Here is a 105140-nt window from a genome sequence, read left to right on the forward strand (position 1 = left end):
ACGGGTGGGAGGCCAACCACGCGGTCCTGGCGCATCTGGCCGAGCACCGGGTCAGCTGGACACCGTGAACGGGCTCAGGGGCCCCCTTGCGCGGGGGCGGGGCCTGGGGGAAGGGAGCGGTCAGCCGTTGCCCGGGACGGTCGTGGCCGTGCCCGGCTGACCGGTCGCCAGGTGCTGGATCTGCGTGTCGTCCAGGGTGCCCTGGAAGGTCCACACGTCCGAGACGGCTCCGGGGAAGTGGGCGCCGCCCCGGTCGCGGCCGAGCTGGAGCGACTGCACGGCCTTGAAGGTGACGACGTTCTCGGAGTACGAGACCCGGTTGGCGCAGCCGGCCACGTCGGGAGCGCCGTCCTCGTCGGCGTCCTGGCAGGCGACCTCCTCCAGCTCGCCGTTGACGTAGAGCCTCAGCTCCCGGGCGAAGCCGTCGTAGACCAGTGCCAGGTGCGTCCAGTCCTCCGGGCCGTAGAACCGCCCGTTCTCCACCTGCGCGGACTCGGCGGTGGCGGTGTCCGCGCTGCTGGTGCCGATGCGCCAACGTCCGCCGTCGCTGTCCGGGGTGTCGGAGGGCACGTACCGCAGGGAGAAGGCGTCCTTCACGGCGCCGGGCGCGCTGAGCAGCGCGGCCTCACGGGTGGGTACGCCCGCCGTGTGGGCGAACGCGCTGACCGTGAAGCTGGCGCCGGTGTCGACGGGCACCACACCGGTCGCGGTGGCGGCGTAGTCGTCGACGCCGTCGAGCGTGAGGCCGCCGTCGACCCAGGGCTCGCCGAGCGCGGCGCCCTTGTTGAGGGTCAGGCCCGCGCCGGCGGGTCCGGCGTCCGGCGTGACCGGCGGCGTGGCCGTGGACGCGGTCTCGAACTTCCAGCGGCTCTTGACCACCGGGTGCTGCCGAAACAACTGGCGCACCTCGTCGTCGGAGACGGCCCGGTCGTAGAGGCGTACGTCGTCCATGGCGCCCTTGAGGGGGCTGATCAGCTTGCCCCCGTGGTAGGTGCCGCCGAGCGAGACCTCGCCAACGGCCAGCCAGGGCGTGGTGAAGGCCTCGGTGGCCGCGAGGGTGCCGTTGACGTAGAGCCGGATCTGCGCGGCGTCGAGGTCGTAGACGCCGACAACGTGGTTCCACTCGCCGTGCCGGGCGGCGGCGCAGGAGGTGTTGGCCGGGCACGCGGTCTGGGTGGCGCGGACCACCGTGGACTCGGTCTCGTTGCTCTGCTCCCGCATGAACACCCAGCCGCCCAGCGCCGTCGAGTGGTACAGCTCGAAGCCCGGGTTGACGGTGCTCGACTGGGCGATCGCGGACATCGCCCGCGCCTCCTTGTCCTTGGGCAGCTTCACCCAGGCGGAGACCGCGAAGCTCTGGTAGGTGTCCATGATCGGCCGGCCGGTGGTCGCGTAGTCGTCGACCCCGTCGAACTCCAGGGCCTTGCCGTCGACCCCGGTGGCGCCACTGACGGTGCCGCCCTTAAGCTCGGCGGGCGCCTCCTGGGCGCGGCCGGTCAGCGCGACGGCCTCGGTGGTCTCGTCCAGCGGGAACACCAGCTTGGCGGGCCGCGCCGAGGTGACCGGGCGGCGTTCGAAGAGCTGGGTGACCTGCCCGTCGTTGACCTGGTAGTCGAAGAACTGCACCTCGTCCACGGAGCCCTTGAAGAAGTTGGACACGGTCCCGTAGTGCGAGGCGGCGCCGATCAGGGTGCGGCCGCGGGCGTCCCACGCGGTGGTGGTGGCCGGGGTGGTGGCGACGAGCGCGCCGTCCACGTACAGCTTCATGGTCTGGGCGGGGACGTTGTACGCGGCGACGAGGTGGGTCCACCGGTTGACACGGTCGGCCTGGCAGGCGGTGTCACCGCCGGCGCAGGCGGGCTGACCGGCCCGCAGCGTGGTGGTGCCGGCCCCGTCCACGGTGTGCTTGAGGAACTGCCAGCCGCCGAGCGCCACCGAGTAGTACACCTCGTAGCCGCTGGTGCTGGAGCCCGCCTGGGCGACGGCGACCGGTGCGCCGGACGGTTCGGCGGGCAGCTTCGCCCACAGCGACACCGAGAAGCTCTTGGCAGTGTTGAGGACCGGGGAGTCGCTGGCCGCGTAGTCGTCGGTGCCGTCCAGCTCCAGGCCGTTGCCCGTCACGCCCGCGGTGCCGGGCCGCAGGCCGCCGTACAGCGCGGCGGGCCAGGCGCCGCCGGAGCCCGTGACGCGGGTCGCGCCGGCGTTCTCGTCGAGCGGCCAGGACAGCCGGTCGGGCTGGCCGGAACGGACCCGGAAGTAGTAGGTGCGGGTCTCGGAGCCGTTGCCCGCGGCGTCGAAGGCCTTGGCTGTGATGAAGTTGACGCCGGGCTTGGTCGGCATGAACTTCATCGTCTTGGCGCCGCCGCCCGAAGTGGTCAGCGAGCGGGCGCTGGTGGGCGAGCCGTTGACGCCGAACCAGTACTTGGTGACGTCCGTGGAGGAGGAGTCGATGGTGAAGCTGCCGTACCGGCCCACACCGTCCCACCAGGGGTCCTCCGGGTCGGCGTCGTCGGAGCGCGGGTACTGCGTCGAGCTGATCGAGGGACCGGCGGGTACGGAGGTGTCGTAGACGAAGTAGCAGCCGTGCGCCTTGTCCGCACTCCACGGCGACCACTGGCCGCCGTCCCAGGCCCGCGCCTCCCAGGAGACCGTCTTGTTCTGCGGGACGGACGTGGGCAGCTGGACGGAGAAGTCCGAACCGGAGGCCTTGGCGGTGCTCTTCGCCGAGATCCAGCGCTGTTTGAAGCCGTCACCGCTGTCCCACAGCGCACGGAACTGCACCTGGACACGGTCGCCGTCCGGGTCGGTCACGTCGCTGGCCCGCACGGTCGCCCGGGAGCGCACCCGCACCGCGCCGGAGCTGGTCGCGCAAGGGCCGCCCGGGTCCATCGTGAGCTTGGCGGTGCTGATCCTCGGCGGCGGGCGATTGTACTGGACCCGCAGGTAGGCGTCGTCGGAGAAGCGCTTCCAGGTGTAGCGGTCGTCCTCGCTGGTGGCGCGCAGGCCGAAGGTGAGGGACGACCACTTGCCGGCCGCCGCCTGGGCCACGGCGCCCTTCACGTCGAACTCGGCGTCCGCCGCGGCGCAGCCGTCGTAGCCGTGGGCGAAGCTGCGGGTCTGCAGGTGGTCGACCCAGAAGCCGGAGGCGTTCTGGCTGTTCCAGGTGGTGCCGGAGTTGATGCCCTTGGTGCGCCAGAGCTGCACCTCGCGGGCCTGGCAGGAGGCGGCGTGCGTCTCGCGGACGACGAACTCGGCGGACAGGATGCTGCGGCCCGCGAACTTGGTCGTCGGGATCTGGTAGAAGAGCCGCTTCGTGTCGTAAGGCTGGCAGTAGTTCCAGCCGCAGTAGCCGAGGCCCGCGTCCGGGTCGCCGTTGAACTTCCACTGCGGCGAGGAGGCCCAGTACTTGGAGGCCATCGTCCAGGCGGTGCCGCGCGGTGAGTACCACTGGGGGTCGATGAAGACCGGGTACACGGTCTCGGAACCGGCGAGCAGGTCCTGGTCCGGGGTGAGCACCAGCTCGTCACCGCCGGACGACACCTCGACGCCGACCGGGGCCAGCCGGCCCGACTCGGCGGCCGTGGGCTCCGCCTCCGCGGTGCCGGCGTCGGTGTCGGCGGCCTCGGCGGTTCCGGCGGTCACGGCCGCCGCAGGGTCCGCGGCCGACGCGGGGTCCGCGGCCGACGCGGGGTCCGCGGAACCGGCGTCCTGCGGCGCGTCCGGTTCGGCGCCGGTGCTGGAGTCCCACATCATCGGGCGCGGCGCCTCGAACACGACGCCGCCCGCGCCCTCGTCGACCGCTTCGAGGCCGCCGTCCGCGGTCTCCCGCGTCTGGAGCCCGTCCGCCCCGAGCCGCAGCCGAAGCCGGTCGAGTTCCTCGCTGCGCGCCGCCTCGGCCGTCTTGACGACCAGAAGCTGGGTGAAGCCCTCGGGCCGCGCGGCGAGGCGCAGGTCGACGTCGGGGAGGATGTCGGGGTAGGTCGCCGTGTCACCGTCCAGGACCGGTGCGGGTACGTCACCGGGCCACGTCAGCTCCAGCGTCCGGCCGCCCCGCTCCAGGCGCACCAGCGACCCGTCGCCGCCGCCCGAGAACGCCAGCCCGACCGTGGCCGCGGCGGGCGCGACCATGCCCTGGTCCGGGCCGGCGCCGAGCGGGGCGAGCCGGGTGTCGACCGCCCGCCACTCGCCGTTGATCCGGGTGCGCACCGGCCGCAGGTGCTCACGGGCCTCCAGGGTGCCCTCCGGGGTGGCGTACACCTCGGAGGACTCGCCGCGCAGGGCGAGCACCTCGACGTCGCGGCCCGTGCGCCGGGCCTCGGCGAGCGCCTCCGCCTCCGTCGCGGCACCGGCGCTCTGCCCCGCCCCGGCGGAGGCCTGCCGCGCCGTCGGGCTCGCCGCACCGGCGGGGAGCGCTCCCAGCGGCAGCAGGCCGACCGTCACTCCGACCGCCACACCGATCGCCACCGCCCCGACCGATCTTCCTGAACTCCCGTGCGTGCGCGCACGACGAAACATCCCGGCCCCCGTCCAGCCATCCCCGAGTGTGATCTTGCTGTGACCCCGTCAAGTTAGGAGTTAGTGGGGCTGGAACCGTGAATTCCTGTTGGCGGAACGGTGAAGTCGATCAAGACGGACATGAAGGAAGGGAAAAGGAGGGGTGAATAGGGCCAGGTCGGGCGCCATCCACCATTCCGAACCGCCACCGGTGCACCGCGCGGGTCGCAACTCGCCCTCGGGCTCCGGCAGTTCGGGCAAATCGGCGTCGTACTCCGCGCCCCACCGCGCGATGACCAGGATGCGGTCCTGGGGGCGCGCACGACCTCGCGGCGCAGCAGCCGGGCGGGCAACGCTACGAGTCCCTGCGTGGCTGGTACCGCCGGGCGAAGGCGGACCGGGGCGGGGGCGGGTCCGGCGAGCTGACCAGCGCCGAGCGCGAGGAGCTCAAGCGGCTGCGCAAGGAGGTCCGCGAAGAGATCGGCACCCGCACCTGGTCCGACCGGGCCACCGCCCGCGCCGAGGTTTTCAACTTCATCGAGACCTTCTACAACCGCCGCCGCCTGCGCAAGACCGTCGGCTACCTCACCCCGGCCGAGACCAGACAGCGGCATCAGCACGCCCTCGCGGCATAACGCTCACGTGTCCGAGATCACGGGGAAACTTCACTGCAGAGGTTTGCCGGAACCGTGTTCAACATCCACCATGCCGACGTGGCGGTGCTGGTGACCACCGGAACCGTCACCACCCCCGCGGCTCGCCTGGCCAAGGCTGCGGGCATCGAGATCGTGCACGCCGACCGGCTCGACCGGTGGGCCGACGGAAGAGATCAGCCGCCCTGGCATCACAGCCGCACCCCGTTGCCGCCCGAAGGCGGACCCTGACCGGACCGCACAACCTGGTCGGAGCCCCGTCGGCTCCAACAACGCGGCGGAGGCCGGCGTGCCGCTCCCGGTACGGGGGCACGCCCGGCCTGCGCCGTGTGGTTACGCGTCTCCGGTGGGCCCTGCGAGGGGACTGCTGCAGGGGTCGGTGACACCTGACCCGGCTTGCTGAGAGGCAGCCTGGAAGGATGTTGCAGTGCCCAAGCCGTATCCGAAGGAGTTCCGCGAGGACGTCGTGTGGGAATCCCTGGGATCGTGCCACCTGACGCCCGACGCGTCGCAGCAACTCAAGACCCAGATCACCAAGCTGGCCGTACCGTGCCAGCTCCTCGTGCGCCCCGCCCGCCATCGACCACCTCGGCCTCACCCTGCGAACTGCGCCGTCCGCACTGGCCTCTTCCCATACACCTCCCAATGCCCGGACGGGGATCCGCCGTGCCGGTTGGGTCAGCACGAGGATGCTCGCCCGGCTGCGAACGGCGATGCGTGAGAACACTCCGGGCACGGACGAGCGGCAGGCTCGACTCGCCGTCCGGCCGATGGGCCATGCAGCGACTTCGCTCTCCCCGCGTCCGCCATCCGGGACGATACCCAGCAGGCGGTGGAGGTCCGCTGTGACCACACATACGCGTTGCCGAGCTTGAGGAGCATGACCGGGTAATCGCCCCGCTTCACCAGCGCGTAATCCGTGCTGCGGCCGATCGTCAGCGCCTTGTCCCCTGTGTCGAGGTCGACGGCGACAGGCCGAGCAAGCAGCCCCGCGGGTCATCCCCCTGCCTCTCCATCCCAGGGACTTTTCAGGGACTTTCATCCCTGTCTGAGGGACTACCGAGAGAGTTTCCGCCGCGTAACGCGGCAAGCCCCCGAAAGACCGGAAAGGGCCTCCGTCGCAGATCAGAGGCCCTTTCCGAGGCAAAACCGCAGGCAGCGGCAGACGAGTCGGGCTGTACGCCGGGTTCTGTTCCCCGGTTCCCTCGCGGAGGCCGGGGCGACGGCCATCCATCTAGGACCGGCGTTGCCGCCGGCCTCGTGCGGTCTACCCGCGGACTCGGGCGGGCAGCCCTCGAACGTCCGCGCAGGGACACCGGGGTGTCCCCTTTTGACCTTGCTCCGGGTGGGGTTTACCTAGCTGCCCAGGTCGCCCTGGGCACTGGTGGTCTCTTACACCACCGTTTCACCCTTACCGAGGACCGAGGTCCCCGGCGGTCTGCTTTCTGTGGCACTGTCCCGCGGGTCACCCCGGGTGGCCGTTAGCCACCACCCTGCCCTGTGGAGCCCGGACGTTCCTCGGGGAGATCCACTAGAACCTCCACGCGGCCGCCCGCCCGGCTCGTCTGCCGTGTCGACCATGGTACCGGGCGAGAGGTCAGAGGAAGTCCACGGTCTCCAGCTCGAAGGCGAAGGGTGCGGGGAGGGTGAGCGGTTTGCCGAGGGGGCGGGTGAGGTGCTCGCGGTAGTCGCCCCGCTCCGGCGTACTGAACAGGGTGATCGCTGAGTCGCCGCGGTCGACCAGGAGGTGGAGGGGGATGCTGCCGCGGGCGTAGCAGCGGCGCTTGGTCTCGCGGTCGGCCCTGGGCTTGGTGGACGTGACCTCCAGGACCATGGCGACGCCGTCGCAGGGCATCCAGGGGTCGGCACCGCGGAAGAGGCGGCTTGCTCTGGGTGCGAAGGTGCCGTCAGGGATCACGCGGTTTCTCGGATCCCCGTCTCCGTTCAGGACCAAGCCCTTCGTCCCGGCAAACTGCATCCTGGTTCGGGAGTGCACGAGCACCTGCTCCACGATCAGCCCGATGCAGTGCTCATGGTGCCCGTCGGGCACAGGTGTGACGACCAGCTCGCCCTCGATCAGTTCCGCCCTGAGCCCCTCCGGGGTCTCCAGGTCCACGAACCAGTCCAGCAGGATCTCCTGCGTGATCGGATCCATTGCCACGGTGACGACGTCCTCCTCCTTCGGTCGTCCGCCAGCGTGGGGCAGCGGCTGATCACCGCACCGGGGATGCCGGACCGTTCCCTCGATCGGGTTCGCTTGACCTTGCCGCAACGTCAACGTCTCTACTGAACCCATGCGGATCGGAGAACTCGCCGCTGCTGTCGGCGTCACCACGCGGACCGTGCGGCATTACCACCATCTGGGGTTGTTGCCCGAGCCCGAGCGGCTGGCCAACGGGTATCGGGACTACACACTGCGGCACGCCGTCGTGCTGGCGCGGATCCGGCGGCTGACGGAGTTGGGGCTGGGGCTGGCCGAGGTGCGGGACGTGCTCGCGGACGACGCGGGGCGGGACCTGACCGAGGTGCTGGAGGAGCTGGACGCGGATCTGGCGCGGCAGGAGGCGGCGCTCCGGGAGCGTCGGGGGCGGCTGCGGGCGCTGCTGGACGTGGCGGAGCTGCCCGCCGAAGGGCCGGTCTCGCCCGAGTTGGCGGAGCTGTTCGCGGGCCTGGCGCCCGCCGCCGACTCCCCGATGGCCGCCAAGGACCGCGAGATCTTCGCGCTGCTGGAGACCGCCGCGGGCCCGGAGGAGCGGGAGCGGTTGCTGGCCGCCGTCGGTGGTGCGCTGAGCGAGCCGGATGCCGTCGCGCGGGCGCACGAGGCGTACGCCATGCTCGACGCGCTCGCCGAAGCCGGGACGGATGATCCGCGGGTGGAGGCCGCGGCCCGCGCGCTCGCGGGACTGATGCCGCCCGAGCTGGCCGCCGCGGAACCCGTCGACCAGGAGCACGGCTTCCTGCGCGCCATGTACGCCGACCTGGCCCCGGCGCAGGCGGAGGCGATCCGCCGGGCGCTGCGGCTCGCCTCCGGGGGGACACGATGAGGACCACGGCGAGAACGGCGTACCGGCTCGTGTGGCATGAGGTGCAGCTCTACGTGTGCCTGGCGTTGTGGGTGGCCCGGCGGCGGCAGGGCATCGGCGGCGGGCGTGCCTTCGGGTACGCGAGCGGGCAGAGCGCGCTGCTGATGGGGTTCACGTTCGTGTGCGTGGTCGAGACGGTCGTGATGTCCGTGCTGCTGTCCCGGTGGCCGGCCGTGCACCATGTGGTGCTGGTCCTGGACGTGTACACCGTGCTCTTCGTCATCGGTCTGCACGCCGCGTCCGTCGTGCGGCCGCACGTCCTGGAGCCGGGGGCACTGCGGGTCCGCAAGGCCGCCCACCTCGACCTGCGGGTACCGCTGGAGCGGATCGCGGCCGTCCGGCGTGAGCTGCGTCTGACGCACGAGAAGGCCGACGGCGTGCTCGACGTCGAGATCGGCGGGCAGACGACGGTCACGCTGGAGCTCACCGAGCCCGTCACGTACGTGACGTTCCTCGGTCGGCGGCGGGAGGTGAGCCTGGTGCGCGTGTACACGGACGAGGCCGACGCCCTGATCGGGGCGGTCACCCGGGCGCTCAGCGGTGAGGACAGCAGGCCGTACCCTGGCGCGGAGGTCTAGAGAAGGAGAATCCGTGCTGGTCCTGCTGCCGCCCTCGGAGGGGAAGGCGTCCTCCGGCCGGGGCGCACCGCTCAAGCTGGAGTCGCTGGCGCTGCCCGAGCTGAACGCCGCCCGGGAGGCCGTCCTCGACGAACTGGTCGAGCTGTGCGCCGGCGACGAGGACAAGGCGCGCGAGGTGCTGGGGCTGAGCGAGGGACTGCGCGGCGAGGTCGCCAGGAACACCGGACTGCGCACCGACGGGGCACGGCCCGCCGGGGAGATCTACACGGGTGTGCTGTACGACGCTTTGGGCCTGGCCTCGCTGGACCCGGCCGCCAAGCGGCGTGCCGCACGGTCCCTGCTGGTGTTCTCGGGGTTGTGGGGCGCGGTCCGGGTGACGGACCGGATCCCCTCGTACCGGTGCTCGATGGGCGTGAGGCTGCCCGGACTGGGCGCGCTGGGCACGCATTGGCGTACGGCGATGGCCGCCGCGTTGCCCGAGGCGGCGGGGAGCGGGCTGGTGCTGGACCTGCGGTCGTCGGCGTACGCGGCGGCGTGGAAGCCGAAGGGCGAGGTCGCGGGGCGGACGGCGACGGTACGGGTGCTGCACGCGCCGACGCGCAAGGTGGTCAGCCACTTCAACAAGGCGACCAAGGGCCGGATCGTGCGCAGCCTGCTCACGGCGGGGACGGCGCCGAAGGGGCCGGCGGAGCTGGTGGAGGTGCTGCGCGACCTCGGGTACGTGGTGGAGGCCGAGGCGCCCGCGGGGGCCGGGCGGCCGTGGTCGCTGGACGTGCTGGTCGACGAGATCCACTGAGGCCTCCGCGTACCGATCACGTTGCAACATACGCAACGCGCTTTGCGCATGCTGCACCACCCGGGCACGATGTGGCCCATGACCGACTCCGTGCTCGATCTCGCTCCCGTCGTCCCCGTGGTCGTCCTGCCGGACGCCGCCGACGCCGTACCGCTCGCGCGGGCGCTCGTCGCCGGGGGGCTGCCGGCGATCGAGGTGACCCTGCGGACGCCGGACGCGCTCGATGCGATCCGGGCGATCAGCGGGGCGGTGCCGGACGCGGTGGTCGGGGCCGGGACGGTGATCACGCCGGGTCAGGTCGAGGACGCCGTGGCCGCCGGGGCGCGTTTTCTGGTGAGCCCGGGCTGGACGGACGTACTGCTGGAGGCGATGCGGCGGTCCGGGGTGCCGTGTCTGCCGGGGGTGTCGACGACGTCCGAGGTGGTGGCGTTGCTGGAGCGCGGGATACGGGAGATGAAGTTCTTCCCCGCGGCCGCCGCGGGGGGTACGGCGTATCTGAGGTCGCTCGCCGGGCCGTTGCCGCAGGCGCGGTTCTGCCCGACGGGCGGGATCGGGCTCGCGTCGGCGCCGGAGTATCTGGCGCTGCCCAACGTCGGCTGTGTGGGCGGGAGTTGGATGGTCCCGGCGGACGCGGTGGCGGCGCGGGACTGGGCCCGGATCGAGGAGCTGGCCCGGGAGGCCGCCGCGCTCAGCGCAGGTGAGACGTGTCGTTGAGGAGACGGACGCTGGCGTTGCCGTCGGCGTAGTACGCCACGACCGACAGGGACGCCGCCGAGAGTTCCATGCGGAACAGGGACTCGGGCGGGGCGCCCAGCGCGAGGCGTACGAGGGTCTTGACCGGGGTGACGTGCGTGACGAGCAGGACCGTGCGGCCGGCGTGGGCCGCGATCAGCTTGTCGCGGGTCGCGGCGATCCGGGTGGCGGTCGCCGCGAAGCTCTCGCCGCCGCCGGTGGGTTCGGCGTCCGGCGAGGCCAGCCAGGCGCTCAGGTCGTCGGGGTGACGCTGGTGCACCTCGGCGAAGGTGAGGCCCTCCCAGGCGCCGAAGTCGGTCTCGCGCAGCCCGTCGTCGATGCCGACCTCCAGGCCGAGGCGGGCGGCGACGATACCGGCGGTCTCACGGGTCCGCGCGAGCGGTGACGCCACGACGGCCTGGATCGTCCCGCGCCGCGCCAGCGCGAGGGCCACCCGCTCGGCCTGCTCCCGGCCGATGCCGGAGAGCGAGGGGTCGCTGCCGCCGCTGCCCGAGAAGCGCTTCTCCGGCGTGAGGGGTGTCTCGCCGTGCCGCAGCAACACGAAGGTCGCGGGCGCACCCATGTCGGGAGCACCCCAACCGGCCTGGGGCGTGGCCACGTTGCGCGCGGCGTTCACATCGACACCGGCCGGGACAGAGGAGGAAACGGAAGAAGCAACGGACCCCGCCGCCGGCGAGGCGCCACGGCTCGCCAGGGCCGCCCGTGCCCTCGCCGCGCCCGCCGCCGCGTCCCCGGGCGGCCCCTCGGGCTCGGGGACGGCCACTGCCGCCGGGGAAGGCGTCCAGGCCTCCCCACGCGCGCCCGCGTCCATCGCCTCGTTGGCCAGGCGGTCCGCCTGCTTGTTCCGCTCGCGCGGGATCCACTCGTACGTCACCCGGCCGGGCGGGAAGATCCGTCCCGCCTCCATGGCCAGCGGCTTCATGTCGGGGTGCTTGATCTTCCAGCGGCCGGACATCTGTTCCACGACCAGCTTGGAGTCCATCCGGACGTGTACGGTCGCGGTGGGGTCGAGGGCGTGGGCCGCGCGCAGGCCGGCCAGGAGTCCCCGGTACTCGGCGACGTTGTTCGTGACGACGTCCAGGTACTCCGCCGTCTCCGCCAGCGTCTCGCCCGTCGTCGCGTCGATCACCACGGCGCCGTAGCCCGCGGGCCCCGGGTTGCCCCGGGAACCGCCGTCCGCCTCGACGATGAACTCCCGCAACGCGACGGCCCCTTACAGCCCCGACTCGGACGTGCGCACCAGGATGCGACGGCAGTTCTCGCACCGCACCACCGTGTCCGGCGCCGCCTTGCGGATCTCGCTGATCTCGGTGATGGCCAGCTCCTGGCGGCAGCCCTGGCAGGTCCGCTGGTAGAGCTTGGCCGCGCCGATGCCGCCCTGCTGCGCGCGCAGCTTGTCGTAGAGCCCGAGCAGGTCCGCCGGGACCGAGCCGGAGACGACCTCGCGCTCCTTCGTCGCCGACGCCACCTCGCCGTCGATCTCCTCGAACGCGGCGTCCCGGCGCGCGGTCGCGTCGTCGATCTTCGCCTGGACGGAGCCGACCCGCTCGGTCAGTTCGGCGACCCGCTCCTGCGCGGACTCCCGGCGCTCCATCACCTCCAGCACGACGTCCTCCAGGTCGCCCTGCCGCTTGGCGAGGGAGGCGATCTCGCGCTGGAGGTTCTCCAGGTCCTTCGGGGAGGTCACCGAGCCGGAGTCGAGGCGCTGCTGGTCGCGGACGGCGCGCTGGCGCACCTGGTCGACGTCCTGCTCGGCCTTGGTCTGCTCGCGGCCGCAGTCGCTCTCCTCGGTCTGCGCGGCCACGAGCAGGTCGCGCAGCTGGACGAGGTCCTTGGACAGCGAGTCGATCTCGGCGTGCTCGGGCAGCGACTTCCGGCGGTGCGCGAGCTGCTGGAGGCGGACGTCGAGGTCCTGGACGTCGAGGAGTCGGATCTGGTCGGCGGGCGCGGCGTTCAGTTGGGGGCTCCAGGAGTTTGCGTCGGGTTGGACGCCGCGTGGGCGGTCCAGGGGTCGGTGACCGTCTTCGAGACGTGGACCCGCAGGTCCCAGCCATGGCGGTCGGAGATCTCGTCGAGCTGGGCGGCCGCCAGCTCGCACCAGGGCCACTCGGTGGCCCAGTGCGCCGCGTCGAGCAGCGCGAGGGGACTGTGGGCGCTGTCCGCGAGGAACTCGGAGGCCGGGTGGTGGCGCAGGTCCGCGGTGAGGAAGGCGTCGGCCCCGGCGGCCCGTACGGCGTCGAAGAGGCTGTCGCCGGAGCCGCCGCTGACGGCGACCGTGCGGATCAGGGCCTCGGGGTCGCCGGCCACGCGGACGCCCTGCGCGGTGGCGGGCAGCCGCTCGGCGGCGAGGGCCGCGAACGCGCGGAGGGTCAGCGGGTGGTCCAGTTCACAGACCCGGCCGAGACCACGGCGCCCCTCGGGGTCGCTGGCGTCGGGCACCAGGGGCCGCACGACCCGCAGGTCCAGCGCGCCGGCCAGCGCGTCGCTGACTCCGGGGTCGGCGCTGTCGGCGTTGGTGTGGGCGACGTGCAGCGCGATGTCGTTCTTGATGAGGGTGTGCACGACGCGGCCCTTGAAGTGGCTCGCCGCCACCGTCGTCGTACCGCGCAGGTAGAGCGGGTGGTGGGTGACCAGCAGGTCGGCGCCCAGCTTCACCGCCTCGTCGACCGTCTCCCGCACCGGGTCCACGGCGAACAGCACCCGGGTGACGTCCTGGCCGGGATCGCCCACGACCGTACCGACCGCGTCCCAGGACTCGGCCCGCTCTGCGGGCCACAGGTTCTCCAGCGCGGCGATGACTTCAGACAGACGGGGCACGGAACACAGGCTACCTGGCCGTTCTGCGCCGTTGAACCTGTGGCGCCGCCCCCGCCCCGCTCAGCACACCCGTCCCCGTTTCCTCAGTCGAACCGCCAGATGGCCACCCTTACGTGTGAAGCGGCCGTCGGCCGGTTCCCCGCCTGTGCGTACGAAACTAGCTTCGTCGCTGGAGGTGACCGAACGATGACTGCCTGTGTTGTCGAGGCCACGGCGGGGAGCGAGGACACTCCCTCCCCGCCCCCGGGCTGCGTGATCACGGTGGACGGCACGTATGCCGCACGCCTCGCCGCGAGCGGCGACTCCTGGTTCCCGGAGCGCTGGACGCTGGACGGTCCCGAACCCTATGCCGTGCCGCTGCCCGGCAACCAGCCGGAGGAGCCCGGCACCGAGGTGCAGCCGATGAGCGACGGCCGGGTGCTCATCCGCCGCCTCGCCGCCGGCCGGCACGCCTTCTCGCTGCTCTACCCGACCGGCCCCGGCACCGGCGAGCTCCCGCTCGGCGCCGTCGAGTGCCCCGGCCCCGACACCCGGCTGCGGCTGCTGCCGCCCGCGCCGGGCGGCGACACGGCCTACGCCCTCGCCGTCGGCCCGCACTCCAGCACCGTGTGGCTGGTCGCGGGCGGCGCGTTCGGGCCGGAGCACGTAGCCCGGGTCCCCGGGCGCTGCTCGGGCGGGGTGTGGCTGGACGGAGCCGGGCGGATGCTGGCCCTGGACCGGGAGTCCGGCGGCCGGACCAAGACGGTCGTGGTGGACCTCGGGCGCGGCGGCGAGGTGTCGCCGCTGCTCCAGATCGCCGCCGACAGCGACGACCGGCTGCTGCTCGCCGACCCCGACAGCGGACTGCTCCTCATCCGTTCCGACGCGCCCTGCCCCGGCGAGGGCGGCCGGCTGGGCTGGGGAGTGCTGGGCAGCACGCTGCCGGTGCGGTTCCCGGACTGTCTGCGGTCGGCCGCGGAGTGCGCGGTGACGCCGTTCGCGATCCAGCCGGGGCAGGTGCTGACGCCGGAGAGCTGCGGTGTGGCGCTGCGCATCGACGGCCCGGACGGCAGCTGGGTGGGCGTGTGGCGGCCGGCCGAACGTCAGGTACGCCATCTTCCGGCGCCGCAGGGGTGGTTGGCCGGCGCCGGCCTGTGGACCAGGGACGGCGTGCTGCGGCTGCCGTACGCGGGCGAGGGCGCGGCGTGCGGGGTGGCCGAGTGGGCGGTGCCCCGGGAGGGCCCGCCCGCGGGCGACGGCGGCGCACAGGCGGGGGACACGGGGTACACGGGGGTCACAAGCCCGGAGGATTCGGTTCCGGACGGCGCGGCTTCAGCGGCTCGGTCCGTCGCGGAGCCGTCGGAACCGGGTCCTCCGGAGCCTGCCGCGCCACGTCCGGTGCCTTTGCAGCAGGCGCCGTTGGGCGGTCGTATGGCAAGTAGGTAACGAAGTAGTGCCGGTTGGCGTGTGCGCCTGGATCGGTCCCGAGGTGCCCTGGTTAAACTCGCCCGGCTGTGAGCAAAAGATCATGTTGACGGGGTGAATTCTTCCGATGAGAGACGCCAGCACGTCCCAGCCGCTGCCCGACGCCCAGGACTCCACCGGCCAAGGCCGGCACCGGGGTCCGGTCTCGACGCACGACACCGAGTCGGCTCCTCGCGGCCGGCACCGCAAGCCGGTGGAGCAGCAGACCGAGTCGGCGGCCTGACGGAACGTCAATCAGCTGGATGCGAGGCCCCGCTCACCGTCGGGTGAGCGGGGCCTCGCCGTCTGCTGTCGTACCTTTCCTCGGCTCGGCTACCCGCGCCGGAGCCCCAGCACCTCCACCGCGGCGAAGGTCTCCCCCCGTTCCCGCTCGGCGAAGTGCGCGGTCAGCAGCGTGTCCAGTTCGTCGTACGTGAACGCGTCCTGCTTGCTGTCGAACTTCGCCCGCACCCGCGGCCGTTCGACGACGGCCACCATGCCGCCGTGCACGACGAGCAGCTGTCCGTTGATCCGCCCGGCGGCCGGTGCCGCCAGATAGCCGACGAGCGGCGCGACATGCTCGGGGGCGAGCGGGTCGAGGCCGGGGGCGGGTACGTCGGTGAACACGTCCTCGGTCATGCGGGTCCGGGCGCGCGGGCAGATGGCGTTGACCGTGACGCCGTACTTCGCGAGGGCGTGCGCGGTGGACGTGGTCAACCCCACGATGCCGCCCTTTGCCGCCGCGTAGTTGGGCTGTCCGGCCGAGCCCGCGAGGAAGGCCTCCGAGGAGGTGTTCACGATCCGCCCGTACACGGTCCCGCCCGCCGTCTTGGCCCGCTCCCGCCAGTGCGCGGCGGCGAAGCGGGTGGTGTTGAAGTGACCCTTCAGGTGGACCCGTATCACCGAGTCCCACTCGTCCTCCGCCATGGAGAAGACCATGCGGTCGCGCAGGATGCCCGCGTTGTTGACCAGGATGTCGAGCTTGCCGAACTCCTCGACGGCCAATTGGACGAGCGTGGCGGCTTGTTGGTGGTCGGCCACGTCCCCGGTGTGGGTGACCGCCGTGCCGCCCGCCGCGCGGATCTCGGCGACCGTCTCCTCGGCGGGGCCTGCCGAGGCCCGTCCCGTTCCGTCCCGGCCGGGCTGCCCGTGGTCGTTGACCACGACGGCCGCGCCGAGCCGGGCCAGCTCCAGCGCCTCGGCCCGGCCGAGTCCGCGCCCGGCGCCGGTCACGATCGCGGACAGCCCCTCAAGTGGCAGTGACATAGGACCCCTTCGGTGACATGCGAGCCCCTTCGCCGACGTACGTGTCCTGCGGCTCGGGCGGTCAGATCTCGATGCAGGTGCGCAGGGAGGTGCCCGTGCGCATCTGGTCCAGGGCCTCGTTGATCTCGGCGAGCTGCACCCGGTGGGTGATCAGGCCGGCGAGGTCGATCCGGCCCGCGCGCCAGAGGGCGATCGTCCGCTCGTACGAACGCAGCACGTCGCCGCCCCCGTACATCGACGGGAGGATCCGCTTCTCGTCGAAGAACAGCTCGAACATGTTGAGCTGGAGGAAGTCGTCCATGGCGCCCGCGCCGACCACGACCAGCGTGCCGCCGCGCCGGGTGGTCTCGTACGCCGTGCGGGCGGTGGCCGACCTGCCGACCACCTCGAAGACGTAGTCGAAGCCCTCGCCGGCCGTGACCTGCTGCTTGGCGTCGGCCAGCTCGTCCGGCGCCACGGCGCGGGTGGCCCCGAACCGCAGCGCGGCCTCCCGGCGGCCGGCGACCGGGTCGACGGCGACGATCTCGGTGGCGCCCTTCAGCCGCGCGCCCTGGATCGCGGAGATGCCCACGCCCCCGCAGCCGATGACGGCGACGGACGCGCCCGCCTCCACGTCGGCCGTGTTGAGGGCGGCGCCGAGCCCGGTGGTGACCCCGCAGCCGATGAGGGCGGCGATGTCGTAGGGCACGTCGTCCGGGATGGGCACCGCGCAGCGGGCGTCGACGACGACCTCCTCGGCGAAGGTGCCGGTCCCGGCGAAGCCGAAGAGGTCTCCCCCGGGGCGCCGGTAGTTGGGGGTGCCCGCGTTCATGAAGCCGGCCAGGCACAGATGGGTCTGGCCGCGTGTGCAGGCGGGGCAGGCGCCGCAGGCGGGCAGCCAGCAGACGACGACCCGGTCGCCGGGCCTCAGGCCGGTGACCCCTTCACCGACCTCGGTGATCTCGCCCGCGCCCTCGTGTCCCGGTACGAACGGTGCCGGCTGCGGCAGCACCCCGTTCATCGCGGACAGGTCCGAGTGGCACAGCCCCGTGGCGCGCACCCGGATCCTCACCTTGCCCGGTCCAAAGCCCACCGCCTCGACGTCGTCGAGTATCTCCAGCTTCTCCTGGCCGATCTCGTGCAGTACGGCTGCGCGCATGGTGCGGCTCCCCTCGAGAGGCTTTCACGTGTGCTGGACGACGGTGTCGGCCAGGACCGGCGCGTCGTCCCGTTCGACCGAGCTCACGGCGACCCGTACGTCGCCCTCCCGCCGCCACATGCGGATGCGCAGGGTCTCGCCCGGATAGACCACGCCCGCGAACCGTGTGGCGTACGAGCGCACCCTGGTCACGTCTCCGCCCAGCAGCGTGTCCACGACCGCCTTGAGCGCCATGCCGTAGGTGCACAGGCCGTGCAGGATGGGCCGCTCGAAACCGGCGACCTTGGCGAACTCCGGGTCGGCGTGCAGCGGGTTCCAGTCCCCGGAGAGGCGGTAGAGCAGGGCCTGGTCCTCGCGGACGGTCCGCTCCACGGTCCGCTCGGGCGGTCCCGCGGGTGGGCCGAGGCGCACGGAGGGCCCGCGGTCGCCGCCGAATCCGCCTTCCCCCCGCAGAAAGATCTGGGCGTCGTTGGTCCACAGCGGGCCCTCGGCGTCGGCGACCTCGGTGCGCAGGACGAGGACGGCGGCCTTGCCCTTGTCGTACACGCCGGCGATGCGCGAGGTGGCGGTCGCGGTGCCCGTCGCCGGGATCGGCCGATGCACCCGGAGCGTCTGGCCGCCGTGCAGGACGCGGGCCAGGTCGACCTCCACACCGGGCATGGACAGCCCGCTGATCACGCCGGGCGCGCCCGAGCCGGCGACGGTGGCGAAGCTCGGCAGGACGTGCAGGCGGGATTCCAGGGTGTAGCGCAGTTCGTCGGGGTCGGTGGCGGGGAGGCCGGCGCCGATGCCGAGGTGGTAGAGCAGGACGTCCTTGGCGGTCCAAGCGATCTCGCCGGTCCGGGGCTCGGCGGCGAGCGCCTTGGCTGCGTCGATGGGCATGGGGCTCCTGAATGCTCGCGGGGCTGGGAACCTCGGTGCGACCGTCCGCACCGTCGGCCGCACCGAGGTCGTCACGAGGCCGTGAAACCCGCCCGTTCTAGAACGCGTTCCAGTACGGCGAACCTCTGTATAGCCGAGCCCGTCGGAGTTGGGAAGGCTCCTGACGGCATGTCAGGTGAGCTTTGTTCATGTCTTCGCGCAGGCGGCGGCCACACCCTTGCGCCTACGCTGAGTCCGTGAACGAGATGCCCCGTGACCACCGGCCCGCCAAGTCCGTCAGGGTGCTGCTCGCCGGGGACGAGGCGATGAGCGGCGGGGGTCTCGCCGCGCTCCTCGGCCTGGTGAACGACATCCAGGTGGTCGCCCAGGTGCCGACCGGGGCCGCCCTGATGGACGCGGCCCTGGTGCACCGCCCCGATGTCGCCCTGCTCGACGTGGAACTGCCCGGCATCAGCGGCCCGGACGCCGCCACCGCCCTGCGCCGGCAGGTGCCGGACTGCCGCGTACTCCTCCTCACCACCTACGCCCGCCCCGGCCTGCTGGAACGCACCCTGGCATCGGGAGCCGCCGGCCTCCTGGTCAAGGACGGCCCCCTGGAGGACCTGGTCACGGCGATCCGCCGCGCCCTCACCGGCGAGACGGTGATCGACCCGACCCTGGCCGGCGCGAACACCCCGACGGAACCGAGCCCGCCCGTCACCTGAGGGCCCGTGGCGGCACCGACGCCGCCTGCTACGACACCCACGCCCCCGGGTGTCCGGCCCTCACCGCACCCGAGCCCTTCCACCGCGGCCGCACGCCCTCACCGCACCCCCACCTTCCGCGGCAGCCAGACCGCCATCAGTACCGCCCCCACCACCAGCACCCCCGCGCTCGCCCGGAAGGCCAGCGCGTAGCCCTCCACCAGTGCCGCGGGTCCCGCGGTGTCCGGCCCCAGGGGGGAGCTCCCCTCGGTGCGGGCCGCCGCCAGCGTCGACATCACCGCCAGCCCCAGCGAACCGCCCATCGTGCGGGAGGTGTTGACCAGGCCGGAGACCACTCCCGCCTCCCCCGGGTCCGCCCCCGACGTGGCCAGTGCGGCCAGCGGTGTCGCCGCCAGTCCGGCGCCCAGCATCATCAGGATCCCCGGGAACATGATCGCCGTGAGATACCCGCCCTCCGCGGTGATCGTCGACTGCCAGCCGAAGCCCGCCGCGGCCACCACGGACCCGAGCACGGCCACGTTCCGCGCCCCCGCGCCCCGCATCAGCCGGGGCGCGAGCTTGGAGCCGACCACCACGGCCAGCGAGCTGGGCACCAGGGCGAGTCCGGCCTCCAGCGGCGTGTAGCCGAGCACGTTCTGCGCGTACAGCGTCATGAAGAACCACATGCAGAACATGGCCGAGCCGCTCAGCAGCATCGCCACGTTGGCCGATGCCACGGACCGCAGCCGGAACAGGCCCAGCGGCATCAGCGGAGCCGCCGTACGCGCCTCGACGAGCAGGAACAGCCCGATCAGCGCCAGCCCGGCGAGCAGCGGCACCAGCGTCGCCGCCGCCGTCCACCCCTCGGCCTCGGTCTGCGAGATGCCGAACGCCAGCGTCCCCAGTCCCGCGGTCACCAGTACCGCGCCCGGCAGGTCCAGCCGCCGCCGTTGACCGGCCCGGCTCTCCGGCAGCCCCCACAGCGCGCCGAGCAGGACGACCGCCCCGACCGGCACGTTGATCAGGAGCACCCACCGCCACGACAGCCCGTCGACCAGCAGCCCGCCGACCAGCCCGCCCGCGGCGCCACCGCCCGCGCCGACCGCCGTCCAGGTCGCGATCGCCCGGGCCCGGGCCGCGCCCTCCGGCACGGCGGACGTGAGGATGGTCAGCGTCGAGGGCGCCAGCACGGCCGCGCCCAGCCCCTGCACCGCCCGCGCGGCCAGCAGCTCCCACCCTTCCCGGGCCAGCCCGCCGCCCAGCGAGGCCAGGGTGAACAGCGCGAGCCCGACGAGGAACATCCGCTTGCGCCCGTACAGGTCCCCGGCCCGCCCACCGAGCAGCATGAACCCGGCGAAGGCGATCGCGTACGCGTTCACCACCCACTGGAGCCCGGAGCCGCTCAGCCCCAGATCGGCGCGCATCGAGGGCAGCGCCACGTTCACGACGGACACGTCGAGGACGACGAGGAACTGCCCGGAACAGGCGAGCGCGACCACCAGCCAGGCCGGGACGCCGGTGGGACGGGATATGCGGGGGTCCGCTGCGGCTCGGAGCATGGGGGCCATGCTCTCAACCGTCGCACCGGCGACGCATCGGAAATTCGACCCAGGGTTTATCCGCCCTGCGGCGTAGGGGACCGACTCTCTGACATGGGCCTCGTGACCTAGACGCCAACAGTGTTTGCCTAAACCATTTAGGTATGCGCAGAATGACTTTCGGTAAACAGGAAGGAAGCCCATGGCACGCGCGGGACTGACCACCGCACGCCTCACGCAGGCCGGCGCCGAGCTGGCCGACGAGGTCGGCTTCGACGAGGTGACCGTGTCCGCGCTCGCCCGCCGCTTCGACGTCAAGGTCGCGAGCCTGTACTCGCATGTGCGCAACTCCGAGGATCTGAGGACCAGAATCGCCCTGCTCGCACTGGAGGAGATGGCCGACCGCGCCGCCGACGCCCTGGCCGGGCGGGCCGGCAAGGACGCCCTCACCGCCTTCGCGGGCGTCTACCGCGACTACGCCCGTGAGCACCCCGGCCGCTACGCCGCCGCCCAGCTCAGGCTCGACCCCGAGACGGCCGCCGCGAGCGCGGGCGTCCGGCACGCCACCATGACGCGCGCCATCCTGCGCGGCTACGACCTCACGGAACCCGACCAGACCCACGCGGTCCGCATGCTCGGCAGCGTCTTCCACGGTTACGTCAGCCTGGAGCTGGCCGGCGGCTTCAGCCACAGCGCCCCCGACTCCGAGGAGTCCTGGAACCGCATCCTCGACGCCCTGGACTCCCTGCTGCGCAACTGGCCCGCGACCTGACCCCGCGACCGCGACCCCCGCAAGCCCCCGAGAGACGACACAGGCAGAGGCCATGCACTCCTGGATCACCACTCCCCTCACCCCCGCCCACCTCCGCGGCGCCCTCGACGTCGAGCACACCCCGCACGGCCTGCTCCCGCACCGGCTGCCCGCCGCCGCCCGCGCCCAGAACACCGACGCCCAGCTGGAGATGGCCGAGTCCCAGCCCTCTGGCGTACGCCTGGCCCTGCGCACCCGCGCCACCGCGATCGAGCTGGACACGCTCCCCACCAAGCGGGCCTACACCGGCGCCCCGCCGCGCCCGGACGGCGTGTACGACCTCCTGGTCGACGGCCGGCTGACCGGCCAGGCCACCGCGCCCGGCGGCAACATCGTCACGACGGACATGACGACGGGCGCCACCGCACTGCGCTCCGGGGAGCCCGGCACCGTCCGCTTCGGCGGTCTGCCCGGCCACGACAAGACCGTCGAGATCTGGCTGCCGCACAACGAGATCACCGAACTCGTCGCCCTGCGCACCGACGCCCCCGTCGAGCCCGCCCCCGAGTCCGGCCGCCCGGTCTGGCTGCACCACGGCAGCTCGATCAGCCACGGCTCCGACGCCGCGAGCCCCACCACCACCTGGCCCGCGCTCGCCGCCTCCCTCGGCGGCGCAGAGCTGATCAACCTCGGCCTGAGCGGCAACGCCGTGCTGGACCCGTTCACCGCGCGCGCCCTGCGGGACACCCCCGCCGACCTGATCAGCGTCAAGATCGGGATCAATCTGGTCAACCTGGACGTGATGCGGCTGCGCGCCTTCACGCCCGCCGTGCACGGCTTCCTGGACACGATCCGCGAGGGGCACCCCACCACGCCGCTCCTGGTCGTCTCCCCGATCCTGTGCCCGATGCACGAGGACACCCCCGGCCCCTGCCTTTTCGACTTCAGCGAGCTGGGCGCGGGCCGGCTCCGGTTCCGGGCGGCGGGCGACCCGTCGGAGACGGCTGCCGGCAAGCTCACCCTGAACGTCATCCGTACCGAACTGTCACGCATCGTCCGGCAGCGCGCGGCCGACGACCCCCACCTCCACCACCTCGACGGCCGTGAGCTCTACGGCGAGGCCGACCACGGCGAGCTCCCCCTCCCCGACGACCTGCACCCCGACGCCGCCACCCACCGCCGTATCGGCGAGCGTTTCGCCGCGTTCGCCTTCGGCGCGGACGGGCCCTTCGCATGACGTGACGGCCTCCGGGCGGACTGACGAAAGATCAGTTCCCCATGAGTCGGTCAAGGATTCGTTAGTGTCCCGAAGCACCGGAATAGTTGCCCGAGGGCACGGGGTTCATCATGAACGTACCCACGATCTTCTTCCGGCCCGGAGGCCCCACCCCATGACGCTCACGACGACCGGCCGGCCCACCGCCAGAGCGGGCGGAGCCGTCGTCCCCGTGCTCGCCTTCGCGGGCATCGTGGTCGCGGTGATGCAGACCCTGCTCGTCCCGGTCATCAAGGACCTGCCGCAACTGCTGGACACCTCGCCCAGCAACGCCACCTGGGTCCTGACGTCCACTCTTCTCTCGGGCGCCGTGGCCACCCCGATCATGGGCCGCCTCGGCGACCTGTACGGCAAGCGGCGCCTGCTCGTGCTGAGCCTCACCGTGATGGTGTTCGGCGCCCTGCTCAGCGCGCTCAGCAGCACCCTGCTCCCGATGATCGTCGGCCGTACCCTCCAGGGCTTCGCGATGGGCGCGATCCCGCTCGGCATCGGGCTGATGCGCGACATGCTGCCGCGCGAGCGGCTCGGCTCGGCCATGGCGCTGATGAGTTCCTCGATAGGCGTCGGCGGCGGCCTGGCCCTGCCCGCCGCCGCCCTGGTCGCCCAGAACACCGACTGGCACGTCCTCTTCTACGGCGCCGCGGGCCTCGGCGTCGTCGCCATCGCCCTCACCTTCGTCGCCGTACCGGAGTCCCCGGTCCGCGCGCGGGGCGGCTTCGACGTGCTGGGCGCGCTCGGGCTGTCCCTCGGGCTCGTGCTGTTCCTGCTCCCGATCACCAAAGGCAGCGACTGGGGCTGGTCGTCGGCCACCACGCTCGGCCTGTTCGGCGCCGCCGCCGTCGTCCTGCTCCTGTGGGGCCTGCTGGAGCTGCGCATCTCCTCGCCGCTGGTGGACCTGCGCACCACCGCACGCCGCGAGGTGCTGCTCACCAACCTCGCGTCGATCATGGTCGGGGTCTCGTTCTTCGTCGTCTCCCTCGTCCTGCCCCAGCTCCTCCAGCTCCCCGCCGCCACCGGCTACGGCCTCGGCCAGTCGATGGTCGTCGCGGGTCTGTGCGTGGCCCCGCTGGGCCTGACGATGATGTTCACCGCCCCGGTCTACGCCCGCCTGTCCGCCCGCTACGGCCCGCGCACCACGCTGATCATCGGCCTCCTGGTCATCGGCCTCGGCTACGCGGGCGGCCTCGGCCTGATGAACGCCGCCTGGCAGACCGTCATCACCTCGGTGATCCTCGGCGCGGGCATCGGCCTCGCCTACTCCTCGCTCCCCGCACTGATCGTCGGCGCGGTCCCGGCATCGGAGACGGGCGCGGCGAACGGCCTCAACACCCTGATGCGGTCCATCGGTACGTCCGTCTCCAGCGCCGTCATCGGCATGGTGCTGGCCAACACCGCGAACTCCGCCGGCGGCGTGGAGATCCCCACCATGCAGGGCTTCCGGGTCTCCTTCCTGATCGCGACCGGCGCCGTCGGCATCGGCCTGGTCCTGGCCTTCTGCCTGCCCCGGCGCCGTCCCTCGGACCTGCCGCGGCTGCGGGCGAGCAGTGAGGAGGACGCCAACCTGGAGCGCGCGGTCGCGGCGCTCGGCGGCTTCCGCGGCCGGGTCCTTGCCGCCGACGGCACACCGGTCGCCCGCGCCAAGGTCACGCTGATCGACCGGCGGGGCCGGCACGCGGGCGCGACCCTGTCCGCCGAGGACGGCAGCTACGCGCTGACGGTCCCGGCCGGGGGCTCGTACGTCCTCGCCGCCCAGGCGGCCGGACACGGCCCTCTCGCCTCCGCCGCGACCCACTGCGGCGACGCCGACCCGATCGACCTGGACCTCGCCCTCCCCGGCAGGACGGTCACGGCCTGAGCCTCTCCCCGCATCCGCTGCGCACCCCCGGTCACCGCATCGACCGGGGGTGCGGCAGCATGGGCGCCCAGACACACGTACGACCGGAAGGCTCCTGCGATGACCGCGGCACCCCCGCCCGAGATCCTGGCCGCGTTCGAGGCGGCGAAGGGGTTCATGCCAGCGGGTGAGGGCCTGGCCCTGTACGCGGCGGCCGTCGAGGCCGGGCGTCTCGGGCTGCCGCTGCTGGAGGTCGGCACCTACTGCGGCCGCTCGACGATCCTGCTCGCCGAGGCCGCCCGCGCGGCCGGCGTCACCGCGCTCACGGTCGACCACCACCGCGGCAGCGAGGAACAGCAGCCAGGCTGGGACTACCACGACCCCGGGACGGTCGACCCCGAACTCGGTCTGATGGACACCCTGCCCACCTTCCGCCGCACCCTGCACCGGGCCGGCCTGGAGGAGCACGTGGTGGCACTGGTGGGCCGCTCCCCCCAGGTGGCGAGGATCTGGCGGACGCCCCTCGGTCTGGTCTTCGTCGACGGCGGCCACACCGACGAGCACGCCACCGCCGACTACGAGGGCTGGGCGCCGCACGTCGCGGACGGCGGCCTGCTCGTCATCCACGACGTCTTCCCCGACCCCGCCGACGAGTTCACCGGCCAGGCCCCGTACCGGATCTACCTCCGCGCCCTCGCCTCGGGCGCCTTCACGGAGGTCTCGGCGACGGACTCGCTGCGGGTGCTGCGGCGCACCGGCGCCGGCATCTGACCCGGCCGCCACCCGGAGGGACGTACACAAACCGGGGTGGTGGCGTCCCGGCCGCTAGGGTGGCAAGCGTGTCGTACACAGGTCCGGAGTTCGATTCGTCCACGCCCCGCCGCTCTCGCCGCCGGGCGATGACCGTCGCCGTCGCGGCCCTGGTGCCCGGCGCACTCCTCGGGTGGGGGGTGTACGAGGCGGTGGGTGACACCGGCGGTTCGGGAGCGGGGCGCACGGAGGCCGGGGCGCCCTCCACGGCCCGGTCGTTCCCCTCGTCGGCGCCCGCCTCGTCCGCCGCCCCGTCGGGCGGGGGCCGCCCGTCGTCCGACGGGAAGCCCGCCCCGGCGCCCTCGCGTGCAGGCTCCCTCACGGGCAAGGTCGTCGTCATCGACCCGGGTCACAACCCGCACAACTTCCAGCACACGGCCGAGATCAACCGCAAGGTCGACATCGGGACGACCCAGAAGGAATGCGACACGACCGGCACGGCGACCAACGCGGGTTACACGGAGGCCGAGTTCACCCTCGACGTCGCCCGCCGGCTGCGCGCGGCCCTTCAGGAGCAGGGCGCCACGGTGCGGCTGACGCAGAACGGCGACCGCGAGTACGGGCCGTGCATCGACGAACGGGCGCGCATCGGCAACGAGGAGAAGGCCGACGCGGTCGTCTCCCTCCACGCGGACGGGTCCGGGACCGGGAACCGCGGGTTCCATGTCATCCTCCCCGCGTCCGTGCACGCGGGGGCCGCCGACACCCGGCCGATCGTCGCGCCGTCGCGTGAACTCGGCGCGCGCATCGCGGGAAGTTTCGTCCGCGCCACCGGCAGCGCGCCCTCCAACTACGTCGGGAGCGGCACCGGTCTCGTCACGCGTCAGGACCTGGGCGGTCTCAATCTGTCAACGGTTCCTAAGGTGTTCATCGAGTGCGGCAACATGCGCGATAGCAAGGACGCGGCACTGCTGATCAGCGGAGCCTGGCGGCAGAAGGCGGCGCAAGGGATCTCTGAGGGAATCGTGAGTTTCCTGCGCGGGTAGTGACAGGTGCGATCATCCCGGCGGACAGGTCGTTCGTACGGACGATAGTGTCGTCTCTACGATGAGGGGCCACCCCCGCGCTTGACACCCCGGGCCTTCGGGCAACTCGGTGACAGCGACGCCTCTACCGACGACGAGACGACCTGCGAAGGACCTGAAGTGAATATCCGCTCCCTCACTCGAGGCGACGGCGTGGTGATCGGAGCAGCGGTGTTGCTCTTCATCGCGTCGCTTCTTGACGTAGCCGGCTGCGATGCCCCGGAAGCAGTGTGCGAGGCGGCCGACATCCCGAGCGCCTGGGGTCTCAGCCTCGGTCTCGGACTCGGTACCTACATGCTCGGTGTGATCGGTGCCGCGCTCATCGTGGTGGCCCGCCTTCTGCCGCAGCCCCGCAAGGTGGTCGGTCTCGACCTGGGCCCGCTGGGCGTCGGGCTGGCCGTCGCCTCCGCGTGGGCGCTGCTGTGGTGGGTGATCGACGCCGACACCCGCGGGGCGGGCCTCATCCTCGGCCTGCTCGCCGCGCTCCTGCTCGCCGCCGCCGCCGTGGCCGCGCCGCTGGTGCCCGCGCTGAACGCCGCCCTCCTCCCGGCCCCCCGCCCGGCCGCCCCCCAGCCCTACGGCGGTCCGCCGCAGGGTGGTTACGGCTACCCGGGCGCCCAGCAGCCCGCCGGGTACGGTCAGCCGCAGCCGGGGCAGCCCTACGGCCAGCCGCAGCAACCGCCCGCGTCCGGCGGGGACTTCTCCCCGTTCTGGTTCGCGGTGCCGGTGCCGCGTCCGCTGTTCGGGGAGGACGGCTCGCCGTCCCCGATCGCCGAACTCGCCCCGGGTACCTGGTACCTGGCCGTCGAGCAGCGCGGTCAGGCGCTGGTCGCGCAGACGCAGGACGGCCGTCGCGGTGTCCTCCAGGACACCAGCGGCATCCAGCGCGGCTGATCCGCCCGCCGTACGCGCGGCCCCCCGCCCTTCCGGGCGGGGGGCCGTTGTCGTACAGTCGCCCCTCGAACAGCTGACGCTGCGTCAGGAGGCGGTATGCGGCTCGGTCTCGCGCTCGGCTACTGGGGCCGTGGCCCCTCCCCCGACCACCTGACGCTGGCCCGGGATGCCGAGCGGCTCGGATACGACTCCGTGTGGACGGCCGAGTCCTGGGGCTCGGACGCCTTCACCCCGCTGACCTGGCTCGCCGCCCACACCTCGACCATCAAGCTCGGTACCGCCGTTGCCCAGATGGCCGCCCGCCCGCCGACGACCACCGCCATGCACGCCCTCACCCTCGACCATCTCTCCGGCGGCCGGATGAGGCTGGGCCTGGGGCTGTCGGGGCCGCAGGTGGTGGAGGGCTGGTACGGGCGGCCGTTCCCGTCCTCACCGCTGACCGCCACCCGGGAGTACGTCGACGTGGTACGGCAGGTGCTCGCGCGCCGGGCGCCGGTCGCACTGGACGGGCGGTTCCACGCCCACCCGTACCGGGGCGCGGACGGCACCGGCCTCGGCAAGGCCCTGAGGCCCATCACGCACCCCCTGCGCCCCGATCTGCCGGTCCTGCTGGGCGCGGAGGGCCCCAAGAACATCGCGCAGACCACCCGGATCGCCGACGGCTGGCTGCCCCTGTACTGGTCACCGCTGCGCACCGAGGTGTACGAGCCGTCCCTGGCCGGCGCCCCCGAGGGCTTCCTCGTGGCGCCGCTGGCCCAGGCGCGGGTCTGCCAGGACGTCGCGGAGGGGCTGTTGCCGGTCAAGGCCATGCTCGGCTTCTACATCGGCGGGATGGGTCACGCACGGCGCAACTTCCACGCCGAGCTGATGGCGCGCATGGGGTACGGGGAGGAGGCCCGGCGGGTCCAGGAGCTGTTCCTCGCCGGGCGGCGCGAGGAGGCCGTGCGGGCCGTGCCCGACGCGTTCGCGGACGAGATCTCCCTGGTCGGCCCCCGGGAACGCGTCGCGCGGCGGCTGGAGTTGTGGCGCGAGGGCCCGGTGACCGACCTGCTGGTGCTGGCCCCGGACCCGCACACCCTGCGGGTGCTGGCCGAGCTGAACTCCTGACGGCTCAGCGGAAGATGGCGACCGGGTCGAGCGTCAGCTTGGGGATGGAAGCCGGCCGTGGCCGCGGACCTTTCTGGTTTCAGCCAGGTATGAGCGGCAACCCGTAGGGCATGTCCCCCAGATATCGCGGTGCGAACCAGGCCGGCACGGTCATAGCGATCGTCGCCGACATCATGGCCCTCATCCTGGGCCTGTGGATCCTCATGTACCTGCTGGACGCCAACCCCGGCAACGACTTCGTGCAGTTCGTGCACGACGCCGCGCGCTGGCTGGCCGGCTGGTCCTACGACCTCTTCACCTTCGACGCGGCATGGGCGCGCGTCGTCGCGGGCTACGGCCTGGCGGCGGTCGTGTACCTCTTCGTCGGCCACGCGATCGCGGGCCGCATGCACCGCCAGCACTGACCGAACACCGGTGAGCGGAAGCGGCCCGCGGGGGCGCGGGGAACCGCCGGCGGAACCGATCAGTCGCAGCAGTCGGGATCCAGCCCCACCGGCAGCAGGTCCCCGCCGAACACCGCACACGTGGCCTCGTGCCCGCCCAGCGCCGCGACGGCGAGCAGCAGTGAGCCCGCCGTCCACGTGGTCAGCTCACGTGGCCAGATCGCGTCGTCCTCGAACACGTAACCCGTCCAGTACAGCCCGGTCTCCGGATCACGCAGGTGCTGGATGGACTGCAAGATCTCCAGCGCGCGGTCGGACTCGCCCATCACCCACAGCGCCAAGGCGAGTTCGGCCGACTCGCCGCCGGTCACCCACGGGTTGGGCACCACGCACCGCACCCCGAGGCCGGGCACGACGAACCGCTCCCAGCCCTCCTCCACACGGGACTTGGCCTCCGCGCCGGTCAGGGCGCCGGCCAGCACCGGGTAGTACCAGTCCATCGAGTAGCGGTCCTTGTCCAGGAACCGCTCCGGGTGCCGGCGTATCGCGTGCCGCAGCATGCCGACCGCCAGCTCCCAGTCGGGCTGCGGCTCCTCCCGCTGCTCGGCGATGGCGAGCGCGCAGCGCAGCGCCTGGTGGATGGACGAGCACCCGGTGAGCAGGGCGTCGGTGACGGGCGTGCCGTCGTCCTCCCGCTTCCAGCCGATCTCCCCGCCGGGCTGCTGGAGCGCCAGCACGCACTCGACGGCCGCGTACACCACCGGCCACATACGGTCGAGGAAGGTGTCGTCGCCGGTAGAGAGGTAGTGGTGCCAGACGCCCACGGCTATGTACGCGACGAAGTTGGTCTCGCGTCCCCGGTCGGTGACGTCGTCGTGCGCCCCGTCGGCGTACGCCGCGTACCAGGAGCCGTCCTGGTTCTGATGGGCCGCCAGCCACAGGTAGGCACGCTCGGCGGCGTCGTGCTCGCCGGCCGCGTCCAGCGCCATCGCGGCCTCGGTGTGGTCCCACGGGTCGAGGTGGTGCCCGCGGAACCACGGGATCGCCCCGTCCTCCCGCTGCACGGCGAGGATGCCGCGTACGGTCGCGGCGGCCTGCTCGGCGGTGAGGACCCCGGGCAGGACGAGGTGTTCTGTCCGGGGGGTGGTCACCGGGCGTCCACGGCGGGCAGGTGGGGCTTGGTCGCGTAGGCCACGAAGCTCTTGCCGATCAGCGGATTCAGCGCCTGCTCGGCGACCCGCGTGGCCAGCGGCTTCTTCATGATGTCCCAGACCAGCAGCTTGTGGTATGCCCGCACCGGCAGCGCCTTGTCGTTGTCGACGCCGAACGCGCACTTCAGCCACCAGTACGGCGAGTGCAGGGCGTGCGCGTGGTGCGTGCCGTACGGCTTGAGGCCGGCCTCGCGTATCTTCGCGAGGAGTTCGTCCGCCTTGTAGATGCGGATGTGGCCGCCCTCGACCTCGTGGTAGGCGTCGGAGAGGGTCCAGCAGACCTTCTCGGGCCCGTAGCGCGGGACGGTGATCGCGATCCGGCCGCCGGGCTTGAGGACCCGCACCATCTCGGCGAGTACGCCCTTGTCGTCCGGGATGTGCTCCATCACCTCGGAGATGATGACGACGTCGAAGGACTCGTCGGGGAAGGGCAGGGCGAGGGCGTCGCCCTCCATGGCGGTGGCCGTGGCGCCCTCGGGCGCCTCACCCGCCTCCTTCATCGCCGCGAACCACTTGGCGACCTCGCGGATCTCCTCGCCGTTCTGGTCCAGCGCGACGACCTGCGCGCCGCGCCGGTAGCACTCGAACGCGTGCCGGCCGGCGCCGCATCCGAGGTCCAGGACGCGGTCACCCGGGGCGAGCGGGAACCGGGAGAAGTCGACGGTCAGCACGTGGTCCTGCTTTCGCGGTAGACGCCGGTGGTACTGGTGGGGGTGGCCTCGGGGGGCGCGGAAGGGGAGCTCGCGGAAGGGGAGTTCGCGGAAACACCGCCCAGGACGTGGCCCGCGGGATGCCCGCCGCCGCCCGCGACGCCGGTGGCCGCGTCCGTCCCCTCGGCGCCGGAGGAGTGGGGACCCGAAGCCCCGGGCACGGGGGGGCCGCTCGCCACCAGGGTGCCGCGTCGCTCCGGACCGCCCGAGGGGTCGGTCACCGCGGCCGCACCGGGCCGCCGGCGCTCCCCGGCGCGGGCGATCGCCTCCCGGTAGCGGGCCACCGTGCCCTCCGCGGCGCGTGCCCAGGTGAAGTGGCACAGGACCCGCTCACGTCCGGCCGCGCCGAGCCGGGCGCGCAGTTCCGTGTCGCCCAGGAGCCGGCTCAGTCCGGCGGCCAGCGCGCCCGCGTCGCCCGGCGGCACCGCGAGGCACGTCTCCCCGTCCCGCCCGGCCACTTCGGGGATCGCCCCGCCGGTCGTGGCGAGCAGCGGCGTGCCGGTGGCCATCGCCTCGGCCGCGGGCAGCGAGAAGCCCTCGTACAGCGACGGCACGCACGCGACCTGCGCCGAGCGCACCAGGTCGACGAGTTCGGCGTCGGAGATCCCCTTGACGAACTCGACGGCGTCTTCGAGTCCGTAGCGCTGCACGGCCTGCGTCACCGGACCCTTGGTGGGCCGCTTCCCGACGACGACGAGATGGGCCTCGGGATGCTCGGTGCGCACCTTGGCCAGCGCCTCGACGAGGAAGACCAGCCCCTTCAGCGGCACGTCCGCACTGGACGTCGTGACGATGCGTCCCGGTACCCGCGGCACCGAGGGATCGGGCGAGAACAGGTCGGTGTCGGCGCCGATGTGCACGACGTGGACACGGTCCGCGCGGACGCCGAGGTGGTCGACGATCTCCTGGCGCGAGGTGCCGGAGACGGTGAGGACGGACGGCAGCCGCCGCGCCACCCGCTTCTGCATGCGGGTGAAGCCGTACCACCGCTTCACGGACAACCGCCGCTTCCAGCCCTCCGCCGCGTCCAGCTCCAACTGCCGGTCGACGGTGATGGGGTGATGGATCGTCGTCACCAGGGGCGCGCCGACATCGCCCAGCAGTCCGTACCCCAGCGTCTGGTTGTCGTGCACGACGTCGAAGTCGCCGCGGCGTGCGCGCAGATGACGGCGGGCCCGCAGGGAGAACGTGACGGGCTCGGGGAAGCCGCCGGTCCACATGGTCGCGACTTCGAGGGCGTCGATCCAGTCCCGGTACTCGTCACGCCCCGGCGTGCGGAAGGGGTCGGGCTGGCGGTAGAGGTCGAGGCTGGGCAGCTCGGTGAGGCTCAGGCCGTCGTAGCCCTCGTCGAGGACGGGATAGGGCTGGGCGCCGATGACCTCGACGTGGTGGCCGAGGCGGGCGAGTTCGCGGGAGAGGTGCCGGACGTAGACGCCCTGGCCACCGCAGAACGGGTTTCCCTTGTAGGTGAGGAGCGCTATGCGGAGCGGTCGCAAGCCGTCGGCGGCGAGTGCCTCCAAAGAGCCCGCCTGACTGGCCTCAGCGGTCACTCTGGGCCCCCTTCTCCCTGCACTGTCCCGCGAGATTACGCCGGGACGCTAATCTAGAACAAGTTACAGACTTGATCGTTCAAGAGGCTCTGAATCTACCGGCAGGTAGCGCCGCTGTGAGCAGTGGATCAGGTGATTCACGCCACGGCTCGCCGGGGCACGCGGCGGCGGTCCGCGCCTGCCATGCTGTCTGATCGCACGCCCTCACGCACTGTCACGAAACGGGACCTCATGCCAGCGGAAGCCAAGGTGGAAGCCAGTCGCGCGCGGCCTGCCGCCCCCGCCGCGCCGCCCCTCACCGAGCGGCAGGAGGCGCGCCGGCGCCGCATCCTGCGGGCGTGTGCCCAACTGGCCAGCCGGGGCGGTTTCGACGCGGTGCAGATGCGTGAGGTCGCGGAGTCCTCGCAGGTCGCCCTCGGCACCCTTTACCGCTACTTCCCGTCCAAGATCCATCTTCTGGTCGCCACCATGCAGGACCAGTTGGAGCACATGCACGGCACGCTGCGCAAGAAGCCCCCGACGGGCGAGACGGCGGCGGAGCGGGTCGCGGAGACCTTGATGCGGGCCTTCCGGGCGCTCCAGCGCGAGCCGCATCTGGCCGACGCCATGGTCCGCGCCCTGACCTTCGCGGACCGCGGCGTGAGCCCCGAGGTGGACCAGGTCTCCCGGCAGACCACGGCGATCATCCTGGACGCCATGGGCCTGGACGATCCCGGCCCCGCCCAGCTCTCGGCCGTCCGCGTCATCGAGCACACCTGGCACTCGGCGCTCATCACCTGGCTCTCGGGCCGCGCCTCCATCGCCCAGGTCAAGATCGACATCGAGACGGTGTGCCGCCTGATCGACCTGACGACGCCGGAGGACGCGTAGCCGCGGGCGCGGGCACGGGGACGCGTGAACAGGAACGCGTCGACATGGACGCGTGCACAGAAGAAGGACCTACGAGACGGGTTCCCTTCGCCGGTATTGCCCGGATCAGGTGGCTGGGGGTCGCCTTCCGGTTCGCCCGGTCCGCTCGGCCGTGACGCCCTTCCGGCCTCTCAGCCCGACCGTCGACGTCGGCACCGGCGGAAGCTCTCGCCTCTCGCAGGAGTCGGCTACTCCGGTCGAACTCCCTCACTCGTCCCGTAGGCCTGATATCAGGGTAAGACGCCCTTCGTGGAATAGAACCCCCCAGAGAGGATTTTTTTCTCAAATCTCCTCTCACTCCTCAGGCGGGTACACCGCCTCCCCACTCCCCAGCAGCGTCAGGGTGATCGCCTCGACGGGACAGCTCTCGGCGGCCGCCAGGACGCCCTCGCCCGCGTCCGCCTCCGCTTCCATGGGGCGGGACTGGCGGCCAGTGTCGAGGCGGAACGCGTGCGGGGCGTGGTGGACGCACTGGGCCGAGCCGATGCACAGGGAGCGGTCGACCTGAACCTGCCAGCGATCGCCCACGGCTCAGCCCTCCCAGCCGGACGGCAGGTGGATCATCTTGTGTTCGAGGTACTCGCCGTAGCCCTCCGGGCCGAACTCCCGCCCCAGGCCTGAGTTCCTGTAGCCGCCGAACGGGCCGAGCATGTCGAGGCTGAAGGTGTTCACCGAGTACGTGCCGGTACGGACCTGGCGGGCGACCTCGATGCCGCGGCCCACGTCGGCGGTCCACACGCTGCCGCTCAGCCCGTACTCGGAGTCGTTCGCGATCCTCACGGCCTCGGCCTCGTCGCCGTACGGCAGGAGGCAGATCACCGGGCCGAAGATCTCCTCGCGGGCGATCCGCATGGAGTTGTCGACGTCCCCGAAGAGGGTCGGTTCGACGTACCAGCCGCGCTCCAGGCCCGCCGGGCGCCCGCCGCCCGTGAGGATCTTGGCGCCCTCCTCCTGGCCGATGCGGATGTAGTCGAGGCTGCGCCGCTGCTGCCGCCGGGCGACCAGCGGCCCCACCTGCGTCGCCGGGTCCAGCGGGTCGCCGACGACGAGCGCGCTCGCGGCCGCCGCGAACGCCTCCGCGAACTCCGGGTAGCGCGAGCGCGGCAGCAGGATCCGGGTCTGCGCCACACAGGCCTGCCCGTTGTTCATCCAGGCCGCCGGCACGATCCCGGCCACGGCGGTCTCCACGTCCGCGTCCGGCAGCACGACCGCCGCCGACTTGCCGCCCAGCTCCAGGGTGACCCGGGTCAGGTTGCGCGCGGCGACCTCCATCACGCGCCGCCCCGCCGCCACCGACCCCGTGAACGACACCTTGTCGATCGCAGGATGCGCCACGAGGTACTCGCTCACCTCACGGTCGGCGGGCAGGATCGACAGCACGCCCTCCGGGAGCCCGGCCTCCCGCGCGATCTCACCGAGCAGATACGCGTCCAGCGGCGACTCCGGTGAGGGCTTGAGGACGACCGTGCAGCCGGTCAGCAGCGCGGGGGCGAGCTTGGCGGCGGCCACGAACTGCGGGACGTTCCAGGGCACCACCGCCGCGACGACCCCGACCGGTTCGCGCCGCACGAGGAGCCGTCCGAGCACGCCGTCGCGCGTCTCCTCGTACGGGAAGTCACGGGCGACCCGGATCGCCGCGTCCCAGACCATCATCGCGCCGAGCGCCTGCGCGAGGACGCTCCAGGAGTACGGCGACCCGTTCTCGGACGAGATCACGCGGGCGATCTCCTCGTGCCGGGCGGCGATGCCGTCCTTGATCCGCCCGACGACCGCGATCCGCTCGTCGAGGGACATCCGTGGCCAGGGCCCCTCGTCGAAGGCCCGGCGGGCGGCCGCGAGCGCCCGGTCCACGTCCTCCGCCGAGGCGTGCGGCACGCGCCCGATGACCTCCTCGGTGTGCGGGGAGACCACCTCGATGACGTCCTTGCCGAGGGGATCGGTCAACTCCCCGCCGATGAACAGCTGTCCGTGTTCCACGAGCTCCGTCATGGCGACTGCCTCCCTGATCCCGACGCCGCGCCTCTGACACTCCATCAGATATGCGGACTACGAGGACTGATACCAGCTCGCCCCGGAGGAGTCCACGGCCCGGAACCGGCGACTCGGGCTCCCATGGAAACGTGTTCTAGTTATAGTGACCGCACGGTGGCGATCGGGGGAACCCATGACGCAGGTGCACGACCACGGCGGCGGCGTACGGTCCCTGAAGGTCCCCATCCCGGGCAACCCCCTCGGCCACACCCTCGTGCACGTCGTCGACACCGACGCCGGCCCGGTGCTGATCGACACCGGCTGGGACGATCCGGCGTCCTGGGACACCCTCGCCGCGGGGCTCGCGGCGTGCGGCACCTCGGCCGCCGAGGTGCACGGCGTGGTCGTCACCCACCACCACCCCGACCACCACGGCCTGTCGGGCCGGGTGCGGGAGGCGTCGGGGGCGTGGATCGCGATGCACGCGGCGGACGCGGCGGTGGTGCGCCGCACGCACGAGGCCCGTCCCGAGCACTGGTTCTCGTACATGGCGGACAAGCTCACCGCGGCCGGCGCCCCCGAGGCCCACATCGCCCCCCTGCGCACCGCCCGCGGCCGCCTCCCCGGCCTCTCCCCCGCCCTCCCCGACCGCGAGATCGTCCCCGGCGAGCTGCTCGACCTCCCCGGCCGCCGGCTGCGCGCGATCTGGACGCCGGGCCACACGCCGGGCCATGTCTGCCTGCACCTGGAGGAGGAGCACCCTGCCCGGCTCCCGGGCCACGGCCGCCTGTTCTCCGGCGACCACGTGCTGCCCGGGATCACCCCGCACATCGGCCTGTACGAGGACCCGGACGACACGACCGTCACCGACCCGCTCGGCGACTACCTGGCCTCCCTGGAGCGCGTCGCCCGCCTCGGGCCCGCCGAGGTCCTCCCGGCGCACCAGCACGCCTTCACCGACGCCCCTGCCCGGGTGGCGGAGTTGCTCACCCATCACGAGGCGCGTCTCACCGGTCTGCTGGTGCTCCTGACCGAGCCCCTCACCCCCTGGCAGCTCGCCGAGCGCATGGACTGGAACCGCCCCTGGGCCCATATCCCCTACGGTTCCCGCAACATCGCCGTCTCTGAGGCGGAGGCCCATCTGCGCCGCCTGGTGAAGCTGGGGCGGGCGGAGGCGGTGCCGGGGAGCGATCCGGTCACGTACGTGGCGGTCTGAGGCCTTCGCGGCACCTGGACGAGCCCGCGCCGGACCTCCGGTGGATTCGGCCCGGTCCCCGGACGACGGCGGCCACCGCCGCTCGTACTTCCTGCCCCCTTCTCTCATCCCTTGTCCTCCACGGGAGTTCGCATGGCGTGGCCGCGACTACGGCGCCGCGGGGCCGTGCCGCCGCCCGCCGTGCCGGGGCCGTGCGCGCTCGGCCGGCACACGGCCACGAGTCCGGCCCGGTCGGCCGCTGCCGTGCGGCGGGCCTGGTCAGGACCCGCGCCTAGCCCCGGCCGGGTGTGACCGGCGCCCCACGGGGGGTTCGGCTACGGGCGGGTAGAGTGGCCCGGTCGTCATCACACCCGTACGGGGGAAAGCCGGTGCAAATCCGGCGCTGACCCGCAACCGTGAGCAGCCGAGGCTGTGAGCCGGACCGCCCCGCACGGAAGCGTGACCGGCTCAAGTGCACCGGCAACCGGCCGGTGTACGGCACCGTCGAGGTATACGGAGCCGAGCCGCCCGGGGGTTGCCCGTGCTGCGCGGCTCCCCCGCAGGGAGAGGCACCCGCCGATCATGAACGTCGTCCGCCGCAGCGCAGCGGCCCTGGCCGTCACCGCAGTGATCGGTGCCGCCGCGACCCCGGTCGCCCACGCCGCGAGCCCCTCGCCGTCGCTGCCCTCGGGCCTGTACGGCACGGGCGACCCGACCTACGACGGCGTGTGGCGCCAGTCGCTCGCCCTGCTCGCCCAGGACGCCGTCGGCGTGCGGCCCGCCGCCTCGGCCGTGGACTGGCTCGCCGGACAGCAGTGCGCCGACGGCGCGTTCGCGCCGTACCGCGCCGACACCGCCAAAGCCTGCGACGCCAGGACGCCGGTCGACACCAACATGACCTCCGCCGCCGTGCAGGCGCTCGCCGCGCTCGGCGGGCACGACGCCGTCACCGGCAAGGCCGTCACGTGGCTGAAGTCCGCGCAGAACAAGGACGGCGGCTGGGGCTACACCGCCGGCAGCCCCAGCGACGCCAACTCGACCTCCCTGGTGATCGGCGCCCTCTCCGCCGCCGGCGAACAGCCGAACGACGTCGTCAAGGGCGGCAGGTCTCCCTTCGACGCCCTGCTGACGTTCGCCATACCGTGCGACGACGACAAGGGCGCCGGCGCCTTCGCCTACCAGCCGGACGAGAAGGGTGCCCTCGCCGCCAACGCGGACGCCACCGCGGCCGGTGTGCTGGGCGCGCTCGGCAAGGGCCTGACCGCCGAGGCCGCCGGCACCGGGGCCGCGCCCTCCTGCACCGACGGCGACGACCTCACCCCCGAGCAGGCCGCCGCGAACGGCGCCTCCTACCTCTCCGACGCGCTCGCCGCGGACGGCCACCTCATGTCGGCGCTCGCCGGTGCCGAGGACCAGCCGGACTACGGCAACACCGCCGACGCCGTCGTGGCCCTCGCCGCCCAGGGTGGTGCCGAGCAGGCGGCCGGGCCCCTCAAGTGGCTTGAGCGGAACGCCACCACGTGGGCCAGGCAGAGCGGCCCCGCCGCCCACGCCCAGCTGATCCTCGCCGCGCACGCGGCCGGCGCCGACCCGCGCGACTTCGGCGGCACGGACCTCGTGCGGCTGCTGGGCGCGTCGGGGCCCGCCCCGCAGGCCGCGAAGCAGACCGCCGCCGCGGACAGCGACGCCAAGTCCGAGTCGGAGGACGGCTTCGGTGTCTGGTGGTACGTCGGCGTCTGCCTGGTCGCCGGTGTCGGCATCGGCTTCCTGCTCAGCGGCCGGAACCGGAAGCAGCAGCCGTGACACGCCGTGCGGCGCTCCTGTTCACCGCTCTCCTGATCGCCCTGGCGGGCGGCACGGGCCCGGCCCAGGCCACCGGCTACCGCTACTGGTCGTTCTGGGAGCGCGACGGCGAGGCGTGGACGTACGCCACCCAGGGTCCCTCCACCGCCCGCCCCGCCGACGGCTCCGTCCAGGGCTTCCGCTTCGCCGTCAGCGAGGACTCCCAGGACGCCTCCCAGCCGCGCGGCGAGGCCGGCTTCACGACGATCTGCGCCGGCACCCCCGCGCGGGACGGCCAGAAGCGGGTGGCCCTGGTCATCGACTTCGGCACGGCGTCGGACGCCCCCTCCGGCGAGACCCCGCCCGCGTCCCGCACGGCCTGCGCCCGGCTCGCCCCGGACGGGACGACGGCGGACGCCCTGGCGGCGGTCGCCAAGCCTCTGCGCTACGACGCCGACGCCCTGTTGTGCGCGATCGGCGGCTATCCGGAGAAGGGCTGCGGGGAGCAGGTCTCGTCGGAGAGGAAGGCGTCGCCGGCGTCGGAGGCCGGGAGCGGCGGCGGTCCGTCGCTGGGCATCGTCGCCGGGGTGGCGGCGGTGGCGGTACTGGGCGCGGCAGTCGGCTGGCAGGCCCGCCGGCACAGGCATGGCTGACACGGGCTCGGGGGCGGACGGTCGCGGCATCCCGTCGGCGCGGGCGGGCGTCCCCGCCCCTCGGCGCCGGTACTCCGTGCCCGTCCACCCCGGTGCCTGGTGGCTCTGGTCCCTTGCCCTGGGTACCGCCGCCACCCGCACCACCAACCCCCTCCTCCTCGCCCTCCTCGTCACGGTCTCGGCCTACGTCGTCATCACCCGCCGCCCCCACACCCCTTGGGCCCGCTCCTACGGCGCCTTCGTCAAGCTCGCTCTCGCCGTGCTGCTCGTCCGTCTTCTCTTCGCCGTCACCCTCGGCTCCCCGCTCCCCGGCTCCCACACCCTTCTCACCCTCCCCGAAGTCCCCCTGCCGAACTGGGCGCAGGGCATCCGCCTGGGCGGCCGGGTCACCGCAGAGACCCTCGTCTTCGCCCTGTACGACGGCCTGAAACTGGCCACCCTCCTGATCTGCGTCGGCTCGGCCAACGCCCTCGCCAGCCCCACCCGCCTCCTCAAGTCCCTCCCGGGCGCGCTCTACGAGATGGGGGTGGCCGTCGTCGTGGCGCTCACCTTCGCCCCGCACCTCATCGCCGACGCCCAGCGCCTGCGCGCCGCCCGCCGGCTGCGCGGCCGCCCGGACAAGGGTTTGCGGGGCCTGCTCCAGGTGGGCCTCCCCGTCCTCGAAGGCGCCCTCGAACGCTCCGTCGCCCTCGCCGCCGCCATGGACGCCCGCGGCTACGGCCGTACCGCGCGGGTGCCGCCCGCCGTCCGCCGTACGACCGCCGCCCTCACGCTCACCGGCCTGCTCGGCGTCTGCGCCGGAACGTACGGACTGCTCACCGCGGAAGGCGGCACCTACGGCCTGCCCGTCCTGCTCGCCGGTCTCGCCGCCGCGCTCGCCGGCCTCTGGCTGGGCGGCCGTCGCACCCCCCGCACCCGCTACCGCCCCGACACCTGGAACGCCCGTTCCTGCCTGGTCGCCGCCTCCGGCGTCGCGGTCGCCGTCCTGCTGACCCTCGCGGCCTCCGCCGACCCCGCGGCCCTGCACCCGGGCGTGATCCCGCTGGTCGCCCCCACCCTGCCGCTCTGGCCCGCCGCGGCCGTCCTCCTCGGCCTGCTCCCGGCGTTCGTCACCCCGGCTCCCGAGCCGCCCACATCCGCACGACCCGCTCCCGAGGAATCCGAGGAGAAGCCCTCATGATCCGCTTCGAGGACGTCTCCGTGACCTACGACGGAGCGGCCGGACCCACTGTCCAGGGCGTGGACTTCGAGGTCCCGGAGGGCGAACTCGTCCTGCTCGTCGGCCCGTCCGGGGTCGGCAAGTCCACCCTTCTCGGCGCGGTCAGCGGCCTGGTCCCGCACTTCACGGGCGGCACCCTGCGCGGCCGGGTCACGGTCGCCGGCCGCGACACCCGCACCCACAAGCCGCGCGAACTCGCCGACGTCGTGGGCACGGTCGGCCAGGACCCCCTCGCGCACTTCGTCACGGACACGGTCGAGGACGAACTCGCCTACGGCATGGAGTCGCTGGGCCTCGCCCCGGACGTGATGCGCCGTCGCGTCGAGGAGACCCTCGACCTGCTCGGCCTCGCCGATCTGCGCCACCGCCCGATCGCCACCCTCTCCGGCGGCCAGCGGCAGCGCGTCGCGATCGGCTCGGTCCTCACCCCGCACCCGAGCGTGCTAGTCCTGGACGAGCCGACCTCCGCGCTCGACCCGGCCGCCGCCGAGGAGGTCCTCGCCGTCCTCCAGCGCCTCGTGCACGACCTCGGGACGACGGTCCTGATGGCCGAGCACCGCCTGGAGCGCGTCGTCCAGTACGCCGACCGGGTCGCCCTCCTCCCGGCTTCGGGAGCGGCCCCGCTCCTGGGCACCCCGGCCGAGATGATGGCCGTGTCCCCGGTCTACCCCCCGGTCGTGGACCTCGGCCGCCTGGCGGGATGGTCCCCTCTCCCCCTCACGGTCCGAGACGCCCGGAGACGGGCCGCGGACCTGCGCCGACAACTTGAGGGACGGGACACCGTCGCCTCCCAGGGGCGCGGGGAACCGCGCGACCAGCCACACCGGACCCGCACCCGCGATCGATCCGCGCCCCCCGAGCCATGGGGCGCCCCGCACCGCCGGTTCCGGCGCAGACGCCCTCTCGCCCCTCCGGCCTCGCCGTACGCCGCCGAAGCACGAGCCCTCGCCGTCACCCGCGGCCGCGTCCACGCCCTGCGCCACATCGACCTCACCGTCTCCCCCGGCGAGACCATCGCCCTCATGGGCCGCAACGGCGCCGGAAAGTCCACGCTGCTCAGCACCCTGGTGGGTCTCGTCCAGCCGTCTTCCGGAAGCGTCCGCGTGGGCGACTCGACCCCGCACCGCACCCCGCCCCCCGAGCTCGTACGCCGGGTCGGCCTCGTGCCGCAGGAGCCACGCGACCTGCTCTACGCCGAGACGGTCGCCGCCGAGTGCGCGGCGGCCGACGCCGACGCGGGCGCCGAGCCCGGCACCTGCCGGGCGCTGGTGTCGGAGCTGCTCCCCGGCATCACCGACGGCGCGCACCCGCGCGACCTCTCGGAGGGCCAGCGCCTCACGCTCGCGCTGGCGGTCGTGCTCACCGCACGCCCGCCGCTGCTGCTCCTGGACGAACCGACCCGGGGCCTGGACTACGCGGCGAAGTCCCGTCTGGTCACGCTGGTGCGGGGGCTGGCCGCCGAGGGGCACGCGGTCGTCCTCGCCACGCACGACGTGGAGCTGGCCGCCGAGCTGGCCCACCGGGTGGTCCTGCTGGCCGAAGGCGAGGTGATCGCGGACGGCCCGACGGCGGACGTGGTCGTCTCGTCCCCTTCCTTCGCCCCACAGGTCACCAAGGTGCTCGCTCCGCAGCGGTGGCTCACCGTGCCCCAGGTGAGGGAGGCGCTGTCATGACCGGTCCCGTCCGCCTCGGCCCCCGTTCCCTCGTCGCCCTCACCCTCACCAGCGCGGTCGGTGGCGCCGCCTTCTTCTGGCCCTTCCTCGCGCCGCCCACCTCCCAGGTGGCCGCGCACGCCCAGGACGCGCCGTGGCTGTTCGCGGGTCTGCTGGTCCTCCTCATAGGAGTGGTGGCGGCGACGATCTCCGAGTCGGGGCTCGGTCCGAAGGCCGTGGCCATGCTCGGTGTGCTGGCGGCGACCGGGGCGGCGCTTCGGCCCATCGGCGCCGGTACGGCCGGCATCGAGCCGATGTTCTTCCTGATGGTGCTGAGCGGACGCGTGCTCGGGCCGGGCTTCGGGTTCGTGCTCGGCGGGATCACGATGTTCGCGTCGGCGCTGCTCACGGGCGGGGTGGGCCCGTGGATGCCGTTCCAGATGCTGGCGATGGGCTGGTTCACGATGGCCGCGGGCCTGCTCCCGGCGCCGGACCGGCTGCGGGGCCGCGCCGAGCTGCTGCTCCTGGCGTGCTACGGCTTCCTGGCGGCCTTCGCCTACGGCACGATCATGAACCTCGCGGGCTGGCCCTTCATGGGCGCGCTGGCCTCGAACATCGCCTTCGACCCGGACGCGCCGGTCGCCGCCAACCTGGCCCGGTTCCTGGCGTACTGCCTGGCCACCTCCCTCGGCTGGGACCTGGGCCGGGCGGTCGTCACGGTCGTCCTCACCGTCACGCTCGGCCCGGCGGTCCTCAGGGCGCTGCGCCGGGCCACGCGCCGCGCCGCCTTCGAGACGCCGGTCACATTCGCCCCTCCCCTGTCGTCACCGAAGGGTGAGAGCCCACGCGCGGACGGTCACCTGGGCGGTGAAGCACCCCACATGACGCACGTCACCAACGACCCGCGGTAGTAGATCCGCAGGCCTGTCATGCATGCGGCATCAGGCTCCCTGACCTGGGCATTGAGAGCCACGTCACACGAGGGACCTTTGCCTCGGATGCGGCCGCAACTAGTAAAAGCGGTCATTGCGGACACTTCGCTCGGCTGCTTCTCTGGACGACGTCGCAAGGCGCCGACAAGCCCCCTGGGCCTCGGCGCCGACGCACACCTCCACCGCGTATCGCGTGGTTCCGGTGTGCCGCGGCACACCCGTCCCCGAGGAAAGGCTTCCACCCGTGTCCGTCTCCATCCTCCGCCGCATCGCCGCCCCCAAGAAGGCCCTCACCGGCGCCGTCGTCGCCGCTGCCGCCGCGGGCATGGCCTTCTCCGCCGCCCCGGCCCACGCCGCGCCGGCCGCCTCCCCCTCCCAGGCCCAGGCGATCGCGAAGAAGATGATCCCGGACGCCGCCCAGTACAACGCCTTCAGCAAGATCGTCGAGCACGAGAGCGGCTGGGACGTCGACGCCACCAACGCGTCCTCCGGCGCCTACGGCCTGGTCCAGGCCCTGCCCGGCAACAAGATGGCCACCGCCGGCTCGGACTGGAAGACCAACGCCCAGACCCAGATCGAGTGGGGCCTGGACTACATGAAGTCCCGCTACGGCAGCCCGGTCGGCGCCTGGAACTTCTGGCAGTCCAACGGCTGGTACTGAGCCGACCCCCTCAGCCCCCTCGGGCCCGCACAGCGGCCACAGCCGGCCACCGGCGCGCGCAGCCGGCTCCCTGGCACCCACAGCTTCGGCTGGTGCTGAGAACCCAGTCCCCTCAAGCGGCGGCGGCCCCCGATCCCCGGGGCCGCCGCCTCCCGCGCGTCATCCCTCCCGTTGCGGCCCCTTGGGCGGGTCTCTTCAGCAGAGTTCGACTCTAGCGAAGAGAGAGTTACCCCGCTCTTCAGATGAAAACTACTTTCAGCAGACCCTGGCCGTACACTCGTCCCCATGAGTCCTCGGAGCGAGCGCCCGGGCGAGCCCGGCACCGTCGGCGGGAAGCGACCGGGTGAGCGGCCCAGTCGCCGGGCGGAGTACGCGGAGGCGACCCGGCGCGCCGTCATCGACGAAGCGCGCCGCCTGTTCAGCGAGCGCGGCTACTTCGCCACGAAGGTCGACGACATCGCGGCGGCCGCGCGCGTCTCACCGGCGACGGTGTACGTCATCGGCGGCAAACAGGGCCTCCTGCGGATCCTGGTGGACCGCTGGTCCGCCGCGCCGGAGGTCGAGACGGCACGGCAGCAGCTGGAGGAGGCCGGCGACCCGGCGGAGATCCTGCGCGTCGTGGCGAGCCTGACCCGGCGGATGCGCGAGGACTACGGCGACATCATGCGCGTGGTGCTGGCCACGGCCCCGCACGACGCGGCGGCGGCCGAGGGCCTCGCCCTCGCCACCCGGCGCTATCGCGACGGCACGGCGGTGGCCGCCCGGCGCCTCGCGGAACTCGGCGCGCTTCGGGACGGCACCGACGCCGACGGAGCCCTGGACATCCTGTGGTTCTACTTCGGCTACCAGGGCTTCTTCACCCTCGTCGACGACAACGGCTGGTCCCACGCGCAGGCCGAGAAGTGGCTCCTCGACGCCGCGCGCCAGGCCCTGCTGCGACCGTGACGACGGCGGCGCCCCGCCCTGGCTAGCGCGCCGTGACCCGCAGCTCCTTCACCCCGTTGATCCACGCCGACCGCAGCCGCCGCGGCTCCCCCACCAGCCGCAGGTCCGGCATGGCGTCGGCGAGGGCGTTGAAGATGAGGTCGATCTCCAGGACCGCGAGGGACTTGCCGAGGCAGTAGTGCGGACCGCCGCCGCCGAAGCCCAGGTGGGGATTGGGGTCGCGGGTGATGTCGAAGGCAGTCGGGGAGTCGAAGACCTCGGGGTCGTGGTTGGCCGAGGCGTAGAAGATGCCGACCCGGTCGCCCTTGCGTATCCGCTTGCCGCCCAGCTCGGTGTCCTGCGTCGCCGTCCGCTGGAAGGACACCACCGGCGTCGCCCAGCGCACGATCTCTTCGGCGGCCGTCGAGGGCCGCTCCCGCTTGTAGAGGTCCCACTGCTCGGGATGGGTGAGGAAGGCGTGCATGCCGTGCGTGATGGCGTTGCGGGTCGTCTCGTTGCCCGCCACCGCCAGCATCAGCACGAAGAAGCCGAACTCGTCCGAGCCGAGGTTGCCCTCGTCCTCCGCCGCCACCAGGGTGCTGACGATGTCCCGCGCCGGGCACTGCTTGCGGTCCGCGGCCATGTTCATGGCGTAAGCGATCAGCTCGGCGGCCGATTCCTTGCCGACCTCCTCCGTGATGGCGTACTCGGGGTCGTCGTACGCGATCATCTTGTTGGACCAGTCGAAGAGCTTGGCCCGGTCGTCCTGCGGTACGCCGATCAGCTCGGCGATCGCCTGGAGCGGCAGCTCGCACGCGACCTCCGTGACGAAGTCGAACGGCCCGGAGTGCGCGCGGGCACCCTCGACTATGGCGTGTGCCCGGGCCCGCAGCCGCTCCTCCAGCGCCCGGATGGCCCGGGGCGTGAACCCCCGTTGCACGATCTGCCGCACCCGGGTGTGCTCCGGCGGGTCCATGTTCAGCAGGATCAGCCGCTGCATGTCGATCGCGTCGCGCTCGATGTGCTCGTTGAAGCGGATGATCGCGGTGTTGAGGGTGGAGGAGAACAACTCGGGGTGCGTGGAGACGTGTTTGACGTCGGCGTGCCGCGTGACGGCCCAGTAGCCCTCGTCCTGGAATCCGGCCTGGTTCACGGGCTGGGCGATCCAGGTCACCGGCTCGACGCGGCGCAGTTCGGCGAACTCCGTCAGGGGCACGCGATGGTGCAGCAGATCGGGGTCGGTGAAGTCGAACCCGTCGGGAAGCGCTGGACAGGGCATGGCGGCTCCAGCCATCTGACGACCAGTCAGGAAGTGCCGCGAACGTAACGGCGGACTCCGAAGACTGCAAGACCCTTGCGGTGACGGACGTCACGTCAGCAGACTGCACACAGAACTAGAACACGTATCAGTTGCTGGTTTCTGGACGAGAGGACCGCCTTCATGGCCGCCGAACCCGTCATCGTCGAAGCCGTCCGCACCCCCATCGGCAAGCGCGGCGGCGCGCTCGCCAACCTGCACCCCGCCTATCTGCTGGGCGAGACGTACCGCGAACTCCTCGGCCGCACCGGCATCCCCGCCGACTGCGTCGAACAGATCGTCGGCGGCACGGTCACCCACGCCGGCGAGCAGTCCATGAATCCCGCGCGGACCGCCTGGCTGACCATGGGCCTGCCGTACGAGACGGCGGCGACGACGGTCGACTGCCAGTGCGGGTCCTCGCAGCAGGCGTCCCACATGACCGCCAACCTCATCGCGGCCGGCGTGATCGACGTCGGCATCTCCTGCGGCGTCGAGGCGATGTCCCGCGTACCACTCGGGTCGGGCTCCAGGCACGGGCCCGGAAAGCCGTTCCCCGACGAGTGGAACGTCGACCAGCCCAACCAGTTCGTGGCGGCCGAGCGCATCGCGAACCACCGCGGACTGACCCGGGAGAACGTCGACGCCCTGGGCCTGCTCTCCCAGGAGCGCGCCGCCAAGGCCTGGTCGGAGGAGCGCTTCAAGCGCGAGACCTTCGCCGTACAGGTCCCCACCACGGAGGACGAGCAGCACGCCGGGCAGGGCATGTGGCGGCTCGTCGACCGCGACGAGGGGCTCCGCGACACGTCGGCGGAGGCACTGGCGGGGCTCAAACCGATCATGCCGACGGCCGTCCACACGGCCGGCAACTCCTCGCAGATCTCGGACGGCGCGGCGGCCATCATGTGGGCCTCGAAGCGCATGGCCCGTGCGCTGAAGCTGAGGCCGAGGGCGCGGATCGTGGCGCAGGCCCTCGTCGGCGCCGACCCGCACTTCCACCTGGACGGCCCGATCGACGCCACCCGCGCGGTGCTCGGCAAGGCGGGGATGTCCCTGAGGGACATCGACGTGGTCGAGATCAACGAGGCGTTCGCGTCCGTGGTGCTGAGCTGGGCGCGGGTCTTCGAGCAGGACCTGGAGAAGGTCAACGTCAACGGCGGTGCGATCGCGCTCGGGCACCCGGTCGGGGCGACGGGTGCCCGGCTCATCACGACGGCACTGCACGAACTGGAGCGGACGGACGCGGAGTTCGCGCTGGTGACGATGTGCGCGGGCGGCGGACTCGCCACCGGCACGATCATTCAGCGGCTGTAGCCGCCCAGTTGAGAAACGCGGTGAACGCCGCTGGACGGAAGGCCAGTACGGGACCCGCCGGGACCTTGGAATCGCGCACGGCGGCGGCTTCGCCCAGCCGTGCGCATTCGACGCAATCGCCGCCCTGATCGCCGCTGTAGCTGGACTTACGCCACTGGGCCACCGTCAACATCGCGTTGCTCGCCATAGCGTTCCTCCATCACGCACCGGATCAACTCCGCCGAGTCCCTGAGGGAGAGAGCGGCGGCCTGAAGGTGATCGTAACGGAGCGAACAGTCGACGACGGTGTCCGGATTGGCGGTCGGGTGCCCGCTGCCGTACCCCTCGGTGTAGACGATGGTGGGATCGCCCGGGAAGCGGTAGAGGTTGAACGAGCCCTGCAGACCCGCGTGCGCCCCCGCCGAGAACGGCAGCACCTGAACGTTGATCCTGGGGTCGTGCTCGAAGGCCAACAGATGGGCCAGTTGATCCCGCATGGTCGCCGGGCTGCCGATCTGCTGGTAGAGAGCGGCCTCGCTGAGGATGGCCCAGAAGACCGGGGACTTCTCCTTCTCGAAGATGCGCTGGCGGGCGAGACGTACGGCGGTGCGGTCGTCGAGGTTGCTCCGGTCCAGCGCGCCGAGCACCGCCCGCGCATAGGCCGACGCCTGGAGAAGACCGTGCACCATGTGCGTCTGGAAGGCGCAGATCTCGACGGCCCGAGCCTCAAGCTCCGCCGTCTGCTGAAACCACGCCGGAAGTTGGCTGCGCAGAACCAATTCGGTCAGGCGGGACAGGAGGCCGCCCGTCCCCAGTGCCGCGTCCACCCGTTCGCTGAACGCGGGTGTCGGGAGCTTGCGCGCGGTCTCGATCTGCCCCACCAGCGAGCCGGTGTAGTTGATGATCTCGCCGAGCTGTCGCTGCGTCAGTCCAGCCACCTCGCGATGGCGCCGCAGTACGTAGCCGTAGTAGTCCAGCGGCGAGGCACCCGGGTCGAGGGCGTTGATGTGGGTCACGCACGGTCCCCTCTCACGCGACTCCGCCCACAACGGGACGGGTTGTATCCGTTCCGTTGCCCACGGTAGTGACGGCTGGCCAGCCTCGTAGCGTGAACGAATACATTCCACCGGCCTACTCGGCCCCTCGCCCCGTCCAGTACCGCATGAACCTCACCGTGGGCGAGCACTCGGCACGGCATGTGCGCCGTATCGTCCGCTCGCTCCTGACGGAATGGGAGATGGCGGAGCTGACCGACGCGGTGGAACTGGGTGTGACGGAGCTGGTCGCCAACGTCGTACGGCATGTCCGGGACCGGCGCTGCGTGCTGCTGGTGCTGCGGCTGAGGACCGGGGTGCGCGTGGAGGTCACCGACACCTCGCCCCAACTGCCCCGCACGCGAACGCGGTTGTCGCCCGACGCGGAGGGCGGGCGCGGGCTCGTCCTGCTGGACGCGCTGGTCGACAAGTGGGGTGTGGACCGGGGGCCCCTTGAGGGCAAGACCGTGTGGTTCGAGTGCGGGCCCCACGAGAGCCGCCCGGAGGCGTAGGCACCCGGACCTCACTCGGCCTTCGACACGCGCCCGGACCCGGCGGACGCGGACGGTCCTGCCGAGTGGGCGGCGCAGTGTGCCGCGTCCGTGATCGCGGCGGAGGGGCGGCAGCACGACCCGCCTCCGGACGCCTCCGAGGAGGAGCGCGATCTCCACCGGCTGGCCGTGCTGCTCGCCGGCATGGCGGCCTCGCGCGAGGCCCTGCTCGCCACGGCGATCGGGTGCGGCAGCCTCGCCGTCCTCGCGACACCGGAGTACGACCGCTGGTTCGCGGGCCGGCTCGAAGGGGTCTCGCGCGCGGTGGCCCTGGCCGGGACGACCTGGCCGTTCGGGGACCTTTAGGCACCCGCCACGGAGCCGGCGCTGCTCGCCCACCGGGCGAACCAGGCGGACCTGGACGAGGCGCTGCGCCTGCTCCGGCAGGCCCTGGATCTCATGTCACCCGGCCATCCGGACCGGGCCGTGGCGCTCAACGACCTCGGCCTGGTGCTGACCGCCGCCTACCAACGCTCGGGAGAGCTGGAAAAGTTGAACGAGGCGGTGCGCTCCCATCGGGAGTCGGTGGCGCTCACCTCCGAAGGGCACGGGCTGCTCGGCGTGCGGCTGCTCAACCTCGGCACCGCGCTGGGCCTGCGCCACCAGCTGACCCAGGACGGCGAGGACCTCGCTGTGGCACGTCGACGACGTGATCGGGGCGGAGGTCGCGCTCGGCGTGTACGACGCCCTGGGCCGGGGCGACGGCACGCTCGACGTGGACCGCACGGCCGAGGCCCTGCACCGCGCCGTACGCGGCCTGCGCGACACCTGTCCCGAGACACCCAGCCTGTGGGCCTGCCAGGTGCACGCGGGCCCCTGAGGTCCCGTCAGCTCCGGTCCTTCACCAGCTCGGGTTCCGCCTCGACCACGGGCGCCGGGGCTAGCCGCGCCTGCGGGCCCTGGAACAGATACGCCAGCCCGAAGCCCGCGCCCACCACGATCGCGCCGCCCACCGCGTCCAGCACCCAGTGGTTGCCGGTCACGACGATCGCGGTGACCGTGAAGGCCGGATGCAGCAGGCCCAGCGCCTTCATCCACACCTTGGGCGCGACGATCGCGATCACGACGCCGCACCACAGGGACCAGCCGAAGTGCAGCGACGGCATGGCCGCGTACTGGTTGGTGAGGGAGGTCAGGGTGCCGTAGTCCGGCTGGGAGAAGTCCTGGACGCCGTGGACCGTGTCGATGATGCCGAAGTCCGGCATCAGGCGCGGCGGGGCGAGCGGGTAGAGCCAGAATCCGATCAGGGCCAGCAGGGTCGTCAGGCCCAGCGTCGAGCGGCCCCAGCGGTAGTCGACGGGGCGGCGCCAGTACAGGAAGCCGAGGACGGTCAGCGGGACGGCGAAGTGGAACGACGTGTAGTAGAAGTCGAAGAACTGACGGAGCCAGTCGACCTTCACCGTCGCGTGGTTGAGCGTGTGCTCGATGTCGATGTGGAGGAACCGCTCCAGGGAGAGGATCTGCTCGCCGTGCGCCTCGGCGCGCTCCCGGCCGCCGGATATCGTGCCGCCGGTGGCCGCGAGCCGGACCTGCGAGTACGCGGCGTACGTGACGCGTATGAGGAGCAGCTCCAGCAGGAGGTTCGGACGGCCGAGGACGCGGCGCAGGAAGGGCAGCAGCGGTATGCGCCGCCAGCGGGCCGGCACCGGCCGGGCGTACCGCGTGGGAATGGGGTCGCGGTAGTGGGGCGAGGTGCGCGACAGGAACGGCACGGCCGTGGCGGCGGCGATCGCGGCGAGCAGGACGGCGTTGTCGCGCAGCGGGTGCAGCGCGGCCATGTCCGGCAGGAGCCACTTCGCCGGGAGCGTCATGACCAGCACCACCGCCACCGGCCACACCAGGCGGTCGGAGGCGCGTCGGCCGACCCGGCCGACCACCGCGAGCAGGACCCACAGCAGCTGGTGCTGCCAGGCCGTCGGCGCGACGACGATCGCGGCGCAGCCGGTGAGCGCGACGGCGAGCAGGAGTTGCCCGTCGCGGGCGTGGCGGACGGCCCGGCGCAGGCCCAGGGCGGCGACCACCGCGCCCAGGGTCAGGAAGAGGGCGATCTCCAGTGGGCCGGACAGGCCCAGCCGCAGCAGCGCGCCGTGCAGGGACTGGTTGGCGAGGTCGTCGGCCCGGCCGCCGAGACCGACGCCGGCCATGTGGTGCACCCAGTACGTGTACGAGTCGTGCGGCATCGCCAGCCACGCCAGCGCCGTGGTCCCGGCGAAGGTCCCGCCCAGAGAAACCGCGGCCTGCCGGCGGCCCGTGAACCACAGCAGCGGGGCGAAGAGCAGCACCGTCGGCTGGAAGGCGGCGGCGACACCGATCAGCGCGCCCCCGGCCCGCTCGCCGCGCACGGCGAGACAGCCGAGCAGCACCAGCAGGACCGGGATGATGCTGGTCTGGCCGAGCCAGAACGCGTTGCGCACCGGCAGGGACAGCATCAGCAGGCAGATCGCGACGGGTGCCGCGACCAGCGTCGTACGGCGGCTGACGGGGCGCGGCAGGGCGCGGGCGGCGACCAGGCCGAGCACGACCACCAGCAGCAGCGTGCCGAAGGTCCAGCCCCAGCCGAGCGCCTGCTCCGCCGCGCGCGTCAGTGGCTTGAGCACCAGGCCCCCGAAGGGGGTGCCGGTGAAGCGGGTGGAGTCGTAGAGCGAGCCCTCGACGTGCAGCACGCCGTCCGGGCCGACCCAGGTCTCCAGGTCGGTCAGCCGCTCGCTCCGGGGCGTGCCGAGGACGACGGCGATCTGCCGTATGCCGAGAATCGCGGCGACCAGCCACAGGGCCAGGCGCGCGGCGCGCAGCCGTGCGCCCGCCGTCGCTCCGAAAGCCCCCACCGGTCTTCCGCCGTGTTCCGCGTTCGCCACGCCTCGTCGGCCTCCCGCCCCATCGATCGCGCACCCTGTGGGGTCGCACCGCCCCCGGAGAAGGGACGCAGGCAACCCCTCATTCACCTGACGTCCGTTCTCCTTTTGTCCGGAAGACGATAGTGGGAGGGGGGTCGGGTTGCTTCGGCCGGGCGCGAGATAGATCACAGGGCGTGGACCGGGACGGCGGCCGAACGCGCGCCGACCGTCCTGCACACGGCGCATTTACGTGCTCCGTGCATCAAAATCGCCACCCTGCGTAATCAGGACAAGACCCCCTATCGTCGACTTTCGGCCTGCCGCCGACGCTGCCGCGTGGGCCCGCCCCTGTCCCCGTCGAAAGGTAGGCGAGCGAAGTCTTGTCGAGTGCCACCGTCGCCGCACCGAATCCGTTCCCCGTCCGTACCCGCCCGCCGGTACAGGACCCCACCGTCACCGACCCCGCCCTGGTCAAGCGAGCCGTGAAGGCAGCGGCACTCGGCAACGCCATGGAGTGGTTCGACTTCGGTGTCTACAGCTACATCGCGGTGACGCTCGGCAAGGTCTTCTTCCCGTCCGGCAACCCGACGGCACAGCTCCTGTCCACCTTCGGCGCCTTCGCCGCGGCCTTCCTGGTCCGCCCGCTGGGCGGCATGGTCTTCGGCCCGCTGGGCGACCGCGTCGGCCGCCAGAAGGTCCTGGCGCTGACGATGATCATGATGGCCGTCGGCACGTTCGCGATCGGCCTGATCCCGTCGTACGCCGCGATCGGCGTCGGCGCGCCGATCCTGCTGCTCGCCGCGCGCCTCGTGCAGGGCTTCTCCACCGGCGGTGAGTACGCCGGCGCCTCCACCTTCATCGCCGAGTACGCCCCCGACAAGCGGCGCGGCTTCCTCGGCAGCTGGCTGGAGTTCGGCACGCTCGCCGGCTACATCGGCGGCGCGGGCCTGGTCACCCTCATGACCGCGCTGCTCTCCTCCGAGGACCTGCTGTCGTGGGGCTGGCGGATCCCGTTCCTGATCGCGGGCCCCATGGGAATCGTCGGCCTCTACCTGCGGATGCGCCTGGAGGAGACCCCGGCGTTCGCGGCGGAGGTCGAGAAGGCGGAGACGGAGCGGCCGAAGGTGCCGCTGCGCGAGATGGTCACGGGCCAGTGGAAGGCGCTGCTGCTGTGCATGGGCCTGGTGCTGGTCTTCAACGTCACCGACTACATGCTGCTGTCGTACATGCCGAGCTACCTCACGAGTGAGCTGCACTACGACGAGACACACGGCCTGCTGGTCGTCCTGGCGGTGATGGCCCTGATGATGATCGCCCAGCCGTTCACGGGCGCCCTCACCGACCGCGTCGGCCGCCGCCCGGTCATCGCCGTCGGCTGCGCGGGCTTCCTGTTCCTCTCCGTCCCCGCCCTGCTGCTGATCCGCCAGGGCAGCCTGCTGGCCATCGGCCTGGGCATGGGCGCGCTCGGCCTGCTGCTGGTCTGCTTCACCGCGGCGATGCCGTCGGCCCTCCCGGCCCTGTTCCCCACCCGGGTCCGCTACGGCTCCCTCTCCATCGGCTTCAACATCTCGGTCTCCCTCTTCGGCGGCACGACCCCCCTGGTCGTCACGGCCCTGATCGGCGCCACCGGCGACATGATGATGCCCGCCTACTACATGATGGCCGCGGCCGTGATCGGCGGCGTGGCGGTGTGGTTCATGACGGAGTCGGCGGGGCGGCCACTGCCGGGGTCGGCACCCTCACTGGAACCGGCGGAGGCAGAGGCGGCCGCGAAGCCGGCGGACACCGCCAAGCCCGCGTGCGCCGCGAAGGTGCCAGGTCCCGCCAGGGCCGTGGAGGCCGTGAACGCCTCGGGGCGCTGAGGACGGGGCCGGGGCCGGGCTTCGGCCCGGGCTCGGCGGTGACGCGAGGACCCCTGGGACGGGCGGCGATGTGGAGGTGCGACACCTTCACCGGGGCCAGGTCACCGCCCCACGCCACCGTGCCGTCGCGGTCCGCCAGGGTGGCCCGCACGATCGCCTCCCGATACGGCCAGCGACCCTTCCGAACCTGATCACCAGCCAGCGGGGGACGAACACCGTATGGCACACCCTGTGCCTCCTCAGCCAGGCACCTGCTCGAAGGCCGCCGTCGCCCCATTGGCCCCGTGGGGCAGGAACCTGCACCCACCCCCACTCGTTAGACCATCTAGTTAGCACCTCTAACTAGATGACGAGAGGCAGAGCGCATGAGCGAGTCGCAGATCTGGGACACCGTCGACGCGTACTTCACGACCCATCTCGCCGGCGACGACGAGGCCCTCCAGGCGGCCCTGCGGGACAGCGACGCGGCCGGTCTGCCCCCGATCGGTGTCACGGCGAGCCAGGGCAAGCTCCTCCAGCTCCTGGCCGAACTGCAGGGCGCCCGCGCCATCCTGGAGATCGGCACGCTCGGCGGCTACAGCACGATCTGGCTGGCCCGCGCCCTCCCGGCCGACGGCCGCCTGGTCACGCTGGAGTACGACCCGAAGCACGCCGAGGTCGCGAGTCGCAACATCGCCCGGGCCGGCCTCGACAAGGTCGTCGACGTACGCGTCGGCGCCGCCCTGGACTCCCTGCCGCAGCTCGCCGACGAGAACCCCCCGCCCTTCGACCTGGTCTTCATCGACGCCGACAAGGCCAACAACGCCCACTACGTGGAGTGGGCGCTGCGGCTCTCGCGCGAGGGCAGCCTGATCGTCGTCGACAACGTGGTCCGAGGCGGCCGCGTCGCCGACGCGGACAGCTCCGCGCCCGACGTGAAGGGCACCCGCGCCGCCATCGAGCTCATCGGCTCCCACCCGAGGCTCTCCGGCACCGCGATCCAGACGGTGGGCGGCAAGGGCTACGACGGCTTCGCCCTGGCACGGGTCCTCGGCTGACGGGGCCGCGCCGCCGTTCAGACCTCGTGGTAGTAGCCCACGTTCACGCTGCGCGGTCCGGTGCGGTCCTGGATGACGATCTCGCCGTTGCCGCCCCTGGGCAGCGGCATCGTGCCGCCGTACGCGAGCGGCTGCGCGTACTCGCCGGACACCAGCCGGACCTCGGAGGACGGGTCCGGCTGCGAGCCGCGCAGCCAGGTCACCTGCCAGTCACCGTCCGGCCCGCACAGGAACTCCAGGTGCACCCGCGAGACGAACAGCCATTCGTCGGGCGTCGCGAGCCGGCACACGGTCCTGTCCCGGCCCACCCGCAGCATCGTTCCCGGCTCGCTGGGCGCGTCAGCCATGATCATGCCGGCCGTGACACCCGCGTCCGCACCGGAGACGGTGGCCATGGTCAGTTCGAGCACGTGCGCTCCCTTGCAACGTCCTGATGCGGCAGCCCGGTTGGCCCGCCGCCGCCGCATGATAAATCGCCCGGCGCGGCGGCGTCCGGCACAATGGCCTCATGACCGAGCGAAAGCCACCGGGTGTCAGCTTCGAGTCCTGGACGGACAAGCAGATCCGGGACGCCGAGGCGCGCGGTGACTTCGCCCATCTGCCGGGCGCCGGCAAGCCCCTTCCCAAGGACGTCGAGAGCGCCTACGACGAACAGTGGTGGATCAAGCGGAAGTTGGCCCGGGAGGGCATCTCGGTCCTGCCGCCCACCCTCGCCCTGCGCAAGGAGGCGGAGGACACGCTGCCGGCCGCGATGCGGGCGCCCTCCGAGCGGCTCGTGCGGAAGATCGTCGAAGACGTCAACGTCAAGATCCGCGACGTCATGTTCAAGCCGCCGCCCGGCCCCCCGCTGGGTCTGAAGCCGTACGACGTGGACGATGTCGTACGCCGGTGGCGGGAGGGCCGGGCGGCGGCCGGATAGCTGGTTCGCGCCGGTTGGGCGGCTCGGTGGCCGAACAGTCGGTTCGGCGCGCGGCTCAGTGGCGCAGCAGCCGCTCCGCGAGCTCGCGGTAGTCCCGCAGGGCGAGACGGAGCTGTTCGGTGTCGGAGGTCGCGGGGGTGGCCTCGTCGGTCGCCTCCCAGGACCTGCGCAGGGTGCGGCGCCGCTGGGTCACGGCCTCGGTGAACCGGGCCGCTATCTCCTCCAGCACGTGGTCCGCCTCCTCGATGGCGGCCCGCGGCCCGTCCACGAACGAGGCCACCGCCTGCTGCAACCGCAGCTCGAACTTGCCGGTCTCCTCACCCGGCAGCAGCGGGGCCAGGCGCGGGGTGGGGGCGGAGGGGTCGGCCGGGGTCCTGGCGGGACGCGCGGGGGCATCCGTAGCGGCGGCCCCACGGGCTTCTTGAGCCCCACGAGCTTGCTGAGCCCCACGAGCCGTCTGAGCCGCCTCACTGGCCTCCTTAGCTTCGCGTGCCCCGACTCCCCCAGGCGCCACATCACCCGCACGAAGCGAAGCACCGGTCCCGTCGGGAACCTCCCTCGCCGTACCCGGCGCCGCGTCCCGCCCGACGAGGTCGTCGCGCCGCGCGGTGCGGTCCGGCTCCGGCGGCTCCCCGCCGCCCATGGGCCGTGTCACGTCGGCCATGTGTCTCAACTCCCCTTCGCGTGGCGCCCGAAGGCCGCCGGCAGATGCAGCCGGCCGGAGCCGGCGTGGGCCGTCGTCCTGGTCCGCTCGGCGGGCGGCCGCCCGTGGCGGTCGTCGCGCGCCGGACGCAGCAGGTCGTCGAAGAGGGCGCGGGCCTCGACCATGGCCTCACGCATCTCCTCGGTGCCGGCGCCACCGTCCCGCCCACCGTTCACCGGCGTACCGGCGATGCGGTGGACGCGCCGGTAGCCGTGCACGTGGTGCGCGTGGTGCACGGACAGCGCGGCGTACTGCTCCTCGTACTGCCCGCCGTCCGGGAAGCCCCGGATGGCGGCGAGCTCGGCGAGCAACTGGTCCGCCTCGGTCACGGCGTCCTGCGGCGAGTCGACGAAGCGCTCCTGGGCGGCCGTCCAGCGGGCCTCGAACCGCTCGCGCTGCGCCGGTTCGAGCGGCCGCTCACGCAGCTTGCCGTGCCGCTCCACGCGCTCGGCGAGCTCGCGTTCGGCGGCGGGGGCGTCCCCGTCGTGCCGGGCCACGGCCCGGTCGTACTCCGGTCCGAAGCGCCGCCTCAGGTCCCGTCCGCCGCCCGCGCCACGGCCGCGCAGGGTCAGGGCGGCCACGATGAGGGCGACCGCCGCCACAATCACGATCAGAGCAATGATCCAGCCAGTGGACATGAATGCCTTCCGGGTTTTCGACCCGACCGGCCCATCGCCGGGCCGGTCCGCCGACCGGGTTGCCCGCAAACCCCCACCCAAACGAGGCCGGCACCCGGCGGACCGTACGGGAGAGGTGCGTGATCTCGCTTCCGGGTCCAGGACCACGGGAGGCGCCGTGCCGCGCCCGCGAGGAAAGCCCGCCGCACCCCGGACAATGGTGAGCATGACCTGGACGATCACCCCGGAGCCCACCGACTCCCCGGCCGCCGTGGCGCTCTGGCGGGCGTACTACACGGAGGTCAGCGACCGCTGGTACCTGCTGCACCAGGGCCGTACGACCGACCCGGCCGAACTGGAACGGGAGATCGCCGCCGACACCGGCAAGGACCTCACCCTGCTCCTCCTCGCACACCACGACGGCACCCCCGCCGGCACGGCAGGCATACGCCTGACCCCCGACCCCACCACGGCCGAACTGACCCGCGTGTTCCTCCTGCCCCGCCTGCGCGGCAGGGGTGGAGCCGCTCGCCTGGTCACCGCGGCCGAACAGGCTGCCCGCACCCTCGGCGCGACCAGAATGGTCCTCGACACCAGAGCCGACCTCACCGAGGCCCGAGCCCTCTACACCCGCCTCGGCTACGAGGAGACCCCGCCCCACAACACGGCCCCGTACGCCGACCACTGGTTCACGAAGCACCTCACCTGAGGGGGCACCAGGCACCACAAGCATGACGGCGCACCACCCCGAACCCGGCGCCCCGTCCCTCACCGGAACCGAGCCACCGGCTGCCCCTCGTGCGGCTCCTCACGATCCGACCCGCACAGTTCCTCGTTCAGCTCCCGCACCAACTGCACCAGATCCGTGGGCCGCTCCGGCCCCCACCAGTCCCCGAGCAACTCCGCCAGCGACTCCTCACGCGCCGTCGCGAGCCGCTCCGCGACCACCCGCCCCTGCTCGGTCAGCGTCAGGTCCAGCCCCTCGCGCACGGCGAGCCGCCGTTCCTCGACCTGGCGGGCGCCGTCGAGGATCACCCCGAGCGGCACCGAGCTGTGCTCGGCGAGCGCACCGGGCTCCACCCGCCCGTACCTCTTGATCCGCAGCAGCAGCCAACTCGCCGCCGGCACAAGGTCGTACCCCGCACGCGCGGAGATCTTCCGGTAGACCTCGTGCCGCCCCTCCCGCGTGCCGAGCACCGACAACGCCCGGCACACCTCGTCGTACGACGACCGCTCCACCGGATTGCTGGCCAGCGTCTCGGAGACATCGGGCGCCATGACCGACCCCCGCAGCCGGTCCTCCTTGAGGAACCACGCCAGCACGAACGCGAGGAGGGCGACCGGAACGGCGTACAGGAACACATCCGTGATGGCGGTCGAGTACGCGTCCAGCGCCTGCGCGCGCAACTCCGCCGGCAGGGCGGCGATGCCCCGCGAGTCGGCCTCCAGACTCTCCACGGTCACTCCCGGCGGCAGCGGCACGTCACGGAAGGCGGACGCCAGTTGCTCGCCGAGACGCCCCGCGAAGACCGAACCGAAGACGGCGACCCCGAACGCGGCCCCGATCGACCGGAAGAACGTCGCACCGGACGTGGCGACGCCCAGATCCTCGTACGAAACGGCGTTCTGCACGATGAGCACCAGCACCTGCATGACCAGCCCGAGCCCGAAGCCGAAGACGAAGAAGGTCCCGCTGATCACGGCGTTGGAGCTGTGCTGGTCGAGGTGGTGGAGGAGCAGCAGACCGAGGGTGGTCACAAGGGTCCCCGCGATGGGGAAGACCTTCCAGCGCCCGGTGCGGCTGACGATCTGCCCGGAGCCGGTCGAGGCGAGCAGCAGCCCCAGCACCATCGGCAGCAGGTGCACACCCGACCAGGTCGGCGAAACACCCTGCACGACTTGCAGGAACGTCGGCAGATACGTCATCGCGCCGAACATCGCGAACCCGATGATCAGGCTGATCGCCGCGGTGAGGCTGAAGGTGCGGACACGGAACAGCTTGAGCGGAAGCACCGGTTCGGCCGCCCGCCGCTCCACCACCACGAACCCCACCGCGAGCACGGCCGCCAGCACGAGCAGCCCGGTGATCTGCGGGGAGCCCCAGCCCCAGGTGGTGCCCCCGAGGGAGGCCACCAGGACCAGGCAGGTGGCGACGGCGGCGATGAGGAAGGTGCCGAGGTAGTCGATGACGTGCTTGGTGGCGGTACGCGGCAGGCGCAGCACCGAGGCGATCACGACGAGCGCGACGGCCCCGACGGGCAGGTTGATGTAGAAGACCCAGCGCCAGCTCAGATGCTCGGTGAACACCCCGCCCAGCAGCGGTCCGAGTACGCTCGACGCTCCGAAGACCGCGCCGAACAGCCCCTGGTAGCGCCCCCGGTCACGCGGCGGGACCAGATCCCCGACCATCGCCATCGACAGCACGATCAGCCCGCCGCCGCCCAGTCCCTGGACCCCGCGGAAGGCGATGAGCTGCGTCATGTCCTGCGCGATCCCGCACAGCGCGGAGCCGATCAGGAAAATCACCACGGCGATCTGGAACAACCGTTTGCGCCCGTACTGGTCGCCGAGTTTGCCCCACAGCGGGGTGGCGGCGGTCGAGGCCAGCAGATACGCGGTGACCACCCAGGACAGGTGCTTCAGGCCGCCCAGTTCGCTGACGATGGTCGGCAGCGCGGTCGCCACGATCGTCTGGTCCAACGAGGCCAGCAGCATGCCGAGCAGCAGCGCGCCGATCGACACGAGTACGTTCCCCGACACCTGCTCGCGATCCACGGCACCCGGTATCTGAGCGGCCCTGCCGCCATGCGCTTCCCCGGTCATGCACACCTCCCGAGGCTGCCTCGTCCGGCCTGCACTACCTCATCCATCGTGGGCGGTGTGCCCGGTTAGGGCCTGTTGAGCCCGGCGGAAAGCGGTCGTCCCGGCGCGATTACGGGGGGCCGCCGACAGGACGTACACAGAATCTGCATAATCTCTGGGACCACGGAGCCGCGAGGGGAGGGACGCAAGCGTGGCGCAGCCGAACGAACACCGGTGCCCGGAGTGCGGGACGCCCAGGGGGGCGGACAACACCCCCTCCTGTGCCTGCGGCGAGCGCGCCGCCGAGGCCCTGCGCGACGCGCGCACGGCGGAACAGGCGGCGGCGGAGGACTTCGACCCCCTGCGCATACGCCCCTATGTGGCGCTGAACGCGACGACACCGACCGAACCGGCCCTCGCGGCGGACGCCTCGCCGCCCGGGGAACCTGAGCCGTCGGCATTCCCGGAGGGCCCTGAAGGACGTGAGGATCCCACCGAGCCTCACGCGCCCGACGAACTCCATGAAGCCGAAAACGCCGGGGAACCGGGGCCCCACCCCCGTCGCCGCCGCACGACACTCCTGGCAGCCGCCGCGATACTCACGGTGGCCGCCACAGCGGGCTTCGCCGGCGGGCTGTTCTCCTACGACCCCCCGGCCCGGGACGGCGCGGCCCCGGAGTCGGTGCGGGAGGCGGTCCCGCAGGCCCGCACGACCCCGCCGGTCCCGGCACCCACGGCCACGGCCACGTCGGCCACCCCCATCCCGGAATCCCCGTCCCCCACACCGTCGGCAACGGCGACCTCGTCGCCGACGCTCAGCACGTCACCGTCGCCCCCGTCCCCGTCACCGACGCCGACCCGTTCGCCCTCACCCACCGCCCGCGCCACGGACACCGAGACCCCCGCGGACCGCGACGAGCCGCCCCCGACGCTGCGCCGGGGCGACTCCGGCCCCGAGGTCACAGAGCTCCAGCTCCGCCTGCGCCAGCTGTACCTGTACAACGACGACCCTCACGGCCACTACACGCACAGGGTGGAGAACGCCGTACGCACCTACCAGTGGGCCCGCGGCATACGGACCGACGAGCCGGGCGTCTACGACGAGGAGACCCGGCAGAAGCTGGAATCGGAGACGTCAGAACCCTGACGCGCCCCGACCCGGGCCCCCGGTCGACCCGACGGAGCTCCGGATCAGCGGCATCGGCACCCCGCACCGACACCGGAACCGGAGCCGGAACCCGCCGCAGCGGCGCCCCCTCACCCGAACGAGACCCGGATCTCCCCGCCCCCGCCAGCCTCCACCCGCACCCCGGTCAGGTCCTCCACCAGCACGTCCGGCCGGTGCACCGCGGCCCGCGGCCCCACGCCGACCACCCGCATCCCCGCGGCACGCCCCGCCGCGATCCCGGCGCCGGAGTCCTCGAAGACCAGGCAGTCCTGCGGAGCCACGCCCAGCTCGGCGGCCCCCTTCAGGAACCCCTCGGGGTCCGGCTTGCTCGCGCCCACGGACTCGGCGGTCACCCGCACGTCCGGCAGGGCCAGCCCCGCCGCGGCCATCCGCGCCGTGGACAGTGCCACGTCGGCCGAGGTCACCAGGGCATGCGGCAGCCCCCGCAGGGACGCCAGGAAGTCCTTCGCGCCGGCGATCTCGACGACGCCGTCCATGTCGGCGGTCTCCGCCGCGAGCATCCGGGCGTTGTCCGCCAGGTTCCGCTGCATCGGCCGGTCCGGCAGCAGCACCGCCATCGACGCGTACCCCTGCCGCCCGTGGACGACCTTCATGACCTCGTCACCGTCCAGCCCGTGCCGCTCGGCCCACCGGCGCCAGATGCGCTCCACGACGGCGTCGGAGTTGACGAGTGTGCCGTCCATGTCGAGCAGGAGGGCGCGGGCGGTGAGCACGGTGGTGGCCGTCATCGGCAGCTCCAGTACGGGAAAAGGGGCGGCGGCGAAGGCCGCCGGCCCCGGGAACGAGGTGACCCCGGGGACAAGGCGGCCCCGCCCGCCGGTCAGGGGAAACGGGCGGGAGCCACTTTGTTTCTCCACGGTACAAAATAAGCCGCCCGACCGCCAGCGCCGTGGCCAGACCTTCACCTGCCGTTCAGCTCAGCCGGTGACGGCTTCCCAGAGGCTCCACACGCCCAGGCCCAGCATCAGCAGCGCCGCGATCTTCGTGATCAGACCCAGCGGCACCCGCTTCATCAGCGCCCTGCCGCCGACGATGCCCAGTCCGGCCACCGCCCACAGCGCCAGCACCGCGCCGAGGCCGACGGACAGCGGATCGTCGTACCGGGCGGCGAGGTTCGCGGTCATGATCTGCGTGAGGTCACCGAACTCGGCGACCAGGATGAGCATGAAGCCCGCCCCGGAGACCTTCCAGAAGGACTGGTCCTCCGGCTTTCGGATCTCCTCCTCGCCGTCGTCCTTCTTCAGCAGCAGCACGGCCGCGCCACCGAGGAAGAGCAGACCGGTCAGGGCGTGCACGAGCTGCTGCGGCAGCAGCGTCAGGACGCTGCCCGCAGCGACGGCGAGCGCGACATGCAGCGCGAAGGCCGCGGCGACGCCGGCGAAGACGTACGAGGCGCGGTAGCGGGTGCCGAGGACGAGCCCGGCGAGCGCGGTCTTGTCGGGCAGTTCGGCGAGGAAGACGACGCCGAAGACGAGCGCCGTGACGGTCAGGCTGATCAAGATTCCTCAATCGGTCGGGGCCACCGGCCGAGAGTCGCTGCGAAACGTCAGACCTCGGCACGGCAGCACACGTGGCATCCGTGCCGAAGGGCACGGACGTGTACCGCTCTGCCGAAGGTCTCGCTGGCCGGCCTCGTCATCGAGGCCCGCCTCCGGGCGCCGGCTCAGATCCCTCGCGGGCTGAGCAGTATGTCGACGGTCCGGCGAAGAGCTACTCCCCTTCTGCGCCTGCCATGGTACGCGACGGCCCCGGCGGCCCCGTGAGCGGAAAAGTTCCGTCTTGAATCTTGTCGTGTCATGAACGTGTCACTAGCTTCTCACCGAACGCACACCCGTTCGCAATACGGCATCGACAGCATTCCCTCGCCCGCTCGCCAACACCCCCACACTCCAAGGGAGTACGTATGCCCAGGTTCTACGCGCGTCGACGGCTCAGCACAGTCGCGGCGGTCAGTGCCTTCGCCGCCTCCGTCGCCCTGTTCAGTGCCCCCACCGCCTCCGCCGCGCTGCCCACCCCGGTCAGTGGCGCCACCGCCCGCTCCTACCTCGCCCAGCTGACCGTGACCTCCGAGAACCGCACCGGATACAACCGCGACCTCTTCCCGCACTGGATCACCCAGTCCGGCGCCTGCAACACCCGGGAGACCGTCCTCAAGCGCGACGGCTCGGGGGTCGTCACCGACTCCTCCTGCGCCGCCACCAGCGGCAGCTGGTACTCCCCGTACGACGGCGCCACCTGGTCCGCCGCCGCCGACGTCGACATCGACCACCTCGTCCCACTCGCCGAGGCCTGGGACTCCGGCGCCGGCAGCTGGACCACGTCCCGGCGCCAGTCCTTCGCCAACGACCTGACCCGCCCGCAGCTCATCGCGGTCACCGACAACGTCAACCAGGCCAAGGGCGACCAGGACCCGGCCACCTGGATGCCGTCCCGCACCGCCTACCGCTGCACCTACGTGCGCGCCTGGGTCCAGGTGAAGTACTACTACGGACTCTCGGTCGACTCCGCCGAGAAGAGCGCGCTCACCAGCTACCTGGCCTCCTGCTGACCCACCCGGCCTCCGGCTGAAGGAACGCGCGACATTTCCCGCGCGGAACCTCCCCGCCGGCCTCCGTCGTTCCGTACCGTACGGGGCGACGGAGGAGGCCGGCCGCGAGCGCACCGAGCGCCCCGGAGGCGGGCCGACCAGAGAGAAGGCGGACCATCACGTGGCGGCACTGCGCCTGGGACCACTGCTGAGATACGTCGACGGCTCGACGGCGACCGTCTGGGTCGAGGCGAGCCGCCCCTGCACCGCCGAGGTGCGCTGCGCCGACGGCGCCCACGGCACGGCCCGCACCTTCCAGGTCGCGGGCCACCACTACGCCCTCGTGCCGGTGACCGGCCTGACGGCCGGGACGACGACGGCGTACGAGGTGCTGCTCGACGGCACGCGCGTGTGGCCGCTGCCCGACTCGCCGTTCCCGCCCTCGGTGATCCGCGCCGGGTTCGTGGCGGACACCGTCCGGGTCGCCTTCGGCTCCTGCCGCTGGGCCGCGCCCCCGGCCGACGGGAAGGACCCGGTCGGCCCCGACGCCCTGGACACCCTCGCCGCCCGCATCGCGGCCGACCCTGAGGCCGTACGCCCGGACGTCCTGCTGCTCCTGGGCGACCAGGTCTACGCCGACGAGACCTCCGGGGCCACCCAGCGCCGGCTGGCCACCCGCCGCGACCTGAAGGAGCCGCCGGGCAGCGGAGTGGCGGACTACGAGGAGTACACCGAGCTGTACTACGAGTCCTGGCTCGACGCCAACGTGCGCTGGCTGCTGTCCACCGTGCCCAGCTGCATGATCTTCGACGACCACGACGTCATCGACGACTGGAACACCTCCGCCGCCTGGCTCGCCGACATGCGCGCCACCGACTGGTGGCAGGAGCGGGTGCTGAGCGGCCTGATGTCGTACTGGGTCCACCAGCACCTCGGCAACCTCCCACCGGCCGAACTGGCCACCGACCCCCTCTACGCCGCCGTACGGGACACCCCGGACGCCACCGACCTGCTGCGCACCTTCGCCGCCGAGGCCGACGCCGACCCGACGACCGTGCGGTGGAGCTACCGGCGGGACTTCGGGCGCGTCCGGCTGCTGATGGTGGACAGCCGCGCCGCGCGCGTCCTGGCCGAGGGCAGCCGCTCGATGCTCGACGCCGGTGAGCAGGAGTGGCTGCGCACCGAGGCCCTGGCCCAGCCGGGATCGTACGACCACCTGCTGATCGGCACCTCCCTGCCCTGGCTGCTGCCGCACCTGGTGCACGACGCCGAGGGCTGGAACGCGGCGCTGTGCCGGGGCGAGAAGGGCGAGCGCTGGGCGCGCTGGGGCGAGAAGATGCGGCGGGCGGCCGACCTGGAGCACTGGTCGGCCTTCCCGGAGTCCTTCGACGCGCTGGCGGCACTGATCGCCGAGGCGGGCTCGGGGGAGGCGGCCCCGGCGACGGTGTGCGTGCTGTCGGGGGACGTGCATCACGCGTACGTGGCCGAGCCGACCTGGCCCTCCGGCGGGCCGGACGCGCGCGTGCTCCAGCTCACCTGCTCGCCCGTGCACAACTCCATCCCGCTGCCGATAAAGATGGGCTTCCGCTTCGGCTGGAGCGGCGTCGCGCGGTTCCTGGGCCGCCGGATCGCGGGCCACGGCAAGGTGCCGCAGCCGCCGATCGACTGGCGCTGCACGAGTGGGCCGTGGTTCGGCAACCAGCTCATGACGCTGACGATGAACGGGCGTTCGGCGCGGCTGCTGCTGGAGCACACCGAGCAGGACGGACAGGGCGGAGCGCGGCTCACGACCGTGGAGGAGTCGGTTCTGACCACCTCATGAGGTACATCCGGGACCTGTGGGACCCGCGTTGGCTTCTGGTGTTCCCGACGGCATGATGAGGCGGACCGTCCGCTTCCCTTGGACGATCCGCCGCACTGCGCCCCACATGCCCGGGAGTCACCGCTTTGTCTGCACCGACCGCGGAATCCATGTCGGAGTCCTCCATATCGGGGGCCGCACGCGGGACTTCTCCGGAGGCTTCACGCGGGACGGCCCCTCCGGGAGCGTCACCCGGGACCTCCCTCGAAGGGTCGCCGCCGTCCGCGACCGGGTCAGCCCCCGCCCCGGTCTCCGTCGCCCTCGTCGGCGCCGGCCCGCGCGGCACCAGCGTGCTGGAGCGTCTGTGCGCCTCGGCCACCGAAATCCTGGCGCCCGGGACGCCGCTGACGGTGCACGTGATCGACCCGGCGCCGCCCGGCCCCGGACGCGTCTGGCGCACCGCCCAGTCCACCGAGCTGCTGATGAACACGGTCGCCTCGCAGGTGACGTTGTTCACGGACGAGAGCGTGGACTGCTCGGGGCCGATCCGGCCGGGCCCCAGCCTGCACGAGTGGGCGAACGACGACCTCGGTCCCGACGACTACCCCACCCGGGCGCAGTACGGCCGGTATCTGGAGTGGGTGTTCGCGCGGACGGTTCGTCAGGCTCCGTCGGGGGTGCGCGTCGAGACCCACGCCGCCCGCGCCGTCCGGCTCGACGACGGCTCCGACGGCCGTCAGGTCCTCGCCCTGGACGACGGCAGGCTGCTCACCGGGCTCGCGGCCGTCGTCCTCGCACAGGGCCACCTGCCGACGGCACCGGACGCGGAACAGCGACAGCAGACGTCGTACGCCGCCCGCAACGGCCTGCGGTACATCCCGCCCGCCAATCCCGCGGACGTCGACCTGACCTCCCTCTCTCCCGGCGAACCGGTGCTGCTGCGCGGCCTGGGCCTGAACTTCTTCGACCACATGGCCCTGCTGACCACCGGTCGTGGCGGCCGCTTCGTCCGCACCGGGCAGGGACTGCGGTACGTCCCCTCCGGCCACGAGCCCCGCCTGTACGCCGGCTCCCGGCGCGGCGTGCCGTACCAGGCGCGCGGCGACAACGCCAAGGGCCCGTACGGCCGTCACGATCCCCTGGTGCTCACGCCCGAGGTGATCGCGGGCTTCCGCAAACGCGCTGACTCGGGGGACGCGCCGGACTTCCTGACGGAGATATGGCCGCTGGTGGCGAAGGAGGTGGAGACGGTCCACTACGCCACGCTGCTGGACGGCTCACGCGCCTTCACCGAGCGCTACCTCGCCGTCCCTCATGGCGACCCCCAGAAGGCGCGGCTGCTGGACGAGTTCGGGGTCCCGGCCGCCGAACGCTGGTCGTGGGAGCGGATCTCCCGGCCGTATGCGGGCCGGACGTTCGACGGGCCCGGCTCCTGGCGGGACTGGCTCCTGCCGTATCTGCGCGAGGACGCCGCGCAGGCCGCCCTGGGCAATGTGCGCGGCCCGCTCAAGGCCGCCCTCGACGTGCTGCGCGACCTGCGCAACGAGATCCGGCTGATCGTCGACCACGCCGGACTGACCGGCGTGTCCCGCCGGGACCACCTGGACCGCTGGTACACCCCGCTCAACGCGTTCCTCTCCATCGGCCCGCCCCGGCGCCGCATCGAGGAACTGGTCGCGCTGATGGCGGCCGGGGTGGTGGAGGTGCTCGGGCCGCGGCTGGAGGTGCGGTGCGCCGACGGGGCGTGGGTGGCGCACTCGCCCGAGGTGCCGGGGTCGGCGGTGCGTGCGACGACCCTCGTCGAGGCGCGGCTCCCGGAACCCGACGTGCGCCGCACCGCCGACGAGTTGCTCACCCGGCTTCTGACGAGCGGTCAGTGCCGGCCGCACACGGTCGACGGGTACGAGACGGGCGGGCTGGACGTGACCCAGCGGCCGTATCGCCTGATGGACCGTCAAGGCGCCCCGCACGAAAGGCGGTTCGCGATCGGCGTGCCCACGGAGGGCGTGCACTGGGTGACGGCGGCCGGAGCACGGCCCGGGGTGGACTCGGTGACGCTGTCGGACACGGACGCGGTGGCTCGGGCGGTGCTGCGGGTGGCGGCGGAGGCGGGAGCCGAGCCGGTCCCGGAACCGGGCGCGGAACAGGGGGCGGAGCCGGGGGCGGAACGCGGCGGAGGCCTGACGGCGGCCGACCTAGGCGGACGTCGTTCTTCGGTTTGTACGTGAACATTCCGTACCGAACAGACGAGCCCCCCGTGAACCCCTTGTCACACCCCCGGCGTACTCTGTGATGCTCACGGGGGATGACGGGGAGTCGCGGTGCTGGAGAGTGTGGGGTCACTGACGGGCAGTCCATGGATCTACGCCATGGTGGCAGCGTCGGTCCTGCTCGACGTGTTCGTTCCGGTGCTGCCGAGCGGGGTGCTGGTCATCATGGCGGCCACGGCCGCGGCCGCGGGCTCCGGTGCGGCGACCGGCCATGTACCGGCCGACGTCCCCGACATCCTGCTCCTCACCCTGTGCGCCACCACCGCGTCCGTGCTGGGTGACCTGGTGGCGTACCGCCTGGCCTGGAGCGGCGGCGCCCGCCTGGACCGCGCGCTGGCCCGCTCGCCCCGCCTGAGCACCGCGCAGGAACGTCTCGGCACGGCACTGGCCCGCGGCGGCGGCGCCCTGGTCGTCCTGGCCCGCTTCGCCCCCGCCGGCCGCTCGGTGGTCTCCCTCACCGCGGGCGCCGCCCACCGCCGCTTCCGGGACTTCGTCCCCTGGTCGGCCCTGGCGGGTCTGTCCTGGGCCATGTACAGCGTCGCCCTCGGCTACCTGGGCGGCCACTGGCTGGGCGCGACCTGGCTGGCCACGGGCGTCTCCCTGCTCGCGCTGTTCGGGGCGGGGGCGGCGGCCACCTATCTGATGCGGCGGGCCTGAGAGTTCGTAGGCGGTTCGCCGGTCGACGCGCACCTTTTGCGGGGCTCTGGATGCCGAGCCGCTACGGGGCGTGCACGATGGGACACGTACCGGGGCAAAGTCGTACGAAGTGTGCGTACCGCCGCTCAAGACGTCCGCCCTCCGCCGCGCAGGAAGGGACCACATGGCGACCACACCACAGCAACGGGCCCAGGCGCGGACCGCGCTGACCGGGCTGCTGCTCGGGGCCGCGGGCGCGGTGGCACTCGTCTCCTGCGGCGGCGGGGGCGACGCGAGTGACGGCACCGCCTCTCTTCGGCCGACCCCCACGGGCCCCTACACCGCGTCGTTCTCCGGCACGCCGGCGTCCGCTCTGGCCTCACTGAAGGGCTCCGCCCAGGCGCGGGCCTCGGCCGCGGCCTCCTCCGCCTCCGCGCGCGCCTCCGAGTTCGAGGCGTCGGTGTCGGCGGAGGTCGCGCGCGCCAACGCGGCCGCGCAGCGGGAGCTGAAGAACGTCGAGGGCCGGGGCAACGCCATGGCGGACGTATCCCTGACGGGAAAGCCGCGGGCCGACACGGGAGACCTCCTCGCGGTCGCCGTGAACATCGCCAACCGCACGGACGAGACCGCGTCCTACGCGGTGCAGGTCGAGTTCCGCGACTCCGACGGCAAGCTCGTGGAGACCCGGTACGTCGGCGCGGAGGAACTGGCGCCGGGCGCCAGGGAGCAGCCCCTCGCCATCAGCCGCACCCCCGCCGGGCAGCAACTGACGGCCGAGATCACGAAGGCCCAGCGCTACTGACGCCCCGAACCACCGCCCGGGCCCCGTCTCCGGCCCGGCCGTGAAGCCCCGCTTCCACCGCCGGGCCCAGCCGGGAACAGCCCTCGTTCGCCGCCGGCCCGACGGACGCCCGCGCCCGAACCCTCAACGCGGACTGCCACGGCCCGGTGGACGCCCGCGGCTCGGAGCGCTACCCGGCCCGGCGGGTCGGCTGTCCTCGGACCTCCAGGTCGGTCAGCAGTTCGGCCGTGGCCTCGGCGATCGCGTCGACGGCGCGGTCGAAGGCCTCGCGGTTGTGGGCGGCGGGCGCCCGGAAGCCGGACACCTTCCGCACGTACTGCAACGCGGCGGCCCGAATGTCCTCCTCGGTCGCCTCCTCGGGCAGCACGGGGGGACGAAGCGTTTTGATGCTGCGGCACATGCCCCCAGTCTCACCCCGCCCACACCCGTATGTCTCGCGGTCCGCGCGTCCCACAGCCCGTCGCAAGCGGCGCTGCGGCGCTACCGGCGCATCCGCCCGCCTGCCATGATCGCCTCCGAGGCGGCCACCGTTCCCGGAGCCGACCGACGAGAGGAGCACTCCATGGCGCACGACAAGCTGACCGTCGCCGTACTCGGCCCCGGCGGCGTGGGCGGACTGCTCGCCGCCCTGCTCGCCCGCGCCGGCCACCGCGTGATCTGCCTGGCCGGCGACAGCACGGCCGACACCCTGCGCACCACCGGCATCCACGTCCGCAGCTCCCGTCACGGCGACTTCACCACCCCCGTGGCGGCCGACACGGAACTGCGCGAACCGGTCGACGCCTGCCTGATCACCGTCAAGGCGACCGCCCTCGACGCCGCACTCCCCCGCGTCCCCGCCTCCGCCCTCGGCGACGCGCTGCTCGTCCCGTTCCTCAACGGCGTCGAACACCCGGCCCGTCTGCGCTCCCGCTACCGGCCCGACCAGGTCGCCCCGGCCGTCATCCGCGTCGAGTCCACCCGTGTCGCGCCGGGCGAGATAGAACACACCAGCCCCTTCACCGAGATCGACCTCACCGGCGACCCCGTCCCCCGGCACCGTCTCGACACCCTGGCCGCCGCCCTCACCGGCGCCGACCTCACCACCCGCGTCCTGGACGACGAGGCGGCCGCCCTCTGGGCCAAGATGGCCTTCCTCGCCCCCTTCGCCCTGCTCACCACCCGCTACGGCCTCCCCCTCGGCGACATCCGCAGCCACCACCGCGACGAACTCACCGCCCTGGTCGCCGAGACGGCCGCGGTCAGCCGCGCCTGCGGCGGCCCGGCCAACCCGGCCGAGGCACTGGCCCGCTTCGACACCTTCCCCCCGGGCACCAAGTCCTCCATGCAACGCGACGCCGAGGCAGGCCGCCCGCTGGAACTGGACGCCATCGGCGCCGCAGTCCTGCGCGCAGCCGAACAACACGACGTACCGGTACCCGTGGCGACAAGGCTGGTGCAGGAACTACGAGCCGCCGGCCACTGACCCCCCCCGGGCGCTCTCCCCGGGCGCGTCTGCGATCGGCGGCGCTCAGCAGACCTGCCCGGGCCCGGCGGCCGTCGCCTTGAGCAGGTCGCGCACCAGGTCGAAGTCGATCAGCTCGGGCTTGCGGAAGCGCAGGCAGCCCTTGCCCATGTCGTGCCCGGCCAGCCGTTCCTCGAAGGCCTCGCGGACGTCGCCGCGCATCAGATAAAGGGAGACGTACTGCTTCTGGCTGGCGAAGGCGATCTCGGCCGTGCCGTCCCGCTCGTAGGCGGGCATCCCGTACGCCATCACCTCACGGAACCCCGCCAACTCCCCCCGGCACAGCGCCCGCAGCCGGCTCACCGCCTCCCGGCGCTCCTCCGGCACCTCGGCGAGATACGTGTCGACGTCTTCGGCCTTGCTCTGCACCATGGCCCCGAGCCTACCGAGGGCCGGCCGCCTCCACATGGGCGCGGAAGGTGCGCGGTGGCCGGCCGGTGAGCCGCAGGACGGTGCCGGTCGTGCGGTCCTCCGCCCCTTCGGCGATCGCCCGGTCCACGCCGGCGAGCATGGCGGCGAACTCGTACGGGATGGCGGCCGCCAGACGGTCGCGCATCTCCTCGTACGTCAGCGGGTGACGGGTGACCGCCGTGTCGGTACAGCTCCGCCGGTTGTACGGGTGTGGCCATGGGAGTCCCCTCGAATACGATGCGCGCGCATGCGGACCGTCGGTCCGTTTACCGTGTCGAGCAGAACACGGACCGCGGGTCCGCTCATGCAACCCGGCCGGCCCCACCCGGCACCATCAGCCCTCGGAGGACACGGCGTGCCCGAACGCAAGCCCCGCGCGGACGCCGCGCGCAACCGCGAGGCCGTTCTCGCGGCGGCCGACCGGCTCTTCGCCGAGAGCGACAGCCCCGAGCAGGTCACGATGGCCCAGATCGCGGCCGCCGCCGGCGTCGGCAAGGGCACGCTCTTCCGCGGCTTCGGCGACCGCACGGGCCTGATCTGCGCCTTGTACGAGGCCCGCCTGGAACCGATCCGGAAGGCCGTCACGGACGGCCCCCACCCCCTCGGCCCCGACACCCCGCCCCGGGAGCGCGTCCCCGCCCTCCTCGACGCCCTGTTGCGCTTCAAGCTCGACCACCGCCACCTCTCCCTCGCCCTGGAGGAGGCGGGCGCCGGCAACAGCCCGTACCGCACCCCGCGCTACGACTGGTGGCACGCCACCCTCCGCGACACCCTGGACCGGCTCCCCGGCATCCCAGGCAGCGACTTCACCGCCCACGCCCTGCTGGCCGCGGTCCGCGCGGACCTCGTCGACCATCTGGCGGGCCGGATGAACCTCTCCCGAGAACACCTGCGAGCGGAACTGGCCGCTTTCACGGCCAGGATCCTGAGCGCGGCGCCCCCGCCCGCACCCAGCCACCCGTGACCTCCTTGACCACAAACCAGCAGGTCAGAGCAACGCAGCTGCCGCGGGTGCACCCGTTCGCATGAACCGCCCCCACTCACTCGCCACTCGAATTCGAACAGGCGTACCATTGCGGCCGTGGCGACGACCTACGACTTCCCTAGCGACCTCCGCGCCGGCCAGGAGGAGCTGCATCAGGTCCGGGCCGAGCTGTCGGCCCTGCTGAAGCGGCTTCCCTGGTCGGTCGAGCCCCTGGACGGCTTCAGCGACGCCGGCGGCTGGCGCAAGATCGAACGCCCCGCGTCCCCCGGCTGGACGGACGACGAGCAGGCCGAGGTCGAGAAACTCCGCCGCCGCGAGCGCGAACTCGCGATCTTCGTCACCACCCACCGCTACTGGTCGGAAGTGACGGGCCCCGACCGCGTGGACGCCCGAGCCAAGCTGAAGCACCCACAGGAACCACCCCCGAGCTGACCTCACCCACACCCCCGCCGTCATCCACTTCCCCAAGGCCGACCCGATCGGGTGAACCACCCCGCCCTTCTACAACCGCGGCGTCTTCTTCACGAGTCCTACACGTGCAACCCACGACCGATCCCTCGGGGGGACACGTGAACCAGCAGCACCCACAGCACCCGCAAGGCCCGGGGCCGTACCCGCAACAGCCGCACGCGCCCCAGCACCCCGGCTACGGCCCTCCGGCACCCCAGCCACCGAAGAAGCGCGGCTTCCTGAAGATCACCGGCATCGGCTGCGCGGGCTTCCTCGCCCTGTTCGTCATCATCGCCGTCGCGGCGAGTGGCGGTGACGGCGACTCCACCGACACCGGCAACAAGGACAAGGCCGTCACCGCCGACAAGGCGCCCGACGCCGGGCGGGAAGCACCGGCCGAGGAGGAACAGACCCAGGCCGAACGGTTCCGGGCCTGCGTCGCCAAGTCCGGGACGGACACGGAGAAGGCCGCGGTCAAGCACGTCACCAAGGTGACCGGCGCGGACAGCCGCAACGACATCCTCGACTCGGCCGAGGTGTTCACCGACTTCACCGGCGGCCTGATCGGCCCGCACGCCGGCGAGGGCACCCTGATCGCGAGCGCCTTCACCTCCTGCTACGAGTCCGACAACGGCCTGGTGACCGTCTACGACAAGGACGGCGAACTCCTCGCCACCGCCAACTACTGACACCCACATGAAGAGGCCTCCCGGAACCACACCCGAGAGGCCTCTGGATGCAGGACAACCTGCCGGGTCCGCTGCGAAAGAAGCAACCTGGGGCGTAGGTGCCCGGCGGCGGCCATGAACAGCCAAGAAAGACCAAGGCCCAGGTCTCCGGGTACCTACCCGCTGACCTGGGCCTTCACCGTGTCCTGCGACTGGTGGGCGCGGACGGTTTCGAACCGCCGACATCCGCCTTGTAAGGGCGGCGCTCTACCGCTGAGCTACGCGCCCAGGACGAGTCGACAGCCTACATTGCCAGGGGCAGTGCCCTGCAAACCCGTACCGACGGGGCAGGGTGGGGTCCGGGGGGATAACCCCACCCCGGATTCGGGAGTGGACCGGATCCCCAGGTGAGGGCCGGGTCCGTACGGTCGAGTGGTCGCCTTCCCCGCCGTCCAGGCCCCTGCGGAAGGCGTTCCGCAGTCCGCCTCAGGGGGAGATCCGTCATGGCCCGTACCGTTACCGCTTCCGCGTCCGCCCGCGCCGCCGCCCTCGCCGGCGCCGTCGTGGTCGTCGTCGCGGGTGTCACCGGCTGCGGTGCCGCCGCCGGTGAAGACCCGGAGCCCGAGCGGCGGTCCTTCCCACTGCGGGGCTCCACCCTCACCGTCGACTCCGACGACTCCGCCCTGGAACTCGTCACCACGGACGCGGCCCCCGAGGGCCGCGTCCAGGTCACGCGCTGGTTCGATGGGACGGTCGTCATGGGCAAGGATCCCGAGGTGACCTGGGCCATGGACGGCGACCGGCTGGTCCTGCGGATGCGGTGCTCCGGCTTCGTCGCCGACTGCTCGGCCAAGCACCGCATCGAGGTGCCGCGCGGCGTCGCCGTCGAGGTCAGGGACGGCGACGGCAGCGTGCGCGCCAGCGGCTTCGAGGAGGCGCTGAACATCCGTACCGGCGACGGCTCCGTGCGCGTCCAGGACGTCACCGGCGCCGTACAGGTGCACAGCGGGGACGGCTCCGTCCGCGTCGAGGACGCCACCGGCGCCGTGAAGGTGTCCACCGACGACGGCTCGGTGCGCGTCGACTCCGCCAGCGGACCGCTGGACCTGCGCACCCAGGACGGTTCCATCCGCGCCGACGTCACCTCCCGCCAGGTCCGCACCCACACCTCCGACGGCTCCACCCACCTCGAACTGGGCGCCGTACCCGACCTGGTGGACTCCAGCAGCGGCGACGGATCCGTCACCGTCTCGGTGCCCCGGGCCACCTACCGCGTGAGCACCGAGACCGGCGACGGCGGTGTCGAGGTCTCCGTGCCCCGCGACGACGCCAGCCGCCACATCGTGTCCGCCCGCACCAGCGACGGCAAAGTCACAGTACGGACAGCGAACTAACCGCCCCGTGTGTTCGTCCTCAACCGGTGGGAGAATGACACCACCGGGCAGGGCGGATGACAGCACGGGAGAGGGATGTGACGGCGACACCACCTCAGCCGGACTCGCCGTCGAGAGCGCCTGTGCGCCACCGTGCCACAGCGGCTGTCCGTGACGTCCTCACCCTGCTGAGCCTGCCGTTGGTCGCCGCCCTCGTACTGCCCGCCGCCTTCGCCGGCGGCGGCACCCGGCGCTGGTTCGGCGGACGGGCCGAGAACCAGCGTGCCGAGGCGCAGGCCGCGAAGGACGCCGCCGCGGCGGCGTTCTACGAACTCGACACCGCCCAGCGCGATCTGCGCATCTCCATCGAGACGATCGCGGCCGTCGACGACTCGCCCGCCGCCCGCCGCGCCGCCGCCGACTTCGAGGCGCTCGGTCACCGCGTCGACGAGGCCAGCCACCGCTACATCGACGCCGTCGACGCCCACGACCTCGACCGCGACGACCTCGAGGCCTCGGCCGCCGCCCGCGCCCGCACCCAGCTCACCGAGGCCAAGGACGAGCTCGGCCGGGTCAAGCAGGACCTGGACCGCTTCGCCGACGGCCTCGGTCCCCTGCTCGGCAAGGCCGAGACGCAGCTCGCCCGCCTGGCCCCCGCCGTCGAACGCGCCCGCCAGTCGTTGCTGGCCGCGTCGAACGCCCTCGACACCGTACGAGGATCGGGGCTGAAGGCGGACGACCTCGCCGCGCGTCTCGCCGCCCTCGCCCCCGAGCTGACCAAGCTCAACCAGGGCGCCGGCCGGCACGGCGTCCCCCAGACCCTGGAACGGGCCGAGCGGGTCGCCCGGGAGGCCGAGGCCATCCGCGCGGAGGCCGAGCGGCTTCCCGAGCGGGCCGCCGAGATCGACCGCCGCCTGGTCTCCCTGCGCACCCGCGCCGAGGCCCTGACCACCCGCGCCGGACAGGTCGAACCCGTGCTCAGCGAGCTGCGGCGACGGTTCACGGCAGCCTGCTGGCAGGACCTGCAGCCCGTCCCCGCGCAGGCCGCGGAGAACGTCCGCCAGGCCGAGCAGAAGCTCACCGAGGCCCAGACGGCGCGCCAGGCCCAGCGCTGGCCCGACGCGACCGCCCTGCTGTCCACGGCCCGTGCCCTGCTGAACACCACCGACGAGGCCGTCTCGGCCGCCGGCGACCGCCTCACCCGGCTGAACGCCGTCCAGAAGGACCCCCGGCAAGAGATCGAACGGACCCGCTTCGCCATCCGGGACGCCCAGCGGCTCGCCATGGCCGGGCGCAACACCCCCGATCCCCGTCACGCCCGTCCCCTGGACGACGCCGTGGGGCGGCTGGAGCGCGCGATCGGCACCCTGGAGGGCCGCCACCCGGACTACTGGCACTTCCTGACCGAGACGGAAGCGGTCCGGCAGGCCGTGGCAGGCGTCGTCTCGCAGATCCGCGACGAGCGCGGGGGCACGGTCCACTGACCTGCCCGCCGAGCGGACCGCTGAGCTGGGCCTGAGCACTGATGTCGCCTCCCTGTGTTGCCCACCCGGCCCCGGCGGGCAGATATTGAAGGGAAAGGGACGCACGGCCTCCGCTATCGCCCCGAGGGAGGCGACATGGCCACACACGCAACGCACGGAGAAGAACGGCAGCGGATCCAGTTCGACAAGCACCTCCCCGTCGACCACCGCCTGAACCAGGTCTACCGCTTCGGCGCCGGACTGATGGGTCTGGTCCTGGTCGCGTTCGGCATCCTCGGCCTGATCGACAAGATCGGCTTCTTCGACACCCGCGGTGACCAGGTCGTGGGCCTCAACACGAACGGCACACTGAGCGTCCTGTCGATCTGCGTCGGGCTCCTGCTCTTCGTGGGCATGGTGATCGGCGGCAACTTCGCCTCCACGCTCAACATGGTGGTCGGCATCGCGTTCATCCTCAGCGGATTCCTGAATCTGGGGCTCCTGGACACGGACTACAACTTCCTGGCCTTCCGGATCCAGAACGTGCTGTTCAGCTTCGTCTTCGGTGTGGTCCTGATGTTCTTCGGGATGTACGGGAGGGTCGGCTCGGCCCTGCCCCACGACAATCCGTACTGGCGGGCCCGCCACCCCGACATGGTCGAGCAGGAGCCCCGGGAGCAGAGCCGTGGTGCCGCCACGGCGCGCGACCGCTCCCTGCCTCCGCCGGGGAATGCCCGTTAACCTGTGGGCATGCCTCGCTACGAGTACCGCTGCCGGACCTGCGGCGACACCTTTGAACTGAGTCGCCCCATGGCCGAGTCCTCCGCCCCCGCCACCTGCCCCACGGGCCACGACGACACGGTGAAGCTCCTGTCGACCGTCGCGGTGGGGGGCTCGGCGTCGGCCGCGGCCCCCGCACCGCAGGCGGGCGGTGGCGGTGGGGGCGGCTGCTGCGGCGGGGGTTGCTGCGGCTGACGCCGTAGGCGGCGGGGGCCCGGTCTTCCTCAGGCTCTCTTCAGCTTCGGTTTTCTAGCGTGGCCCGCATGACACCCATCGCGGCGCAGCCGGCACCACAGTGGATCAACGACCTCATGGCCACCCTCGGCGCCCCGGGCGCCGGGCTCGCGGTCGCCCTGGAGAACCTGTTCCCGCCGCTGCCCAGCGAGGTGATCCTGCCGCTGGCCGGGTTCGCCTCCAGCACAGGACAGATGAACCTGTACGCCGCGCTGATCTGGACGACGGCCGGCTCGGTGATCGGCGCGCTCGCGCTGTACGGCGTGGGCGCGCTGCTCGGCCGGGACCGCACCCTGGCGATGGCGGCGCGGCTGCCGCTGGTGAAAGTCGCGGATGTCGAGAGGACCGAGGCCTGGTTCGCGCGGCACGGCACGAAGGCCGTGTTCTTCGGACGGATGATCCCCGTCTTCCGCAGCCTGATCTCCGTGCCCGCGGGCGTTGAGCGCATGCGCCTGCCGGTGTTCCTCGGCCTCACGGCACTGGGCAGCGCGATCTGGAACACGGTGTTCGTCCTCGCCGGCTACACCCTGGGCGAGAAGTGGACCGAGGTGACGGCTGTGGTGTCCACCTACTCGAAGGTCGTCGTCGTCGCGTCCGCGGTGGCACTCGTGGCCTTCATCGCCGTACGAATGCTGCGCCCGGGCGGCGGCGCGCGGAGGCGGGGACGGCGTGGTGACGGGTCGGGGGCGGCTTCGGGCGAGAGCGCGGGCGCGGATGCCGATGCGGACGGTGACCGGGCTTCCGGCGGGACGGCTGGCGCGGGCGCGAGCGAGGGGTCGGCGCGCGGCTGGGTGCGGTCGGGTCGCCAGGCGCACGCGGGGACCGACCGCACGGACGGCCGCTAACGCGCTCCGACCTCACCGGCCGGAGCGGAACCCCGAGCCGAGCCGGCCTGACCCCGCTCCCCCGCCGCTCTCAAGAACTCGCGCAGGATGCGTTCACCTGCCAGCACCCCGCGCTCGGGAAGGGAGGTGATGTCAGGGGCGGTCCAGCCGCTGTCGGCCAGTTCGCCGTGGTTCGGGCGCCAGCCCTTGTCCGCGGCGAGCAGGAGGTCGGCGTCGAGGAGGGAGTCGCCGGCGGCGACGGTGAGGTCGGCGCCGGTGCGCCGGACGACCTCGCGCACGGCGGCGCTCTTGGTGAGCGGCTTCGGCACGGCGTAGATCTTGCGGCCCTGGAGGGAGACCGTCCAGCCGCGGTTCTCCGCCCACACCGCCAGTTCCTTCACCCAGTCCTCGGGCAGCAGTTCGCGCTCGACGACGAGGTAGGCGAAGAGGTCGTCGGCGACCCGGTGCTTGCGCACCCAGACCGGATCGGCGGCGGTCAGCAGGTGTTCCTGCACCTCGGCCAGCGAGGCGCACTCGTCGGCCAGCCGTGCCAGGACGCTCGCGTGCCATGCGGGGTCGGAGACACCGTCCACCAGCAGATGCCCGCCGTTGGCGCAGATCGCGTACTTCGGTGTGGGGCCTGGGAGGTTGATGCGCAGGTACTGCTTACGGGTGCGGGTCGTGGTCGGCACGAAGACCGCGGCGTCGGCGAGGTCGGTGAGCAGCCCGGCCGCCGTCTCGGTCATGTAGGACAGCGGCTTGCTCTCGTGCACCTCGACACACAGCAGCCGGGGCGCCCGCGCGTCCGGCATGGTCAGCGCCAACGCAGCTGCGGAGTAGATGAGCGTACGGTCCAGGTCACTCGCCACCAGCACCGGCATCAGAGAGCCACCGCCTTTCCGTCGGCGCCCGTCGCGCCACGTGTGAACTTGGGATGGATCAACCCCACGCAGGTGTAGGGGAGTTCGGCGACCTCCTCGACCGGCACGCCCCGCTGCCCGGCCAGCAGGCGGACGTGGTCGAGGTCGGCACCCGCCCCGGCCCTGGCCAGGATCTTCCAGGGCACGCGGCGCAGCAGCACGCGGGTCGTCTCGCCGACGCCGGGCTTGACGAGGTTCACGTCGTGGATGCCGTACTCCTCGCTGATGCGTTCCACGGCCGCCCAGCCCTCCCAGGTCGGGGTGCGGTCGGCGGACAGCAGCTCCTTGCTGGTGGCGTCCACCGCCTCCATGACCTCGTCGAAGCGGGCGGCGATGGCGTCGAGGAAGAGGGTGGAGACGTCGGCGCCGGCGAGTTCGCGGTAGAACTTCGCGCCGTGATAGTCGTGCGGGCCGACGAGGTCGGCGCGCAGGACGGTGCGGGATATCAGGCCGGACACCGTGGAGTTGAGGCAGGCGGACGGGATGAGGAAGTCCTCGCGGGTGCCGTAGGTGCGGACGCATGAGCCGGGGTCGGCGAGCACGGCGATCTCGGGGTCGAAGCCGGTGACCCCTTCCGTATCCTCGAACTGGCGCAGGGCGGCGGCGAGTTCGCGGGTGATCGCGCCCTTGCCGGTCCAGCCGTCGACGAAGACGACGTCGCGGGGGTCGTGCCGGTCGGCCAGCCAGCGCAGCGCGTTGGCGTCGATGCCCCGGCCGCGGACGATCGACACGGCGTAGTGGGCCAGGTCGAGGCCGTGCCGGTGCTGGGCCCAGCGGCGCATCAGGACACCGACGGGGGTGCCGGCGCGGGCGAGGGAGACGAGGACGGGGCGGGGGGAGCGTTCCGCGAGAACGGTTTCGGTCACGACGCCGACGGCGTGGGCGATGCGGGCGGCGGAGGTCTCCAGGGCCGAGTGGAAGAGAGCCCGGTACTGCTCGCTGGGCTGGTACTCGACCGGCAGCGACTCCGCGTAGTGCGCGCCGCCGCTCTGGATCGCCTCCTCGCGCTCCTCGGTCGGCGCCTCCAGGGTGACGTCCGACAGGTCCTGGAGCAGCCAGCCGACGTCTTCGGCCGCGTAGCTGGAGAAGGCGGGGCCGCGAAGGGGCTCGGGCAGCATGGCGGGCCTTTCGGGGGCGGGCGGGGTCCCGGGGACGTACGACGGGACGACCGCGAGCAGGACGTGCGGGGTGTGCCGCGCGAGCCGGCGGAGCAGGCCGTCGGGGGCGTGCAGGGCGGGGGTGTCGCCGGTCGAGTCGACGACGGCGATCACGGCGTCGAAGGCGGCGCCGGCGACGTTGTAGGCGTAGCGCTCGCCCGGGCCGTCGGCGGGGTGGTCGTGGGCCGGGAAGACGAGGCGGGTGCGGATGGCGTAGCCCGGGTCGTCGACCGCGAGGACGGGAGAGCGGGTGGTCGTGGAGAAGCGGATCTCCACGGGAGGGACGAGGTGCTCCAGTTCTCGGGCGAGGCGCAGCGGGGCGTACATGAGCTCCTCGGAACCGAGGACGAGTACACGCCGGGCGCCGGGCGGGAGGGCCTCGGCGAGGCGGGCGCTCATGGCGGGCAGGGCGTTCTCCAGGCGGGCGCGGTGGGCGGCGGTGAAACCGTGCCGGCCGCCGTCCGGCACCCCGGCCGGCCAGCGCAGATCGACCCGCTCGACCCGCCCGGCACCGGCCACCGCTCCGGCCGAGGCTCCCGCGGTCCGCTCATGCTCCGCGACCAGGGCCTGCCCCTTCTCCAGCACGCCGTCCGGGAGCCGCACCGTCCCGCGGGCAGCCGTTATCAGGTCGATGCGGGTGCCGATCTCGGTGGCGAAGTCCGTCAGGCGGTTCTGGTCGGCGGTGGAGCGCATGTCGACCAGGGCGACCACGACGTAGCGCTCGCGGGGGTGGCGCTCGTGGAGGGCGCGGAGGGTGTTGAGGACGGTGTTGCCGGTGGAGAACTCGTCGTCGACGAGGACCAGCGGTCCGTCCCCGGCGAGGAGGCGGGGGTCCTCGGGGAGGAGGAGGTGGGACGTGGCGTGGGAGTGGGACTCCTCGAAGCCGCCGGCCTGGGCGACGCCGGGAACGGGGCGGCGGGTGGAGTGGAGGTAGGGGGCGTCGCCGAGGCCGTCGGCGACGGCGTGGCCGAGGCCGGTGGCCGTCTCCGCGTACCCGACGACGACCGCGGAACGCGCCCCGGCGGAGCCCAGCAGCTCACGCACCCTGCGCCCGAGGGCGAGGCCGGAGCCGTACACGACGGACGGGGACTGCGGGACGTGCTTGCCGAGCACGTTCGACACGAGGAGGTGGGCCCGCTTGGGGTTGCGGCGCAGGGCGAGCCCGAGCATGCCGGTGAGGGTGTCGTCGCCCACGAGCTCGACCCCGAGCCGTTCGGCGACCCAGCTCCCGGACCAGATGCCGTCGCCGTGGTCGTCACGGTTCGCAAGGCCGACCTCGTCGGACCCGTCGCCCCGGTCGGCGGCACCCTCGTTCACTGCGTTGTCCATGCGTTCCCTGTGTTCGGCCATTGCTCAGCGGTTGTCGTCGGCGGTTGTCGAAGGGCTTCAGAGATCTCGCCGGTCGTGACGCCCGGCATGCCAAGGGCGCCTCACCCGGGGATCCCCGCGGCCAGCAGCTCCACGAAGCCGATGTCCTCATTGGCGACGCCGAAGACCTCCGCGCGCAAGAGGGTCCGCTCGGCCCAGGCTCGGTGCGGCTTCACCTCGTTCATCTTGTTCGTGTACGCCGACCGCAGCACGCCGCCGCCCAGCAGTTCCGGCCGCAGGATGTCCTGGGCGTCGCTGAACTCCTCGTGACTGACGACGGACAGCGCGTGCACGGGCAGGACGTGCGAGGGGTGGATGCAGGTCTTGCCGAGCAGACCGTTGGCCTGGTCCAGCGTAATCTCCCGCAGCAGCCCGTCCATGGAGTGCTCGATCAGGGCCTCGCGGAGCTCCTCGGCCTGGCCCTCCAGGAAGGGGCTGCGCCGCAGCTGAGGCTTGAACATACGTTCCTGCACCCGGAAGTACTCCCACACCGGCCCGGTCACGGTGAAGCCCGTGCCGTCGGCCCGCCCCAGCATGTTCACCACGTCGGCGATGACGGAGGCGACGATCTGGACGTCGTAGGCGGTCATGTCGGGGGCCCTGCGCAGGCCGTAGGAGGAGCAGAAGTCGGTCACGCCGAGGCGGAGGGCGAGGACGCGCTCGCGATACTTGTCGACGACCCGGAAGATGCCCTCCAGGGTCTCCACCCGGGACTCGCGGTAGAGCAGCTCCGGGGATTCCAGGACCGGCATGGCGAAGAGTCGCCGTCCGGCGGCGGCCTCGGCGATCGCGAGGGCCTCCAGGAAGGGCATGCCGCGTTCCTGGGTGAACTTCGGCAGTACGAATCCGGACAGCAGCCGGACGGCGGGGCCGATACGGCGGACGAGGTCGGGGATCTGCTCCGGTGTGCGGACGCGGATGAACAGGAGGGGAAGGTCGACGCCGGAGCTGCGTTCGGCCCGTTCGGCGAGCTCGGCGAACTGGCGTACGAGGTTCTCCTCGCCGGCCAGGACGTCCGCGTCGCCGATCGAGTCCTCCAGGCACAGCACCATCGAGACCACGCCGCGGCCGGTCTGTTTGACGATGTCCTCGGCTAGCCGCGGCCTGGTGGCAGGGCTGTACAGCGTGGCACCCAGGGCCGCTGCGAGCAGCCGGGCCGAGGAGTCGGCGGTGAATTCGCACGGCTCCCGGTGGAAGAGGCGGTGCCGCACCTCAGGGGCGATCTGCCCGAAATGACGCATATAGCTTCCCCGTGGTGCTCGATCGGCCTGGGTTCCGGCTGAAGGTGGCCGGTAATAGTACGTAGGAGTCCATGTCATGGGTTCCCGCCGGGCATGAATTTCAAGTAACGCAGGGACGGGCAACGCTCTCTCGGCGGCGCCACGGGGCGGGCCGGGGCCCGCTCGACCCCGCATTGTCGTGAGCAGGACCGAGAGGGCAGGATGACCGCATGACGCACGCGATGTTGAAGGGGTCGAACGTCCCGCTCGAAGTCACGACGGTACGCGCCGTGCTGCGCTGGACGCCCGGGCAGGGGGTACCGGACGTCGATGCCTCGGCGCTGCTCCTCGGCCCCGACGGTCGTGTGCGCTCCGACGAGGACTTCGTCTTCTACAACCAGCCCCGGCACCCCGCCGGAAAGGTGTGGCGGCTCGGCAAGAAGCGTGTCGCCGAGGGCCTCACCGACACGATCCAGACAGACCTGACCGGTGTCGAGTCCGACGTCAGCCAGATTCTCCTGGTCGCGTCGGCGGATGGCCTGACGTTCGATCGCGTACGGTCACTGCGCATCCTGCTGTACGACGCGTCGGCGCCCGAGGGTGAGGCGCTGGCCTACTTCGACGTCAAGCCGGAGACCGGCGAGGAGACCGCGCTGATCTGCGGTGAGCTGTACCGGCGCGGGGACGGGTGGAAGTTCCGGGCGCTCGGTGAGGGGTATTCGAACGGGCTGAAGGGACTCGCGACCGACTTCGGGATCTCGGTGGACGAGTCCGAGGCGGCGGCGGAGGGGACGGCGGCCGCCGCGGCGCAGGCTGGGCCCGACGTGTCGCGGCCACTGCCGCCGGAGCAGCCGACGGCCGTGGTGCCCCAGCCCACCGCGCAGCCGACGTACGGCTACCCGCAGCAACAGCCCGCCGCCACGCAGCCCGCGTACGGCTACCCTCATCCGGCCGCCCAGACCGGCTACGGCTACCCGCAGACGGCGCCACCGACCGCCCAGACCGGCTACGGCTACCCGCCGCCGGTCCCGGTCCCCACGGCCCCGGACCCCGACTTCCGCCTCCCCCCGCAGGGCCCCCAGTTCGTAGGCCGCTGAGCCCACCCGGCAGCCACCGGGGGCCCGCCCCGTCGCCCGCCACCACCCGGCCCGGGGCACCCGCCAGACCCCGATCCAGCAGCGCCCCACACCCACCGGGGACCCGGCTACCGACCCACTCCGGCGACCACCGGGGCCGGCCCGTCGCCCACCAGCGCCGCCACACCCGATGCGGCAGCGCTCCGGCGGGCCTCACCGCTCGGACTTGGCCTTGTGGCCCCTCCCCCACTGCAGCCCCCACCCGTACAAACGGTCCAGCTCCGCCTGGAAGCCGTAGACGAACTTCACCTCGCGCCGCACCCAGACCTCGTTCTTCACGTTCTCGATCATCACGACCGCGCAGGAGCGGGCCTGGGGGTGGCGTTCGTCGAGGCCGATCTCGATGCGGGGGCCGTTGCTGGGGTAGAGCGTGACGATGGCGTGGGTGCGGTCGAACGCCGGGGTCTGATCGTAGATGTAGACGAAGAGCAGCAGGCGCTTGATCGCCTCCCGGTGGTCGAGGTTGACGTAGATCGTCTCGCCCGACGCCGAGCCGAACCGGTCGTCGCCGCTGAGCTTGACGTACGGCGGTGCGTTGACGTCGCCGAGATAGCCGCCGAGAGGCTGTACGACGCCCTTGGTGCCGTCCTGGAGCTCGTACAGACATCCCAGGTCGAGGTCGACGTTGACCATGCTCTGGCTGTGTCCCATGACCTCCGGCGGCTTCAGCGCCTTGAAGGGGTGCCGCAGCAGGCTCTCCCGCTGGGGCCCGCCGATGTCGGAGCTGCGCATCCGCCAGGTCAGGTTGATGCGCAGGTGCCCGGTCTCCGCCCCCTGTTTGGTGAGCGACACCTGACTGTGCCGCTTGGTCAGCTCGATCGCGTTGCTGGCCGCGCTGCCCGAGTCGAACTCGGCCGCACGCCCACGCCAGAGCCCGTCAAACAAGCCCATTCCCGCCCCCAGACTCCCCACTCACCGTGCCGTGCCGTGCCGGACAAGACCGACGGGGCGGCGCCGAGGACATCAAGTCGTCCTCGACGGCCGCCCCGCACAGAGCGTTCCTCACCCGAACGGGCGTCACACCCCGGACGAGACCTCGGTCTTGTCCGAGCCGGCGTTGCCCTCGGCGGCCGCCAGCGCGCGATTGCGGCGCACGGAGGACCAGAAGGACCAGGCGATGAGAACGACACCGATCAGACCGGTGATGATCTCGGAGATCTCGTACTGAATGGTGACCAGCAGGATCACGGCGAGCGCGCCGATGGCGTAGTGCGCGCCGTGCTCCAGGTAGACGTAGTCGTCCAGGGTGCCCTGGCGGACCAGGTACACGGTCAGGGACCGGACGTACATGGCGCCGACGCCGAGACCGAGGGCCATCAGCACGATGTCGTTGGTGATGGCGAAGGCGCCGATCACGCCGTCGAAGGAGAACGACGCGTCCAGGACCTCCAGGTAGAGGAACATGAAGAACGCGGCCTTGCCGGCCATCAGCATGACCGGCTTGCCCGAGCGCTTCGCCTCTTCCTCCTGCTCGTGCTCGCGCTCCTCCTCTTCCTCCAGCTTGTCCTCGAAGTAGCCGGAGAGACCACCGACGATCATGTACGTGATGAGGCCCGCGACCCCGGAGAGCAGTACCGTCTTCGCCTTGTCCGCGGGTCCCGCGTGCAGATGGGCGTGGGTGGCGAAGGTCATCGAGGTGACCAGCAGGACGACCAGGGCGACGCAGACCGACAGCATGTCGACCTTGCCGAGCTTGGCCAGCGGGCGCTCCAGCCAGCCCAGCCACTTGATCTCCCGGTCCTCGAAGATGAAGTCCAGGAAGATCATCAGCAGGAACATGCCGCCGAACGCCGCGATCGCCGGGTGGGCGTCGGTGACGAGTTCCTGGTAACGGTCCTTGTCGGTCAGCGCGAGGTCGACGGCCTCGATCGGGCCGAGCTGCGCGCTGATGGCGACGATGACGACGGGAAAGACCAGCCGCATGCCGAAGACGGCGATGAGGATGCCGATGGTGAGGAAGATGCGCTGCCAGAAGGCGTTCATCTTCTTCAGGATTCCGGCGTTGACCACTGCATTGTCGAAGGACAGCGAGATCTCGAGGACACAGAGGATCGCCACGATGCCGAAGGCGGTCCACCCCCCGTAGAAGACCGCCGCGACCAGGCCGAGCGCGGTGACCGCGAACGACCAGCCGAAGGTTTTCAGAACCACTGGCTACCCAATCCCTTGTGTACGGGGTGGACGGGTCTCCCCCGCGCCGTACCCGGCTTTACGAAACGTTGACCCCGAAGTCTAGAGCGATGCCCCGCAGCCCCGACGCGTACCCCTGGCCTACGGCCCGGAACTTCCATTCTTGCTGGTAGCGGTAGACCTCGCCAAAGATCATGGCGGTCTCCGTGGAGGCGTCCTCGCTGAGGTCGTACCGGGCGAGTTCCTGGCCGTCGGCCTGGTTGACCACCCTGATGAAGGCGTTGCTGACCTGGCCGAACGTCTGGCCGCGCTCGTCGGCCATGTGGATCGAGACCGGGAAGACGATCTTGTCGCACTGGGCGGGCACCTTGGAGAGGTCGATCAGGATCGACTCGTCGTCGCCGTCGCCCTCACCGGTGAGGTTGTCGCCGGTGTGCTCCACCGAGGCGTCCGGGCTCTTGAGCTGGTTGTAGAAGATGAACCACTCGTCGCCCATCACCCGTCCGCTGCTGCACACCAGGGCGCTGGCGTCGAGGTCGAACGGGGCTCCGGTGGTGGAACGTGCGTCCCAGCCGAGCCCGACCATCACCTGAGTGAGGTTCGGCGCGGCCTTGGACAGGGAGACGTTGCCCCCCTTGGCGAGCGTGACGCCCATGATGCTTGTCCTCCCCTGGGTGCTGCCTGATGTGGTTGTCCTGCGCGTCCGGCGCCGCACGCAAACGTGCGGCGCCGGACGGGCGGAACGGAAGGGTCGTGACTCAGACGTTGACGCCGAAGTCCTGCGCGATGCCGCGCAGGCCCGAGGCGTAGCCCTGGCCGATGGCACGGAACTTCCACTCCGCGCCGTGCCGGTACAGCTCGCCGAAGACCATCGCGGTCTCGGTCGAGGCGTCCTCGGACAGGTCGTACCGCGCGATCTCGGCGCCGCCGGCCTGGTTGACGACGCGGATGAACGCGTTGCGGACCTGGCCGAAGGACTGCTGGCGGTTCTCGGCGTCGTAGATGGACACCGGGAAGACGATCTTCTCGATGTCGGCCGGGACGCCGGCCAGGTTGACCTTGATCTGCTCGTCGTCGCCCTCGCCCTCACCGGTGAGGTTGTCGCCGGTGTGCTCGACCGAGCCGTCCGGGCTCTTCAGGTTGTTGAAGAAGATGAAGTTCTGGTCGCTGCCGACCTTGCCGGCGTTGTTCAGCAGCAGCGCGCTCGCGTCGAGGTCGAAGTCCGTGCCGGTAGTGGTGCGCACGTCCCACCCCAGACCGACGATGATCGCGGTCAGGCCCGGGGCCTCCTTGGTCAGCGAAACGTTGCCGCCCTTGCTGAGGCTGACTCCCACGAGTCCTCCATTGGTGTCCAGGGGCGGGTGCCCCGTCGTGCGTTGGTATCGGATCAAACGAGTCGATCCTAGTGACGGGTTCCCGACCGCCGCAGGCCCTGGGACCGAAGAATCACAGGGCGTCGAGTGCCGTGACGTACTCGCTCAGGTCGCGGGCGTCCGGCAGGCCGTTGACGACGGTCCAGCGGACCACGCCCTCCTTGTCGATGACGAAGGTGCCGCGCACCGCGCAGCCCTTTGCCTCGTCGAGGACCCCGTAGGCGCGAGAGACCTCGCCGTGCGGCCAGAAGTCGCTGAGCAGCGGGTACTCCAGTCCCTCCTGCTCGGCGAAGACGCGCAGGGTGTGGATGGAGTCGTTGGAGACGGCGAGCACCTCGGTGTCACGGTCGGAGAACTTCGGCAGGTTGTCGCGGACCTCGCACAGCTCGCCGGTGCACACGCCGGTGAAGGCGAAGGGGTAGAAGATCAGCACGACGTTTCGCTCACCGCGGAAGTCCGAAAGCCGCACGGCCCGGCCGTGGTTGTCCTTCAGCTCGAAGTCGGGGGCCTCGTCGCCGACCTGGATGGCCATCGTCGTCCCTTCGGTGGGGCTGTTCGGGTGGCCTCCACCCTACGCAGCGATCACCGACGGCCGACGGACGGGCCGACCTCGGCCGGCCCGTCCCACGTTCAACGAACGGTTACCGCTTGGACTTCGCGGCCTTCGGCGTCGCCAGACGGCTGCCGCTCCAGTCCTTGCCGACGCTGACGCTCTTCGACGCGGTCAGCCCTGCCGTGGTCGCGGCTTCCGAGATGTCACTCGGCTCCACGTATCCGGACCGGCCGGTCTTCGGCGTGAGGAGCAGGATCGCGCCGCCTTCCTCGATGTACGTGGTGGCATCCACCAGCGCATCCGTAAGGTCGCCGTCGTCGTCACGGAACCACAGCACAACGGCGTCGGCCACGTCGTCAAAGTCCTCGTCCATCAGGTCGCCCTCGATGGCTTCCTCGATGGCCTCGCGGAGGTCCTGGGCGACGTCGTCGTCGTAGCCGATCTCCTGGACCACCTGCCCGGGCTGGAACCCCAGCCTGGCGGCAGGGTTCGTCCGCTCCTCCGCGTGGTCCGCGGTCGCGCTCACGGGTTGCCTCCTGATCATGTTTCGGATTGGGGGTACCCCCCTGCTCGTCAAGAGCTCGGGGGAGTCTCAGCCACGCGCGTGCGCGAAGCGTTGGCCGTAGTCCACACGGGCGGGGCGGATCGCGCAAGTACCCGGCGGTTCGGACCGCCGAAACAGTGACGATCCCGGCCGTGTCGCCGCAACTCCAGGCATGCCGCCGAGAGTGATGGTGACCTACACCACACCTTTCTGCCCCGTATGTACGTTTGGGAATCATCCATGGGTACGAGATTCGCACGGGTCCGCGCCATCGGCTGACCAAGGAGTATTCGTTACCTCACGGTAGAGGTGACGTTTGCGGCCCCGAGGTACACGATGGTGAACGGTGCAGGCATACCGAAAACCCTCGATAATCGGCCCTCCGACAGGTAAGGAACAGCGTGGCTTCCGGATCCGATCGCAATCCGATCATCATTGGCGGCCTTCCGAGTCAGGTTCCTGACTTCGATCCCGAGGAGACGCAGGAGTGGCTCGACTCGCTCGACGCCGCCATCGACGAGCGTGGCCGCGAGCGGGCCCGCTACCTGATGCTGCGCCTGATCGAGCGGGCCCGCGAGAAGCGCGTGGCCGTGCCCGAGATGCGCAGCACGGACTACGTCAACACCATCCCCACCAAGAGCGAGCCGTTCTTCCCGGGCAACGAGGAGATCGAGCGCAAGATCCTCAACGCCACCCGCTGGAACGCGGCCGTGATGGTCTCCCGGGCCCAGCGCCCCGGCATCGGCGTCGGCGGCCACATCGCCACGTTCGCCTCCTCGGCCTCCCTCTACGACGTCGGCTTCAACCACTTCTTCCGCGGCAAGGACGAGGGCGACGGCGGCGACCAGGTCTTCTTCCAGGGACACGCCTCACCGGGCATCTACGCACGCGCGTTCCTGCTCGACCGCCTCTCCGAGCAGCACCTGGACGGCTTCCGGCAGGAGAAGTCCAAGGCGCCGTACGGCCTGTCCAGCTATCCGCACCCGCGGCTGATGCCGGGCTTCTGGGAGTTCCCGACCGTGTCGATGGGCCTCGGCCCGATCGGGGCGATCTACCAGGCGCGGATGAACCGCTACATGCACGCACGCGGGATCGCGGACACCTCGAAGTCGCACGTGTGGGCGTTCCTCGGCGACGGCGAGATGGACGAGCCGGAGTCGCTCGGCCAGCTGACCATCGCCGCGCGCGAGAGCCTGGACAACCTCACCTTCGTCGTCAACTGCAACCTCCAGCGGCTCGACGGCCCGGTGCGCGGCAACGGCAAGGTGATCCAGGAGCTGGAGTCGGTGTTCCGGGGCGCCGGCTGGAATGTGATCAAGCTCATCTGGGACCGCACGTGGGACCCGCTGCTCGCGCAGGACCGCGACGGGGTGCTGGTCAACAAGATGAACACCACGCCGGACGGCCAGTTCCAGACGTACGCGACCGAGACCGGCGCCTACATCCGCGACCACTTCTTCGGCGACGACCACCGGCTGCGCGCGATGGTCGAGAACATGACCGACCACCAGATCCTGATGCTGGGCCGCGGCGGTCACGACCACCGGAAGATCTTCGCGGCGTACAAGGCGGCCGTGGAGCACAAGGGCCAGCCGACGGTGATCCTCGCCAAGACGGTCAAGGGCTGGACCCTCGGGCCGAACTTCGAGGGCCGCAACGCCACGCACCAGATGAAGAAGCTGACGGTCGACGACCTCAAGGGCTTCCGGGACCGCCTGCACCTGCCGATCTCCGACCGGGACCTCGAGTCCGGCGCGCCGCCGTACTACCACCCGGGCCGGGACTCGGAGGAGCTCCAGTACATGCACGACCGCCGCAAGTCGCTCGGCGGTTATGTCCCCACCCGCGTCGTCCGCTCCGAGCCGCTCGCGCTGCCCGGCGACACGACGTACGCGACTGTGAAGAAGGGCTCGGGCCAGCAGTCCATCGCGACGACCATGGCCTTTGTCCGGCTACTCAAGGACCTCATGCGGGACAAGGAGATCGGCAAGCGTTTCGTGCTGATCGCGCCGGACGAGTACCGCACGTTCGGCATGGACTCCTTCTTCCCGAGCGCGAAGATCTACAACCCGCTCGGCCAGCAGTACGAGTCGGTCGACCGGGAGCTGCTGCTCGCCTACAAGGAGTCGCCGACGGGGCAGATGCTGCACGACGGCATCTCCGAGGCCGGCTGCACGGCGTCGCTGATCGCCGCCGGCTCGGCGTACGCCACACATGGCGAGCCGCTGATCCCGGTGTACGTCTTCTACTCGATGTTCGGTTTCCAGCGCACCGGCGACCAGTTCTGGCAGATGGCCGATCAGCTGGCGCGTGGATTCGTCCTCGGTGCGACGGCGGGGCGTACGACGCTGACCGGTGAGGGGTTGCAGCACGCGGACGGGCACTCACAGCTGCTCGCCTCGACGAACCCGGGCTGTGTGGCGTACGACCCGGCGTTCGGTTTCGAGATCGCCCACATCGTGCAGGACGGGCTGCGCCGGATGTACGGCGGATCGCAGGAGCACCCGCACGGCGAGGACGTCTTCTACTACCTCACCGTCTACAACGAGCCGATCCAGCACCCGGCCGAGCCCGCGGACGTGGACGTCGAGGGCATTCTCAAGGGCGTGTACCGCTTCGCCGAGGGCACCTCGGGCTCGATCCCGGCGCAGATCATGGCGTCGGGCGTGGCGGTGCCGTGGGCCGTGGAGGCGCAGCGGCTGCTCGCCGAGGAGTGGGACGTACGCGCCGACGTGTGGTCGGCGACCTCGTGGAACGAGCTGCGGCGGGAGGCCGTGGCGTGCGAGGAGCACAACCTGCTGCACCCGGAGGAGGAACAGCGGGTGCCGTACGTCACGCGGAAGCTGAGCAGCGCGGAGGGGCCGTTCGTGGCCGTCTCCGACTGGATGCGGTCGGTTCCGGACCAGATCGCCCGTTGGGTGCCCGGGACGTACCAGTCGCTGGGTGCGGACGGGTTCGGCTTCGCGGACACCCGCGGTGCGGCCCGGCGCTTCTTCCACATCGACGCGCCGTCGATCGTGGTGGCGGTGCTGGCCGAGCTGGCGAGGGAGGGGAAGGTCGACCGGTCCGTGCTGAAGCAGGCGATCGACCGGTACCAGCTCCTCGATGTCGCGGCGGCCGATCCGGGGGCCGCGGGGGGCGACGCGTAGGTGTAGGTGTACGCCGGTTGCCACAACCGGTTCCGGTCGCTTCGGCCGGTTTGGAGGGCGGTGAGGCCCGGGCCTCACCGCCCTCGCGCGTTCCTTACGATGCGGGCATGAAGGAGCAATCGGCACAGGTGCGGTGGGAGCGGCGTACTCAACGGCCGCTGCTGGCGCTGGCCGTCATGTTCGCCGCCGCCTATGCGGTGCCGATAGTGGACGGTTCGGCGGGGCGGACTCTGACGGCGGCCTGTCTGGTCGTGGAGTGGGTGGTGTGGGCGGCGTTCGCCGTCGACTACGTGGTGCGGCTGTGGCTGACGCCGGACCGGCGCGACTTCGTACGGCGGAACTGGATGGATCTGTGCGCCGTGGCGCTGCCGCTGCTGCAGCCGTTGCGGTTGCTGCGGCTGGTGTCCACCCTGCTGCTGGTGGGGCGGCGGGCCCGGATGGCCTCGCAGATACGGCTGACGACGTACGTAACCGGCGCGGTGGTGGGACTGCTGATGTTCGGGTCGCTGGCCGTGCTGTCGGTGGAGCGGGACGCGCCGGGCGGGAACATCCGGACGCTGGGTGACGCGGTGTGGTGGTCGTTCACGACGATGACGACCGTGGGGTACGGGGACCACGCGCCGACGACCGGTGTGGGGCGGTTGCTGGCGGTGGGGCTGATGCTGTCGGGGATCGCGCTGCTGGGTGTGGTGACCGCGAACATCGCCGCGTGGTTCATATCGCGGTTCGAGAAGGACGACGCGGAGGAGCGGCGGCAGACGGAGGCCATCACCGCGCTGGCCGAGGAGGTGCGGGCGCTGCGGGCACAGGTCGCCGCGCTGTCGGGGCCGGTGGTGGTACCGGGCCCGGCGGAGGAGCAACGCACGTGACGGGCACCGCCGTCGTGAGGCCCTGACATGAGTGTGGGCCTCCGGCGGGACGCCGGAGGCCCATCCTCACTCCCCCCGGCTCAGAACATTCCATAGCCCGGGGACATGGCCCCGGTCAGCCAGACGAGGGCCAGGAGGGTGTCGATCGCACCAAGGGCAAGGGCTATGAGGGCCGGTACGGAGCGGGTGCCCGCCCAGGTGCGGCCCATGGCCAGCCAGCCGCACGCGATGGCCACCGGGCCCAGGACCATGCCCAGTACGAAGAAGCCTGCCACCGCGCAGATGGCGCCGATGATCCCGAGTTGCGCGCGATCCGGCCCGGTCCGTGACCACGTCCGGCCACGTGAGCGGGGGTACTTGCGCGCTCCTTGCCCAAAGCTCGCCATCATCAATTCATCAACTCCCTGAACCTCTCGGTTCTTTCGGGTCGATGTGGCGAGTACCCCCGCTGCGCGTTCCATGCCTGACGGTCTGCCGGCGCGCCGCCCCCCTCCGGCAGCGCGCCGCAGCCCTGGTCGCCCTCGTCGTCGTACGCGCGTGCCACGCGAACATGCCGTACGGAGGGCTTGACCCAATGTGACCTGCGACGCGCGCCGGATGGGAGGGATCTTCGGGAGTGTCACCCTGATAGGTGAGTTCCCGTCAGGTGTGCGCCCCGGGATCTGTTACTGGACGTGTGCCTAGATGTGCGCCGCTCCCGCGCCCGCCTCCGCGTTCTCGCCGCGCTTGGTCAGGAACGCGACGAGCACCGCCACGGCCGCGACACCGGCCGCGACCAGCGAGGCCAGGCTCATGCCGGAGATGAAGGTCTCGTGCGCGACGTCCGTGATCTTCGCGGCGACGGCGTCCGGCGTGCCCGGCGGCACCGGGGCGACTCCCTGCTGGACCGCCTCGGCGGCCTGCCCCTCCTGCGCCGGGGTGAGCGGCGGAAGTCCCGCGTCCGTCCAGTTGCCCGCCAGGTCGCTGTCGACCTTGGAGGCCATCACGGCGCCCAGCACTGCCGTACCGAGGCTGCCGCCGATCTGCATGGCCGCCTGCTGAAGACCGCCGGCCACCCCGGAGAGCTCCATCGGCGCGTTGCCGACGATGACCTCGGTGGCGCCGACCATGACCGGCGCGAGGCCGAGGCCGAGCAGGGCGAACCAGAGCGACATGACGGCGCTGCCGGTGCCCTTGTCCAGGGTGGACATGCCGTACATGGCGAGCGCGGTGCAGGCCATGCCGAGGGCCAGTGGCAGCCGCGGGCCCGTCTTGGTGATCATCGCGCCCGCGAGCGGCGAGCCGACGATCATCATGCCGGTGAGCGGCAGCAGGTGAAGGCCGGCGTCCACGGGGCTGAGACCGTGCACGTTCTGCAGGTAGAACGTCACGAAGAACAGGCCGCCCATGAACGCGATGGCCATGAGGACCATGAGGACGACACCCGCGGACAACGGGATCGAGCGGAACAGACCCAGCGGGATCAGCGGCTCGCGGACCCGCTTCTCCCAGAGGGCGAAGAGCGCGAAGCCCACCACCGAGACGGTGATGAAGGTCCACGTCCGGCCCGCGCCCCAGCCCCACTCGGGCGCCTTGATCAGGGCCCAGACCAGGCAGAACATCGCACCCGACAGCAGGCCGATACCGAGCAGGTCGAAGGAGCGCGGGGCGTTCTTCGCGCGGTGGTCGGTGAGGATCAGCACGCCCAGGACGAGGGCCAGGATGCCGACCGGCACGTTGATGAAGAACACCGACTGCCAGTTGACGTGCTCGACCAGCACGCCGCCGAGGATCGGGCCGCCGGCGGTGGAGGCACCGATGACCATGCCCCAGATGCCGATCGCCATGTTGAGCTTCTCGGCCGGGAAGGTCGCCCGCAGTAGGCCGAGCGCGGCCGGCATCAGCAGGGCGCCGAACAGGCCCTGGAAGACGCGGAAGACGATGACCGCGGCGATGCTGTCGGACAGGCCGATGGCGCCCGAGGCCGCGGCGAAGCCGACCACGCCGACCAGGAAGGTCTGCCGGTGTCCGAAGCGGTCACCGAGCTTGCCCGCGGTGATCAGGGAGACCGCGAGGGCGAGGAAGTACGCGTTGGTGATCCACTGGACCTCGGCCCAGCTGGCCTTCAGGTCGGTGGCGATGGCCGGGTTGGCGATGGCGACGATGGTGCCGTCGAGGGCCACCATCATGACGCCCACGGCGACGGTGATGAGGGTGAGCCAGGGATGGCCGCGCAGGCCCTTGACCGGCGCCGGCTCCGACAGGGCGGCTGGTGCCTCGTCCCCCGGCCCCGTCTTGTCGATGGTGGTCTGACTAGTCATACCTTCGAGGCTAATGACAGCCACTGACAGTTGACAAACCAATTCACAAGTCGGTAACTGTCACGACACTCACATATAGCCTGATCAGGCAGAACAGTTCGCGGGAGAGGCGTCATGGACACGGTCGGCAACACACGGTCAGGGCCGCGGCCGGGCCTGCGCGAACGCAAGAAGCAGCGCACCCGGGACGCGCTGCTGCGCGCGGCGGTGGAGTTGTTCACGACGCGCGGCTACGACCACACCACCGTCGACGAGATCGCTGCGGCCGTCGACGTCTCGCAGCGCACCTTCTTCCGTTACTTCTCCGGGAAGGAGGAGGCCGCCCTCGCCCTGGAGACGATGACGGTGGCGCACTTCGTGGAGGCGGTGCGCGCCCGCCCGCCGCACGAGCCACCGATGGAGGCGCTGCGCCGCGCGGTGCTGGACGGCTGGGACCGGATCAGCGAGGTCATCGAGGCGGTCGTCCCGGTCGAGCAGTATCTGCGGATGTACCGGGTGATCGAGTCGACGCCCGTCCTGCTCGCCGCGCATCTGCGCCGGTCGGCGGAGACGGAGGAGCAGATGGCGCGGCTGATCGCCGAGCGGGAGGGCCTGGACGTGGACGCCGATCCGCGGCCACGGGTGGCGGTGGCCGTCTTCGGCGGGGTCATCCGGGTGACCGAACGACTCTGGAGCACGGGCCCGGACGTCAGCCTGGAGGCCATGCGGACGCTGGCGGCCGCGTACCTCGATCAGGTGGGACCGGTGCTGGCGGGCGACTGGCGCAAGCGCTGAACCGGGCCCGGGCGACGGGCGGCACGGCCCGTACGGGAAGGCGGAACGGGCCCGCACAAAGGGAAGCAGTGGGGTCATCGCGCCTTGCGATCAGGTGACTTTCGTCAAACGTGATCCGCGACACACGGTTCACGCGAGACCCTCTCGTTCTCCTAGTGTGTCCTCCCAGTGACTTCCTTCGACGCCTCCCCCTCACTCAGCGTCTGGCGCGCCCTGCTCGCGCTGGCCGTGGTGTTCGTGATGCTGGCGACCACCGGCTGGACCGCCCTGCGCAACCAGCGGTCGGACACGCCGCTCCAGCTCTCCCGCTCCGCCTGGGAGCGCGGCCGTATCGACGGACACCGGCTGCCGGACCCGGACACCACGCCCGGCCGGCTCGCCGCCTTCTTCGCCACGCTCAGCGACGGGCAGCGCGCCCACCTGGCCCGCCGCTATCCGCTCGCGGTGGGCAACATGAACGGCGCCCCCGTCGAGCTGCGTTACCGGGCCAACCGCATCGCCCTCCACCAGGCCCGCACGATCGAGCGCGAACGTATGCGCGACAGCCGGCTCAGTCCCACCGGACAGCACGAGGCGGGCCGTCGTATGCACCGCTTCGAGTCCCTGATGCACGCTGACCGGCACATCCTCGCCTTCGACCCCGACGGCTCGGGCCGGGTCGCCGAGGTGTTCGGCGACCTCGACCGCGCCGAGCGGGTCTCCGTCGTCGTCCCCGGCGTCGACACCGACCTGCTCACCTTCCAGCGCACCAACCGCCGCTACGCCGCCCCGGTCGGCATGGCGAAGTCCCTCTACGCCGCCGAGCGTGCCGCCAGCGCCTCGACGCGTACGGCCGTGATCGCCTGGGCCGACTACACCGCGCCCGGCGGACTCGGCATGGAGTCGGCCACCGCGATGCGCGCCGAGGACGGGGCGATCCGGCTGAACGCGCTGGTGCGCGCGTTGCCCGGGAAGGCGCCGGTCTCGCTGTTCTGCCACAGCTACGGCTCCGTGGTCTGCGGAGTCGCCGCGGACACCCTGCCCGCCCGGGTGTCCGACATAGCGGTGGCCGGGAGTCCCGGGATGCGCGTCACCAACGCCGTGCAACTGGGCACTTCCGCGCGCGTGTGGGCGATGCGGGACGCCGACGACTGGATCCAGGACGTGCCGTACATGGAGTTCGGCGGCTTCGGGCACGGGGCCGATCCGATGTCCGCCGCGTTCGGGGCGCGCCTGCTGTCGGCGCGCGGCGCCCGGGGACACGCCGGGTATTTCGAACCGGGTACGGGCAGCCTCGCCAACTTCGCCGAGATCGGGGTTGGCGCGTACCGCGCGGTGGACTGCGCCGACGATGCGGGCACGTGCCGGGCGGGTTTGTCCGGCACGTCCACGGCCGGACGCGCGTAGAGGCGCAGAAACTGCGGTCTTCCCAGGGAGGGGACGAAAGAGCGCGTGCCGCATACGATGAGCCGCATGGGTGACGTACTGGCCGGATTTCATGCCGCCTGGGAGTTCGAGTCCGACTCCGTGCTCATCCGCTACGAACGGGGGATTCGAACACCCAAGCTCTTCCAGACGCTCGGCGAGCGGCGGGTGCCGCTGTCGGCGCTGCAAGGGGTGACGCTCTCCCCCGGGCGGCGCGGGACCGTCGTCCTGCGTGCGGAGCCTCGGCCGGGAGCCGATCCGCTGATCGAGGCGGCGGCGGGGCAGTTGAAGGAGAGCAGCGATCCCTATCGGCTGGTGCTGCCCGCCGAACGGGAGACGCTGGCCGAGTACTACGCGGACGAGCTACGGACGCTGCTGACCGAGGCGGGGCCGGTGGACCGGCATCTCGTGGCCGCGCCCGAGGTGCCGATGCAGTTCAAGGCGTACGACGGGAAGGCCTCGTTCGACGGGACGTCGGTGGCGTTCCGGTGGTTCTGGACGGGGGCGTCGTCGGCGAAGTGGAAGGCCGGGGACCAGAAGTTCGCCGTCGAGGACCTGAGCGGCGTGGAGTGGCGGTCGCCGGAGGTGTTCGAGGGGCATCTGCGGCTGCTGCCGCGGGACGCCGGGGAGCAGCCGGCGCAGGCCGACCAGGATCCGGCGGCGGTCGTCTTCGGGCTGGGGTACGGGCCGGTGCACGAGTCGTTGCCGTTCGCGGCGGCGGTGCTTCAGGCCGTGCGCTCGCGCACCGCGGCGTCGGCGGTGACCGTGGCCGCCGCCCCGCGGCGGGATCCCGCGGACATCGCGGAGCGGATCCGGCATCTGGGCGAGCTGCACCAGGCCGGGCTGGTGACCGATGAGGAATTCTCCTCGAAGAAGGCCGAGTTGCTCGCGGAGCTGTGATCGCGGGTGCGGGGTCGTGGCCGTTCGCGCAGTTCCCCGCACCCCTTGGGGCGTCTACTCCCGGCCCGCCGACGTGAACGTCATGTCCGCGTAGCGCGTGCCCGACACCTTCGCGGCCACCGCGTCGAGCAGGGCGAGTTGCTCCGGCGTCAGGGTGATCCGGAGTGCCGCCGTGTTCTCCTCGACGCGGGCCGGCCTGCGGGTTCCCGGGATCGGGACGACCGGGAGGTCGTGGACGGACGCCCGCTGCTGGACCCAGGCCAGGGCGATCTGGCCGAGCGTGGCCTCGTGGGCGGCGGCGACCTCGCGGATCGGCTCCAGGAGCGCCGCGTTCGCCGCCGCGTTGTCGCCGGTGAAGCGGGGCTGCTGGCGGCGGAAGTCGTCGGCCGTGAGGTCCTGGTCGGCGTTCACGAAGGAACCGGTGAGGAAGCCGCGTCCGAGCGGGGAGTACGGGACCAGGGCGACGCCCAGGTCCCGGGCGGCCGGCACGACGTTCGCCTCGATGTCCCGGCTGAACAGCGACCACTCCGACTGCACGGCGGTGACGGGGTGCACGGAGTGCGCGGTACGCAGTTCGCCCGCGGTGACCTCGCTGAGGCCCAGGTACTTGACCTTGCCCTCGCGGACCAGGTCGGACATCACGCCGACCGTCTCCTCGATCGGCACGTTCACGTCCCGGCGGTGCATGTAGTAGAGGTCGATGACGTCGACGTCGAGGCGCTTCAGGCTCGCCTCGACGGCCTGGCGGATGTACGGCGGGTCGTTGCGGACGACCCGCCGGGTCGGGTCGTCCGGCGGGATCGCCAGGGCGAACTTGGTCGCTATCACGACCTCGTCCCGGTGCGCCCGGAAGAACGGCGAAAGGAACCGCTCGTTCTCCCCGGCGCCGTACGCGTCCGCCGTGTCGTAGAGCGTGACGCCCCGCTCCAGCGCCCGCTCCAGGGTCGCCCGGGACTCGTCCGCGTCGGCGGGGCCGTAGGCGAAGCTCATGCCCATGCAGCCGAGGCCCTGCGCGCCGACCTCGGGTCCACCCTCGCCGAGCCGTGTCGTCGGCATCGTGGTGTCGGTCATCGGGTGCTCTCCCCTTCGTGCGGGACGTGCGCGCGGCCGCGGTCGCCGTAGAAACTGATCTTGCGGTCGAGCACGGCGAGCGTGTCCCGGAGTTCGGCGATCCGCTCCACGACGTCCTGGCGGGTCGTCTCCAGCAGCTCGCGGCGCTCCTCGTAGGTGGTGTCGCCCGCGCGCACCAGCTCCGCGTACCGCACCATGTCGGCCACCGGCATGCCGGTCAGCCGCAGCTTGCCGACGAGGTCCAGCCAGTCCAGGTCCCGGTTGCTGTAGCGGCGCTGGCCCGTGTGCGAGCGGTCTATGTGGGACATCAGGCCGATCCGCTCGTACCAGCGCAGGGTGTGCGCCGACAGGCCGGTGAAGGCGACGACCTCGCTGATCGTGTAGCGGTCCTGGCCGTCGGGGCGCGGGTGCCGGCGGGGTGGGGCGGAGCAGATGTCGGTGCGGGTGGCGCCGTCTTCGGGGGCCGCTTCCGGAGCCCGTTCCAGGGCCCGCTCGGTGGCTGCTGCCGTGGTCTGCATCACCGTCATGCGTCCCACGCTATGACCTTGGAGTGCACTCCAAGCAAGCGGGTCCGGAAAGAGCCGCTAAGAAAACGACAGGACCGCCGGGGGGTGCGGTCGTTAACGTGCGGGCCATGAGTCTCGTACGCCGTGCCCTGCCGGACGACGCCGGTGAAGTGCTGCGCCTGCGCCAGGTGATGATCGACTCGGTGCACCGGGCGGGCTCGTCGGTCACCGGGTGGCACGCCGAGTCCCTGCCCGTGCTGCGCGCGCGGCTGGCCGAGCCGGACGGGGACTTCGCGGCGTTCGTGGTGGACCATCCGGACCGGCCGGGGGCGCTGGCGGCACTGGTGGCCGGGACGCTGGAGTACCGGATCGGCAAGGCGGGCAATCCGCACGGGCGGGTCGGCTTCGTCTTCAGCGTGGCCACGGACCCGGACGCGCGCAGGCGGGGGTACGCGCGCGCGTGCATGGCGGAGCTGCTGTTGTGGTTCCGTGAGCGGGAGGTCGGTCAGGTCGACCTGACCGCGTCCGCGGACGCGGAGCCGCTGTACGAGTCGCTGGGCTTCGCGCGGACCGGGGACCCCTTGATGCGGCTGACGCTCTGAGCGGGATTAAGGTCGAGGGCATGTCCTTGCAGAGCTTGGCGTTGATCGACAACTGGCCGGTGCCCACGGCCACGGCGGGGGTCGTACGGGCCGACGGCGCGGTGCCGGGGGTGCGGGGGCCGGCCGATCGGCGGTTCCCGCTGGCCTCGGTGACCAAGCCGCTGGCCGCGTACGCCGTGCTGGTGGCGTACGAGGAGGGTGCCGTCGAGTTCGAGGAGCCGGCCGGCCCGCCCGGGTCGACGGTCCGTCACCTGCTGGCGCACACCTCGGGGCTGGCCTTCGACGAGCACCGGGTGACCGCGCCGCCGGGGCAGCGGCGGCTGTACTCCAACGCCGGGTTCGAGCAGCTCGGCGACCATGTCGCCAAGGCGACCGACATCCCGTTCGCGGAGTATCTGCGGCAGGCGGTGCTGGAGCCGCTGGGCATGACGTCGACGTCCCTGGAGGGCTCCCCGGCCAAGGACGGCGTCTCGACGGTCGAGGACCTGCTGCGGTTCGCCGCCGAGGTCCAGGCGCCGCGGCTGCTCGACCCGCGCACGGTCGCCGAGGCGATGAGCGTGCAGTTCCCGGGGACGAAGGGCGTGCTGCCCGGGTACGGGCTCCAGAACCCCAACGACTGGGGGCTCGGCTTCGAGATCCGCGACTCCAAGTCGCCGCACTGGACGGGGGCTTCCTCGTCACCCCGTACGTTCGGGCACTTCGGGCAGTCCGGTACGTTCCTGTGGATCGACCCGGACGCGGAGCTGGCCTGCGTCGCCCTGTCGGACCGGGCCTTCGGGCCCTGGGCGATCGAGGCGTGGCCGCCGCTCACGGACGCGGTGCTGGCGGAGGCCCGGGCGGCCTGACGGCCTGCCGTCCCTCAGGTCATCTCCCACATCAGCAGCTCCGCCCGCGCCACCCCCACCACCTCCACGTCCTTCGCGTCCGTGATCCGGGCCGCGTCACCGGGGCCGAGGCGCTCGGCGTCCAGCGTGACGTCGCCGTGCACCACATGGACGTAGACGTACGGGGCGTCGGGGACCGCCGTGCGTTCGCCCGGCGCCAGCCGGCGCACATGGAGCATCGCGCCGGCCTTCGGGACCGCGTACGGCGTCGCGTCCGCGATGCCGTGGACGATCTCGTACGCCGGGTCGCCGCCCGGCGCGAGCGGGGCCAGCCACATCTGCACGAAGGTCAACGGGCCCTCGCCGTCGTTGCGTTCGACGTGCCGGACGCCGGACGCGGCGCTCAGCCGCTGTACGTCACCGGCGCGGACGACCGTCTCGTGCCCCGCCGAGTCGCGGTGCGTCAGCTCGCCCTCGGCGACCCAGGTGACGATCTCGGTGTGGCTGTGCGGATGCTCCGCGAACCCGGCGCCGACGGCCAGGCGCTCCTCGTTGCAGGCGATCAGGGCGCCGAAGCGCAGGTTGCCGGGGTCGTAGTGGGGGCCGAAGGAGAAGGCGTGCCAGGACTCGATGCCGGCCTCCGCGTCGCCCCCGGGGTAGCGCTCACCGGCGCGCCGTACGTCCGTCACGGACACCACCGTAGACCCGCTGGGACCGGCGGCGGACCGCACCGCGCAGCGCGGTGGCACACCTTCGTGATCGTCGCCGCCTAGCCGGCCCGGCCCGCCCCGGAGCGGGCCGGGCACGTCTCGCGCGGCGCGGCCGCGGACCCCGGGGCCGGCGGCCGCACACCTCATCCCCACCCGGCGGCACGTGGCCGCGTCCCGATAAGGCAGTCTTGTCCCGTGCCCGAACCCGAAACCAGCAACGCCCGGACCACCTCCCACGGCGTGCATCCGCACTCCGCGACCCTGAAGCGGCTGGAGAAGTCCTCCGGCAGTCTCGCCGCCCAGGCCATCGCGCGGATGGACGAGACGCTGCCGTGGTACCGGGCCATGCCCCCGGAGAACCGCTCCTGGATCGGGCTGGTCGCGCAGGCCGGTATCGCGGCGTTCACCGAGTGGTTCCGGCGCCCGGACGCCCCGCAGGCGATCTCCACGGATGTCTTCGGGACCGCTCCGCGCGAGCTGACCAGGGCGATCACGCTGCGGCAGACCGTGGAGATGGTGCGCACCACCATCGAGGTCATGGAGAGCGCGATCGACGAGGTCGCCGCCCCCGGCGACGAGCGGATCCTGCGGGAGGCGCTGCTGGTCTACGCCCGGGAGATCGCCTTCGCCACCGCCCAGGTGTACGCGCAGGCCGCCGAGGCACGCGGTGCCTGGGACGCGCGGCTGGAGTCACTGGTCGTGAACGCCGTGCTGAGCGGCGAGGCGGACGAGGGCGCGGTGTCGCGGGCGGCGGCGCTGGGCTGGAACTCGCCGGAGCACGTGTGCGTGGTGCTGGGCACGGCACCCGACGGTGACTCCGAGCTGACCGTGGAGGCCATCCGGCGCGCGGCTCGGCATGCCAAACTCCAGGTGCTGACCGGGGTGCTGGGCGACCGGCTCGTCGTCATCGCGGGCGGCAGCGACAATCCGCTCGCCGTCGCCAAGTCGCTGATCGGCCCCTTCGCCGCGGGCCCGGTGGTCGCCGGGCCGATCGTGCCCGACCTGCTGGCCGCGACCCGGTCCGCCCAGGCCGCCGCCGCGGGCCTGAAGGCGTGTTCCGCCTGGCAGGACGCACCCCGGCCGGTGCTGGCGGACGACCTGCTGCCGGAGCGCGCGATCGCCTCGGACCCGAGCGCGCGTGAGCAGTTGGTGGAGGAGATCTACAGACCGCTGGAGGAGGCCGGCTCCGCGCTCCTGGAGACGCTCAGCGTCTATCTCGAACAGGCGAGCAGTCTCGAAGGCGCCGCCCGGATGCTCTTCGTTCATCCCAACACCGTGCGCTACCGGCTTCGACGTGTGACTGACGTCACCGGTTGGTCGCCATCCGATGTACGTTCCGCGTTCACGCTGCGGATCGCGCTGATCCTGGGGCGTCTGGCCGACGGGGATCTCCAGCTCTAGTCTTTTGTCGGGGGCCCACAAAACCCCCTGCCGTTCTTCGTCCTTGTCCCCACGGGCGGCCGTGCCCGTAACCAAGAGAGAGTGTGAGAGTGCTCGTACTCGTCGCTCCCGGCCAGGGCGCTCAGACGCCCGGCTTCCTGACCCCCTGGCTCGAACTGCCCGGTGCCGCAGACCTGGTCGCCTCCTGGTCGGACGCCATCGGACTGGACCTCGCCCACTTCGGCACGCAGGCCGACGCGGACGAGATCCGCGACACGGCCGTGGCGCAGCCGCTGCTCGTCGCCGCCGGGATCCTCTCGGCCGCGGCACTCGGTGACATCTCGCCGGGCGCGGTGGCGGGCCACAGCGTCGGTGAGATCACCGCCGCCGCCTTCGCCGGTGTGCTCGACGACACCACCGCGCTGACCCTGGTGCGCAAGCGGGGCCTGGCCATGGCCGAGGCCGCCGCGGTCACCAAGACCGGGATGTCGGCGCTGCTCGGCGGCGACCCCGAGATCACCGTGCCGCACCTGGAGAAGCTGGGCCTGACCCCGGCGAACGTCAACGGCGCCGGGCAGATCGTGGCCGCGGGCACGCTGGAGCAGCTCGCCGTGCTGAACGAGGACAAGCCGGAGGGTGTGCGCAAGGTCGTCCCGCTGAAGGTGGCCGGCGCGTTCCACACCGAGCACATGGCACCGGCCGTCGACAAGCTGGCCGCCGCGGCGCGGGAGCTGACGCCCTCCGACCCCAAGCTCACCTATGTGTCGAACAGCGACGGCCGCACGGTCTCGACCGGCGCCGGGATCCTCGAGCGGCTGGTCGGCCAGGTCGCCAACCCGGTCCGCTGGGACCTGTGCATGCAGACCTTCCGGGAGCTGGGCGTCACCGCGCTGCTGGAGGTGTGCCCCGGCGGCACCCTGACCGGCCTCGCCAAGCGCGCCCTGCCCGGCGTGAAGACGCTGGCCCTGAAGACCCCCGACGACATCGACGCGGCCCGCGAGCTCATCGCCGAGCACGTCTGACGCCCTGCTGACGCCTTAAGGAGCCGACTGCAACATGGCGAAGATCAAGCCCAGCAAGGGTGCCCCGTACGCGCGGATCCTCGGCGTGGGCGGCTACCGGCCCACCCGGGTCGTACCCAACGAGGTGATCCTCGAGACGATCGACTCGTCCGACGAGTGGATCCGTTCGCGCTCCGGCATCGAGACCCGGCACTGGGCGAACGACGAGGAGACGGTCGCCGCGATGTCGATCGAGGCGTCCGGCAAGGCGATCGCCGACGCCGGGATCTCCGCCGAGCAGGTCGGCGCGGTGATCGTCTCGACCGTCACGCACTTCAAGCAGACGCCGGCCGTCGCCACCGAGATCGCCGACAAGCTGGGCACGGCCAAGGCCGCGGCCTTCGACATCTCGGCCGGCTGCGCGGGCTTCGGCTACGGCCTGACCCTCGCCAAGGGCATGATCGTCGAGGGCAGCGCCGAGTACGTGCTGGTCATCGGCGTCGAGCGGTTGAGCGACCTGACCGACCTGGAGGACCGCGCGACGGCCTTCCTGTTCGGCGACGGAGCCGGCGCGGTCGTCGTCGGTCCCTCGGCGGAGCCCGCGATCGGCCCCACGGTGTGGGGCTCCGAGGGCGACAAGTCCGAGACCATCAAGCAGACCGTGCCGTGGAACGAGTTCCGGGTCGGCGATGTCTCAAAGCTCCCGCTGGACAGCCAGGGAAACATCAAGTTCCCCGCCATCACGCAGGAGGGCCAGGCGGTCTTCCGCTGGGCCGTCTTCGAGATGGCGAAGGTCGCGCAGCAGGCGCTGGACGTGGCCGGGGTCGACCCGGCCGAACTGGACGTCTTCATTCCGCACCAGGCCAACGAGCGGATCATCGACTCGATGGTGAAGACACTCAAGCTGCCGGAGTCCGTCACGGTCGCCCGTGACGTTCGCACCACCGGCAACACCTCGGCCGCCTCGATCCCGCTCGCGATGGAGCGGCTCCTGGCGACCGGCGAGGCGAAGAGCGGCGACACCGCGCTCGTCATCGGATTCGGGGCGGGTCTCGTCTACGCAGCGACGGTCGTTACTCTCCCCTAGGCACTCCGTGCCGGATCTCACCGATCCGGCACGGAAGCAGCACCGCCACACCCTCTGGAACACTACGAAGGAGCGCCTGACATGGCCGCCACTCAGGAAGAGATCGTCGCCGGTCTCGCGGAGATCGTGAACGAGATCGCCGGGATCCCCACCGAGGACGTCCAGCTGGACAAGTCCTTCACCGACGACCTGGACGTCGACTCGCTGTCCATGGTCGAGGTCGTCGTCGCCGCCGAAGAGCGCTTCGACGTGAAGATCCCGGACGACGACGTCAAGAACCTCAAGACCGTGGGCGACGCGACCGAGTACATCCTCAAGCACCAGTCCTGAGGCCCCTTGGGCCGGGTGTCTCCGGCCCCGCCACCCGGCGGTGGCGCCGCTGAATCCTCGTATCCGTTGGAGAAAGAATTCCCGTGAGCCCGACCAATCGCACCGTGGTCGTCACCGGTATCGGCGCAACCACACCGCTGGGTGGCGACGCAGCCTCGACCTGGGAGGGCCTGGTCGCCGGACGTTCCGGTGTCAAGCCCTTGGAGCAGGAGTGGGCCGCCGAGCAGGCGGTCCGCATCGCCGCGCCGGTCGCGGTGGAACCCACCGAGTCCATCCCGCGGCCGCAGGCCCGCCGTCTCGACCGCTCGGCGCAGTTCGCGCTGATCGCCGCGCAGGAGGCGTGGGCCGACGCCGGCTTCACCGCCAAGGCCGGTGAGGATCCCGCGATCGACCCGGACCGGCTCGGCGCGGTCATCGCCTCCGGTATCGGCGGGGTGACGACGCTGCTCGACCAGTACGACGTGCTCAAGGAGAAGGGCGTACGCCGCGTCTCCCCGCACACCGTCCCCATGCTGATGCCGAACGGCCCCTCCGCGAACGTGGGCCTGGCCGTGGGCGCCCGGGCGGGCGTGCACACCCCGGTCTCCGCGTGCGCCTCCGGCGCCGAGGCGATCGGCTACGCCATCGAGATGATCCGCTCCGGCCGCGCCGACGTCGTCGTCGCGGGTGGCACGGAGGCGGCGATCCACCCCCTGCCGATCGCCGCGTTCGGCAACATGATGGCGATGTCCAAGAACAACGACGACCCGCAGGGCGCGTCGCGTCCCTACGACGTCGACCGCGACGGCTTCGTCCTCGGTGAGGGTGCCGGTGTCGTCGTCCTGGAGTCCGCCGAGCACGCCGCGAAGCGCGGGGCGCGGGTGTACGCCGAGGCGGTCGGTCAGGGCATCTCCGCCGACAGTCACGACATCGTGCAGCCGGAGCCCGGGGGCCGCGGCATCGCGCACGCCCTGCAGAACCTGCTCGACCGGACCGACCTGGACCCGGCCGAGATCATGCACGTCAACGCGCACGCGACGTCTACGCCGGCCGGTGACATCGCCGAGCTGAAGGCGCTGCGGAAGGTGTTCGGCGACGACGCCGACCACATGGCGGTGTCCGCGACGAAGTCGATGACCGGGCATCTGCTCGGTGGTGCGGGCGGTGTCGAGACGGTCGCGACCGTGCTCGCGCTGTACCACCGGGTGGCTCCGCCGACCATCAACGTCGAGAACCTCGACCCCGAGGCCGAGGCGAACGCCGATGTGGTGCGGGGCGAGGCGCGCAAGCTGGCCGTCGAGGGACGGATCGCGGCGCTGAACGACTCGTTCGGGTTCGGTGGGCACAACGTGGTGCTGGCGTTCCGGACGGTTTGATTCCTGCCTTACGGCGATGGCCCGAACCCCTTGCGGGG

Annotated in this window: 99 protein-coding genes, 1 tRNA gene, 1 other RNA gene, 6 pseudogenes and 1 riboswitch; of the genes and pseudogenes, 62 read left to right on the forward strand and 45 right to left on the reverse strand. The window is 72.0% G+C overall.

The annotated features are described in order from the left end of the window. Nucleotides 1–120 precede the first annotated feature (120 nt). Both AB0O67_RS03455 and AB0O67_RS03460 read right to left on the reverse strand, forming a co-directional pair. Entirely contained in the window at nucleotides 121–4464 is a 4344-nt protein-coding gene (locus AB0O67_RS03455; RefSeq protein ID WP_365445379.1) for a LamG-like jellyroll fold domain-containing protein, read from the reverse strand. Between the two features lie 160 nt (nucleotides 4465–4624). Continuing rightward, nucleotides 4625–4809 (reverse strand): annotated as a pseudogene (locus tag AB0O67_RS03460) (hypothetical protein); the annotation flags it as partial. A gap of 197 nt (nucleotides 4810–5006) precedes the next feature. Between AB0O67_RS03460 and AB0O67_RS03465 the strand changes: the two are divergent. Next, nucleotides 5007–5129 (forward strand): annotated as a pseudogene (locus AB0O67_RS03465) (IS3 family transposase); the annotation flags it as partial. Nucleotides 5130–5183: 54 nt separating this feature from the next. Further along, the gene (locus tag AB0O67_RS03470) at nucleotides 5184–5378 is read left to right on the forward strand and encodes a restriction endonuclease (protein ID WP_365445382.1); all 195 of its coding nucleotides are present in this window, start codon (nucleotides 5184–5186) and stop codon (nucleotides 5376–5378) included. Between the two features lie 586 nt (nucleotides 5379–5964). Here AB0O67_RS03470 and AB0O67_RS03475 read toward each other — a convergent pair. The 3 genes and pseudogenes from AB0O67_RS03475 to AB0O67_RS03485 all read right to left on the reverse strand — a co-directional run. Next, a pseudogene (locus tag AB0O67_RS03475) lies at nucleotides 5965–6134 on the reverse strand (integrase); the annotation flags it as partial. A gap of 175 nt (nucleotides 6135–6309) precedes the next feature. Further along, an RNA gene (rnpB, locus tag AB0O67_RS03480) (RNase P RNA component class A) lies at nucleotides 6310–6711 on the reverse strand. Nucleotides 6712–6744: 33 nt separating this feature from the next. Continuing rightward, nucleotides 6745–7308, reverse strand: a complete 564-nt coding sequence (locus tag AB0O67_RS03485; RefSeq protein WP_365445385.1) for a Uma2 family endonuclease — start codon at nucleotides 7306–7308, stop codon at nucleotides 6745–6747. Between the two features lie 133 nt (nucleotides 7309–7441). On the opposite strand from AB0O67_RS03485, the gene AB0O67_RS03490 reads away from it, so the two are divergent. The 4 genes from AB0O67_RS03490 to eda all read left to right on the forward strand — a co-directional run bounded on the left by AB0O67_RS03490 (nucleotide 7442) and on the right by eda (nucleotide 10318). After that, nucleotides 7442–8191, forward strand: coding sequence for a MerR family transcriptional regulator (locus AB0O67_RS03490; RefSeq protein WP_365445388.1), 750 nt, complete (start codon nucleotides 7442–7444; stop codon nucleotides 8189–8191). Beyond that, nucleotides 8188–8808 (forward strand): hypothetical protein, encoded by a 621-nt coding sequence (locus AB0O67_RS03495; RefSeq protein ID WP_365445391.1) that lies wholly within the window; start codon nucleotides 8188–8190, stop codon nucleotides 8806–8808. The genes AB0O67_RS03490 and AB0O67_RS03495 overlap by 4 nt, the downstream gene beginning before the upstream one ends. A 13-nt stretch (nucleotides 8809–8821) precedes the next feature. Further along, nucleotides 8822–9604 carry a peroxide stress protein YaaA gene (gene yaaA, locus AB0O67_RS03500; protein WP_365445394.1) on the forward strand — a complete coding sequence of 261 codons (783 nt, stop codon included), beginning with the start codon at nucleotides 8822–8824 and terminating at the stop codon, nucleotides 9602–9604. A 78-nt stretch (nucleotides 9605–9682) separates the two neighbouring features. Next, nucleotides 9683–10318, forward strand: coding sequence for a bifunctional 4-hydroxy-2-oxoglutarate aldolase/2-dehydro-3-deoxy-phosphogluconate aldolase (gene eda, locus AB0O67_RS03505; RefSeq protein WP_365445397.1), 636 nt, complete (start codon nucleotides 9683–9685; stop codon nucleotides 10316–10318). On the opposite strand, the gene AB0O67_RS03510 is transcribed toward eda, so the two are convergent. From AB0O67_RS03510 to AB0O67_RS03520, 3 genes are read right to left on the reverse strand one after another with little or no spacing between them, the layout of a single operon-like run. Then, entirely contained in the window at nucleotides 10293–11558 is a 1266-nt protein-coding gene (locus tag AB0O67_RS03510) for a bifunctional RNase H/acid phosphatase (protein ID WP_365445400.1), read from the reverse strand. The two genes, eda and AB0O67_RS03510, sit on opposite strands and share 26 nt — an antisense overlap. A gap of 12 nt (nucleotides 11559–11570) precedes the next feature. After that, the gene (locus AB0O67_RS03515) at nucleotides 11571–12314 is read right to left on the reverse strand and encodes a C4-type zinc ribbon domain-containing protein (protein WP_365445665.1); all 744 of its coding nucleotides are present in this window, start codon (nucleotides 12312–12314) and stop codon (nucleotides 11571–11573) included. Further along, on the reverse strand, nucleotides 12311–13174 hold the full coding sequence (locus AB0O67_RS03520) for a Nif3-like dinuclear metal center hexameric protein (protein WP_365445403.1): 864 nt from the start codon (nucleotides 13172–13174) through the stop codon (nucleotides 12311–12313). Before AB0O67_RS03520 ends, AB0O67_RS03515 begins: the two co-directional genes overlap by 4 nt. A 186-nt stretch (nucleotides 13175–13360) precedes the next feature. Between AB0O67_RS03520 and AB0O67_RS03525 the strand changes: the two genes are divergently transcribed. Together AB0O67_RS03525 and AB0O67_RS03530 are read left to right on the forward strand one after the other, a co-directional pair. Next, nucleotides 13361–14599 carry a hypothetical protein gene (locus AB0O67_RS03525; RefSeq protein WP_365445406.1) on the forward strand — a complete coding sequence of 413 codons (1239 nt, stop codon included), beginning with the start codon at nucleotides 13361–13363 and terminating at the stop codon, nucleotides 14597–14599. A 106-nt stretch (nucleotides 14600–14705) separates the two neighbouring features. Next, nucleotides 14706–14861, forward strand: coding sequence for a hypothetical protein (locus AB0O67_RS03530; RefSeq protein WP_365445409.1), 156 nt, complete (start codon nucleotides 14706–14708; stop codon nucleotides 14859–14861). 89 nt (nucleotides 14862–14950) lie between these two features. Here the strand turns inward: AB0O67_RS03530 and AB0O67_RS03535 are convergent, their stop codons facing one another. The 3 genes from AB0O67_RS03535 to AB0O67_RS03545 all read right to left on the reverse strand — a co-directional run bounded on the left by AB0O67_RS03535 (nucleotide 14951) and on the right by AB0O67_RS03545 (nucleotide 17903). Further along, the gene (locus tag AB0O67_RS03535) at nucleotides 14951–15883 is read right to left on the reverse strand and encodes a 3-oxoacyl-ACP reductase (RefSeq protein ID WP_365445412.1); all 933 of its coding nucleotides are present in this window, start codon (nucleotides 15881–15883) and stop codon (nucleotides 14951–14953) included. Nucleotides 15884–15944: 61 nt separating this feature from the next. Further along, nucleotides 15945–17021 (reverse strand): Zn-dependent alcohol dehydrogenase, encoded by a 1077-nt coding sequence (locus AB0O67_RS03540; protein ID WP_365445415.1) that lies wholly within the window; start codon nucleotides 17019–17021, stop codon nucleotides 15945–15947. Between the two features lie 24 nt (nucleotides 17022–17045). Next, nucleotides 17046–17903 (reverse strand): MaoC/PaaZ C-terminal domain-containing protein, encoded by an 858-nt coding sequence (locus AB0O67_RS03545; protein ID WP_365445418.1) that lies wholly within the window; start codon nucleotides 17901–17903, stop codon nucleotides 17046–17048. Nucleotides 17904–18148: 245 nt separating this feature from the next. On the opposite strand from AB0O67_RS03545, the pseudogene AB0O67_RS03550 reads away from it, so the two are divergent. Then, nucleotides 18149–18571: pseudogene (locus AB0O67_RS03550) on the forward strand (response regulator); the annotation flags it as partial. Nucleotides 18572–18705: 134 nt separating this feature from the next. On the opposite strand, the gene AB0O67_RS03555 reads toward AB0O67_RS03550, so the two are convergent. Continuing rightward, a complete protein-coding gene (locus tag AB0O67_RS03555; protein ID WP_365445421.1) occupies nucleotides 18706–20145 on the reverse strand; it encodes an MFS transporter in 1440 nt (479 codons plus the stop codon). A 181-nt stretch (nucleotides 20146–20326) separates the two neighbouring features. On the opposite strand from AB0O67_RS03555, the gene AB0O67_RS03560 reads away from it, so the two are divergent. The 8 genes from AB0O67_RS03560 to AB0O67_RS03595 all read left to right on the forward strand — a co-directional run bounded on the left by AB0O67_RS03560 (nucleotide 20327) and on the right by AB0O67_RS03595 (nucleotide 28225). Continuing rightward, on the forward strand, nucleotides 20327–20896 hold the full coding sequence (locus AB0O67_RS03560; protein WP_365445424.1) for a WHG domain-containing protein: 570 nt from the start codon (nucleotides 20327–20329) through the stop codon (nucleotides 20894–20896). Nucleotides 20897–20948: 52 nt separating this feature from the next. After that, complete coding sequence (locus AB0O67_RS03565; RefSeq protein ID WP_365445427.1) at nucleotides 20949–22112, forward strand: GDSL-type esterase/lipase family protein; 1164 nt, start codon at nucleotides 20949–20951, stop codon at nucleotides 22110–22112. A 154-nt stretch (nucleotides 22113–22266) separates the two neighbouring features. Then, nucleotides 22267–24006, forward strand: a complete 1740-nt coding sequence (locus tag AB0O67_RS03570; protein ID WP_365445430.1) for an MFS transporter — start codon at nucleotides 22267–22269, stop codon at nucleotides 24004–24006. Between the two features lie 99 nt (nucleotides 24007–24105). Next, nucleotides 24106–24756, forward strand: coding sequence for a class I SAM-dependent methyltransferase (locus AB0O67_RS03575; protein WP_365445433.1), 651 nt, complete (start codon nucleotides 24106–24108; stop codon nucleotides 24754–24756). A 68-nt stretch (nucleotides 24757–24824) separates the two neighbouring features. Next, nucleotides 24825–25781: an N-acetylmuramoyl-L-alanine amidase gene (locus AB0O67_RS03580; RefSeq protein WP_365445436.1), complete on the forward strand. Its 957-nt coding sequence runs from the start codon at nucleotides 24825–24827 to the stop codon at nucleotides 25779–25781. A 159-nt stretch (nucleotides 25782–25940) separates the two neighbouring features. Next, the gene (locus AB0O67_RS03585; protein WP_365445439.1) at nucleotides 25941–26714 is read left to right on the forward strand and encodes a hypothetical protein; all 774 of its coding nucleotides are present in this window, start codon (nucleotides 25941–25943) and stop codon (nucleotides 26712–26714) included. A gap of 96 nt (nucleotides 26715–26810) precedes the next feature. Further along, nucleotides 26811–27821, forward strand: coding sequence for an LLM class F420-dependent oxidoreductase (locus AB0O67_RS03590; protein ID WP_365445442.1), 1011 nt, complete (start codon nucleotides 26811–26813; stop codon nucleotides 27819–27821). A 110-nt stretch (nucleotides 27822–27931) separates the two neighbouring features. Next, a complete protein-coding gene (locus AB0O67_RS03595) occupies nucleotides 27932–28225 on the forward strand; it encodes a hypothetical protein (RefSeq protein WP_365445445.1) in 294 nt (97 codons plus the stop codon). A 59-nt stretch (nucleotides 28226–28284) separates the two neighbouring features. Here AB0O67_RS03595 and AB0O67_RS03600 read toward each other — a convergent pair whose 3' ends face one another. The 3 genes from AB0O67_RS03600 to AB0O67_RS03610 are packed head-to-tail and all read right to left on the reverse strand — an operon-like array spanning nucleotide 28285 to nucleotide 31675. Beyond that, on the reverse strand, nucleotides 28285–29355 hold the full coding sequence (locus AB0O67_RS03600) for a prenyltransferase (protein ID WP_365445448.1): 1071 nt from the start codon (nucleotides 29353–29355) through the stop codon (nucleotides 28285–28287). Then, a complete protein-coding gene (locus AB0O67_RS03605) occupies nucleotides 29352–30086 on the reverse strand; it encodes a class I SAM-dependent methyltransferase (RefSeq protein ID WP_365445451.1) in 735 nt (244 codons plus the stop codon). Before AB0O67_RS03605 ends, AB0O67_RS03600 begins: the two co-directional genes overlap by 4 nt. Beyond that, on the reverse strand, nucleotides 30080–31675 hold the full coding sequence (locus AB0O67_RS03610; protein ID WP_365445454.1) for a glycosyltransferase family 4 protein: 1596 nt from the start codon (nucleotides 31673–31675) through the stop codon (nucleotides 30080–30082). Before AB0O67_RS03610 ends, AB0O67_RS03605 begins: the two co-directional genes overlap by 7 nt. 231 nt (nucleotides 31676–31906) lie before the next feature. Here AB0O67_RS03610 and AB0O67_RS03615 point away from each other — a divergent pair, with 231 nt between their 5' ends. Continuing rightward, entirely contained in the window at nucleotides 31907–32545 is a 639-nt protein-coding gene (locus AB0O67_RS03615; RefSeq protein ID WP_365445457.1) for a TetR family transcriptional regulator, read from the forward strand. Nucleotides 32546–32878: 333 nt separating this feature from the next. Here AB0O67_RS03615 and AB0O67_RS03620 read toward each other — a convergent pair whose 3' ends face one another. Next, nucleotides 32879–33112: a ferredoxin gene (locus AB0O67_RS03620; RefSeq protein WP_365445460.1), complete on the reverse strand. Its 234-nt coding sequence runs from the start codon at nucleotides 33110–33112 to the stop codon at nucleotides 32879–32881. 3 nt (nucleotides 33113–33115) lie between these two features. Next, nucleotides 33116–34573 (reverse strand): aldehyde dehydrogenase, encoded by a 1458-nt coding sequence (locus AB0O67_RS03625; RefSeq protein ID WP_365445463.1) that lies wholly within the window; start codon nucleotides 34571–34573, stop codon nucleotides 33116–33118. Nucleotides 34574–34748: 175 nt separating this feature from the next. Between AB0O67_RS03625 and AB0O67_RS03630 the strand changes: the two genes are divergently transcribed. From AB0O67_RS03630 to AB0O67_RS03665, 8 genes are all read left to right on the forward strand, one after another. Further along, nucleotides 34749–35771: an MBL fold metallo-hydrolase gene (locus AB0O67_RS03630; RefSeq protein WP_365445466.1), complete on the forward strand. Its 1023-nt coding sequence runs from the start codon at nucleotides 34749–34751 to the stop codon at nucleotides 35769–35771. Between the two features lie 318 nt (nucleotides 35772–36089). Then, a riboswitch (cobalamin riboswitch) is annotated at nucleotides 36090–36215 on the forward strand. Between the two features lie 117 nt (nucleotides 36216–36332). Continuing rightward, nucleotides 36333–37553: a prenyltransferase/squalene oxidase repeat-containing protein gene (locus AB0O67_RS03635; RefSeq protein ID WP_365445469.1), complete on the forward strand. Its 1221-nt coding sequence runs from the start codon at nucleotides 36333–36335 to the stop codon at nucleotides 37551–37553. Beyond that, on the forward strand, nucleotides 37550–38185 hold the full coding sequence (locus AB0O67_RS03640; protein ID WP_365445472.1) for an SCO2322 family protein: 636 nt from the start codon (nucleotides 37550–37552) through the stop codon (nucleotides 38183–38185). The genes AB0O67_RS03635 and AB0O67_RS03640 overlap by 4 nt, the downstream gene beginning before the upstream one ends. Further along, complete coding sequence (locus AB0O67_RS03645) at nucleotides 38178–39365, forward strand: energy-coupling factor transporter transmembrane component T (RefSeq protein ID WP_365445475.1); 1188 nt, start codon at nucleotides 38178–38180, stop codon at nucleotides 39363–39365. The genes AB0O67_RS03640 and AB0O67_RS03645 overlap by 8 nt, the downstream gene beginning before the upstream one ends. Continuing rightward, nucleotides 39362–41077: an ATP-binding cassette domain-containing protein gene (locus AB0O67_RS03650; RefSeq protein ID WP_365445478.1), complete on the forward strand. Its 1716-nt coding sequence runs from the start codon at nucleotides 39362–39364 to the stop codon at nucleotides 41075–41077. Before AB0O67_RS03645 ends, AB0O67_RS03650 begins: the two co-directional genes overlap by 4 nt. After that, nucleotides 41074–41967, forward strand: coding sequence for an ECF transporter S component (locus AB0O67_RS03655; RefSeq protein ID WP_365445481.1), 894 nt, complete (start codon nucleotides 41074–41076; stop codon nucleotides 41965–41967). Before AB0O67_RS03650 ends, AB0O67_RS03655 begins: the two co-directional genes overlap by 4 nt. A gap of 265 nt (nucleotides 41968–42232) precedes the next feature. Beyond that, entirely contained in the window at nucleotides 42233–42649 is a 417-nt protein-coding gene (locus AB0O67_RS03660) for a transglycosylase SLT domain-containing protein (protein WP_365445484.1), read from the forward strand. A 285-nt stretch (nucleotides 42650–42934) separates the two neighbouring features. Next, a complete protein-coding gene (locus tag AB0O67_RS03665; protein WP_365445487.1) occupies nucleotides 42935–43594 on the forward strand; it encodes a TetR/AcrR family transcriptional regulator in 660 nt (219 codons plus the stop codon). Between the two features lie 22 nt (nucleotides 43595–43616). Here AB0O67_RS03665 and AB0O67_RS03670 read toward each other — a convergent pair whose 3' ends face one another. Beyond that, nucleotides 43617–44852: a cytochrome P450 gene (locus AB0O67_RS03670; RefSeq protein ID WP_365445490.1), complete on the reverse strand. Its 1236-nt coding sequence runs from the start codon at nucleotides 44850–44852 to the stop codon at nucleotides 43617–43619. 162 nt (nucleotides 44853–45014) lie between these two features. Here AB0O67_RS03670 and AB0O67_RS03675 point away from each other — a divergent pair, with 162 nt between their 5' ends. Next, nucleotides 45015–46184 carry a steroid 3-ketoacyl-CoA thiolase gene (locus AB0O67_RS03675; protein WP_365445493.1) on the forward strand — a complete coding sequence of 390 codons (1170 nt, stop codon included), beginning with the start codon at nucleotides 45015–45017 and terminating at the stop codon, nucleotides 46182–46184. Here the strand turns inward: AB0O67_RS03675 and AB0O67_RS03680 are convergent. Together AB0O67_RS03680 and AB0O67_RS03685 are read right to left on the reverse strand one after the other, a co-directional pair. After that, complete coding sequence (locus AB0O67_RS03680; RefSeq protein ID WP_365445496.1) at nucleotides 46168–46371, reverse strand: DUF397 domain-containing protein; 204 nt, start codon at nucleotides 46369–46371, stop codon at nucleotides 46168–46170. The two genes, AB0O67_RS03675 and AB0O67_RS03680, sit on opposite strands and share 17 nt — an antisense overlap. Continuing rightward, complete coding sequence (locus AB0O67_RS03685; protein WP_365445499.1) at nucleotides 46331–47179, reverse strand: helix-turn-helix transcriptional regulator; 849 nt, start codon at nucleotides 47177–47179, stop codon at nucleotides 46331–46333. Before AB0O67_RS03685 ends, AB0O67_RS03680 begins: the two co-directional genes overlap by 41 nt. A 92-nt stretch (nucleotides 47180–47271) precedes the next feature. Between AB0O67_RS03685 and AB0O67_RS03690 the strand changes: the two genes are divergently transcribed. The 3 genes from AB0O67_RS03690 to AB0O67_RS03700 all read left to right on the forward strand — a co-directional run bounded on the left by AB0O67_RS03690 (nucleotide 47272) and on the right by AB0O67_RS03700 (nucleotide 48568). Beyond that, a complete protein-coding gene (locus AB0O67_RS03690; protein ID WP_365445502.1) occupies nucleotides 47272–47709 on the forward strand; it encodes an ATP-binding protein in 438 nt (145 codons plus the stop codon). A gap of 90 nt (nucleotides 47710–47799) precedes the next feature. Next, entirely contained in the window at nucleotides 47800–48054 is a 255-nt protein-coding gene (locus tag AB0O67_RS03695) for a hypothetical protein (RefSeq protein ID WP_365445505.1), read from the forward strand. Nucleotides 48055–48397: 343 nt separating this feature from the next. Beyond that, nucleotides 48398–48568 (forward strand): hypothetical protein, encoded by a 171-nt coding sequence (locus AB0O67_RS03700; protein ID WP_365445508.1) that lies wholly within the window; start codon nucleotides 48398–48400, stop codon nucleotides 48566–48568. A 7-nt stretch (nucleotides 48569–48575) separates the two neighbouring features. Here AB0O67_RS03700 and AB0O67_RS03705 read toward each other — a convergent pair whose 3' ends face one another. Next, complete coding sequence (locus AB0O67_RS03705; RefSeq protein WP_365445511.1) at nucleotides 48576–50603, reverse strand: bifunctional glycosyltransferase 87/phosphatase PAP2 family protein; 2028 nt, start codon at nucleotides 50601–50603, stop codon at nucleotides 48576–48578. 359 nt (nucleotides 50604–50962) lie between these two features. Here AB0O67_RS03705 and proP point away from each other — a divergent pair, with 359 nt between their 5' ends. After that, a complete protein-coding gene (gene proP / locus AB0O67_RS03710) occupies nucleotides 50963–52444 on the forward strand; it encodes a glycine betaine/L-proline transporter ProP (RefSeq protein ID WP_365445514.1) in 1482 nt (493 codons plus the stop codon). 365 nt (nucleotides 52445–52809) lie between these two features. Then, nucleotides 52810–53481 (forward strand): O-methyltransferase, encoded by a 672-nt coding sequence (locus AB0O67_RS03715; RefSeq protein WP_365445516.1) that lies wholly within the window; start codon nucleotides 52810–52812, stop codon nucleotides 53479–53481. Nucleotides 53482–53498: 17 nt separating this feature from the next. On the opposite strand, the gene AB0O67_RS03720 is transcribed toward AB0O67_RS03715, so the two are convergent. Next, complete coding sequence (locus tag AB0O67_RS03720; protein WP_365445519.1) at nucleotides 53499–53891, reverse strand: hypothetical protein; 393 nt, start codon at nucleotides 53889–53891, stop codon at nucleotides 53499–53501. A 98-nt stretch (nucleotides 53892–53989) separates the two neighbouring features. On the opposite strand from AB0O67_RS03720, the gene AB0O67_RS03725 reads away from it, so the two are divergent. Further along, on the forward strand, nucleotides 53990–54400 hold the full coding sequence (locus tag AB0O67_RS03725) for a DUF1992 domain-containing protein (RefSeq protein WP_365445522.1): 411 nt from the start codon (nucleotides 53990–53992) through the stop codon (nucleotides 54398–54400). 55 nt (nucleotides 54401–54455) lie between these two features. On the opposite strand, the gene AB0O67_RS03730 is transcribed toward AB0O67_RS03725, so the two are convergent. After that, nucleotides 54456–55064, reverse strand: coding sequence for a hypothetical protein (locus AB0O67_RS03730; RefSeq protein WP_365445525.1), 609 nt, complete (start codon nucleotides 55062–55064; stop codon nucleotides 54456–54458). 5 nt (nucleotides 55065–55069) lie between these two features. Continuing rightward, nucleotides 55070–55741, reverse strand: coding sequence for a hypothetical protein (locus AB0O67_RS03735; RefSeq protein WP_365445528.1), 672 nt, complete (start codon nucleotides 55739–55741; stop codon nucleotides 55070–55072). Nucleotides 55742–55946: 205 nt separating this feature from the next. Here AB0O67_RS03735 and AB0O67_RS03740 point away from each other — a divergent pair, with 205 nt between their 5' ends. Continuing rightward, nucleotides 55947–56429 carry a GNAT family N-acetyltransferase gene (locus tag AB0O67_RS03740; RefSeq protein WP_365445531.1) on the forward strand — a complete coding sequence of 161 codons (483 nt, stop codon included), beginning with the start codon at nucleotides 55947–55949 and terminating at the stop codon, nucleotides 56427–56429. 59 nt (nucleotides 56430–56488) lie between these two features. On the opposite strand, the gene AB0O67_RS03745 is transcribed toward AB0O67_RS03740, so the two are convergent. Next, nucleotides 56489–58543: an MFS transporter gene (locus tag AB0O67_RS03745; RefSeq protein WP_365445534.1), complete on the reverse strand. Its 2055-nt coding sequence runs from the start codon at nucleotides 58541–58543 to the stop codon at nucleotides 56489–56491. Between the two features lie 190 nt (nucleotides 58544–58733). On the opposite strand from AB0O67_RS03745, the gene AB0O67_RS03750 reads away from it, so the two are divergent. Continuing rightward, nucleotides 58734–59669 carry a peptidoglycan-binding protein gene (locus tag AB0O67_RS03750; protein ID WP_365445537.1) on the forward strand — a complete coding sequence of 312 codons (936 nt, stop codon included), beginning with the start codon at nucleotides 58734–58736 and terminating at the stop codon, nucleotides 59667–59669. A gap of 110 nt (nucleotides 59670–59779) precedes the next feature. Here AB0O67_RS03750 and AB0O67_RS03755 read toward each other — a convergent pair whose 3' ends face one another. Both AB0O67_RS03755 and AB0O67_RS03760 read right to left on the reverse strand, forming a co-directional pair. Continuing rightward, entirely contained in the window at nucleotides 59780–60439 is a 660-nt protein-coding gene (locus tag AB0O67_RS03755; protein WP_365445539.1) for an HAD-IA family hydrolase, read from the reverse strand. Between the two features lie 189 nt (nucleotides 60440–60628). After that, the gene (locus AB0O67_RS03760) at nucleotides 60629–61210 is read right to left on the reverse strand and encodes a TMEM165/GDT1 family protein (protein WP_365445542.1); all 582 of its coding nucleotides are present in this window, start codon (nucleotides 61208–61210) and stop codon (nucleotides 60629–60631) included. A 404-nt stretch (nucleotides 61211–61614) separates the two neighbouring features. On the opposite strand from AB0O67_RS03760, the gene AB0O67_RS03765 reads away from it, so the two are divergent. From AB0O67_RS03765 to AB0O67_RS03785, 5 genes and pseudogenes are all read left to right on the forward strand, one after another. Continuing rightward, entirely contained in the window at nucleotides 61615–62259 is a 645-nt protein-coding gene (locus AB0O67_RS03765; RefSeq protein ID WP_365445545.1) for an HNH endonuclease family protein, read from the forward strand. A 160-nt stretch (nucleotides 62260–62419) separates the two neighbouring features. Next, nucleotides 62420–64060, forward strand: a complete 1641-nt coding sequence (locus tag AB0O67_RS03770; protein ID WP_365445548.1) for an alkaline phosphatase D family protein — start codon at nucleotides 62420–62422, stop codon at nucleotides 64058–64060. A gap of 287 nt (nucleotides 64061–64347) precedes the next feature. Next, nucleotides 64348–66267 (forward strand): annotated as a pseudogene (locus AB0O67_RS03775) (FAD/NAD(P)-binding protein); the annotation flags it as partial. A 93-nt stretch (nucleotides 66268–66360) separates the two neighbouring features. Next, complete coding sequence (locus tag AB0O67_RS03780) at nucleotides 66361–66966, forward strand: VTT domain-containing protein (RefSeq protein ID WP_365445551.1); 606 nt, start codon at nucleotides 66361–66363, stop codon at nucleotides 66964–66966. A gap of 163 nt (nucleotides 66967–67129) precedes the next feature. Continuing rightward, nucleotides 67130–67747: a hypothetical protein gene (locus AB0O67_RS03785; RefSeq protein WP_365445554.1), complete on the forward strand. Its 618-nt coding sequence runs from the start codon at nucleotides 67130–67132 to the stop codon at nucleotides 67745–67747. A 169-nt stretch (nucleotides 67748–67916) separates the two neighbouring features. On the opposite strand, the gene AB0O67_RS03790 is transcribed toward AB0O67_RS03785, so the two are convergent. After that, on the reverse strand, nucleotides 67917–68147 hold the full coding sequence (locus tag AB0O67_RS03790) for a DUF2277 domain-containing protein (protein ID WP_365445557.1): 231 nt from the start codon (nucleotides 68145–68147) through the stop codon (nucleotides 67917–67919). A 162-nt stretch (nucleotides 68148–68309) separates the two neighbouring features. On the opposite strand from AB0O67_RS03790, the gene AB0O67_RS03795 reads away from it, so the two are divergent. Next, nucleotides 68310–69212, forward strand: a complete 903-nt coding sequence (locus AB0O67_RS03795; RefSeq protein ID WP_365445560.1) for a 2-dehydropantoate 2-reductase — start codon at nucleotides 68310–68312, stop codon at nucleotides 69210–69212. Nucleotides 69213–69257: 45 nt separating this feature from the next. On the opposite strand, the gene AB0O67_RS03800 is transcribed toward AB0O67_RS03795, so the two are convergent. Together AB0O67_RS03800 and AB0O67_RS03805 are read right to left on the reverse strand one after the other, a co-directional pair. Beyond that, nucleotides 69258–69623 carry a DUF1801 domain-containing protein gene (locus AB0O67_RS03800; RefSeq protein WP_365445563.1) on the reverse strand — a complete coding sequence of 122 codons (366 nt, stop codon included), beginning with the start codon at nucleotides 69621–69623 and terminating at the stop codon, nucleotides 69258–69260. Between the two features lie 10 nt (nucleotides 69624–69633). Further along, nucleotides 69634–69822: pseudogene (locus AB0O67_RS03805) on the reverse strand (ergot alkaloid biosynthesis protein); the annotation flags it as partial. Between the two features lie 195 nt (nucleotides 69823–70017). Between AB0O67_RS03805 and AB0O67_RS03810 the strand changes: the two are divergent. The 3 genes from AB0O67_RS03810 to AB0O67_RS03820 all read left to right on the forward strand — a co-directional run bounded on the left by AB0O67_RS03810 (nucleotide 70018) and on the right by AB0O67_RS03820 (nucleotide 71786). Next, nucleotides 70018–70626, forward strand: a complete 609-nt coding sequence (locus AB0O67_RS03810; RefSeq protein WP_365445566.1) for a TetR/AcrR family transcriptional regulator — start codon at nucleotides 70018–70020, stop codon at nucleotides 70624–70626. A gap of 117 nt (nucleotides 70627–70743) precedes the next feature. After that, on the forward strand, nucleotides 70744–71079 hold the full coding sequence (locus tag AB0O67_RS03815) for a hypothetical protein (protein ID WP_365445569.1): 336 nt from the start codon (nucleotides 70744–70746) through the stop codon (nucleotides 71077–71079). A gap of 137 nt (nucleotides 71080–71216) precedes the next feature. Further along, nucleotides 71217–71786 carry a hypothetical protein gene (locus AB0O67_RS03820; RefSeq protein WP_365445572.1) on the forward strand — a complete coding sequence of 190 codons (570 nt, stop codon included), beginning with the start codon at nucleotides 71217–71219 and terminating at the stop codon, nucleotides 71784–71786. A 192-nt stretch (nucleotides 71787–71978) separates the two neighbouring features. On the opposite strand, the gene AB0O67_RS03825 is transcribed toward AB0O67_RS03820, so the two are convergent. Next, nucleotides 71979–72053, reverse strand: a tRNA-Val gene (locus tag AB0O67_RS03825). A 215-nt stretch (nucleotides 72054–72268) separates the two neighbouring features. On the opposite strand from AB0O67_RS03825, the gene AB0O67_RS03830 reads away from it, so the two are divergent. From AB0O67_RS03830 to AB0O67_RS03850, 5 genes are all read left to right on the forward strand, one after another. Continuing rightward, nucleotides 72269–73159 carry a DUF4097 family beta strand repeat-containing protein gene (locus AB0O67_RS03830; RefSeq protein WP_365445575.1) on the forward strand — a complete coding sequence of 297 codons (891 nt, stop codon included), beginning with the start codon at nucleotides 72269–72271 and terminating at the stop codon, nucleotides 73157–73159. Nucleotides 73160–73236: 77 nt separating this feature from the next. Further along, entirely contained in the window at nucleotides 73237–74622 is a 1386-nt protein-coding gene (locus AB0O67_RS03835) for a hypothetical protein (RefSeq protein ID WP_365445578.1), read from the forward strand. 135 nt (nucleotides 74623–74757) lie between these two features. After that, a complete protein-coding gene (locus tag AB0O67_RS03840) occupies nucleotides 74758–75342 on the forward strand; it encodes a DUF4383 domain-containing protein (protein ID WP_365445581.1) in 585 nt (194 codons plus the stop codon). A 9-nt stretch (nucleotides 75343–75351) separates the two neighbouring features. Further along, the gene (locus AB0O67_RS03845; RefSeq protein WP_365445584.1) at nucleotides 75352–75576 is read left to right on the forward strand and encodes a zinc ribbon domain-containing protein; all 225 of its coding nucleotides are present in this window, start codon (nucleotides 75352–75354) and stop codon (nucleotides 75574–75576) included. 68 nt (nucleotides 75577–75644) lie between these two features. Further along, a complete protein-coding gene (locus AB0O67_RS03850; RefSeq protein ID WP_365445587.1) occupies nucleotides 75645–76460 on the forward strand; it encodes a DedA family protein in 816 nt (271 codons plus the stop codon). Here AB0O67_RS03850 and AB0O67_RS03855 read toward each other — a convergent pair. The 3 genes from AB0O67_RS03855 to AB0O67_RS03865 all read right to left on the reverse strand — a co-directional run bounded on the left by AB0O67_RS03855 (nucleotide 76457) and on the right by AB0O67_RS03865 (nucleotide 81125). Then, on the reverse strand, nucleotides 76457–77320 hold the full coding sequence (locus AB0O67_RS03855) for an HAD family hydrolase (RefSeq protein WP_365445590.1): 864 nt from the start codon (nucleotides 77318–77320) through the stop codon (nucleotides 76457–76459). The two genes, AB0O67_RS03850 and AB0O67_RS03855, sit on opposite strands and share 4 nt — an antisense overlap. Next, complete coding sequence (locus tag AB0O67_RS03860) at nucleotides 77320–79845, reverse strand: phosphoribosyltransferase (protein WP_365445592.1); 2526 nt, start codon at nucleotides 79843–79845, stop codon at nucleotides 77320–77322. Before AB0O67_RS03860 ends, AB0O67_RS03855 begins: the two co-directional genes overlap by 1 nt. 101 nt (nucleotides 79846–79946) lie before the next feature. Next, nucleotides 79947–81125, reverse strand: coding sequence for an HpcH/HpaI aldolase/citrate lyase family protein (locus AB0O67_RS03865; RefSeq protein WP_365445595.1), 1179 nt, complete (start codon nucleotides 81123–81125; stop codon nucleotides 79947–79949). Between the two features lie 209 nt (nucleotides 81126–81334). Here AB0O67_RS03865 and AB0O67_RS03870 point away from each other — a divergent pair, with 209 nt between their 5' ends. Beyond that, nucleotides 81335–82201 carry a TerD family protein gene (locus AB0O67_RS03870; protein ID WP_365445598.1) on the forward strand — a complete coding sequence of 289 codons (867 nt, stop codon included), beginning with the start codon at nucleotides 81335–81337 and terminating at the stop codon, nucleotides 82199–82201. A gap of 192 nt (nucleotides 82202–82393) precedes the next feature. Here AB0O67_RS03870 and AB0O67_RS03875 read toward each other — a convergent pair whose 3' ends face one another. The 6 genes from AB0O67_RS03875 to AB0O67_RS03900 all read right to left on the reverse strand — a co-directional run bounded on the left by AB0O67_RS03875 (nucleotide 82394) and on the right by AB0O67_RS03900 (nucleotide 86822). Then, nucleotides 82394–83131: a Tellurium resistance gene (locus AB0O67_RS03875; RefSeq protein WP_365445601.1), complete on the reverse strand. Its 738-nt coding sequence runs from the start codon at nucleotides 83129–83131 to the stop codon at nucleotides 82394–82396. 126 nt (nucleotides 83132–83257) lie between these two features. Continuing rightward, nucleotides 83258–84391 carry a DUF475 domain-containing protein gene (locus AB0O67_RS03880; protein ID WP_365445603.1) on the reverse strand — a complete coding sequence of 378 codons (1134 nt, stop codon included), beginning with the start codon at nucleotides 84389–84391 and terminating at the stop codon, nucleotides 83258–83260. A gap of 58 nt (nucleotides 84392–84449) precedes the next feature. After that, on the reverse strand, nucleotides 84450–85025 hold the full coding sequence (locus tag AB0O67_RS03885; protein WP_365445606.1) for a TerD family protein: 576 nt from the start codon (nucleotides 85023–85025) through the stop codon (nucleotides 84450–84452). Nucleotides 85026–85128: 103 nt separating this feature from the next. Further along, the gene (locus AB0O67_RS03890) at nucleotides 85129–85704 is read right to left on the reverse strand and encodes a calcium homeostasis/redox stress adaptation protein (RefSeq protein ID WP_365445609.1); all 576 of its coding nucleotides are present in this window, start codon (nucleotides 85702–85704) and stop codon (nucleotides 85129–85131) included. Between the two features lie 112 nt (nucleotides 85705–85816). Next, complete coding sequence (locus tag AB0O67_RS03895) at nucleotides 85817–86275, reverse strand: peroxiredoxin (RefSeq protein ID WP_365445611.1); 459 nt, start codon at nucleotides 86273–86275, stop codon at nucleotides 85817–85819. A gap of 109 nt (nucleotides 86276–86384) precedes the next feature. Further along, nucleotides 86385–86822 (reverse strand): DUF3052 domain-containing protein, encoded by a 438-nt coding sequence (locus tag AB0O67_RS03900; RefSeq protein WP_365445614.1) that lies wholly within the window; start codon nucleotides 86820–86822, stop codon nucleotides 86385–86387. 419 nt (nucleotides 86823–87241) lie between these two features. Here AB0O67_RS03900 and aceE point away from each other — a divergent pair, with 419 nt between their 5' ends. Together aceE and AB0O67_RS03910 are read left to right on the forward strand one after the other, a co-directional pair. Further along, entirely contained in the window at nucleotides 87242–89989 is a 2748-nt protein-coding gene (gene aceE, locus AB0O67_RS03905) for a pyruvate dehydrogenase (acetyl-transferring), homodimeric type (protein ID WP_365445617.1), read from the forward strand. A 107-nt stretch (nucleotides 89990–90096) separates the two neighbouring features. Continuing rightward, nucleotides 90097–90858 carry an ion channel gene (locus AB0O67_RS03910; RefSeq protein ID WP_365445620.1) on the forward strand — a complete coding sequence of 254 codons (762 nt, stop codon included), beginning with the start codon at nucleotides 90097–90099 and terminating at the stop codon, nucleotides 90856–90858. A gap of 80 nt (nucleotides 90859–90938) precedes the next feature. On the opposite strand, the gene AB0O67_RS03915 is transcribed toward AB0O67_RS03910, so the two are convergent. After that, nucleotides 90939–91247, reverse strand: coding sequence for a small hydrophobic protein (locus tag AB0O67_RS03915; protein WP_365445623.1), 309 nt, complete (start codon nucleotides 91245–91247; stop codon nucleotides 90939–90941). A 291-nt stretch (nucleotides 91248–91538) separates the two neighbouring features. Then, nucleotides 91539–93158, reverse strand: a complete 1620-nt coding sequence (locus tag AB0O67_RS03920) for an MFS transporter (protein WP_365445626.1) — start codon at nucleotides 93156–93158, stop codon at nucleotides 91539–91541. A gap of 114 nt (nucleotides 93159–93272) precedes the next feature. Between AB0O67_RS03920 and AB0O67_RS03925 the strand changes: the two genes are divergently transcribed. The 3 genes from AB0O67_RS03925 to AB0O67_RS03935 all read left to right on the forward strand — a co-directional run bounded on the left by AB0O67_RS03925 (nucleotide 93273) and on the right by AB0O67_RS03935 (nucleotide 96236). Continuing rightward, entirely contained in the window at nucleotides 93273–93932 is a 660-nt protein-coding gene (locus tag AB0O67_RS03925) for a TetR family transcriptional regulator (RefSeq protein WP_365445629.1), read from the forward strand. A 168-nt stretch (nucleotides 93933–94100) separates the two neighbouring features. Further along, on the forward strand, nucleotides 94101–95318 hold the full coding sequence (locus tag AB0O67_RS03930) for an alpha/beta hydrolase family protein (protein WP_365445632.1): 1218 nt from the start codon (nucleotides 94101–94103) through the stop codon (nucleotides 95316–95318). Nucleotides 95319–95384: 66 nt separating this feature from the next. Then, nucleotides 95385–96236, forward strand: coding sequence for a DUF4429 domain-containing protein (locus AB0O67_RS03935; protein ID WP_365445635.1), 852 nt, complete (start codon nucleotides 95385–95387; stop codon nucleotides 96234–96236). Between the two features lie 54 nt (nucleotides 96237–96290). On the opposite strand, the gene AB0O67_RS03940 is transcribed toward AB0O67_RS03935, so the two are convergent. Together AB0O67_RS03940 and AB0O67_RS03945 are read right to left on the reverse strand one after the other, a co-directional pair. Next, complete coding sequence (locus tag AB0O67_RS03940) at nucleotides 96291–97307, reverse strand: aldo/keto reductase (RefSeq protein ID WP_365445638.1); 1017 nt, start codon at nucleotides 97305–97307, stop codon at nucleotides 96291–96293. Further along, nucleotides 97304–97834, reverse strand: coding sequence for a MerR family transcriptional regulator (locus tag AB0O67_RS03945; RefSeq protein ID WP_365445640.1), 531 nt, complete (start codon nucleotides 97832–97834; stop codon nucleotides 97304–97306). The genes AB0O67_RS03940 and AB0O67_RS03945 overlap by 4 nt, the downstream gene beginning before the upstream one ends. Nucleotides 97835–97941: 107 nt before the next feature. On the opposite strand from AB0O67_RS03945, the gene AB0O67_RS03950 reads away from it, so the two are divergent. Then, nucleotides 97942–98415, forward strand: a complete 474-nt coding sequence (locus AB0O67_RS03950; RefSeq protein WP_365445643.1) for a GNAT family N-acetyltransferase — start codon at nucleotides 97942–97944, stop codon at nucleotides 98413–98415. A gap of 20 nt (nucleotides 98416–98435) precedes the next feature. Then, a complete protein-coding gene (locus tag AB0O67_RS03955) occupies nucleotides 98436–99260 on the forward strand; it encodes a serine hydrolase domain-containing protein (RefSeq protein WP_365445646.1) in 825 nt (274 codons plus the stop codon). A gap of 14 nt (nucleotides 99261–99274) precedes the next feature. Here AB0O67_RS03955 and AB0O67_RS03960 read toward each other — a convergent pair whose 3' ends face one another. After that, complete coding sequence (locus AB0O67_RS03960) at nucleotides 99275–99928, reverse strand: pirin family protein (RefSeq protein WP_365445649.1); 654 nt, start codon at nucleotides 99926–99928, stop codon at nucleotides 99275–99277. Between the two features lie 216 nt (nucleotides 99929–100144). Here AB0O67_RS03960 and fasR point away from each other — a divergent pair, with 216 nt between their 5' ends. The 5 genes from fasR to fabF all read left to right on the forward strand — a co-directional run bounded on the left by fasR (nucleotide 100145) and on the right by fabF (nucleotide 105102). Further along, nucleotides 100145–101350, forward strand: coding sequence for a fatty acid biosynthesis transcriptional regulator FasR (gene fasR / locus AB0O67_RS03965; protein WP_365445652.1), 1206 nt, complete (start codon nucleotides 100145–100147; stop codon nucleotides 101348–101350). A gap of 89 nt (nucleotides 101351–101439) precedes the next feature. Further along, nucleotides 101440–102351 carry an ACP S-malonyltransferase gene (locus tag AB0O67_RS03970; RefSeq protein WP_365445655.1) on the forward strand — a complete coding sequence of 304 codons (912 nt, stop codon included), beginning with the start codon at nucleotides 101440–101442 and terminating at the stop codon, nucleotides 102349–102351. 34 nt (nucleotides 102352–102385) lie between these two features. Beyond that, on the forward strand, nucleotides 102386–103417 hold the full coding sequence (locus tag AB0O67_RS03975) for a ketoacyl-ACP synthase III (protein ID WP_365445658.1): 1032 nt from the start codon (nucleotides 102386–102388) through the stop codon (nucleotides 103415–103417). A gap of 81 nt (nucleotides 103418–103498) precedes the next feature. Then, nucleotides 103499–103747 carry an acyl carrier protein gene (locus AB0O67_RS03980; RefSeq protein WP_141312265.1) on the forward strand — a complete coding sequence of 83 codons (249 nt, stop codon included), beginning with the start codon at nucleotides 103499–103501 and terminating at the stop codon, nucleotides 103745–103747. A gap of 83 nt (nucleotides 103748–103830) precedes the next feature. Continuing rightward, a complete protein-coding gene (gene fabF / locus AB0O67_RS03985) occupies nucleotides 103831–105102 on the forward strand; it encodes a beta-ketoacyl-ACP synthase II (protein WP_365445662.1) in 1272 nt (423 codons plus the stop codon). Nucleotides 105103–105140 lie beyond the last annotated feature (38 nt).

The organism is Streptomyces sp. NPDC086077 (assembly GCF_040686175.1).
Lineage (GTDB): Bacteria > Actinomycetota > Actinomycetes > Streptomycetales > Streptomycetaceae > Streptomyces.

Coding starts and splice junctions, on each gene's coding strand:
- AB0O67_RS03490 (WP_365445388.1), top strand. CDS start 7,442: ATGCGGATCGGAGAACTCGCCGCTGCTGTCGGCGTCACCACGCGGACC.
- AB0O67_RS03495 (WP_365445391.1), top strand. CDS start 8,188: ATGAGGACCACGGCGAGAACGGCGTACCGGCTCGTGTGGCATGAGGTG.
- eda (WP_365445397.1), top strand. CDS start 9,683: ATGACCGACTCCGTGCTCGATCTCGCTCCCGTCGTCCCCGTGGTCGTC.
- AB0O67_RS03525 (WP_365445406.1), top strand. CDS start 13,361: ATGACTGCCTGTGTTGTCGAGGCCACGGCGGGGAGCGAGGACACTCCC.
- AB0O67_RS03530 (WP_365445409.1), top strand. CDS start 14,706: ATGAGAGACGCCAGCACGTCCCAGCCGCTGCCCGACGCCCAGGACTCC.
- AB0O67_RS03535 (WP_365445412.1), bottom strand. CDS start 15,883: ATGTCACTGCCACTTGAGGGGCTGTCCGCGATCGTGACCGGCGCCGGG.
- AB0O67_RS03540 (WP_365445415.1), bottom strand. CDS start 17,021: ATGCGCGCAGCCGTACTGCACGAGATCGGCCAGGAGAAGCTGGAGATA.
- AB0O67_RS03545 (WP_365445418.1), bottom strand. CDS start 17,903: ATGCCCATCGACGCAGCCAAGGCGCTCGCCGCCGAGCCCCGGACCGGC.
- AB0O67_RS03555 (WP_365445421.1), bottom strand. CDS start 20,145: ATGCTCCGAGCCGCAGCGGACCCCCGCATATCCCGTCCCACCGGCGTC.
- AB0O67_RS03560 (WP_365445424.1), top strand. CDS start 20,327: ATGGCACGCGCGGGACTGACCACCGCACGCCTCACGCAGGCCGGCGCC.
- AB0O67_RS03565 (WP_365445427.1), top strand. CDS start 20,949: ATGCACTCCTGGATCACCACTCCCCTCACCCCCGCCCACCTCCGCGGC.
- AB0O67_RS03570 (WP_365445430.1), top strand. CDS start 22,267: ATGACGCTCACGACGACCGGCCGGCCCACCGCCAGAGCGGGCGGAGCC.
- AB0O67_RS03575 (WP_365445433.1), top strand. CDS start 24,106: ATGACCGCGGCACCCCCGCCCGAGATCCTGGCCGCGTTCGAGGCGGCG.
- AB0O67_RS03590 (WP_365445442.1), top strand. CDS start 26,811: ATGCGGCTCGGTCTCGCGCTCGGCTACTGGGGCCGTGGCCCCTCCCCC.
- AB0O67_RS03595 (WP_365445445.1), top strand. CDS start 27,932: ATGTCCCCCAGATATCGCGGTGCGAACCAGGCCGGCACGGTCATAGCG.
- AB0O67_RS03615 (WP_365445457.1), top strand. CDS start 31,907: ATGCCAGCGGAAGCCAAGGTGGAAGCCAGTCGCGCGCGGCCTGCCGCC.
- AB0O67_RS03625 (WP_365445463.1), bottom strand. CDS start 34,573: ATGACGGAGCTCGTGGAACACGGACAGCTGTTCATCGGCGGGGAGTTG.
- AB0O67_RS03630 (WP_365445466.1), top strand. CDS start 34,749: ATGACGCAGGTGCACGACCACGGCGGCGGCGTACGGTCCCTGAAGGTC.
- AB0O67_RS03635 (WP_365445469.1), top strand. CDS start 36,333: ATGAACGTCGTCCGCCGCAGCGCAGCGGCCCTGGCCGTCACCGCAGTG.
- AB0O67_RS03645 (WP_365445475.1), top strand. CDS start 38,178: ATGGCTGACACGGGCTCGGGGGCGGACGGTCGCGGCATCCCGTCGGCG.
- AB0O67_RS03650 (WP_365445478.1), top strand. CDS start 39,362: ATGATCCGCTTCGAGGACGTCTCCGTGACCTACGACGGAGCGGCCGGA.
- AB0O67_RS03655 (WP_365445481.1), top strand. CDS start 41,074: ATGACCGGTCCCGTCCGCCTCGGCCCCCGTTCCCTCGTCGCCCTCACC.
- AB0O67_RS03665 (WP_365445487.1), top strand. CDS start 42,935: ATGAGTCCTCGGAGCGAGCGCCCGGGCGAGCCCGGCACCGTCGGCGGG.
- AB0O67_RS03670 (WP_365445490.1), bottom strand. CDS start 44,852: ATGCCCTGTCCAGCGCTTCCCGACGGGTTCGACTTCACCGACCCCGAT.
- AB0O67_RS03675 (WP_365445493.1), top strand. CDS start 45,015: ATGGCCGCCGAACCCGTCATCGTCGAAGCCGTCCGCACCCCCATCGGC.
- AB0O67_RS03680 (WP_365445496.1), bottom strand. CDS start 46,371: ATGGCGAGCAACGCGATGTTGACGGTGGCCCAGTGGCGTAAGTCCAGC.
- AB0O67_RS03715 (WP_365445516.1), top strand. CDS start 52,810: ATGAGCGAGTCGCAGATCTGGGACACCGTCGACGCGTACTTCACGACC.
- AB0O67_RS03725 (WP_365445522.1), top strand. CDS start 53,990: ATGACCGAGCGAAAGCCACCGGGTGTCAGCTTCGAGTCCTGGACGGAC.
- AB0O67_RS03730 (WP_365445525.1), bottom strand. CDS start 55,064: ATGGCCGACGTGACACGGCCCATGGGCGGCGGGGAGCCGCCGGAGCCG.
- AB0O67_RS03735 (WP_365445528.1), bottom strand. CDS start 55,741: ATGTCCACTGGCTGGATCATTGCTCTGATCGTGATTGTGGCGGCGGTC.
- AB0O67_RS03740 (WP_365445531.1), top strand. CDS start 55,947: ATGACCTGGACGATCACCCCGGAGCCCACCGACTCCCCGGCCGCCGTG.
- AB0O67_RS03745 (WP_365445534.1), bottom strand. CDS start 58,543: ATGACCGGGGAAGCGCATGGCGGCAGGGCCGCTCAGATACCGGGTGCC.
- AB0O67_RS03755 (WP_365445539.1), bottom strand. CDS start 60,439: ATGACGGCCACCACCGTGCTCACCGCCCGCGCCCTCCTGCTCGACATG.
- AB0O67_RS03765 (WP_365445545.1), top strand. CDS start 61,615: ATGCCCAGGTTCTACGCGCGTCGACGGCTCAGCACAGTCGCGGCGGTC.
- AB0O67_RS03785 (WP_365445554.1), top strand. CDS start 67,130: ATGGCGACCACACCACAGCAACGGGCCCAGGCGCGGACCGCGCTGACC.
- AB0O67_RS03790 (WP_365445557.1), bottom strand. CDS start 68,147: ATGTGCCGCAGCATCAAAACGCTTCGTCCCCCCGTGCTGCCCGAGGAG.
- AB0O67_RS03795 (WP_365445560.1), top strand. CDS start 68,310: ATGGCGCACGACAAGCTGACCGTCGCCGTACTCGGCCCCGGCGGCGTG.
- AB0O67_RS03800 (WP_365445563.1), bottom strand. CDS start 69,623: ATGGTGCAGAGCAAGGCCGAAGACGTCGACACGTATCTCGCCGAGGTG.
- AB0O67_RS03830 (WP_365445575.1), top strand. CDS start 72,269: ATGGCCCGTACCGTTACCGCTTCCGCGTCCGCCCGCGCCGCCGCCCTC.
- AB0O67_RS03840 (WP_365445581.1), top strand. CDS start 74,758: ATGGCCACACACGCAACGCACGGAGAAGAACGGCAGCGGATCCAGTTC.
- AB0O67_RS03845 (WP_365445584.1), top strand. CDS start 75,352: ATGCCTCGCTACGAGTACCGCTGCCGGACCTGCGGCGACACCTTTGAA.
- AB0O67_RS03850 (WP_365445587.1), top strand. CDS start 75,645: ATGACACCCATCGCGGCGCAGCCGGCACCACAGTGGATCAACGACCTC.
- AB0O67_RS03855 (WP_365445590.1), bottom strand. CDS start 77,320: ATGCCGGTGCTGGTGGCGAGTGACCTGGACCGTACGCTCATCTACTCC.
- AB0O67_RS03860 (WP_365445592.1), bottom strand. CDS start 79,845: ATGGACAACGCAGTGAACGAGGGTGCCGCCGACCGGGGCGACGGGTCC.
- AB0O67_RS03865 (WP_365445595.1), bottom strand. CDS start 81,125: ATGCGTCATTTCGGGCAGATCGCCCCTGAGGTGCGGCACCGCCTCTTC.
- AB0O67_RS03870 (WP_365445598.1), top strand. CDS start 81,335: ATGACGCACGCGATGTTGAAGGGGTCGAACGTCCCGCTCGAAGTCACG.
- AB0O67_RS03875 (WP_365445601.1), bottom strand. CDS start 83,131: ATGGGCTTGTTTGACGGGCTCTGGCGTGGGCGTGCGGCCGAGTTCGAC.
- AB0O67_RS03885 (WP_365445606.1), bottom strand. CDS start 85,025: ATGGGCGTCACGCTCGCCAAGGGGGGCAACGTCTCCCTGTCCAAGGCC.
- AB0O67_RS03895 (WP_365445611.1), bottom strand. CDS start 86,275: ATGGCCATCCAGGTCGGCGACGAGGCCCCCGACTTCGAGCTGAAGGAC.
- AB0O67_RS03910 (WP_365445620.1), top strand. CDS start 90,097: ATGAAGGAGCAATCGGCACAGGTGCGGTGGGAGCGGCGTACTCAACGG.
- AB0O67_RS03915 (WP_365445623.1), bottom strand. CDS start 91,247: ATGATGGCGAGCTTTGGGCAAGGAGCGCGCAAGTACCCCCGCTCACGT.
- AB0O67_RS03920 (WP_365445626.1), bottom strand. CDS start 93,158: ATGACTAGTCAGACCACCATCGACAAGACGGGGCCGGGGGACGAGGCA.
- AB0O67_RS03925 (WP_365445629.1), top strand. CDS start 93,273: ATGGACACGGTCGGCAACACACGGTCAGGGCCGCGGCCGGGCCTGCGC.
- AB0O67_RS03935 (WP_365445635.1), top strand. CDS start 95,385: ATGGGTGACGTACTGGCCGGATTTCATGCCGCCTGGGAGTTCGAGTCC.
- AB0O67_RS03940 (WP_365445638.1), bottom strand. CDS start 97,307: ATGACCGACACCACGATGCCGACGACACGGCTCGGCGAGGGTGGACCC.
- AB0O67_RS03945 (WP_365445640.1), bottom strand. CDS start 97,834: ATGACGGTGATGCAGACCACGGCAGCAGCCACCGAGCGGGCCCTGGAA.
- AB0O67_RS03950 (WP_365445643.1), top strand. CDS start 97,942: ATGAGTCTCGTACGCCGTGCCCTGCCGGACGACGCCGGTGAAGTGCTG.
- AB0O67_RS03955 (WP_365445646.1), top strand. CDS start 98,436: ATGTCCTTGCAGAGCTTGGCGTTGATCGACAACTGGCCGGTGCCCACG.
- AB0O67_RS03975 (WP_365445658.1), top strand. CDS start 102,386: ATGGCGAAGATCAAGCCCAGCAAGGGTGCCCCGTACGCGCGGATCCTC.
- AB0O67_RS03980 (WP_141312265.1), top strand. CDS start 103,499: ATGGCCGCCACTCAGGAAGAGATCGTCGCCGGTCTCGCGGAGATCGTG.